General features: G+C 73.5%; 99 protein-coding genes and 2 pseudogenes (2 of these 101 running past the window's edge). 36 read left to right on the forward strand and 65 right to left on the reverse strand.

All coding sequences use genetic code 11. The features are described 5' to 3' along the window. From ACFY8W_RS03070 to ACFY8W_RS03085, 4 genes are all read right to left on the reverse strand, one after another. Positions 1-455, reverse strand: the beginning of a protein-coding gene (locus ACFY8W_RS03070) for an FAD-dependent oxidoreductase (RefSeq protein WP_391099452.1). It extends 1,042 nt beyond the left edge of the window; only the first 455 of its 1,497 coding nucleotides appear in the window; its start codon is at positions 453-455; its stop codon lies off the left edge, out of view. Then, a complete protein-coding gene (locus ACFY8W_RS03075; RefSeq protein WP_391099455.1) occupies positions 436-747 on the reverse strand; it encodes a 2Fe-2S iron-sulfur cluster-binding protein in 312 nt (103 codons plus the stop codon). Before ACFY8W_RS03075 ends, ACFY8W_RS03070 begins: the two co-directional genes overlap by 20 nt. Positions 748-790: 43 nt before the next feature. Continuing rightward, positions 791-1,954, reverse strand: coding sequence for an FAD-dependent oxidoreductase (locus ACFY8W_RS03080; protein ID WP_391099457.1), 1,164 nt, complete (start codon positions 1,952-1,954; stop codon positions 791-793). A 93-nt stretch (positions 1,955-2,047) separates the two neighbouring features. Next, positions 2,048-4,378, reverse strand: coding sequence for a collagenase (locus ACFY8W_RS03085; RefSeq protein ID WP_391099459.1), 2,331 nt, complete (start codon positions 4,376-4,378; stop codon positions 2,048-2,050). Between the two features lie 491 nt (positions 4,379-4,869). Between ACFY8W_RS03085 and ACFY8W_RS03090 the strand changes: the two genes are divergently transcribed. Together ACFY8W_RS03090 and ACFY8W_RS03095 are read left to right on the forward strand one after the other, a co-directional pair. After that, the gene (locus ACFY8W_RS03090) at positions 4,870-5,463 is read left to right on the forward strand and encodes a TetR family transcriptional regulator C-terminal domain-containing protein (protein ID WP_391099461.1); all 594 of its coding nucleotides are present in this window, start codon (positions 4,870-4,872) and stop codon (positions 5,461-5,463) included. Positions 5,464-5,607: 144 nt separating this feature from the next. Then, on the forward strand, positions 5,608-7,680 hold the full coding sequence (locus ACFY8W_RS03095) for a discoidin domain-containing protein (protein ID WP_391099463.1): 2,073 nt from the start codon (positions 5,608-5,610) through the stop codon (positions 7,678-7,680). Positions 7,681-7,756: 76 nt separating this feature from the next. On the opposite strand, the gene ACFY8W_RS03100 is transcribed toward ACFY8W_RS03095, so the two are convergent. Next, entirely contained in the window at positions 7,757-9,664 is a 1,908-nt protein-coding gene (locus ACFY8W_RS03100; RefSeq protein ID WP_391099465.1) for a cellulase family glycosylhydrolase, read from the reverse strand. Positions 9,665-9,689: 25 nt separating this feature from the next. Continuing rightward, entirely contained in the window at positions 9,690-11,018 is a 1,329-nt protein-coding gene (locus tag ACFY8W_RS03105; protein WP_391099467.1) for a YncE family protein, read from the reverse strand. Positions 11,019-11,303: 285 nt separating this feature from the next. Between ACFY8W_RS03105 and ACFY8W_RS03110 the strand changes: the two genes are divergently transcribed. The 3 genes from ACFY8W_RS03110 (at position 11,304) to ACFY8W_RS03120 (ending at position 16,236) form a co-directional block, all read left to right on the forward strand. Beyond that, positions 11,304-12,482: an ATP-binding protein gene (locus ACFY8W_RS03110; RefSeq protein WP_391099469.1), complete on the forward strand. Its 1,179-nt coding sequence runs from the start codon at positions 11,304-11,306 to the stop codon at positions 12,480-12,482. Then, a complete protein-coding gene (locus tag ACFY8W_RS03115; RefSeq protein WP_391099471.1) occupies positions 12,470-13,141 on the forward strand; it encodes a response regulator in 672 nt (223 codons plus the stop codon). Before ACFY8W_RS03110 ends, ACFY8W_RS03115 begins: the two co-directional genes overlap by 13 nt. A 104-nt stretch (positions 13,142-13,245) precedes the next feature. After that, complete coding sequence (locus tag ACFY8W_RS03120) at positions 13,246-16,236, forward strand: AAA family ATPase (protein WP_391099474.1); 2,991 nt, start codon at positions 13,246-13,248, stop codon at positions 16,234-16,236. A gap of 160 nt (positions 16,237-16,396) precedes the next feature. On the opposite strand, the gene ACFY8W_RS03125 is transcribed toward ACFY8W_RS03120, so the two are convergent. The 3 genes from ACFY8W_RS03125 to ACFY8W_RS03135 all read right to left on the reverse strand — a co-directional run bounded on the left by ACFY8W_RS03125 (position 16,397) and on the right by ACFY8W_RS03135 (position 20,910). After that, entirely contained in the window at positions 16,397-17,956 is a 1,560-nt protein-coding gene (locus ACFY8W_RS03125) for an ATP-binding cassette domain-containing protein (protein ID WP_391099477.1), read from the reverse strand. Beyond that, positions 17,953-20,691 carry a class III lanthionine synthetase LanKC gene (lanKC, locus tag ACFY8W_RS03130; RefSeq protein WP_391099479.1) on the reverse strand — a complete coding sequence of 913 codons (2,739 nt, stop codon included), beginning with the start codon at positions 20,689-20,691 and terminating at the stop codon, positions 17,953-17,955. Before lanKC ends, ACFY8W_RS03125 begins: the two co-directional genes overlap by 4 nt. Positions 20,692-20,796: 105 nt before the next feature. Further along, positions 20,797-20,910, reverse strand: a complete 114-nt coding sequence (locus tag ACFY8W_RS03135; protein ID WP_391099482.1) for a class III lanthipeptide — start codon at positions 20,908-20,910, stop codon at positions 20,797-20,799. 538 nt (positions 20,911-21,448) lie between these two features. Here ACFY8W_RS03135 and ACFY8W_RS03140 point away from each other — a divergent pair. Next, positions 21,449-22,051, forward strand: coding sequence for an isochorismatase family protein (locus tag ACFY8W_RS03140; RefSeq protein WP_391099485.1), 603 nt, complete (start codon positions 21,449-21,451; stop codon positions 22,049-22,051). A 321-nt stretch (positions 22,052-22,372) separates the two neighbouring features. On the opposite strand, the gene lexA is transcribed toward ACFY8W_RS03140, so the two are convergent. After that, entirely contained in the window at positions 22,373-23,068 is a 696-nt protein-coding gene (gene lexA / locus ACFY8W_RS03145) for a transcriptional repressor LexA (protein ID WP_391099487.1), read from the reverse strand. Between the two features lie 153 nt (positions 23,069-23,221). Here lexA and ACFY8W_RS03150 point away from each other — a divergent pair, with 153 nt between their 5' ends. Then, the gene (locus tag ACFY8W_RS03150; RefSeq protein ID WP_391099489.1) at positions 23,222-24,178 is read left to right on the forward strand and encodes a hypothetical protein; all 957 of its coding nucleotides are present in this window, start codon (positions 23,222-23,224) and stop codon (positions 24,176-24,178) included. 343 nt (positions 24,179-24,521) lie between these two features. Here ACFY8W_RS03150 and ACFY8W_RS03155 read toward each other — a convergent pair whose 3' ends face one another. Next, positions 24,522-25,142 (reverse strand): L-threonylcarbamoyladenylate synthase, encoded by a 621-nt coding sequence (locus ACFY8W_RS03155; protein WP_391099491.1) that lies wholly within the window; start codon positions 25,140-25,142, stop codon positions 24,522-24,524. Between the two features lie 161 nt (positions 25,143-25,303). Here ACFY8W_RS03155 and ACFY8W_RS03160 point away from each other — a divergent pair, with 161 nt between their 5' ends. From ACFY8W_RS03160 to ACFY8W_RS03170, 3 genes are all read left to right on the forward strand, one after another. Beyond that, a complete protein-coding gene (locus ACFY8W_RS03160) occupies positions 25,304-26,974 on the forward strand; it encodes a 5-guanidino-2-oxopentanoate decarboxylase (RefSeq protein ID WP_391099493.1) in 1,671 nt (556 codons plus the stop codon). Positions 26,975-27,096: 122 nt separating this feature from the next. Continuing rightward, positions 27,097-28,236, forward strand: a complete 1,140-nt coding sequence (locus ACFY8W_RS03165) for a Glu/Leu/Phe/Val dehydrogenase dimerization domain-containing protein (protein WP_391099495.1) — start codon at positions 27,097-27,099, stop codon at positions 28,234-28,236. A 32-nt stretch (positions 28,237-28,268) separates the two neighbouring features. After that, a complete protein-coding gene (locus ACFY8W_RS03170; RefSeq protein WP_391099497.1) occupies positions 28,269-28,892 on the forward strand; it encodes a TetR family transcriptional regulator C-terminal domain-containing protein in 624 nt (207 codons plus the stop codon). A gap of 17 nt (positions 28,893-28,909) precedes the next feature. Here ACFY8W_RS03170 and ACFY8W_RS03175 read toward each other — a convergent pair whose 3' ends face one another. Next, positions 28,910-29,173: a hypothetical protein gene (locus tag ACFY8W_RS03175; protein ID WP_391099499.1), complete on the reverse strand. Its 264-nt coding sequence runs from the start codon at positions 29,171-29,173 to the stop codon at positions 28,910-28,912. A 292-nt stretch (positions 29,174-29,465) separates the two neighbouring features. Here ACFY8W_RS03175 and ACFY8W_RS03180 point away from each other — a divergent pair, with 292 nt between their 5' ends. Beyond that, positions 29,466-29,864 carry a helix-turn-helix domain-containing protein gene (locus tag ACFY8W_RS03180; protein ID WP_391099502.1) on the forward strand — a complete coding sequence of 133 codons (399 nt, stop codon included), beginning with the start codon at positions 29,466-29,468 and terminating at the stop codon, positions 29,862-29,864. Between the two features lie 59 nt (positions 29,865-29,923). Then, entirely contained in the window at positions 29,924-30,319 is a 396-nt protein-coding gene (locus ACFY8W_RS03185) for a hypothetical protein (protein WP_391099505.1), read from the forward strand. A 132-nt stretch (positions 30,320-30,451) separates the two neighbouring features. Here the strand turns inward: ACFY8W_RS03185 and ACFY8W_RS03190 are convergent, their stop codons facing one another. Then, entirely contained in the window at positions 30,452-31,108 is a 657-nt protein-coding gene (locus ACFY8W_RS03190) for a maleylpyruvate isomerase N-terminal domain-containing protein (RefSeq protein ID WP_391099508.1), read from the reverse strand. Between the two features lie 117 nt (positions 31,109-31,225). Between ACFY8W_RS03190 and ACFY8W_RS03195 the strand changes: the two genes are divergently transcribed. The 4 genes from ACFY8W_RS03195 (at position 31,226) to ACFY8W_RS03210 (ending at position 36,203) form a co-directional block, all read left to right on the forward strand. Beyond that, positions 31,226-31,897 carry a winged helix-turn-helix domain-containing protein gene (locus tag ACFY8W_RS03195; protein WP_391099510.1) on the forward strand — a complete coding sequence of 224 codons (672 nt, stop codon included), beginning with the start codon at positions 31,226-31,228 and terminating at the stop codon, positions 31,895-31,897. Between the two features lie 53 nt (positions 31,898-31,950). Next, on the forward strand, positions 31,951-33,420 hold the full coding sequence (locus tag ACFY8W_RS03200) for an ATP-binding protein (RefSeq protein WP_391099513.1): 1,470 nt from the start codon (positions 31,951-31,953) through the stop codon (positions 33,418-33,420). A 91-nt stretch (positions 33,421-33,511) separates the two neighbouring features. After that, entirely contained in the window at positions 33,512-35,230 is a 1,719-nt protein-coding gene (locus ACFY8W_RS03205) for an alpha/beta fold hydrolase (protein ID WP_391099516.1), read from the forward strand. A 172-nt stretch (positions 35,231-35,402) separates the two neighbouring features. After that, on the forward strand, positions 35,403-36,203 hold the full coding sequence (locus ACFY8W_RS03210; RefSeq protein WP_391099518.1) for a VOC family protein: 801 nt from the start codon (positions 35,403-35,405) through the stop codon (positions 36,201-36,203). Positions 36,204-36,335: 132 nt separating this feature from the next. Here the strand turns inward: ACFY8W_RS03210 and ACFY8W_RS03215 are convergent, their stop codons facing one another. Next, complete coding sequence (locus tag ACFY8W_RS03215; RefSeq protein ID WP_391099521.1) at positions 36,336-37,220, reverse strand: YegS/Rv2252/BmrU family lipid kinase; 885 nt, start codon at positions 37,218-37,220, stop codon at positions 36,336-36,338. Between the two features lie 176 nt (positions 37,221-37,396). Then, on the reverse strand, positions 37,397-38,992 hold the full coding sequence (locus ACFY8W_RS03220) for an FAD-linked oxidase C-terminal domain-containing protein (RefSeq protein ID WP_391099524.1): 1,596 nt from the start codon (positions 38,990-38,992) through the stop codon (positions 37,397-37,399). A gap of 72 nt (positions 38,993-39,064) precedes the next feature. Here ACFY8W_RS03220 and ACFY8W_RS03225 point away from each other — a divergent pair, with 72 nt between their 5' ends. Together ACFY8W_RS03225 and ACFY8W_RS03230 are read left to right on the forward strand one after the other, a co-directional pair. Then, complete coding sequence (locus tag ACFY8W_RS03225) at positions 39,065-39,694, forward strand: TetR family transcriptional regulator (protein ID WP_391099525.1); 630 nt, start codon at positions 39,065-39,067, stop codon at positions 39,692-39,694. Continuing rightward, entirely contained in the window at positions 39,691-41,286 is a 1,596-nt protein-coding gene (locus ACFY8W_RS03230; RefSeq protein ID WP_391099528.1) for an FAD-dependent oxidoreductase, read from the forward strand. The genes ACFY8W_RS03225 and ACFY8W_RS03230 overlap by 4 nt, the downstream gene beginning before the upstream one ends. Positions 41,287-41,322: 36 nt before the next feature. On the opposite strand, the gene ACFY8W_RS03235 is transcribed toward ACFY8W_RS03230, so the two are convergent. The 9 genes from ACFY8W_RS03235 to ACFY8W_RS03275 all read right to left on the reverse strand — a co-directional run bounded on the left by ACFY8W_RS03235 (position 41,323) and on the right by ACFY8W_RS03275 (position 48,823). After that, positions 41,323-43,236 carry a S41 family peptidase gene (locus tag ACFY8W_RS03235; protein ID WP_391099530.1) on the reverse strand — a complete coding sequence of 638 codons (1,914 nt, stop codon included), beginning with the start codon at positions 43,234-43,236 and terminating at the stop codon, positions 41,323-41,325. A 114-nt stretch (positions 43,237-43,350) separates the two neighbouring features. Further along, a complete protein-coding gene (locus ACFY8W_RS03240) occupies positions 43,351-44,211 on the reverse strand; it encodes a S8 family serine peptidase (protein ID WP_391099533.1) in 861 nt (286 codons plus the stop codon). A 544-nt stretch (positions 44,212-44,755) separates the two neighbouring features. Further along, a complete protein-coding gene (locus ACFY8W_RS03245; RefSeq protein ID WP_391099536.1) occupies positions 44,756-44,950 on the reverse strand; it encodes a hypothetical protein in 195 nt (64 codons plus the stop codon). 5 nt (positions 44,951-44,955) lie between these two features. Beyond that, a complete protein-coding gene (locus ACFY8W_RS03250) occupies positions 44,956-45,144 on the reverse strand; it encodes a hypothetical protein (protein WP_391099539.1) in 189 nt (62 codons plus the stop codon). Positions 45,145-45,169: 25 nt separating this feature from the next. After that, entirely contained in the window at positions 45,170-46,189 is a 1,020-nt protein-coding gene (locus ACFY8W_RS03255; protein WP_391099542.1) for a hypothetical protein, read from the reverse strand. 178 nt (positions 46,190-46,367) lie between these two features. Further along, complete coding sequence (locus ACFY8W_RS03260) at positions 46,368-46,697, reverse strand: hypothetical protein (protein WP_391099544.1); 330 nt, start codon at positions 46,695-46,697, stop codon at positions 46,368-46,370. Positions 46,698-47,051: 354 nt separating this feature from the next. Further along, positions 47,052-47,480 (reverse strand): hypothetical protein, encoded by a 429-nt coding sequence (locus tag ACFY8W_RS03265; RefSeq protein ID WP_391099546.1) that lies wholly within the window; start codon positions 47,478-47,480, stop codon positions 47,052-47,054. A 5-nt stretch (positions 47,481-47,485) separates the two neighbouring features. Further along, positions 47,486-47,860 carry a roadblock/LC7 domain-containing protein gene (locus ACFY8W_RS03270; protein WP_391099549.1) on the reverse strand — a complete coding sequence of 125 codons (375 nt, stop codon included), beginning with the start codon at positions 47,858-47,860 and terminating at the stop codon, positions 47,486-47,488. Positions 47,861-47,956: 96 nt separating this feature from the next. Further along, the gene (locus ACFY8W_RS03275) at positions 47,957-48,823 is read right to left on the reverse strand and encodes a MarR family transcriptional regulator (protein ID WP_391099552.1); all 867 of its coding nucleotides are present in this window, start codon (positions 48,821-48,823) and stop codon (positions 47,957-47,959) included. Between the two features lie 385 nt (positions 48,824-49,208). Here ACFY8W_RS03275 and ACFY8W_RS03280 point away from each other — a divergent pair, with 385 nt between their 5' ends. Next, positions 49,209-50,186 carry a helix-turn-helix domain-containing protein gene (locus ACFY8W_RS03280; RefSeq protein ID WP_391099554.1) on the forward strand — a complete coding sequence of 326 codons (978 nt, stop codon included), beginning with the start codon at positions 49,209-49,211 and terminating at the stop codon, positions 50,184-50,186. Positions 50,187-50,255: 69 nt separating this feature from the next. Further along, positions 50,256-51,014 (forward strand): MBL fold metallo-hydrolase, encoded by a 759-nt coding sequence (locus ACFY8W_RS03285; protein WP_391099557.1) that lies wholly within the window; start codon positions 50,256-50,258, stop codon positions 51,012-51,014. 82 nt (positions 51,015-51,096) lie between these two features. On the opposite strand, the gene ACFY8W_RS03290 is transcribed toward ACFY8W_RS03285, so the two are convergent. The 25 genes and pseudogenes from ACFY8W_RS03290 to ACFY8W_RS03410 all read right to left on the reverse strand — a co-directional run bounded on the left by ACFY8W_RS03290 (position 51,097) and on the right by ACFY8W_RS03410 (position 81,433). Then, a complete protein-coding gene (locus ACFY8W_RS03290) occupies positions 51,097-53,352 on the reverse strand; it encodes a helix-turn-helix domain-containing protein (RefSeq protein ID WP_391099560.1) in 2,256 nt (751 codons plus the stop codon). Between the two features lie 33 nt (positions 53,353-53,385). Then, a complete protein-coding gene (locus ACFY8W_RS03295) occupies positions 53,386-54,099 on the reverse strand; it encodes an alpha/beta fold hydrolase (protein WP_391099563.1) in 714 nt (237 codons plus the stop codon). Between the two features lie 44 nt (positions 54,100-54,143). After that, on the reverse strand, positions 54,144-55,052 hold the full coding sequence (locus ACFY8W_RS03300; protein WP_391099566.1) for a helix-turn-helix domain-containing protein: 909 nt from the start codon (positions 55,050-55,052) through the stop codon (positions 54,144-54,146). Between the two features lie 41 nt (positions 55,053-55,093). Continuing rightward, the gene (locus tag ACFY8W_RS03305) at positions 55,094-55,945 is read right to left on the reverse strand and encodes an alpha/beta fold hydrolase (RefSeq protein ID WP_391099568.1); all 852 of its coding nucleotides are present in this window, start codon (positions 55,943-55,945) and stop codon (positions 55,094-55,096) included. A 138-nt stretch (positions 55,946-56,083) separates the two neighbouring features. Next, positions 56,084-57,331 carry a helix-turn-helix domain-containing protein gene (locus ACFY8W_RS03310; protein WP_391099570.1) on the reverse strand — a complete coding sequence of 416 codons (1,248 nt, stop codon included), beginning with the start codon at positions 57,329-57,331 and terminating at the stop codon, positions 56,084-56,086. A gap of 136 nt (positions 57,332-57,467) precedes the next feature. Continuing rightward, positions 57,468-60,299, reverse strand: a complete 2,832-nt coding sequence (locus ACFY8W_RS03315; protein ID WP_391099573.1) for a LuxR C-terminal-related transcriptional regulator — start codon at positions 60,297-60,299, stop codon at positions 57,468-57,470. 60 nt (positions 60,300-60,359) lie between these two features. Then, a complete protein-coding gene (locus ACFY8W_RS03320; protein ID WP_391099575.1) occupies positions 60,360-60,974 on the reverse strand; it encodes a CE1759 family FMN reductase in 615 nt (204 codons plus the stop codon). Further along, on the reverse strand, positions 60,971-62,056 hold the full coding sequence (locus ACFY8W_RS03325) for a CE1758 family FMN-dependent luciferase-like monooxygenase (protein ID WP_391099578.1): 1,086 nt from the start codon (positions 62,054-62,056) through the stop codon (positions 60,971-60,973). The genes ACFY8W_RS03320 and ACFY8W_RS03325 overlap by 4 nt, the downstream gene beginning before the upstream one ends. Positions 62,057-62,268: 212 nt before the next feature. Further along, positions 62,269-65,025, reverse strand: coding sequence for an AAA family ATPase (locus tag ACFY8W_RS03330; protein WP_391099581.1), 2,757 nt, complete (start codon positions 65,023-65,025; stop codon positions 62,269-62,271). Then, a complete protein-coding gene (locus ACFY8W_RS03335) occupies positions 65,022-65,909 on the reverse strand; it encodes an ABC transporter permease subunit (RefSeq protein ID WP_391099583.1) in 888 nt (295 codons plus the stop codon). Before ACFY8W_RS03335 ends, ACFY8W_RS03330 begins: the two co-directional genes overlap by 4 nt. Next, positions 65,906-66,871: an ABC transporter permease subunit gene (locus ACFY8W_RS03340; RefSeq protein WP_391099586.1), complete on the reverse strand. Its 966-nt coding sequence runs from the start codon at positions 66,869-66,871 to the stop codon at positions 65,906-65,908. The genes ACFY8W_RS03335 and ACFY8W_RS03340 overlap by 4 nt, the downstream gene beginning before the upstream one ends. After that, positions 66,871-68,202 (reverse strand): extracellular solute-binding protein, encoded by a 1,332-nt coding sequence (locus ACFY8W_RS03345; protein WP_391099589.1) that lies wholly within the window; start codon positions 68,200-68,202, stop codon positions 66,871-66,873. Before ACFY8W_RS03345 ends, ACFY8W_RS03340 begins: the two co-directional genes overlap by 1 nt. 104 nt (positions 68,203-68,306) lie before the next feature. Further along, positions 68,307-68,549: pseudogene (locus tag ACFY8W_RS03350) on the reverse strand (alpha/beta fold hydrolase); the annotation flags it as partial. 15 nt (positions 68,550-68,564) lie between these two features. Beyond that, the gene (locus tag ACFY8W_RS03355) at positions 68,565-68,897 is read right to left on the reverse strand and encodes an N-acetyltransferase (RefSeq protein ID WP_391099592.1); all 333 of its coding nucleotides are present in this window, start codon (positions 68,895-68,897) and stop codon (positions 68,565-68,567) included. 45 nt (positions 68,898-68,942) lie between these two features. Continuing rightward, a complete protein-coding gene (locus tag ACFY8W_RS03360) occupies positions 68,943-69,671 on the reverse strand; it encodes a GPR1/FUN34/YaaH family transporter (RefSeq protein WP_391099594.1) in 729 nt (242 codons plus the stop codon). Positions 69,672-69,699: 28 nt separating this feature from the next. After that, positions 69,700-71,595 carry an amidohydrolase family protein gene (locus ACFY8W_RS03365; protein WP_391099596.1) on the reverse strand — a complete coding sequence of 632 codons (1,896 nt, stop codon included), beginning with the start codon at positions 71,593-71,595 and terminating at the stop codon, positions 69,700-69,702. Continuing rightward, positions 71,592-72,545, reverse strand: coding sequence for an alpha/beta hydrolase fold domain-containing protein (locus tag ACFY8W_RS03370; protein WP_391099598.1), 954 nt, complete (start codon positions 72,543-72,545; stop codon positions 71,592-71,594). The genes ACFY8W_RS03365 and ACFY8W_RS03370 overlap by 4 nt, the downstream gene beginning before the upstream one ends. Before the next feature lie 44 nt (positions 72,546-72,589). Then, entirely contained in the window at positions 72,590-73,426 is an 837-nt protein-coding gene (locus ACFY8W_RS03375; RefSeq protein ID WP_391099600.1) for an alpha/beta fold hydrolase, read from the reverse strand. Positions 73,427-73,600: 174 nt separating this feature from the next. After that, the gene (locus ACFY8W_RS03380) at positions 73,601-75,025 is read right to left on the reverse strand and encodes an FAD-dependent oxidoreductase (RefSeq protein ID WP_391099603.1); all 1,425 of its coding nucleotides are present in this window, start codon (positions 75,023-75,025) and stop codon (positions 73,601-73,603) included. Then, positions 75,025-75,603, reverse strand: coding sequence for a ferritin-like domain-containing protein (locus ACFY8W_RS03385; RefSeq protein ID WP_391099606.1), 579 nt, complete (start codon positions 75,601-75,603; stop codon positions 75,025-75,027). Before ACFY8W_RS03385 ends, ACFY8W_RS03380 begins: the two co-directional genes overlap by 1 nt. 97 nt (positions 75,604-75,700) lie before the next feature. Further along, entirely contained in the window at positions 75,701-76,207 is a 507-nt protein-coding gene (locus ACFY8W_RS03390; protein WP_391099608.1) for a DoxX family membrane protein, read from the reverse strand. 5 nt (positions 76,208-76,212) lie between these two features. Continuing rightward, positions 76,213-76,875: an isochorismatase family protein gene (locus ACFY8W_RS03395; RefSeq protein WP_391099610.1), complete on the reverse strand. Its 663-nt coding sequence runs from the start codon at positions 76,873-76,875 to the stop codon at positions 76,213-76,215. Positions 76,876-77,139: 264 nt separating this feature from the next. Then, positions 77,140-78,246 carry a ricin-type beta-trefoil lectin domain protein gene (locus tag ACFY8W_RS03400; RefSeq protein ID WP_391099612.1) on the reverse strand — a complete coding sequence of 369 codons (1,107 nt, stop codon included), beginning with the start codon at positions 78,244-78,246 and terminating at the stop codon, positions 77,140-77,142. A gap of 26 nt (positions 78,247-78,272) precedes the next feature. Then, positions 78,273-79,919 (reverse strand): ricin-type beta-trefoil lectin domain protein, encoded by a 1,647-nt coding sequence (locus ACFY8W_RS03405; RefSeq protein ID WP_391099614.1) that lies wholly within the window; start codon positions 79,917-79,919, stop codon positions 78,273-78,275. An 86-nt stretch (positions 79,920-80,005) separates the two neighbouring features. Continuing rightward, complete coding sequence (locus ACFY8W_RS03410; protein ID WP_391099616.1) at positions 80,006-81,433, reverse strand: non-reducing end alpha-L-arabinofuranosidase family hydrolase; 1,428 nt, start codon at positions 81,431-81,433, stop codon at positions 80,006-80,008. A gap of 957 nt (positions 81,434-82,390) precedes the next feature. Between ACFY8W_RS03410 and ACFY8W_RS03415 the strand changes: the two genes are divergently transcribed. After that, positions 82,391-82,795 (forward strand): type II toxin-antitoxin system PemK/MazF family toxin, encoded by a 405-nt coding sequence (locus tag ACFY8W_RS03415; RefSeq protein ID WP_391099618.1) that lies wholly within the window; start codon positions 82,391-82,393, stop codon positions 82,793-82,795. 258 nt (positions 82,796-83,053) lie between these two features. On the opposite strand, the gene ACFY8W_RS03420 is transcribed toward ACFY8W_RS03415, so the two are convergent. Beyond that, positions 83,054-84,019, reverse strand: a complete 966-nt coding sequence (locus ACFY8W_RS03420; protein WP_391099620.1) for a pirin family protein — start codon at positions 84,017-84,019, stop codon at positions 83,054-83,056. A 133-nt stretch (positions 84,020-84,152) separates the two neighbouring features. On the opposite strand from ACFY8W_RS03420, the gene ACFY8W_RS03425 reads away from it, so the two are divergent. From ACFY8W_RS03425 to ACFY8W_RS03440, 4 genes are all read left to right on the forward strand, one after another. Then, positions 84,153-84,500, forward strand: a complete 348-nt coding sequence (locus ACFY8W_RS03425; RefSeq protein ID WP_391099621.1) for a tetratricopeptide repeat protein — start codon at positions 84,153-84,155, stop codon at positions 84,498-84,500. Between the two features lie 734 nt (positions 84,501-85,234). Then, positions 85,235-85,702, forward strand: coding sequence for a hypothetical protein (locus ACFY8W_RS03430; protein ID WP_391099624.1), 468 nt, complete (start codon positions 85,235-85,237; stop codon positions 85,700-85,702). Between the two features lie 92 nt (positions 85,703-85,794). Beyond that, positions 85,795-86,424, forward strand: a complete 630-nt coding sequence (locus ACFY8W_RS03435) for a DUF305 domain-containing protein (protein ID WP_391099626.1) — start codon at positions 85,795-85,797, stop codon at positions 86,422-86,424. Positions 86,425-86,780: 356 nt separating this feature from the next. Continuing rightward, complete coding sequence (locus ACFY8W_RS03440; protein ID WP_391099628.1) at positions 86,781-87,665, forward strand: F510_1955 family glycosylhydrolase; 885 nt, start codon at positions 86,781-86,783, stop codon at positions 87,663-87,665. A 34-nt stretch (positions 87,666-87,699) separates the two neighbouring features. On the opposite strand, the gene ACFY8W_RS03445 is transcribed toward ACFY8W_RS03440, so the two are convergent. The 3 genes from ACFY8W_RS03445 to ACFY8W_RS03455 all read right to left on the reverse strand — a co-directional run bounded on the left by ACFY8W_RS03445 (position 87,700) and on the right by ACFY8W_RS03455 (position 91,506). After that, a complete protein-coding gene (locus tag ACFY8W_RS03445) occupies positions 87,700-88,086 on the reverse strand; it encodes a hypothetical protein (protein WP_391099630.1) in 387 nt (128 codons plus the stop codon). Positions 88,087-88,331: 245 nt separating this feature from the next. Beyond that, positions 88,332-89,984 carry an amidohydrolase family protein gene (locus ACFY8W_RS03450; RefSeq protein ID WP_391099632.1) on the reverse strand — a complete coding sequence of 551 codons (1,653 nt, stop codon included), beginning with the start codon at positions 89,982-89,984 and terminating at the stop codon, positions 88,332-88,334. 112 nt (positions 89,985-90,096) lie between these two features. Continuing rightward, on the reverse strand, positions 90,097-91,506 hold the full coding sequence (locus ACFY8W_RS03455) for a cytosine permease (protein WP_391099634.1): 1,410 nt from the start codon (positions 91,504-91,506) through the stop codon (positions 90,097-90,099). Between the two features lie 259 nt (positions 91,507-91,765). On the opposite strand from ACFY8W_RS03455, the gene ACFY8W_RS03460 reads away from it, so the two are divergent. Next, positions 91,766-92,308 carry a TetR family transcriptional regulator C-terminal domain-containing protein gene (locus ACFY8W_RS03460; RefSeq protein WP_391099636.1) on the forward strand — a complete coding sequence of 181 codons (543 nt, stop codon included), beginning with the start codon at positions 91,766-91,768 and terminating at the stop codon, positions 92,306-92,308. An 11-nt stretch (positions 92,309-92,319) separates the two neighbouring features. Here the strand turns inward: ACFY8W_RS03460 and ACFY8W_RS03465 are convergent, their stop codons facing one another. After that, the gene (locus ACFY8W_RS03465) at positions 92,320-93,150 is read right to left on the reverse strand and encodes a 3'-5' exonuclease (RefSeq protein ID WP_391099638.1); all 831 of its coding nucleotides are present in this window, start codon (positions 93,148-93,150) and stop codon (positions 92,320-92,322) included. Beyond that, complete coding sequence (locus tag ACFY8W_RS03470; protein WP_391099640.1) at positions 93,147-94,646, reverse strand: FAD-dependent oxidoreductase; 1,500 nt, start codon at positions 94,644-94,646, stop codon at positions 93,147-93,149. The genes ACFY8W_RS03465 and ACFY8W_RS03470 overlap by 4 nt, the downstream gene beginning before the upstream one ends. A gap of 122 nt (positions 94,647-94,768) precedes the next feature. Here ACFY8W_RS03470 and trxA point away from each other — a divergent pair, with 122 nt between their 5' ends. After that, positions 94,769-95,143 (forward strand): thioredoxin, encoded by a 375-nt coding sequence (gene trxA / locus ACFY8W_RS03475; protein ID WP_391099642.1) that lies wholly within the window; start codon positions 94,769-94,771, stop codon positions 95,141-95,143. A 116-nt stretch (positions 95,144-95,259) separates the two neighbouring features. On the opposite strand, the gene ACFY8W_RS03480 is transcribed toward trxA, so the two are convergent. The 3 genes from ACFY8W_RS03480 to ACFY8W_RS03490 all read right to left on the reverse strand — a co-directional run bounded on the left by ACFY8W_RS03480 (position 95,260) and on the right by ACFY8W_RS03490 (position 97,987). Then, positions 95,260-96,447 (reverse strand): acetyl-CoA C-acyltransferase, encoded by a 1,188-nt coding sequence (locus ACFY8W_RS03480; RefSeq protein ID WP_391099645.1) that lies wholly within the window; start codon positions 96,445-96,447, stop codon positions 95,260-95,262. A 130-nt stretch (positions 96,448-96,577) separates the two neighbouring features. After that, the gene (locus ACFY8W_RS03485) at positions 96,578-96,859 is read right to left on the reverse strand and encodes a hypothetical protein (protein WP_391099648.1); all 282 of its coding nucleotides are present in this window, start codon (positions 96,857-96,859) and stop codon (positions 96,578-96,580) included. Between the two features lie 105 nt (positions 96,860-96,964). Then, on the reverse strand, positions 96,965-97,987 hold the full coding sequence (locus ACFY8W_RS03490; RefSeq protein WP_391099649.1) for a substrate-binding domain-containing protein: 1,023 nt from the start codon (positions 97,985-97,987) through the stop codon (positions 96,965-96,967). A gap of 189 nt (positions 97,988-98,176) precedes the next feature. Between ACFY8W_RS03490 and ACFY8W_RS03495 the strand changes: the two genes are divergently transcribed. The 3 genes from ACFY8W_RS03495 to ACFY8W_RS03505 all read left to right on the forward strand — a co-directional run bounded on the left by ACFY8W_RS03495 (position 98,177) and on the right by ACFY8W_RS03505 (position 101,233). Then, positions 98,177-99,442: an MFS transporter gene (locus tag ACFY8W_RS03495; protein ID WP_391099652.1), complete on the forward strand. Its 1,266-nt coding sequence runs from the start codon at positions 98,177-98,179 to the stop codon at positions 99,440-99,442. Positions 99,443-99,501: 59 nt separating this feature from the next. Next, entirely contained in the window at positions 99,502-99,726 is a 225-nt protein-coding gene (locus tag ACFY8W_RS03500) for a hypothetical protein (RefSeq protein ID WP_391099654.1), read from the forward strand. An 82-nt stretch (positions 99,727-99,808) separates the two neighbouring features. Continuing rightward, positions 99,809-101,233 carry an SPFH domain-containing protein gene (locus ACFY8W_RS03505; RefSeq protein ID WP_391099657.1) on the forward strand — a complete coding sequence of 475 codons (1,425 nt, stop codon included), beginning with the start codon at positions 99,809-99,811 and terminating at the stop codon, positions 101,231-101,233. 239 nt (positions 101,234-101,472) lie between these two features. Here ACFY8W_RS03505 and ACFY8W_RS03510 read toward each other — a convergent pair whose 3' ends face one another. From ACFY8W_RS03510 to ACFY8W_RS03520, 3 genes are all read right to left on the reverse strand, one after another. Continuing rightward, on the reverse strand, positions 101,473-101,856 hold the full coding sequence (locus tag ACFY8W_RS03510; protein ID WP_391099659.1) for a hypothetical protein: 384 nt from the start codon (positions 101,854-101,856) through the stop codon (positions 101,473-101,475). An 83-nt stretch (positions 101,857-101,939) separates the two neighbouring features. Continuing rightward, the gene (locus ACFY8W_RS03515) at positions 101,940-102,110 is read right to left on the reverse strand and encodes a hypothetical protein (protein ID WP_391101808.1); all 171 of its coding nucleotides are present in this window, start codon (positions 102,108-102,110) and stop codon (positions 101,940-101,942) included. A 61-nt stretch (positions 102,111-102,171) separates the two neighbouring features. After that, positions 102,172-103,026, reverse strand: a complete 855-nt coding sequence (locus tag ACFY8W_RS03520) for a TIGR02452 family protein (protein WP_391099662.1) — start codon at positions 103,024-103,026, stop codon at positions 102,172-102,174. A gap of 198 nt (positions 103,027-103,224) precedes the next feature. On the opposite strand from ACFY8W_RS03520, the gene egtA reads away from it, so the two are divergent. The 4 genes from egtA to egtD are packed head-to-tail and all read left to right on the forward strand — an operon-like array spanning position 103,225 to position 107,637. Beyond that, entirely contained in the window at positions 103,225-104,493 is a 1,269-nt protein-coding gene (egtA, locus tag ACFY8W_RS03525; RefSeq protein WP_391099664.1) for an ergothioneine biosynthesis glutamate--cysteine ligase EgtA, read from the forward strand. Next, complete coding sequence (gene egtB, locus ACFY8W_RS03530) at positions 104,490-105,902, forward strand: ergothioneine biosynthesis protein EgtB (protein WP_391099667.1); 1,413 nt, start codon at positions 104,490-104,492, stop codon at positions 105,900-105,902. The genes egtA and egtB overlap by 4 nt, the downstream gene beginning before the upstream one ends. Beyond that, the gene (egtC, locus tag ACFY8W_RS03535) at positions 105,902-106,654 is read left to right on the forward strand and encodes an ergothioneine biosynthesis protein EgtC (RefSeq protein ID WP_391099669.1); all 753 of its coding nucleotides are present in this window, start codon (positions 105,902-105,904) and stop codon (positions 106,652-106,654) included. Before egtB ends, egtC begins: the two co-directional genes overlap by 1 nt. Next, the gene (egtD, locus tag ACFY8W_RS03540; protein WP_391099672.1) at positions 106,651-107,637 is read left to right on the forward strand and encodes an L-histidine N(alpha)-methyltransferase; all 987 of its coding nucleotides are present in this window, start codon (positions 106,651-106,653) and stop codon (positions 107,635-107,637) included. Before egtC ends, egtD begins: the two co-directional genes overlap by 4 nt. A gap of 422 nt (positions 107,638-108,059) precedes the next feature. On the opposite strand, the pseudogene ACFY8W_RS03545 reads toward egtD, so the two are convergent. The 3 genes and pseudogenes from ACFY8W_RS03545 to ACFY8W_RS03555 all read right to left on the reverse strand — a co-directional run. After that, positions 108,060-108,851 (reverse strand): annotated as a pseudogene (locus ACFY8W_RS03545) (lysophospholipid acyltransferase family protein); the annotation flags it as partial. Further along, a complete protein-coding gene (locus ACFY8W_RS03550; RefSeq protein WP_391099674.1) occupies positions 108,848-109,684 on the reverse strand; it encodes a GNAT family N-acyltransferase in 837 nt (278 codons plus the stop codon). The gene ACFY8W_RS03550 and the pseudogene ACFY8W_RS03545, both read right to left, overlap by 4 nt. 300 nt (positions 109,685-109,984) lie before the next feature. Further along, positions 109,985-111,232 carry an extracellular solute-binding protein gene (locus ACFY8W_RS03555; protein WP_391099677.1) on the reverse strand — a complete coding sequence of 416 codons (1,248 nt, stop codon included), beginning with the start codon at positions 111,230-111,232 and terminating at the stop codon, positions 109,985-109,987. A 240-nt stretch (positions 111,233-111,472) separates the two neighbouring features. Here ACFY8W_RS03555 and ACFY8W_RS03560 point away from each other — a divergent pair, with 240 nt between their 5' ends. Continuing rightward, positions 111,473-111,688: a dodecin gene (locus ACFY8W_RS03560; protein ID WP_391099679.1), complete on the forward strand. Its 216-nt coding sequence runs from the start codon at positions 111,473-111,475 to the stop codon at positions 111,686-111,688. A 329-nt stretch (positions 111,689-112,017) separates the two neighbouring features. Here the strand turns inward: ACFY8W_RS03560 and ACFY8W_RS03565 are convergent, their stop codons facing one another. Further along, positions 112,018-112,506, reverse strand: coding sequence for a hypothetical protein (locus ACFY8W_RS03565; protein ID WP_391099681.1), 489 nt, complete (start codon positions 112,504-112,506; stop codon positions 112,018-112,020). 130 nt (positions 112,507-112,636) lie between these two features. Here ACFY8W_RS03565 and ACFY8W_RS03570 point away from each other — a divergent pair, with 130 nt between their 5' ends. Continuing rightward, a protein-coding gene (locus tag ACFY8W_RS03570; RefSeq protein WP_391099683.1) for an ATP-binding cassette domain-containing protein crosses the window boundary here: on the forward strand, positions 112,637-113,369 show its 5' end (the start). Its footprint extends 1,652 nt past the window's final position; only the first 733 of its 2,385 coding nucleotides appear in the window; it begins with the start codon at positions 112,637-112,639; its stop codon lies beyond the right edge, outside the window.

The following is a 113,369-nucleotide window of genomic DNA, read 5'->3' on the forward strand; positions in this document are numbered from 1 at the left end:
TGCGCGCCGCCCGCGCCGACCACGCCGGGCAGCGTCCAGCCGGGGAACGGGAGTTGGCGCTCGTACGAGCCGGTGGCGAGGAGGATCGCGCGGGCGGTGACGGGCGCGGGTGACTCGGACGCGCTGTCGGTGCGGCTGTGGACGGTCCACGAGCCGGTGTCGCCGGACGGCGTCACCGCCCAGACCTGGCGGTCCGGGAGGTACGAGATCCCGGACGTCCTCCGGTGTTCTTCCAGGCGCCGCACGAGTGCCGCGAAGGCTCGCCAGTCGTGGTGCAGGGCCTGGGGGCGCGTCGCGCCGAGGCCGGGCGCCGGGTGGCGGTAGTACTGGCCGCCGGGGCGCGCGCCCGCGTCGAGCAGGGCCACGGAGAGGCCGAGGTCCGCGGCCGTGACGGCGGCGGCGAGGCCGGCCGGGCCCGCGCCGACGACGGCGAGGTCAACGGTCGAGTGCGGCACGGCCCGTTCCTTCCTGGGTGGTGACGGTGTCGCCCGGGCGGGCCTGCACCGTGCACGCGCGCTGGTTCGGGCGGCCGTTGACGGTGACCAGGCAGTCGTAGCACTGGCCGATGCCGCAGAAGACTCCGCGCGGCGCGGCGCCGTTCCGGGTGGTGCGCCAGGCGAGGATGCCGGCCGACCAGAGCACCGCGGCGATCGACTGGCCCTCCTGGGCCGGGAGTTCGCGGTCGTCGAAGGTCAGGGTGAACGTGGTGCGGGGCGCGCCGCCCACGAGGTCGCGCGGGGTGGTCAAGACGTGGCTCCTGGGTGGTCGGTGCGTGCGTGGCGGCCGTGCGTCATCCGGCTTCCCCCTCGTGGTGGGTGAAGTCCCGGGACGGCGAGAACGGCGTCGGGTCCAGGGGAGGTTCCGAGCCGGTCAGGCTCGCCGCCAGCAGCGATCCCGTCGCCGGGGCCAGGCCGATGCCCGCGCCCTCGTGCCCGCAGGCGTGGAACAGACCCGGGACCCCCGGGTCGGCGCCGATCGCCGGGAGGTGGTCGGGGAGGTAGGGGCGGAAGCCGTGGTACGCGCGGATCACCTCGACGTCCGCGAGGAAGGGGAAGAGCCCGGCGGCCTGGGTCGCCAGCCGGCGCAGTGCCTCAAGGGAGAGCGAGCGGTCGAAGCCGACGCGTTCGCGGGTGGCGCCGATGAGGACCGGGCCGGACGGCGTGCCCTCCACGACCGCGGAGGACTGCAGCGACGCGGAGCCGCTGGCCACGTCGGCGACGTAGTCCGCCGCGTACACCTTGTGGCGGACCATGTGGGGCAGCGGTTCGGTGACCAGGACGAAGCCGCGGCGGGGCAGGACGGGGAGGCTCGTGCCCGCGAGGCGGGCCACGTCGCCGCCCCAGGTCCCGGCGGCGTTCACCACGGCCGGGGCGAGGAGTTCACGGCGGGCCGTGCGGACGCCCGTGATCCTGCCGGTCGGCGTGCGCAGGATCTCCGTGACCTCCTCACCGAGGTGGACCGGCACCCCGGCCGCCTCCAGGAGCCGCGCGGCGGCCTTGGCCGGCTGGACCTGGGCGTCCTGCGGGTAGCGGAAGCCGCCCGCCTGGTCGGGTGACAGGTGGGGTTCGAGTGTGGTCAGGTCCTCCGCGGCGATCTCGTCGGCCCGGACGCCGGCGGTCCGCTGGGACTCGGCGAACACGCGGAGGGCCTTCAGGGTGGGCTCGTCGTGCGCCACGACGAGCCCACCCTTCGGCTCGTACTCGATGTCCGCCGGGAGTGCGTCGGACAGCTCGCGCCAGAGTCTCGTGGACAGCAGCGCGAGGTCGAGCTCGGGGCCCGTCCCCTTGTCGGAGACGAGCAGGTTGCCTTCCCCGGCACCGGTGGTGCCGCCCGCGACGGGACCGCGGTCGACGACGGCGACGGAGAGTCCGGAGCGGGCCGCGTAGTACGCGCAGGCGGCTCCGACCACGCCGGCACCGATGATCACGGCGTCCAGGGAGTGTCTCTTGGGCACGGCAGTAATATGTCACATTCTTTAGGCGGTGCCCAGGGGTTCCGGCCCCTGGGCACCGGGTTGACGGCGGATCAGGCGGGGAGCAGGTGGGGATCAGCTGCGGAGCGGGCCCTCGCAGCGGTAGCCGGCCGTTCCCGCGACCCTGTTGGACCAGATCTCGATGGGCCCGAAGCTGCAGTTCATGTCGGCCAGGTTGTTCAGGCGGGACTCCGCGGCACGGTCGAGGATGAAGTAGTCGACCGTCTCCGACATGTCCTTGAAGTTCCGGTCGTCGCTGGTCCAGTCGCTCAGGTTCGCGGTGATCCGCCCGGTGCAGACGAAGCGCCGCTTGCCGGTGTCCCCGTTCTCGACGCAGTCCGGGTTGTTGTACGTGGCCCCGGCGAAGGCGGTCCGGACGCCCGCCACGGTGGAGTACGTCAGCTGGTCGTTGGGCGTGAACGTGGTGTTCGGGACGAACAGGTCGTTCACCTTGGCGATCTGCGCGTCGAGGAAACGGTCGTAGGCCGCCTGGAGGCCGGTGTCGGCGCTGAGGCGTTCGCGCCAGGCGTCGTAGCCGGCGACGTCGTCCGCGCGCAGCCGCCCGTACATCTCGCGCAGCTGGGACGGCCGCTCGGTCCACAGGAACTCGAAGAAGGTGCCCGCGTAGTTGTAGAAGCGGAAGCCGTCGCCGTCGTAGGTGGCGTGCAGGATCTGGCGCACGTTCATGCGGGGGCCGCCGCCGGCCGTGTCGTTGATGATGCCGCGGACCAGGGACTTGCGGACGGCGATGCCGTTGTCGCGGGTGGCTCCGTCGAAGAACTCGGCGGTTCCCTCGTCCATGGCCGTGGTCCGGTCGCCCTGGTACCAGGGGCCCTCGCCGAAGAAGCCCGGGACCGCGAAGCGGCCGTTGAGGTAGTGCGTGTACTCGTGCCGGAAGAGCTCTTCGAGGGTGAGCGTGGAGTCCTGCGGGACGCGGCGCTGGTACGTGTAGAAGGTGGCGCCGTTCTCGATGTAGATGCCGCCGTTGTTGGTGGAGTAGCCCGTGAGGATCGGATGGTAGTTCTCGTAGTCCGCGCGGGAGGCGTAGAGGACGATGTTGAGGGTGGTGTTGGGGTCGCCGGCGAGGGGCTGCTCGGTGCCGAGCACGCGGTGGTACTGGGCCTTGACCTGCTTGCTGGCGTAGTACAGCTGGTCGACGGTGGCCCGGTCGAGGGCGGTGCGGACCTTGATGGCGCCGTTGTCGTAGGTGTACGTGTACGGGAAGATGCGCTTCTCGATGTCCGCCTTGCAGACGCCGTAGGGCGCGCAGGCCTCGTAGAAGTTCAGCCAGTTGACCAGGCTCGCCCACGGCGCGCTGCCGGCGCCGAAGCGGGACTCGACGGGGGCGAGGAGGGCGCCGAGGTCGGCGGTGACTGCCTCCTTGAGGCCGGATATCTGGCCGAAGCGGCCGTACTCGGAGAGTGCGTCGCGGACCGCCCAGGCGTTGGCCGTGCCCTTGAGGTGGGTGTATCCGGCGAAGGCCTTGAAGGCGGCCCGGTAGGCGGGGTCGGCCTTCGCGGCGGCGTGGAAGGCGGTGTCCTGGTTGCCGGGGTAGACGCCCAGGTAGTTGACGGAGAGCGCGGCGAGAGCGGCACCGGCCCAGGCGGGGTCCTGGTTGGTCGCGGTGTGCGCGCCGTCCAGGGTGGCGAGGACCTTCACGATGAGGCCGAGCTGGTGCTGGCGCAGGCCGGGCGCGCTGCCGATGTAGAGGGCCTCGCGCAGGGTGCGGGCGTTGCTCGCGGTGGCGTCGAAGGTGCGGGCGGCGTTGCCGAAGTCGGCGATCGCGCGGCGGACCGCGTCGACGGTGGGGGCGTCGGTGATGTCGATCTCGGTGCGGGAGAAGTCGTGGTACGCCACCGCGTGGAGGTAGGTGAACATCTCCTCCAGGTGGGTGGAGTTCCGGCCGTCGTGGGCGGCGGCCAGGGTGGAGATCCGGCGGGCGACGGCCTGGACGTGGGCGTCGGACATCACCGGGACGAGCCGGGCGTCCCAGGTCCAGACGAGGTTGCGCAGACAGCCGTCGGCGGTCACGGCGGGGTCGGCGAGGAAGTCGGCGAACTGCTCGGGTGACAGGCCGGTGACGCCGTCGAGGGTGCAGGGGACGCCTGCGGCGAGGGCGGGCGTGGCGGCGCGGGCCGCCTTGGCCTTCGCGGTGGCGGGGCCGGGGACGCGGGCCTGGATGCCGCCGGGGGCGGGCGCCGGGGCGGGCTTGGCGGCCCGGGCGTCGGCGAGGTGTTCGACCTCGTCGAACGGGTTGGGCGCGGGCGCGGCGAAGGTCGCGGGGGCCTGTGCGCGGGCCGGGGCGGGTCGCTCGGCCGCCTGGACGGACTGTCCGGCGGAGGCGACGAGGGTCACCACGACGGCGGTGGCGAGGAGGGAGCTGCGCACGACTCTGTGCTGGGACACCTGGGCTCCTGAAAGTGGGGGAAGGTACGCGCGCGGCGAACTCCCCTGGCTCACAGGGGAGTTGACGGTCGTCGAACTCACCGCGCGAGCTGTAACATAGTAATGTGAAATTGTACTGACAAGGTCTGTGCACCCGTCAGTTCACGAAGGGGCAACCGAGGGGCCCCTTCCGGAGCCCGCCGCGGCGCCCTGCGGCCACCCCGGTCGCCCCCGGACGTACGAGCCACGCGTGGCGCACGCGCGGGCCGTTCACGTCGTCGCCGGACGGATCGACGAGGCGGGGAAGGAAGAGGCGCGCGCCCGAGCCGGAGGAGCCGGTCGGGACGAGGCTCGGGGCCGGCGGCGAGGAGCGCGGGGGTGCGCGCCCGTAGCTCGACGACATGCTCGCCGAGACCGGGGCGGATGCGGACGCGCGGCTCGTGTTCCAGGGGGCGTACCCCGTGGTCCGAGCGTGCGGGCGGTTACCCTGGCGCCCGACGCGAGGAGGCAGCATGGCACGGATGCCGTCGGCGGAGCGACGCCGGCAGTTGGTCGAGGCGGCGGTCCGGGTCATGGCCAGGGACGGGGTGGCGCGGGCGACGACCCGGGCGATCTGCGCCGAGGCGGAGGTCTCGCTCAGCGTCTTCCACTACTGCTTCGACTCCAAGCAGGAGCTCCTGGAGGCGGCGATCGGCTCCATCACGGGCAACTACGTGGCGCGTGTGATGTCGGCGGTCGAGCCGCGCGCGACGCTGCGGGAGACGGTGCGGGCCGCGCTCGGGACGTACTGGGAGGACGTGACGGACCACCCGGCCGAGCACATGCTCACCTACGAGCTCACCCAGTACGCGCTGCGCGAGGAGGGCTTCGAACGGCTCGCGCGGGCCCAGTACGAGCAGTACGTGGCGTCGGCGGCGGTCCTGGTCGAGCAGGTGTGCGCGCTGCGCGGCATCACGCCCAAGGTGCCGGTGGACCTGGTCGCGCGGGTGCTCGCGGCGACGATCGACGGGCTCACGCTGCAGTACCTCGTGCTCGGGGACGACCGTGCCGCCGAGGCGCTGCTCGACGCGACCGCCGACCACCTGGTGGCGCTCGTCGAGGGCTGAGCGATCGTCAACAGGTCATTTGACCCGGACCCTTGACTCACTCCGCGATCCTCGCGATCCTCGGCCCGGAGCCGCTGTTACCGCAAGAAACACCCTGGACGGCTCGCAGCCCGGTATCCCCCATGACCGAAGGCATCGCTGACCATGAATCGACCATCAACACGCGGGGCGGGCGGCCGGTTCGCCCTCGTGTCCCTGTTCATCGCCCTGGCCACCGTCGTCTTCGGCGCCGGTCCGGTCCCCGCCGCCGACACGGGCGGCTCCTGGTGGGAGCCGGCCTCCCGCCCTGCGCCCGACTCGCAGATCAACGTCACGGGCACGCCGTTCACGGGAACGGACGCGTCCGGCAAGGTGCGCGGCTTCGTCGACGCCCACAACCACCTGATGTCCAACGAGGGCTTCGGCGGCCGCATGATCTGCGGCCAGACCTTCTCCGCCGCGGGGATCGCCGACGCGCTCAAGGACTGTCCCGAGCACTACCCGGACGGCTCGGGCGCCCTCTTCGAGCACCTCACCGGCGGCGACAACGGCAAGCACGACCCCGTCGGCTGGCCCACCTTCAAGCACTGGCCCGCCCACAACTCCCTGAGCCACCAGCAGAACTACTACGCGTGGGTCGAGCGGGCCTGGCGCGGCGGCCAGCGGGTGCTGGTCAACGACCTCGTCACCAACGGCCTCATCTGCTCGCTCCTGCCCCGGGACCGCGGCTGCAACGAGATGGACGCGATCCGTCTCGAGGCGCGCAAGACCTACGAACTGCAGGACTACGTGGACCGGATGTACGGCGGCCCGGGCAAGGGCTGGTTCCGCGTCGTCACGGACTCGGCGCAGGCCCGTTCGGTGATCGAGCAGGGCAAGCTCGCGGTCGTCCTCGGCGTGGAGACCTCGGAGCCCTTCGGCTGCAAGATGATCCTCGACGTCGCCCAGTGCAGTGAGGCGGACATCGACAAGGGGCTCGACGAGCTGTACGGCCTCGGTGTGCGCAGCATGTTCCTGTGCCACAAGTTCGACAACGCGCTGTGCGGCGTCCGCTTCGACAGCGGCACCACCGGTGTCGCGGTCAACATCGGCCAGTTCCTGTCCACGGGCACCTTCTGGGTGACGGAGAAGTGCGCGGGCCCGCAGAGCGACAACCCGATCGGCCTGGCCGCCGCCCCGGCGGCGATGGCCGAGAAGCTGCCGCCCGGCGTGACCGTGCCCTCGTACGCCTCCGACGCCCGGTGCAACAAGCGCGGCCTCACCCGCCTCGGCGAGTACGCCGTCAAGGGGATGATGCAGCGCGGGATGATGCTCGAACTGGACCACATGAGCGTCAAGGCCGCGGGCCGGGCGCTGGACATCCTGGAGTCCGAGGAGTACCCGGGCGTCCTCTCCACCCACAGCTGGATGGACCTGGACTGGACCGAGCGGCTCTACCGCCTCGGCGGATTCGTCGCCCCGTACATGCACGGCGCCGAGGGCTTCGTCGGCGAGGCCGCGCAGAAGGCGGACCTGCGGAAGAAGTACGGCGTCGGTCTCGGCTACGGCACCGACATGAACGGTGTCGGCGGCTGGCCGGGACCGGTCGGCGAGAGCGCCCCGAACGCGGTGAAGTACCCGTTCAAGAGCTTCGACGGCGGCTCGGTGCTCGACCGGCAGGTGACGGGCGAGCGCACCTGGGACCTCAACAAGGACGGTGCCGCGCACAACGGTCTGGTCCCGGACTGGATCGAGCAGATCCGGCTCACGCCGGGCGGCCCGGCCGTCGTGGAGGAGCTGTCGCGGGGCGCCGAGTCGTACCTCACGACCTGGAAGGCCACCGAGCGGCACGAGGTCGGCGTGAACCTGGCGTCCGGGGCGCCGACCGCGGCGAGCACCACCCAGTGGTGGAACCCGTTCGTGGACTACTCGCCGGGTCTCGCCACCGACGGGAACACCGGCACCCGCTGGGCCAGCGAGTGGTCCGACGACCAGTGGTGGCAGGTGGACCTGGGTTCGTCGCGCCGGGTCGGCCAGGTCACCCTGGACTGGGAGGCGGCCTACGCGCGGGCGTACCGGATCGAGCTGTCCGACGACGGCACCCACTGGCGTTCCGTGTGGTCCACGGACTCCGGTGACGGCGGCTACGACACGGCGGAGTTCGCCTCGCAGCCGGCTCGTTACGTGCGGGTCCACGGCGAGCGGCGAGGGACCGGCTGGGGCTATTCGCTCCACGAGGTGAAGGTCACCAGGTCCTGATCCGCAGAACACCGAAGGGGCCTGCCGTGTCCGGCAGGCCCCTTCGTCGTGTGCGTCGTCGTGTCCGCCGGGCCGGCTACAGAGCTCGGCAGAGCAGGGCGTCGGGCGTCTTGCCCTTCGCCCAGGCGCCGGTGAAGGCGACCCCGGCGACGTACTCGGTGGTGGCGCACTGGCCCTTGTAGTTGCCCTGGGCGAACTCGCCGCCGGGCCCGCCGGCCGGCCGGTTGTCGCCGCGGTCGAACCACACGGTACGGCCGGAGACCGGCAGGGCGCGGGTGGCGGGGGCGCACAGGGCGGCCGAGACGGCCTGGCCGCGGACGCTGTAGCCGGTCATGAACTGGCCCTGCGGGCACTGGAGTTTGGTGTAGCCGGAGGCCCAGTCGCCCTCCTTGACGTAACGCTCGTCCCGGACGACCGTGAACGCGCCCGTCGGCGCGGTGAGCCCGGCCGCTCCGGCATCGGTGCAGAGGCCCCGGCCGTCGCGGTGGGCGAGGCCGACGAGCCGCTGTCCGTCGGGGCAGACGCCCTTGCGGGCGCCCTGGTCCCAGTCGCCGCCCGCGCGGACGCGGAGCGACTGGACGGCGTCGGCGTGGTCGAGGTTGAGCTGGTCCCAGGTGTCGGTGACGGGGACGGTCCCGGTCTTCGCGGGGGCCGTGACGAGCCGGGTCCAGTCGGCGGCGCGCCAGTCGTCCCCGTCGAGGATGCCGGAGCGGCGGCCCTGGGCGTCGTAGTCGAGGAGCTTCCAGCGGCCGTGGCCGGTGAAGCCGACGAGGGGCCAGTAGGCGAAGTCGGCGTCGGTGGCGACGAGGTGGTCGACGAAGTTGCCGAACCAGGCACGGCCCTGGGGGTTGGTCTCGTCGGCGCCGATGCCGAACTCGCTGATCCACACGGGTGCGGTGTAGTGCCGGCCGGTGTCGGCGGAGACGAAGAAGGCCTGCCGGTCCAGGGTCGCGAACAGGTCCTCGCGTGACAGTTCCTGGTAGCGCCAGTCGTGGGTCTCGCCGGTGCCGGTGGCACCGGTGTGGTTCGGGCCGGTGTAGCCGTAGAAGTGCGCCGAGTAGACGAGCTTGTCCGAGGCGACGAGGGTGTGGGAGAGGGTGCGGGCGGGCTCGAGGGTGGGCCGCCAGTGGAAGAGGCCGTCGGCGGGGATGCCCTGCCAGTTGATGCCCTCGACGATGACGAGGAGGTCGGGGTTGGCCTCGGTGAGGAGGCGGTCGCCGAGCCGCTGGGTGGCGGTCCACCAGTCGTGGTCGTCGCCCCAGCCCCAGTTGGCGTCGTCCATGACGGTGCGCCGGACCTCGTTGTAGAGGTCGGCGCCGACGACCCGCTTGTTGTCCTTGTAGCGCCTGGCGAGGAACAGCCAGTCGTTCTCCCACTGCGCGGTGGACTGGCTGGTGTTCCAGCGCTCGTTCCCGTCGAGGCCGCAGCACCAACGGGAGGTGTTGGTGTGGTTGTTGAGGATGACGGCGAAGCCCTCGGCGGTCGTGGCGGCGACGACGGCGTCGAAGACCTGGAGCGGGGTGCGGCCGCGCAGCTGCGGGTTGGCCGCGACCGCCGCGTCGGGGACGGGGCGCTGGTCGTGGAGCATCTCGTTGGAGAAGGGCAGCCGGAGGCTGTTGATGCCGAGGGCGTGGAAGTCGGCGAGGATCGTGGCGAGGGGCGCGCGGTCGAGGCCGAGCGGGAGCTGGTCGGACTTCTCCGCGTCGTGGTGGTTCGCGGGGTCGGCGAGGTCGCCGGAGCCGTTCCACGAGCCCTGCGCGCCGTGCCAGTTGCCGGACTTCAGTTTGAAGCGCCGGCCGTCGGCGTCGACGATGTACCGCCCGCGGGTGGAGAGGGGCGGCTGCCAGCTGTCGGCGAGGGCGGCTCCGGCAGGGGCCGGTGCGGTCGCCGAGGAGGTGGCGGGGAGGGCCGAGGCGGGTGCCGCCGGTGTCCCGGCAGCCAGGAGGGCCGCGGCGAGCGCGGCCCCCAGGAGTGTTCTCTTCACGATGTCCTTCGGTGGGGTGAGGGTGTCAGCCGGCCGTGGGGCCGGTCCAGTCGGCGGGTACGTGGGCGAGCCGTACGCGCTGGGGGTGGTCGCCGACCTCGACGGAGGCGACCCGCTCGCCGGTGGCGAAGTCGATCGCGCTGACCCGGTCGGCGCCGCTCTCGGAGACGACGCAGGAGCGGCCGTCACCGCTGACGGTGGCCCAGTACGGCTTGGAGGTCTCGACGAGGGGGCCCTGGGCGAGGGTTTCGCGGTCGACGACGGTCGTGTAGTCGTCCATGGTGCCGGCGACGCACAGCCGGGTGCCGTCGGGACTCATCGAGAGGCCGTGGTGGCGGGAGTCGTTGACCCAGGTGGTGCGGTCGGGGTCGGTCGCCGGGTTGCCGGGCAGGGCCTTCAGGCGGGTGATCCGGTCGGTGGCGACGTCGTACTCGAGGAAGCCGTTGAAGAAGGAGACCTGGAAGTAGATCTTCTTCTCGTCGGGCGTGAAGACGAGGGGGCGCACGGCGTCGGAGAGGTCGCCGCGGCCGAAGGCGTCGAGCCGTTGGCGCATGTCGATCACGCGTACCGTCTTGAAGGTGGTCGCGTCGACGACGGTGATCTTCCGGTCGCCCTTGGTCCAGTCGAGCCAGGGGGCGTCGAGGGCGGTGGTGACCTCGCCGATGGACATGTTCCAGAGCAGTCCGTCGGAGGTGAAGACGTTCTCGTGGGGCTTGTCGCCGGTCTTGAAGGAGCCGAGCTGGCGGCCGGAGACGACGTCGAGGACGTGGACGGTGTTGGCGGTGGACGCGGAGACGGCGACGCGGGTGCCGTCGGGCGAGACGGCCATGTGGTCGGAGCGGTAACCGGCCACGGGGAAGCGCCAGTTGATACGGCCGGTGCGCAGGTCGACGGAGACGACGTCGGCGAAGCTGGGCCGGGAGACGACCATCGCGGAGCCGTCGGGCGTGGCGTACATGTCGTCGACGAACTGGTCGTGGCCCTCGCCCGGCCCGTTGCGCACGCCCAGGAAGAAGGCCAGCTTGATCGGGTCGAGGTGGATCTCCCGCATCCGCTCCTCGCGGTCGGGGATGACGTCGACGCGCCCGATGCGGCGGAACTCCCCACGGGACTCGATCACGTCGGCGGTGCCGTCCCAGTTGTTGCCGACGAACATCACCTCGCGCAGCCCCGCGGCGGTGCGCGCCGCGTCGGCGGTGGCCGGGGCCGCCGCGGCCGGTACGGCGGTGGCGCCGGAGCCGGCGACGGCGGCGAGCAGGGCGAGCGCCGCGGCGAGGGGGCCGCCGATCCGCCGGCGCCGGCCGCGCGGGGGCCGCGGGAGGGGGTCGGGAAGGGGCGTACGGGGAGAGGGCATGGGGGTTCCTTCCTCCGGCTCCGGACAGGACTTACCGGCGGTAAGCGAGCGAGGCTCCCCCGAGGGAAGCATGACCCTGCCGCCCTCAACAAGCCCTCGGCGGCCGCCCGTTACCCCTGAGTACGATGTCCGGGCACAGCAGCCGCACACCGTCTTCACATCGCCCACAAATCGGCTGGTAGCGGCCCTGTCGGCCGGTGCGGGCTCGGGCAGAATGCGGGACGACGGGGACGGTCGGGGCATGGTGGTACGGGAGGCACGGTCTTGCCGGTGGGGTCCTTATCCATGGCGTGGTCGCGAACCACGGGGTGGTCGCGCGCACTGCGGCAGTCGAAGGGCGTGGGCTCCGCGCTCCAGCGCGCCCGGTCGTTCATGATCCTCACCACCCTCCTGTACCGAGGGAGCCATCTCACCGTCGGCGTCCTCGCCGTCGCCCAGCGCAGCTCCGGTCACCCGGTGCCGTACCTGGGGATCGCCGCCGCGCTCGGCCTGAGCGTCCTCGGGTACGGGACCGCGCTGCGGCGCGGCTGGTTCGACGCCCGGCACGTGTGGGCCGACGTCCTCGTCACCGGCTGCCTGCTGCCGTTCGCCCTGTACGCGTGGGGCGGACTGCGGGAGACACCGGCGATCGGCTGGGCGATGCTGCTCGGCGGTTCGGCGAGCGCCGCCGCGGCCATCGCCCTCCCCCGGCTCCAGGCCGTCGTCGCCGTCGCGCTGCTCGTCGCGACCCACCTCGTCGGCTACCACCTGGTCGGCGCGAGCCGGGCCGTGCTCGGCGGGCACCTCAACTCGCTCCTGTCCTCCGCCGTGATGGCCTGGGTGATGTGGTGGTACCTGCGCCGCCAGGGCCGGCTGCTCGACGAGGCGAACGCCCGCGCGCTCGCCGCCGAGACGCAGAAGGCCCGTTACGCCGAACGGCTCGACCACCACCGGGCGCTGCACGACACCGTCCTCGCCACCCTGACCACGCTCGCGGCGGGCGGTGTCGACGCCAACGCCCCCGAGGTGCGCGAGCGTTGCGCCCGCGAGGCCGCCTACCTGCGCCGGCTCATCCAGCAGACAGCCGAGGAGGTCCACCACCCGGAGATGGGCGCCGCCCTGGAGGAGGCCGTCAGCTCCGTGGAGAGCCTCCGGCTGCGGGTCACCACCCAGTACCACGAACTGCCCGAGGTGCCGCCCGCGGTCGCCGCCGCGTTCGCCGACGCCGCCCGCGAGGCCCTCAACAACGTGCGCCGCCACGCGGGCACCGGCCACGCGTACCTCACCGCGACCGGCGAGGCCGACGGCGCGGGCGCCGTCGTGACGGTCGTCGACCGGGGGCCGGGCTTCGACCCCGAGCACCACGTGCCCGGCTTCGGGCTGCGCGGATCCGTGCACGCCCGGATGGCCGAGGTGGGCGGCCGGGCCGTCGTCGACACCGCGCCCGGCGAAGGCGTACGGGTGGAGCTGCGATGGCCGGCGTGATCACCGTCGCCGTCGTCGACGACGACCGGATGCTCCTCGACGGCATGCGGTCCTGGCTGGGCGGCGTACCGGAGCTCCGGCTGGTGGCCACCGCGGGAACCGTCGGCGAACTCCTCGCCGCCGTGGGCCCCGGCGCTCCTCCCGCCGGGCCGGGCGGCGGCGTGCCGCCGGACATCGTGCTGCTCGACCTGCTGCTCCGCGACGACTCGGCGCCGGCCGACAACATCCGGCGGCTGCTCGCCGCAGGCAGCCGGGTCCTGATGATCAGCACCGTCCCCGACCGCACCCGGATCATCGAATCCCTCCGGGCGGGCGCCGACGGCTATCTGACCAAGGACAACGACCTGCCGACCCTCGTCGCCGCCATCAAGGACGTGGCGGCCGGACACGGTGCCCACTCCCCCGAACTCGCCTTCGCCTGTGCCCACGACAACAGCCCCTCCCGGCCGAAGCTCTCGCCGCGCGAACGGCAGATCCTGCTCGACTACGCGTCCGGTCTGACCCTCAAGTCCGCCGCCCGGCGCGCCGGGATCACCGTGCACACGGCGAAGGACTACCTCGACCGGGTCAAGGCCAAGTACCAGCAGGCCGGCCGCCCCGCCTACACGAAGATCGACCTCGCCCGACGGGTCCGCGAGGACAGTCTCGACGCCGGGTGACCCCTTCCCGCAAGCCCCCCAAACGGACGGCTGCAGCGACACGCGCCCGCTTCCTATCGTCGTCCCCGGCGCGCCGCCGAGCGGGGCCGGAGTGGGAGAGGCAGATGACGGAGCCGCACGCCTGTACCGACCCGGCCCGTGGGGAACTCGTGGGCCGGGATGAGGAGATGAGCCGCCTCACCGCAGTCCTCGGGGAAGCCCGCTCGGGGCGCGGTGCGGCGGTCTTCGTCAGCGGCGAACCGGGCGTGGGGAAGACCCGGTTCGCCGCCGAGGTGATCGCCGGGGCGAGGGCGGCGGGGATGCTCGCGGTCCGGGGAGGCCCGGGGACGGTCGACGGGGCCGTTCCCTACCGGCCCCTGGTCGAGGCCCTGCTCGCCCTCGCCCGGACCGGGCGGCTGCCCGCGCCGGGGGAACCGGGCGGCCACGGGCGGGTCCTCGCCCGGCTGCTCGGGGGGAACGGGGGGATCGGGGGCGGGGGCGGCACCGGAGCGGTCCGTGCGCGGAGCTCCGTCGTGCCGCCCCTGACGGCCGCCGAGGCGATCCTGCGCACGATCGCCGGGGCGGGCGGGCGGCGGGGGTTCCTGCTCGTGCTCGACGACCTGCACGAGGCCGACCCGGGAACCCTCGCCGTCGTGGACTACCTCGTCGACCAGCTCGCCGCGGTGCCGGTGGTGCTCCTGGCCACCACCGTTCCGGTACGCGGAGTGGGGCACGGCGCGGTGGCGGCCCTCGCCGCCCGGGCGCACCGGACGCTCGCCCTGGCGCCGCTCGCCCCCGCCGACGTCCGACGGCTGGCGTCGGACGAGTTACGGGCCGGGCGAGGGGAACCGGCACCGGAGCTGGTCCGCCGGGTGACCGGCCGGGTGGTCGACGAGTGCGGCGGACTTCCCTTCGCCGTACGGGAGTTGGCCAGGGAGCTCGCCACGTGCGGGGCGCCGGCGGCGACGGGAGTGCCGCCGACGGTCGCGGCGGACGTGCTGCGCCGCACCGAGCGGCTCGGCCCCGATGCCACCCGGCTCCTGGGTGTGGCCGCCCTGTTCGGGGACGCGTTCGCCGTTCCCGCCCTCGCGTGCGCGACCGGACGCGCCGAGGAGGAGCTGGCGCCGCTGCTGCGGGCCGCGGCCCACGCCTTCCTCCTCGTCCCGGACCCGGCGGACCCCGAGCGCCTCGCGTTCCGCCACGCCCTCGCGGGCCGGGCCCTGCGGGAAGGCCTGGCGCCGGGGGAACGCACCCGCGCCGCCCGGCGGGCCGTACGCGCCATGGCCGAGGGGCATCCGGGACTGCCCGGGCCGTGGTGCGCGCGCGCAGCGGCGCTGCACGCGGCGGCCGGCGACACCGAGGCGGCCGTCCGGCACTACGCGGAGGCGGCGCGCCGGGCGACGGCCGAGGGCGCCCCGGACCGGGCGCTCACCCTTCTGACCACGGCCCACGGCCTGGTGTCCCCCGCCGTGCCGCCCGAGGCCCGCGCCGCCGTACGGGAGCGCCTGCTGGACGCCGCCGTCCTCACCGGTCACCTGGCCGCACTGCCCGCGGACGCCCTGGACCTCCCGTGCGACGGCCACGGCCTGCCGGCGCCACGCCGGGCCGCGCTGCACGCCCGCCTCGCCCGGGTCCACTCCCTCGCCGGGCGCCCGGAGGAGGCCCTGCGCCATCTGGACCTCGCCCGTTGGCTCCTCGGCGGTCCCGGCGACCTCGGCGGCCCGAGCGGCCCGAGCGGCCTGCGCGACTCCCGCGACGACGCCGAGGCAGTCGCCCTCGTCGAGCTGGCCGCCGCGCACGTGGAACCGTCCCGGCTCGCACCCGAGCGGCTGCGCACCGCCGCCACGGCGGCCCGCCGCGCCCTCGCCACGGCCCTCGCGGCAGACCTCCCCGAGTCCGCGGGGCGGACGCTCCTGGCCCTCGGCCACCTGACCCGGAACACCGACGCGGACACCGCGGCGCAGCACTTCGCGCGGGCCCGGACGCTCGTGCCCGGCCCGGCGGGCATACCGCTGCGGATCGCGGCCGACGGGTGTCTGGCGCACCTCGTGATGTGGCGGGACGGGGTGGCGGCGGCGGTCGAGGAGGTCCGCCGGGAGGCGCTGCGGGCCGGGCTCGCGCCGCAGGCGCACGAGCTGGGGGTCGCGCTGGCTCTCGACCGGGTGCGGCGCGGAGAGTCGGCGGCGGCGCGTGAGCTGATCCGGGACGGGGAGGCCGACGCGTCGCACCGGGGCCTCGGGCGGGCGGTGGCACTGTGGCGGCTGGCAGACGCGGTGCGCGCCGCGCACCGGGGCCGGCGCGACGAACTTCGGGAGGCACTGGAGCGGTTCGATCCCGTGGCCGACGCGGCGCCCGGACTGCGGGCGATGGAGTCCGGGCTCGCCCGGGGCTTCTGCTCGCTCCTGGAGGAGGACCGCGAGGCGGCCGAGCGGGAGTTCGCGCAGGCCCTCGCGTGCCACGCGGAGAACCCGGCGACCGGTGACTTCGGCCGGTACGGGGTCGCCCTGCTGTGCGGGGTGCTCGCGGGGCGGGCCGGGCGGCGGCACCACGACCGGGCGACGGCGGCGAGTGCCGCGGAGGCCCGCTGGAACCGGCCGTTCGCGGGCCTCGCCGACGCCGTGCTGCTCGGCCGGGAGGGCCGTCCCGACCGGGCGACGGCCGCGGCCGGGGCGGCGCTCCGCGCCGCCGCTCCCTATCCCCTGGCCCGTCACCTGGGCCTGCGCCTGGTGGCCCGGGCCGCGTACGAGGACGGCTGGGGCGCGCCGGCGGAGTGGGCGCGCGAGGCGGAGGAGTACTTCCACGGCGCGGGGCTCCCGGCGGTCGCGGGCGCCTGCCGGGCGTTGCTGCGGTCGATGGGCGCCCCGGTGCGGCAGCGCCGGTCGGGGACGGAGCTGGTGCCGCCGGGGCTGCGCCGGTGCGGGATCACGGTGCGCGAGTTCGAGGTGGCGCGGCTGCTCGCGAAGCGGTTCGGGAACCGGGACATCGCCGGCCGCCTGCACATCTCGCCGCGCACGGTGGAGAAGCACGTGGCGAGCCTGCTGCAGAAGACCGGCCATCCCAACCGGGCGGCCTTCGCGTCCGCCGCCCGTGAACTGGTGGCGGGCGCGGCCCCGTAGCCGAGGGTTCCGGGTGGACGGCGCACCGGCCCCGTAGCCGAGGGACCCTGGCGGACGGCGCACCAGCCCCGTAGCCGAGGGACCCTGGCGGACGGCGGTGCGCCGGTCCCGTGGCCGAAGGGGCCACGGCCGCGGCGCGCCGCTCCCGTCGTCCGCCGGCTCAGCTCCGTACCGCCCCGGCGGGCGCGCCCACGCGCACCACCCGGTCGAAGTCGAGGTCCAGGTCCTCGTCGCCGTGGTGGACGACGAGCAGGGCACGGCCCGCGGTGCGTTCCCGCAGCAGGCGCAGCACGAGCGCCCGGCCCGTGTCGTCGAGGTTCGCGAAGGGCTCGTCGGCGAGGTACGCGTCCGCGTCCTCGCAGAGCAGCGCGCCGATCCCGACCCGCTGCCGCTGTCCCGACGACAGGTCGGCGGGCAGCTGCCCGGCGAGGGCGTCGAGGTCGAGCGCGGCCCGCAGGGCGGGGTCGGTGACGAGTTCGCGCACGGGCAGCGGGGGCAGGTCGACGGGGGCGGTGAGGCTCGCGACGCGGGGCGGCAGGGTGACGGTGCCGTGATCGGGCGCGAGGGTGCCGGCGACGACGTGCAGGAGGGTGGTCTTGCCGCAGCCGTTGGGCCCGCGCAGCAGGACGTGCTCGCCGGACCGCTGGACGAAGTCGGGCAGGACCAGGTCCCGCTCCCCGGACCCGGCCGGGTCCCCGTCCGGCTCCCCGTCTCCGTAGCGGATCCGCGCGCCGTGCACCCGGATCAGCGGGCCCTCCTCGTGGTACGGGGCGGCGGGCGCGGCCCGCAGCGCCTCGATGCGCTGCAGGACGGCGGTGCTGCGACGGGTCTGCGGGATCATGTTGACCAGGTCGAAGATGCCGGTGACGGCCCGCCAGAGCGAGTTGACGAAGGCGAGGAAGCTGCCGAAGGACATCCGTCCGGAGAAGACGAAGAACGCTCCGATGACCATCGACGCCGTGTCCGAGAGGTTCATGACGAGGTCGCTGAGGGTGCGCTGCTTCTGGGCGAGACGGTGATTGGTGAAGGTGATGCCGAGGAAGCCGCCGAGCGCGTCGCGGTTGGCGGCGCGGGTGCCGGGCAGCAGGGCCGGCAGGCCGCGCAGGGCGTGGAAGGCTTCGAGGGTCCGGGTGAGGATGTTGACGTAGCGGGCCTCGGCCTCGCGTTCGGCCTCGGTGTTCTTCGCGATGCGCTTGGCGAGGCGGTTGCTGGTGAGCACGAGCGGCGGAACGATCACGAGGAGGACGAGGCTGGCCTGCCAGGACAGGTAGAGCAGGACGCCGAGGAAGACGGCGGAGGCGACGGCCTGGCGGGCGATGCGGATGCTCACGTCGACGGCCGGCAGCACGCCCTCGCGGACGTCGTTGTGGATGCGGCTGACGTACGAGGCGCTGCCGGGCCCCGCGAGGCGTCGGCCGTCCAGGCCGAGGGCGCGGGCGAGGAGTTCGGACTCCAGGGCGAGCACGAAGCCGTTCTCGAGGCGTTTGCGCCACCAGGCGGTCCAGTAGCCGGCGATGTTGAGGGTGAGTCCGAGCAGCAGGTAACAGCCGCCGAGGAAGAGGAAGCGCCGGAAGTCGGCGGTGAGGATGGCCTGGTCGAACAGGGCCTTGAGCAGCAGCGGGTGCAGCAGGGCCTCGGTGCCGCCGGTGACGGCCTCGGCGGCGAGGATCGCCGTGAACGGGGCGCGGTGTCCGCGAAGGGTGCGCCAGAGCTGGTTCACCTGGCCACCTCGTCGAGGAGGAAGTCGGCGGCGGCGCCGGTGCGGACGCGGTGGAGCACGCGCAGGACGCCCGCCGAGCCGGTGAGGTAGTCGGTGGAGCAGCGGAGCAGTCCCTCGCCGGGGACGCCGAGCGGGGCCGGTCCGGCCGGGTCGCGCGGGACGCGGAAGCGCGCGGCGGGCTCGAAGAGGAACACCCGGCGGACGTGGTCGAGCTGGCGCAGGGCCGTCTCGCGGTATCGGCGGTCCCTGGTGAACTCGGCGGCGTCGAGGAGCGCGTCGGCGATGCCGCTCATGCCGAAGGAGAAGCCGGGCAGGACGGAGTGGCCGACGTCGAGGCCGCGGAGCACGGTCCGGGCCGTGTCGAGGTCCCCGTAGCGCAGCAGGACGCGTGCCACTCCGGCGGAGCCGACCTCGTGGTACGGCTCCATGGTGCCCTCGTGCTCGAACATGACCGGGCCGCCCTCGTCGTCGATGGGGCGGGCGTGCGCCGTCTCCCAGGCCAGCGCGGCCCGGCCGAGCCGCAGATGGCTCTCCTCGCCGGTGATCTGGTGCATCCGCAGCAGGAACAGGGCGACGCCGGCCTGGCCGAAGCCGAGCCCGGTCAGCGGCCCGTCGGCCGAGAAGGAGTTGAGCCAGTAGGCGCGGGGCCCGTCCCGGTGGACCGTGTCGTGGAGGGCGTCCGCGCACTCCCGGGCGGCGGCGAGGTCGCGCGGGATGCGGTCGCGACCGTGCAGGTGGAAGCGGAGGTTGGTCATGCCGAGCCCGGCGAGGCCGTAGTAGAAGGTGTGGTCGGCGGCCTCGGTCCCGGCCGCGCGGGCCCGCCGGTTGGCGTGGTCGAGGAGCTCCCTGGCCTCGTCCCTGAGGCCGAGGGTGTCGGCGGCCCAGGCGATGCCGGCGAGACCGCTCATCAGCCCGTCGGGGTACGGCCGCGTGTCGAGGCAGGTCAGTCGTTCGCGCAGCCAGGCGCGCCACTCGTGCCGTACGGGCACGCCGGAGGCGTGCAGCGCCCACAGCACGCCGCTCGCCCCGAAGCCGAGGCTGAGCGGGTTGGTGACGTGGGCGAACGGGTCTACGGGGAAGAGCGTGGCGCGTTCCGTGTCGGCGACGGCGGTGACGAACGCGGCGACCCCGCCCTCGGCGTCCGCGAGGGCGGACGGCTCGGCGGGCCGGGGTGCGGGCTGCCGCACCTGGTCGATCAGGGCCTGTGCGTCCGCGAGGGCGTCGACGACCTCGGTGAGGCCGACGCGGGCGGCGGCGAGGCCGGTGATCAGCTCGTGCAGGCGCGGCGGCCAGCCCAGGTCGTCGAGGTAGAGGCGGTAGCTGTCGAGGACGTTCTCGCGGAGGTACGACATGGCGGCGATCGGGAAGACGAAGTACGCCATGGTGGTGGCGAGGGCGAAGAGGTCGCCCTCGAAGCCGAAGGCCTCGTAGGTGTGGCGGGAGAGGCTGAAGCCGGGCGTGAAGAGCTCGACGGGCCGGTCGAGCCCGAGCCCGTGGGCCCCGCCGTCCCCCTCGGCGTCGGGGGCGTCGGGGGCGTCGTCGGCGAGCCGGCAGGCCTCCAGGTCGACGATGGTGACCTCGTACGTGTCGGGGTCGATGAGCAGGTTGGCGGCGGTGAGGTCGCCGAGGACGACATGGCGCCGGTGGGCGGCCCTGACGGCGCGGGCGAGGCTGCGGAAGACGGTGAGGAAGATCCGCAGGAAGTCCTTGGAGCGCTCGACGTCGAAGCCGGGCCGGGCGAGCGGGTTGTGTTCGAGGAGCACCGCACGGATGTCGGAGCCCTCGACGAACTCCTCGGCGATGTAGTGGTGTTCCCAGTGGGTGAACCGCGCGACGGGTGCGGGGAAGGCGCCGGTGCCGGCGAGCCGGTTCAGGAAGGACCACTCGCGGGCGAGGATGTCGACGGCGTCGTGGTCCTGGCGGGGGTTGGGATTGGTGTGCGGGCGGGCCTCCTTGAGGACCACCTTGCGGTCGCCGTCGGCGGTGTCTTCGGCGGTGTACACGCCACCGCTGTTGGAGAACTGGATGGCGCCGGTCACCCGGAAGCGCCCGCCGAGCAGGCCGTCGTCGGCCTCGTCGGGGCCGTCGGGCTTCCAGTCGGTGAACGGCCAGGGCACCCACCAGGGGTGGGCCTGCCCGACCCGGCGGTCGTCGGGTACGGCGGTCCCGTCGGGGCCGGTGACGTGCGGTACCCGCCGCCCGAGCGCGTCGACGGTGTGGGTGTCGAGGAACTGGCCGTAACGGAAGTAGAGCGCCTTGCTGTCGCGGTAGCGGAGGTCCGACAGGACGTACGCGCCCTCGGCGCCCTCCAGGAGCCGGGCGAGGTCGGCGAGGCAGGCGCGGAAGCGCTCCTCGTCGCGCGGGTAGACGGTGACGAGCTTGCCGCCGCTGCCCCGGGACATGCCCTTGGAGTTGAGCATCTCGAAGATGTTGAGGTCGAGGGCGATCTTGAAGTCGTCGCCGCGCTCGGTGAGGTACCCGATCACGGTGGCGGCCACCTCCCGCACATTGCGGTGGTGCGCCGAGACGTGGATCTTCCAGCCCTGCGCCGGCAGGTCCGGGTCGTGCCGATGGCTCCACCAGATGCCGCTGCGGACGAAGCGCGCCCTGGTCCGCTCGTCCAGCCCGGCGAGGAAGTGGTCGTCGCGCGGGATGTAGTGGACGTCGAGCGGATCGAAGAACAGCGTGTTGTTCCAGGCGAAGAGGAACCGGTTGACCCATCGTTCGTTGCGCATCTCAGCCTCTGCTCAACCTCTGCGTTCGACAGGGAGTACGGGAATGCGGGAATGCGGGATCCGCGCGGAGGTGCCCCGTGCACCTCCGCGCGGATCACCGCCGGGTCACTCCGGCTTCGTGCTGCAGCAGTTGCTGCTGGAGCTGGTGAGGCTGACGACGGCCGCGTTGTTGGTGGCGGCCGTGGCCTCCAGCTCCTGGAGCTTGAGAACGCTGCTCATCCGGATCATCTCCTCGGAATGGCGGGTGCGCCGCTGGGCGCACGTGGATGGGGTGTCGGTACCGGCCGGCCGTTCGGCATGCGTAAGTCTTCGCCGTCCGCGGCTCCCGCACATGGGAGTTCGGCCCCCATAATCCGCGGCCCGACTTCCGCGAGAATGGTGGGGTGTGTCAGGAGTGCCGGGGTGCCGGGTGCTCCCGGGGAGTCAGGAGCACCGAGGTGTCAGGAGCGCTGGGGCGTCAGGAGCACCGAGGTGTCAGCACCGGGGTGCCAGGAGCAGGGGGGCGTCAGGAGCGCTGGAAGCGCCGGGGGACGCGCACGGCGTGCGCCTGCCGGAGAGCGGTCCTCGACCCCGCGCGCCGCGCCCGCTCGACACGCACGTGGGGCGGCGGCGATGTCCGGATCTGCAAGTCACATGACATTGCCGCCATCCAGGGCGGGTTCGTAGCGTGGACGCACGGCCACCGGGCCGCCGCGCGACACGGTCGCGGCCCGGTTCTCCGGCCGTTTCCGACCCACGCCCCGAGAAGGGACACCCATTGTCCACCACCGCGCCTTCGACCAGCCTGCGCGAGCTCAGCGGCTTCGACCAGACCCCGGCCTCGCTCGCCGCGTCGACGCTGGTCCTCGTCGACTACCAGAACACGTACACCCAGGGCGTGCTCGAGCTGACCGGCTGGGAGGCGGCTCTCGACGCCACGGCCGAGCTGCTCGGCAGGGCCCGGGCCGCCGGTGCCGCGGTCATCCACGTCGTCAACGACGGCGGCGAGGGCACGCCGTACGACATCCGCGCCGAAATCGGGCAGATCCACCCGCGGGTGGCGCCGGTCGAGGGCGAGCGGGTCGTGGTGAAGACCGCGCCCGACGCGTTCGTCGGCACCGAGCTCGGGGAGCTGCTCGACGCCGCGGGCAACAAGGACGTGGTCGTCGTCGGGTTCATGACCCACATGTGCGTGGCGTTCACGTCGGCCGGCGCCTTCCTGCGCGGCAACCGCCCGACGGTCGTCGCCGACGCGTGCGCCACGCGCCCGCTGGCCACGCCGGGCGGTGAGGTTCCGGCCGAGCAGTTGCACCTCGGCGCGCTCGCGACCATCGGCGACGTGTACGGGATCGTCGTGCCCGACGCCTCGGCGCTGAACTGAGGCGCGACGGCCCGGGACGAATCGGAACGGTCCGCGGCGGGACGGGCCGAGCCGCAACGGGCCGAGCCGGGGCAGCGGAGCCGCGACGGGCCGAGCCCGGCACCGGACGAGCCGGGCCAGCGGAGCCGCGACGGGCCGAGCCCGGCACGGGACGAGCCGGGCCAGCGGAGCCGCGACGGGCCGAGCCCGGCACCGGACGAGCCGGGCCAGCGGAGCCGCGACGGGCCGCGCTGAGTGCCCCGGCGGCCGGGGCGCCGCTGTGCGGGCACGGGGGTCCGGCACAGCGGCGGTCCGGGCGTCGTCACAGCCCTGTCGACGAGCTCAGAGGCGGCGCAGGACGGACACGACCTTGCCGAGGACGACCGCCTCGTCGCCCGGAATCGGCTCGTAGCGGGGGTTGGCCGGGTTGAGCCAGACGTGCGGGCCGTCGTGGGCGAGCCGCTTGACGGTGGCCTCGCCGTCCAGCATGGCGGCGACGATGTCGCCGTCGTCGGCGGTGTCCTGGGCCCGCACGACCACCACGTCGCCGTCCTCGATGTGGGCGTCGCGCATGGAGTCGCCGACGACGGTCACGGCGAACAGCCGGCCCGCGCCGACGACCTGGGCGGGCAGGACGAGCGTGTCCTCGACCATCTCCTCCGCCGTGATGGGCACACCGGCCGCGATCCGGCCGACCAGCGGCACGGTCACCGCCTGGCGCTCGCCCTCCCGCTCCAGACGGCTCTCGCGACCGTTCTCGGCCGCGTCGTCGTAGGGCCTGGTGTCGGCGAGGACGTAGGCGCGCGGACGCTGCGGGTCCTGACGCAGGAAGCCCTTCTTCTCCAGGGCCCGGATCTGGTGCGAGACGCTGGACGTGCTGAGCAGACCGGCACCGGCGGCGATCTCGCGCATGGAGGGCGGGAACCCGTGCCGCCGGGTGTGGGTGCGGATGATGTCGAGGATCTGCTGCTGGCGCTGGGTCAGCCCGTCGTGGTTGATCCGGGTGCCCGGCGGCCGGCCGGCACGGTTTCTGCCCATGGTCGGCCTCCGTTCTTCCGTTTCTTCGTCGGTTCGTCGTCGGCTCGTCGATCTGTCATGCCATTTCGCCGATGAGGCACATTAACCCGGCCCACTGACATCGCAGCAGGTCGGGTGCCTCCGGTGTCGGTCACGGCTGATAGCAATGGCGTCATGATCAGTACGGAGACCATCGTGACGGCGGCGCGGACGATGACGGAGGCCGCCTGGGACCTCGACGGGTCGGAGAAGGGGCTGGGGGAACTCGCCGACCGGCTCGGGCCGCCTGTCGAGGTGGACGAGGACGCGGCGCGACTCGTGCTGCCGGTGAGCCGGCCGGCCGGGGACGCCCTCGCGCAGGCGCGGGAGTTCCGGCGCGTCGGGGACGCGCTGCGCGAGGGGCTGGGCCTGCCGGGCTTCGTCGGGGCGCACGGTCATCGCCGTCCGCCCGGCCCGCGGGCGGATCCCCGCTGGGGCCGTCCCTTCATGCGCTGGCGGCTCGGCGGGACCACCCTGGAGCTGCGGGCGGGCGCCGAGGGACCGGAACTCGTGCTCGAACCGAGCAGCACGTGGGAGGTCTGGTACCAGCGGGAAGGCACCGGCTTCGTGGGGGTCGGGCAGGCCTCCGGTCTCGGCATCGACCACCCGCGGCACGAGCCGCCGGGCGACTGGGAGGACCTGGGCCTCGACCTGGCCGTCCTGCTGCGCACGCTGCCGGCGGAGACGTACGCGCTCGGCATCGCCCACAGCATGCCGCTGTACGGGCGGATCCCCGGCACCAAGACGCCGCTGCTGTTCTGCATCACCTCCGACACCCGGCTGTTCCTGGACTTCACCGAGTACGACGTCGCCGAGACCGCCCGCGGGGAGCACGCCGCCGCGCTCGGCTGGCCCCGCAGGGAGTCGCTGCCGCCGAGCGGCCTGGACCCGCGCCTGGACGGCGAGGCCCCGTGGCGGACCGACGCGGGCGGCCCGGGCGAGGTCGACGCGGGCGCCATGGCGCGGCTGCTGGTCCGCACGGCGATCGCGGCCGGCGTCGAGCGGCCCACGGACCTGCTGCTCGGCGGCGAGGGCGAGTACCGCCCTCCGTACGAGTTCGGCTTCCCGGGGCTCGGGCTGCGGACGGTGTGACGCGGCCGCGGGCCTGGCCGGAGACGCCGGGGCGCGGGTACGGCACGGGCTCGGCACGGGCCTGGCGGACACGGCCGCGAGCCCGGTGAGCACGGCCCGGGCTCGGGTACGGCCCGGGCGCGGGCACGGCCCGGGCACGGGCGCGAGCCTGGTGAGCACGGCCCGGGCTCGGGTACGGCGAGGGCCCGGCGCGGGTACGGCGAAGGGCGCGGGCGCGAGCCTGGTGAGCACGGCCCGGGCTCGGGTACGGCGAGGGCCCGGCGCGGGTACGGCGAGGGGCGCGGGCGCGGGTACGGCGATGGGCGCGGGCGCGGGTACGGCGAGGGGCGCGGGCGCGCCCCGGTCACTCGAAGCGTGCCGGGTCGCCGGCCCCGCGCCGTACGATCTCGGCCTCGCCTCCGGAGAAGTCGACGACGGTCGTGGGTTCGGTGCCGCAGTCACCCGAGTCCAGGACGGCGTCGAGGAGGTGGTCGAGCCGGTCCTTGATCTCCCAGCCCTGGGTCATCGGCTCGTCCTCGTCGGGCATGAGCAGGGTGCTCGACACCAGGGGTTCGCCGAGTTCGGCCAGCAGGGCGCGGGTCACGGTGTGGTCGGGGATGCGGACGCCGACGGTCTTCTTCTTGGGGTGCATCAGGCGGCGCGGGACCTCCCGGGTCGCGGGCAGGATGAAGGTGTAGCTGCCCGGCGTCGCCGCCTTCACCGCGCGGAAGACGTTGTTGTCGACCTGGACGAACTGCCCGAGCTGGGAGAAGTTCTCGCACACCAGGGTGAAGTGGTGCCGGTCGTCGAGGCGCCGGATGGACCGGATCCGTTCGAGGCCCTCGTGGTTGCCGATCCGGCAGCCCAGTGCGAAGCAGGAGTCCGTGGGGTACGCGATGAGGGCTCCGGCCCGGAGGCTGTCGACCACGGTGCCGATGGTGCGCGACTGCGGGGACTGCGGGTGGACATCGAAGTACTTGGCCATTTTCCGACCCTACGGGATCTCCGGCGGGATCGTTCGCGCCCCGCGCTCGCGCCCCCCGGTGCGGTGACCTCCCTCCGCGCGTTGACAGTCTCGCCCACGGCTCCCGATACTGACTGACGGATCAGTCAGTAGACCGTTGCCGCACCCCGTCAGGAGACACCGTGTCCGACCTCCCGACCGAGCCGGTCCCCGGTGGCGGCCGGCCCCTCACGGGCGCCGGGTCGCTCACCGGCGGCGAGACCGTCGTCCGCGCTCTGGCCGCGCACGGCGTGACGGACGCGTTCGGCATCCCCGGCACGCACAACCTGGAGATCTACCGCCACCTCCGGCCTTACGGCGTCCGGCATGTGACGACCCGTCACGAACAGGGCGCCGGCTACGCGGCGGACGCCTACGCCCGGGTGTCCGGGCGGCCCGGCGTCGCGGTCACCACGACGGGACCCGCGCTCCTGAACATCGCGGCGGCGGTGGGCCAGGCGTACTCCGACAGCGTCCCGCTGCTCGTGGTCTCGCCCGGCATGCCGCTGCGGCACCCCCGGCAGTCGACCGGCCTGCTCCACGAGATGCGCAGCCAGACGGACGCGCTGCGGGGCGTGGCGGCGGTCAGCCACCGTGTGTCGTCCGTCGACGAGATCGGTGCGGCGGTGGCACGGGCCTTCACCCTGTTCCGTACGCGCCGGCCCCGGCCCGTGCACATCGAGGTGCCGCTGGATCTGATGGAGGCCGTCGAACCGGCCGGCCCCGCCCGGCCGGCGCCGCCCGCCGGGCCCGCGCTGCCCGACCCGGACGCGGTCCGCGCGGCGGCGGAGGCGCTGTCCGCGGCCCGCCGGCCCGGCCTCGTCCTGGGCGGCGGCGCGCGAGCGGCCTCGGCCGAGTGCCGGGCGCTCGCCGCGCTGCTCGGCGCACCGGTCGTCACCACCGCCAACGGCAAGGGGATCGTGGACGAGCGGCATCCGCTGTCGCTGGGCGTGTCCCTGCACAGCCCGGCGGTGCAGAAGTGGCTGGCGGACCGCGACGTCGTCCTCGCCGTCGGCACGGAGCTGGCCGAGTCCGACGTCTGGGGGCCGCTGCCCGTGCTCGCCGGAAGCCTGATCCGGGTCGACCTCGACCCGGCCCAGATGTACGCGGGGCTTCCGGCGGACGTTCCGCTGGTCGGGGACGCTCCGCTGGTCCTCCGCGCGCTGCTCGACGCGTGCCGCGGGTGGGACCGGGACGCCGCCGACCGTGACGACGGGGCCGACGCCGGGGCGCTCGTCACCGATCTGCGGACCACGCGCGACGACGAGACCCGGGCGCGCGACGCGCGCTGGCGGCCGTACCTGCGGGCGATGCGCCGGGTGCTCGCGGAGGACGCCGTGATCACCTCCGACAGCGCCCAGTGCTGCTACTACGGCGCGCTGCCGCATCTGCCGGTCGGCCCCGAGGGGCGCTTCCTGCACCCGACCGGGTTCGGCACCCTCGGCTACGCGCTGCCCGCCGCCATCGGCGCCAAGACCGCGTACCCCGAGCGGCAGGTGGTGGCCCTGAGCGGTGACGGCGGTCTGCAGTTCTCCGTGCAGGAGCTCGCCACCGCCGCGCAGTCGGGCCTGCCGCTGCCGGTCGTGGTCTTCGACAACGGCGGGTACGGCGAGATCCGCGAGGGGATGGCGGCGCGCGGGGACGAGCCCGTGGCCGTCGACCTGCCGGCGGTCGACCTTCCGGCACTCGCCCGCGCGTACGGCGGGCAGGGCGCCGTCGCCCGCTCGCCGGAGGAACTGGCCGCCGCCCTGACCGCGTCCTTGACCACTCCTGGCCCCACCATCGTCACCGTTCCCGAGGAGTCCGCCCGATGACGCCCCCAGCCCCCGCCCCCGGACCTGCCCCCGCACCTGCCCCTGTTCCAGGCCCGGCCTCTGCCGGCGGCCTCGTCCAGGGTGGATCCGCCCCGCTCGTGTCGGTCACCTGGACCGATCACGTGACGGGTCGCCAGGGCTACCTGGTCATCGACCGGCTGGTGCGCGGCGTGTCCAGCGGCGGGCTGCGGATGCGCGCGGGCTGCACCCTCGACGAGGTCGCCGGGCTCGCCCGCGGCATGACGATGAAGGAGGCCCTGCACTACGACCCGCGGGCCCGCTACGTCCCGCTCGGCGGTGCCAAAGGCGGCATCGACTGCGACCCGCGCGACCCCGGGGCCTACGGCGTGCTCGTCCGCTATCTGCGCGCGATGCGGCCGTACGTAGAGCGGTTCTGGACCACCGGCGAGGACCTGGGGCTCACCCAGGACCTGGTCGACCGGGCGGTGGCCGAGGTGGGCCTGGTCTCCTCCGTGCAGGCGGTCTACCCGCTGCTCGACGACGAGGCCGCGGCGCGGCGACGGCTCGCCGAGGCGTTCGCGGTGGAGGTCGACGGCATCGGGCTCGACGAGCTGGCCGGCGGCTGCGGCGTCGCCGAGTCCGTGCTGACCGCGCTCGACCGGGCCGGGGTGCCGCACGCGGGGACGCGCGTCGCGGTGCAGGGCTTCGGGACGATGGGCGGGGCGACCGCCCGCTTCCTGGCCCGGGCCGGACTGCGGATCGTGGCCGTGGCCGACGTCAAGGGCACCGTCGCCAACCCCGAGGGCCTGGACGTCGAGGCGCTGCTGGCCGCGCGCGACGCGTACGGCACGGTGGACCGGGCGGCGCTGCGTCCCGGTGACGCCGAGCTGCCCGGCGGTGCCTGGCTGTCGGCGGACGCCGACGTGCTGGTTCCGGCGGCCGTGTCGTATGCGGTCGACGCGGACAACCAGGGCGGCATCACGGCCCGTTGGGTCGTGGAGGCGGCCAACATGCCGGTACTTGCCGAGGCGGAGGAACTCCTGGCCGCTCGCGGGATCACGGTCCTTCCGGACGTCGTGGTCAACTCGGCCACCAACGCGTGGTGGTGGTGGACGCTGTTCGGCGACATCGGCGCCGACGCGGACGAGGCCTTCGCGCACATCCGGCGCGCCATGCGGGCGTTGGTCGGGCAAGTGCTGACCCGCGCCGAGGAGGACGGGACCACGCCGCGGGTCGCGGCGCACCGCCTGGTCGCCGACCGGCTGCCGGAGATCGCCGGCCGCTTCGGCTGTTACGCATGAGCCCGGGCGGGAGGCCTGTGTAGGGTGAGCCCGTGGCCAGAGTCCGGTTGAGCGTGGAGGAACGGCGGGCGGAGATCCTGCGCGTCGCCGTCGAGCAGATCGAGGCCCGCGGCATCGGCAACGTGCGCATCTCGGACGTCGCTTCGGTGCTCGGAGTCAGCAGCTCGCTGGTGCTGTACCACTTCTCCACCAAGGAACTCCTCGTCGCCGAGGCCTTCGCCCACGCCGCCGAGAGCGACCTCGCCCAGCTGCGCGAGATCCTGGACAAACCGCGTACCAGCGCCACCCGGCGCCTGCGGTCGGCGGTGCGCTGGTACGCGCCGACCGGACAGGCCAAGGGCTGGCGGCTGTGGATCGAGGGCTGGGCCGCGGCGCTGCGCGAACCCGCGCTGCGCAAGGTCACCCACGACCTCGACCGGCGGTGGAAGGCCGCGATCGCCGAGGTCGTGGCGGAGGGCGTGGCCGCCGGCGAGTTCGTCTGCGACCGCCCGGAGGACGCGGCCTGGCGGCTCACCGCCCTGCTCGACGGACTGGCCGTCCAGACCACCTCGTACGGAGGGCCGCTCAGCCGCGCCACGATGCTGGACTGGGTCGATGACGCACTCGTCCGCGAACTGGGCATCGGCCGCGAGGCCCTGACCACCGGCCGGCGCTGACGCCCCGGCGCCGGCCGCTATCTGCCCGTGACGCGGATCCGCAGCTCGTAGGGGGCGCCGCTGCTGATGGCCCGGGCCTGGTCGAGCAGGTCGGCCGGTGTGAAGCCGAGCAGCGCCCGCTCGGCCGCCGCCCGGAGCAGCGGCACGATCGTCTCGGCGGGCCGCCCGCGGTGGGAGTCGGCGAGGGCGGCGAAGGCCTCCTGATACGGCACGTCGTACCCGCTCGCGCTGTCCGCGAGCAGATGGTCGAGCTGCCGCCGGTCCACACTGATCTCACCCATGACCGCTCCCTCGCGCCGTGGGTCCGGCGTCTTCCGGACCCTTCTTTCCCGACGTTACGAGGGGGGTCTGACATTGATACTCGTAGCGGGTTCGGGTGGTCGTGGCTCAGGGTCCGACTGACGTCCTGCTGGGCTGTCCTTCGATTGTTCTGTCCGGCTGCCGGGACCCGTTCTCCATGGCTCCGGCCAGGTGGAACATGACCTAGTAGGAGCTTGGCCAGAGGCCCCCTCAATGTCCTGTCTGACCCACCCGGCCGGCGTCACCTACAAGCCCGAGAAGGCAGCTGACAGGATGACCGACCTCGGGTTCACCCGCGCCGCCCGCCACACCGGCGCGCGACGACCGCGGCGCGAACTCAGCCTTCTGCCGCATCGCTCTCGTCCGCATGTCCAGCGACGCCCGCACCCGCGAATACGCCGCCCGGCAGACCGCCGCCGGACGCACGAGGAAGGAGATCATCCTCCTGCTCAAGCGACGATCGCCCGGGAGATCTTCCGCTACCTCACCACACCGGTCAGCGTCTCGGACGTCTCCGACCTCCGGCCCGCACGCCAGGCCAAGAACATCACCCTCACCACCGTCGCCGAGAACTTCGGTGTCCGGCCGGCAGTGATCTCCTGCATCGAACGCGGCACACGCCGCGACGACGACTCCGCAGACGCCTACCGAGACTGGCTCACCGCCGCTTGACCTCGGCCAACCCGGCAACTCCTCGATCCTGAGACGTGACGTCGGTGGATGATGGGGCGATGTTCGTCCGCACGGAGAGCCTGCCGCAGACCCCGCGGCAGCACATGACAGTTCGCGTTCACACCGCCATCGGGTCCGCCGTGGTGCTCTGGCGCGGTGATCCACGAGACGCCGACGGCCAGCATCTCATCGAATGGACAATCGACGAGGACATTCGCTGGGGCCAGAACACCCGGGCGGCCTCTGCCACCGAGCCGGAACTCCGGCAGGAAGGCGACCGGGTGATCATGAGCGGCCGCCTCCAACTGACCGACGACGGCGCCGCCTACCTCCAGATCGGCCACTGGTCCGTGCTGTTCGATCTGGCATCACCCGTCCCCAGCGGCATGGACGGTTCCTGGGTACAGATCAGCGTCGGATCGGACAGTGTCGCGCTACTCCCCTACCAAACCTGACTGGGCCACCCTCGGTTCTCGACAGCCCTTGACTGTCGAAAGGAGCATCAACGCCCGGCCACGAGGGGCCGCCGGCCGCCGGGCCCTCGTGGCGGACCGTCCCCCTCGCCGGCTCCCCGCGCCCACGGGGCCTTACGGCCGGGGCGTGCCGTCCCAGCGCCAGGTGGTACGGCGCGGGTGTCCGGGGAGGTCGGCGCGGCCGGTGGCCCAGAGGAGGGTGGGCCAGGGGGCCGTGCCGGTGGGCGCGTCCGGGAAGAGGCGGGCGAGGGTCCTGGCGCAGAGCGCCGCGGGCGGCTGCCAGGGCAGGCCGAGGCCTTCGGCGAGGTCGTGGGTGTGGACCAGGGTCTCGACGACGCCCATGGCCGCGAAGCCCTCGGGGTCCGACACCCCGTAGGGGTGGTAGGCGCGCCTCTCGGGAGGCGTGGTGCGCACCACGGCGACCAGCAGCGCCCCGCACGCCTCCAGGACCTGGAGCAGTCCGGCGGGGCCCGCGGTCCGGTCGGCGTGGACGGCGTTCTCGGGGCCGCCGGGACGACGGCTGTGCCAGACGAAAGGCACGTTGCCGTCCAGGGGCGGTGCGGCGGGGCCCAGTTGCACGGCGTACGCGAAGAGGTCGTCGGCGAGGTGCTCGACGGTCTCCCAGCACTCCCACTCCAGCGAGCCGGCGTTCCCGTCCCACGCCTCGGGCGGGGCCTCGCCCAGCGCGGCCACGGCGAGCCGTACGGCGTCGTGGAGGTCTTCGGCGGTGACGGGCGGCCGGGAGGCGTCGCGCTCGGATGATGAGGACATGACGGGACCGTACCTTGGCCGCGTGGGCTCGGACCTCGCCTTTCACGGCGGCCGCGCGCCGTCTTCGTCACGGAGCGGCCGGCAAGCCCGGCCCGGGCACCCCTTAGGGTGTGCGACGTGCGCGTTCTGCTCGTCGAGGACGACGAAAACCTCCGGTTCGGTGTGGCCGCCGCGTTGCGGGCCGCCGGGCTCGCCGTCGACGAGGCGGCCGATCTGCCCCAGGCCGACGAGGCGCTCTTCGTGACCGCGTACGACTGCGCGGTCTTCGACCGGATGCTGCCGTCCGGGGACGCCGCCGGCTACGTCGAGGGGCTGCGGAGCGCCGGGCGCGCGGTGCCAGTGCTGTTCCTGACCGCGCGGGACACGGTGGCGGACCGGGTGGAGGGCTTCGCCAGCGGCGGCGACGACTACCTCGTGAAACCGTTCGCGGTGCCCGAGCTGGTCGCCCGGGTGCGCAGCCTGTGCCGCCGCGCGGCCGTCGTACGCCCGCCGGTGCACCGCGTCGGCGACCTGGAGATCGACACGGCAAGGCGGCACGTCCGCCGGGCGGGTGTGCTGCTCACGCTCACCGGCCGGGAGTTCGCCGTCCTGGAGGTGCTCGCGGCCCGCGCCGACCAGGCCGTGGCCCGGGCCGAGCTGATCGAGAGCTGCTGGGACGAGATGGCGGAGCCGCAGTCCAACGTGCTGGAGGTGCTGGTCTCCCAGCTGCGCCGCAAGCTCGGCGACCCCCCGCTCATCCACACCGTGCGCGGGGTCGGCTACCGGCTCGCGCCGCCCGGCGCGCCGTGACGGCCGTGCGCCGCTGGAGGCGGCCCGCACTCCCCCGCCGGTCGCGGACGGCGGTGCCGCTCACGCCCACCGCGCGGGTGCTGCGGCTGCGCCGCCGCATCAGTCTGCTGTTCGCGCTGACCAGCGCGCTGGGCCTGATCACGATGGGCGTCCTGGCGGTGCGCAGCGACAGCGGGCGCTGGCGCGAGCAACTCGACCACGCGATGGACGCGGACACCAGCTGGGCGCTCGGTCTCCTGGAGACCGACGAGAACGGGCGGCTGGAGACCGACGTCCTGGCGGACAACGTGAACACCGCGTGCCCGCCGCTCACCGTCCTCCTCGTGAACGGCGACGACCCCGGCGACCTCACCGTCCGGCACGCCCCGGCGCAGCCGTGCCTCGCCGTAAGCCCGGGCGTCGTTCTGGAGGCCGGCCGGGCCGCGGCACGCGCCGGGGAGGCGCGCGCCTTCGACCGGCGGACGACGGACGGCGCTCCGGTACGGGTGTTCGCGATGCCGTTCTATCCGTCGGACGACGAGGTCGCGGCGGACGGGGCCGGTGGGGCCGACGGACCGGACGGCGCCGGTGGGGCCGACGAGCCGAACGCGGCTGGTGAGGCCAGTGCGGCCGGTAGAGCCAGTGGGGTCGGTGAGGCCAGTGGGGCCGACGAGACTGACGGGGCTGAAGGGGCCGGTGGCGCCGACGGGGCGAGCGGCGCCGGGTATGCCGGTCCGCAGGGCGTCCTCGTGACGCTCGCCGACGCGACGGCGCAGCGCGACGACCACCGCCGTCTGGTGTGGCTGGTGACGGGCGGCTGCGCGGTGCTCGTGCTCCTGTCGGCGGCCGTCGGCCATGTCCTTTCCGGGCGCGCGGTCCGGCCCGCGCTCACGGCCCTCGCCCAGCAGGAGGCGTTCCTCGCCGACGCCGCGCACGACCTGCGCACCCCGGCCGCCTCGCTGCGGACCCTCGCCGAGACGGCGCTGCGCGGGGAGACCGACAGCGCCGACGTGCACCGGCGCACCCTGCGTCTGGCGGAAGGCATGGGCGGGCTGGTCGACGGTCTGCTCACCCGGGCCCGGCTGCTGTCCGGCACGGCGGCCGTCGCACGCCAGCCGCTCCGCCTCGACCAGCTGGTGGAGGCGGTCGCCGAGGAGGCCGCCGGCGGACCGGCGCGCGGCCATCGGGTGCGGGTCGAGGCCGAGGAGACGGTCGTGCTCGCCGACCCCGACCTGCTCCGCCGGGCGGTGGACAACCTGCTGGGCAACGCGCTGGCGCACGGCCACGCGCCGGGCGCCCCGGCGGACGTGCTGCTCACGGTCGCGCGGGACGGCACGCTGACGGTGGAGGACGCGGGCCCGGGCCTGCCACCGGAGGTCGCGGGCGCGCTGTTCGAGCGCTTCCGCAGCGGTTCGGGCTCCACCGGCCTCGGCCTCTCCATCGCCTCCTGGGTCGCCCACGCCCACGGCGGCACCCTCACGGCACCCGGGACCGGCCAGGGCGGCGGCGCCCGCTTCGTCCTGCGCCTGCCGACACCCGACTGATCCGCCGGGCGGCTCCGGCCCCCGCTCCTCAGGAAATCCTCAGCATCCGCGCGCGAAGCTTCCCCGGACCGACCACTCAGGGGAGCAATTCGTGATACGCGCCGCCGTCCGCCGCCGCCAGGCACTCGTCATCGCCCTCGCCGTCCTCGGCGCCGCCTCCCTGGCCGCCGGGTGCACGGCTGGGTCCGGCCCGGACGCCGGGCGGCCGGGGGCCGGGGCCGCCGTGGATCCGGCCGAACGCCCCGACCTGCGGCGCTTCTACGGGCAGAAGCTGGACTGGAAGCCCTGCGGCGACTTCTCCTGCGCCTCGCTCACCGTGCCCATGGACTACTCCCGGCCCGGCGACGGCAGGACCTTCGTGCTGCCGGTCGCGAAGGCGGCCACCGCCACCACCGGGCGGCGGACGGGCGCCCTGCTCTACAACCCCGGCGGGCCGGGCGAGCGCGGCGTCCAGGCGCTCATGGACGGCCTGGCCGACGAGCTGGGCCGGGGCGTGCGCGAGCACTTCGACATCGTGGCCTTCGACCCGCGCGGGGTCGGGGAGAGCAGGCCGGCCCTGACCTGCCTCACGCCCGAACAGTCCGCTCCGCGAACCGATTCGGAACCCGGCTCGGAGTCCGGCTCGCAGTCCGAGCATGGTCCGGGCGAGGCGTCCGGCGACACGGGCGAGGCGTCCGGTGCGCCGCTCCATCCCCGTACCGCCGCCGAGCGCGCCGACGTCCTGGCCGAGGCCCGGGCGACCGCCGACGCCTGCCGGAAGGCCAGCGGCCCGCTGCTCCCGCACGTCGGTACGGTGGACGCGGCGCGGGACCTGGACGTGCTCAGGGCGGCGCTGGGCGAGCGGAAGCTGACCTATGTCGGCTGGTCGTACGGGACGAGCCTGGGCACGTCGTACGCCGAGCAGTTCCCGCACCGCGTACGGGCGATGGTCCTGGACGGGGCGGTCGACCCGTCGCTCGACTGGCGGCAGCGGATGCTGAGCCAGGCCACGGGCTTCCGGGACGCGGTCGAGGACTACGCGCAGACCTGCGCCGACACGGTGGGCGACCGCTGTCCCGGCGCCACGCCCGGGGAGGTGCGGGCGCTGATCGACCGCCTCCTGGAGCGAACGCAGCGCGAGCCGCTGCCGGTCGACGGTTCCGAGGCGGGCCTGGACGCGGCGACGCTGGTGTCCGCGCTCAGCCTGTCCATGTACACGCCGGAGGCGCAGTGGGAGGCCCTGTCCGAGGCGCTGCGCGCGGCGGACGGCGGCGACGGCACGAAGCTGGCGGACCTCGCGGCGGGCGACGACACCCGGCCCGAGGACGAGGAGGAGGCTCAGGAGCAGGAGGGAGGCCAGGAGGACGAGTCGACGGACGGTGACACGGGCGCCCCGTCCGCCGAGTCCGTGCCCGAGGACAACAGCGACGCAGCCCTGATCGCGGTCAACTGCCTCGACGTTCCGCACCCGCGCGACGAGCGCGCCTACTGGGACGCCCTGGCGCCCGCCGACCGCGCGGCGGGCGCGTACGGCACCAGCGGGCTGACCGGTGAGCTGGTCTGCAAGGACTGGCCCGCCGGACCGCAGCGCCCGCACCGGGTGAACGCACCGGGCGTGCCGCCGGTCCTGGTCGTGGGCACGGCGGGCGACCCGGCCACGCCGTACGAGGAGGCGGTGAGCCTGGCCCGGCAGTTCCCCGGCGGCATGCTGCTGTCGTACGAGGCCGCGGGCCACACCGGTTACGGCCGCGACGCCTGCGTCGACCGGAAGGTCGAGGACTATCTGGTGCACCTCACGAAGGTGGGGCCGGGCACGACCTGCGGACGCTGACGGCCGGGGGGCGGCCGTCAGTGGCGGATGTCAGGCTGTGGCCGTACGGACGAACGACCGCAGGAGACTCACAAACCCTCAAGACGGACAAGCGCTCGCGAAAACCGCGGAACACCGCGGGATCCCGCGAGCGCCCGCCCCTCAGCCCGCACATCCGCGAAAGGCCACGCCCATGATCACCACGGACTTCACCCCCGGCACCCCCTGCTGGCTCGACCTCGGCGCGCCCGACGTCCGCGCCGCCGCCGACTTCTACGGCGCGGTCCTCGGATGGGACTACGAGCCGATGGAAGAGAGCGAGGACATGGAGGGAGGCATGTTCCGGAAGGACGGCAAGCTCGTCGCGGGCCTCGGCAGACTCACGGAGGAGGGCGCGCGCTCGGCCTGGATGATCTACTACACGGTCACCGACGCGGACGCGACGACGGAGGCCGTCGAGGCGGCGGGCGGCACGGTGCGGGTGGCGCCGCGCGACCTGGGCGAGTGGGGCCGGATGGCCCAGTACAGCGATCCGCTGGGCGGCCAGTTCGCCGTCTGGCAGCCGGGCACGGACACGGGCGTGGAGCTGGTCGACAAGCCGGGCTCGCTCAACTGGACCGAGCTGTACACGAGCGACGCCGCCGCGGCGCGGGAGTTCTACGGCGGCGTCTTCGGCTGGCGGTTCGGCGACATGGACCTGCCGGGCGGCGGTGGCACGTACACCCTGATCACGCCCGCCGGACTGCCCGAGGAGCGGATGCAGGGCGGTCTCATGGAGCTCTCGGAGGACGACTTGGCGGTGGCCGGCGGGCGCCCCTACTGGCACCCGGTGTTCGCCGTCGACGACTGCGACGCGGCGGCCGCGGCGGTGACGGCGAACGGCGGCACCGTGCAGATGGGACCGGCCGACGCCGAGGGCGTGGGCCGGCTCGCCGTCTGTCTCGACCCGTCGAACGCGGACTTCGTGGTCCTGGCCCCGACCCCGCCCGCCTGAACCCGGACAGGCCGCCGGACGGGCCCGACGACCTGTCCGGCCGCCCCGCTCCACCGGGCGGGCCCCAAGCCGTCTCTTCCGGATCCTGTCCGGGTCCGCGGTGCCTGGCCCTGGTTCGGGAGAAACGGCCTGCTAGGGAGCCAGGACGTTGAGGGCGGCCGGCCGTACGCGGACCGTCACCGGCAGGGTGGCGTCGACCTCGCCGTCCGCCCCGTACGGCAGCGGGCGGTCGGCCTCGATCCGGATCTCCTTGCCGCGCAGGATCTCGACCTGAGGTCGCTCCAGGTGCGCGCCCGTCTTCAGCTCGTTCATCATGGCGAAGAAGTGGCGCTTCGGCGCCGCCTTGATCACCACGACGTCGAGGAGACCGTCGTCGAGCCGTGCGCCCGGCGCGATGTTCCGGCCGAAGCCGTAGAAGCCGGAGTTCGCCGCGACCACGGTGTAGCCGGTGCGCTCGTGCCGTTCCCCGTCGATGGTGAGCCGGTACGCGGCGGGCTTCCAGGCGAGGACCGCCCGGAGGCCTCCGACGTAGTACGACGCCGCGCCCCGCAGCAGCCGGGAGTCGTTGGCATGGCGGTTGGCCACGGCGTCGACGCCCGCGTACACGCTCCCGAGGACGCAGACCCGGTCGTGTGCCGCGGACTCCACCTCGATCGTGTCGACGGCCCGGGGCGTGCCCTCGAGCAGCACCTCGGCGAGCCGCGGTGCGTCGGTGGGCAGCCCGAGGGCCCGGGCGAAGTCGTTGCCGCGGCCCGCGGGCACCAGGCCGAACACCGTGTCCGTGCCGCTGAGCGCGCCGCCGACGCAGCCGGCCATGCCGTCGCCGCCGACGGCGAGCACGACGTGGCCGCGCGCACCGGCGTCGCGGGCGATCTCCCGCGCGTGCTCCAGGCTGCGGCTGTAGACGGTGTCGAGCCGCGCGCCCGCCTCCCTGAGGAGCCGGGCCAGCGGGAGCAGGCCCGCCGTGCCACTGGAACCCCCGGCGGTGGGGTTGACGACGGCGGTGAACTGTCGCATGGGTCAGGCCTCCGGGCGGCAGACGAAGCGGCGGACGAGGGGGTTCAGCGGACGGCGGGGTGCAGCGGAAGGCAGGGTGCAGCGGACGCCGAGCCCGGCCGACGACGAGCGCGGCGCACGGCCGGGCTCGGCGCACGGCCGGCCGGGCGAGCGGCCCGGCTCGGCGCACGGCAGGCTCAGCGGAGCGGGACGAGGATTCCGGGGTTGAGGACGCCCGACGGGTCCACCTCGGCCTTGACCGCCTGCAGCATACGGATGCCGAGCGGGCCGATCTCGCGGACGTAGCCGTCCCGGTGGTCGGTGCCGACGCCGTGGTGGTGGCTGATGGTGCCGCCCGCCGCCAGGATCGCGTCGTTGGCCGCGCGCTTCGCCGGCGCCCAGTGCGCGACCGGGTCCTCGCCCTGCGCCGAGACGACGGTGAAGTAGAGCGAGGCGCCGTTCTCGTACGTGTGCGAGATGTGGCACATGACCAGCGGCGGGGTGCCGGCCTCGGTGAGCGTGCTGGTCAGCGCGTCGCGCACCGCCGTGTACAGGCCGGGGATCGCGGACCAGAAGGCGGCCGTCTCCAGCGTCTCGGCGAAGGCGCCGGCGTCGAGGAGGGCGTCGCGCAGGTAGGGCGCGTTGTAGCGGCCGTGCTCCCACTTGTCGCCGGGCGCCTCGCCGAGGTACTCGCCGTCGCAGGCGAGCAGGACCTCGCGGGCGGCGGCGCGGCGGGCGGCGGTGTCCGCCTCGGTGCCCTCGTAGCCGACGATCGCCATGCAGCCCGGGTTCTGCGGGAGTTCGGTGCTGCCGATGGCGTCCGGCTGGGCCAGTCCGACGAAGGTCTCCGACTCGTCGGAGAGGCGCAGCACGGTGGGCCGGGGGCCGTCCTGTGCGAGCCGGCGGAGTGCCGCGGTGCCGGCCTCGAAGGAGGCGAAGCGCCAGCCCTCGTAGATCCGCTCGTCCGGCAGCGGGCGGACGCGCACGGTCACGGCGGTGATCACGCCGAGGGCGCCCTCGGAGCCGAGGATGAGCTGGCGCAGGTCGGGGCCGGCGGCCGAGCGCGGGGCCCGGCCGAGCTCCAGCGTGCCCTCGGGCGTGGCGACCGTGAGGGCGAGGACCATCTCGTCGAAGCGGCCGTAGCCGGCGGAGGCCTGGCCGCTGGAGCGGGCCGCGGCGAAGCCGCCGACGGTGGCCCATTCGAACGACTGCGGGAAGTGCCCGAGGGTCCAGCCCTGCTCGTTGAGCAGCGCCTCGCACTGCGGGCCGCGCAGGCCGGGCTGCAGCGTCGCGGTGCGGGACACCTCGTCGACGGCGACCAGCCGGTCGAGGCGGCGCAGGTCGAGCGCGACGAACGGGCGCTTCGTGGTGGGCGCGAGACCGCCGACGACGGAGGTGCCGCCGCCGAACGGAACGGCGGCGAGGCCGTGCTCGGCGCAGGCGCGCAGCACGGCGAGGACCTCGTCGTGGCTGCCCGGGAGCACGACGGCGGCCGGGATGTCGTCGACCTCGCCGGCGCGGATGCGCAGCAGGTCGGGGGTCGACTTGCCGCGGGTGTGCCGGATGCGGCTCTCGGCGTCGTCACGCAGGCCGTCCGGCTCGGCGACGGCCGTGCGCAGCGCGGTGAGCGCCTCGTCGGTGAGCGCGGGAGCGGGCGGTTCGACGGCATCGAGGGTCGCCGGGCCGCTCTCGCGCGGGGTGACGCCGAGCAGGTCCCGCAGGAGGCCGGTCACCGCGTCGGGCAGCGGCGCCGCCTTGGCCGGGTCGCCCCAGCCGCTCCACAACATGTCCATTCGAATGGTCCTCACGGTCTGTTTCACGGACGGCGCTGCCGCTCGGCCCGCACTGGCATTACACTGTGACAGATGACGCCCATTCGTCACAACCATACGGACGCAGATCCCGTGCTCGACGCCGCCCGCGACTGCGTGCTCGCCGTCGGCGTACGCCGCACGACCCTGACCGACGTCGCCCGGCGCGCGGGCGTGTCCCGGATGACGCTGTACCGGCGGTGGCCCGACGTGCGCACCCTGGTCGGCGACCTGATGACCCGTGAGTGGATCGCCGTCGCCGCGGGCGCCATGCCGCCCGACGCCGACGGCGGCCTCGACGGCGACACGGACGGCGACGCCAGGCCCGCACGGGAGCGGATCGTCCAGGGGATGGTCGCGGGAGTCGCCGCGTTCCGGAGCCACCCGCTGTTCCACAAGATCATCGACGTCGACCCGGAACTGCTGCTGCCGTACGTCCTCGACCGCCGCGGCGCCAGCCAGGACGCCCTGCTCGGGCTGCTCACCACCGCGCTGGACGAAGGCCACGAGGACGGTTCCGTGCGCCGCGTACGGACGGACCTGCAGGCCCGGTCCCTGCTGCTCGTCGTGCAGTCCTTCACTCTCTCGCTGCGCACCATGACCGACGAGACCGATCCCGAACTGAGCGAAGCCGCCTTCCTCGACGAGCTGCGCACCCTGCTGGAGAGGACCCTCACGCCATGAACCCCACGAGCAGCACCCCGAACCCCGCGGGCGGCGCCGCCCTGCCCGGCTCCTCGCTCGACGCCGAGCGGCGCCGACGCGAACTGGAACGGCTCGCCGACGGCGCGGACGGCGTCGACGGCGTGGTCGACGTCCTGGTCGTCGGTCTCGGCGCCACCGGGGCCGGAGCGGCCCTGGACGCGGCCACCCGCGGCCTCAGCGTGGTCGCGATCGACGCCCACGACCTCGCGTTCGGCACGTCCCGCTGGAGCTCCAAGCTGATCCACGGCGGGCTGCGCTACCTCGCGTCGGGACAGCTCGACGTGGCGCACGAGAGCGCCGTCGAGCGCGGCATCCTCATGGAGCGCACCGCGCCGCACCTGGTCCGCCCCCAGCCCTTCGTCCTGCCCCTCACCCCGCTCGTGAGCCGGGGCCAGGCGGCCCTCGCCCGCGCCGGCTTCGTCGCGGGCGACCTGCTGCGCGTCTCCGCCCGCACCTCGCGCGGCACGCTGCCCCGGCCGCGCGCGCTGTCCGCCGTCGAGACCCGCCACCTCGCCCCGGCGCTGCGCCCCACCGGGCTGCGCGGCGGACTGCTCTCCTGGGACGGCCGGCTCTCCGACGACGCACGCCTGGTGACCGCGATCGCCCGCACCGCGGCCGCCCACGGCGCCCGCGTCCTCACCCGCACCCGTGCCCTGGAGCTCCACCGCGACGGCGCTCTGGTCCGCGACGAGACCACCGGCCAGGAGCTGAGCATCCGCGCCCGCGCGGTCGTGAACGCGACCGGGGTCTGGGCGGGCGGCCTCGTCGACGACGTACGCCTGCGGCCCTCGCGCGGCACCCATCTCGTCCTGCGCTCCGAGGACCTCGGGCGGCTCTCCGCCGGGCTGCACATCCCGATCCCCGGCGAGACCAACCGCTTCGTCCTGGTCCTCCCCCAGGGCGACGGGCGCGTCTACGTCGGCCTCACCGACGAGCCCGTCGACGGAGCCGTCCCCGACGTGCCGGACGTCCCCGAGACCGACATCGGCTTCCTGCTCGACGTCCTCGGCTCGGCGCTCGACGTCACCCTCCAGCGCGCCGACGTGGTCGGTGCCTTCGCCGGACTGCGCCCCCTGCTCGACACCCAGGACGCCGCCGGCCGGACCGCCGACATCTCCCGCAAGCACGCCGTGCTCACCTCGGCCGACGGCGTCGTCACCGTCGTCGGCGGCAAGCTGACCACCTACCGGCGCATGGCCCAGGACGCCGTCGACGCGGCCGTGGCCGCCCGGGGCCTCACCGCCGGCCCGTGCCGCACCGCGTCGGTGCCCCTGGTCGGCGCCGCCGCGCCGCGGACCCTCGCCGGGCTCGACGTCCCGGCGCGCCTCGTGCACCGCTACGGCTCCGAGGCGCCGGCCGTCCACGCGCTCGGCGCGCAGGACCCGGACCTCGCCCGGCCCGTGGTGCCCGGCCACCCGGTGACCGGCGCCGAACTGCTGTGGGCCGTCCGGCACGAGGGCGCACTCGACACCTCCGACCTCCTCGACCGGCGCACCCGCATCGGTCTGGTCCCGGAGGACCGCACCACGGCCGAGAAGGCCGCCCGCGACGCCCTCGCCCGTGCCGCCTGACGCCGGACGGCGCCGGACGGGCCCTGGGGCGTGTCCTCAGAGCCGCTCGGTGCGGCCGGCGACGAGCTCGCCCTCGGCGAAGCCGTCGACCCGCACCGAACCGGCGCCGGTGGCTCCGGGGACCGTGACCTCGACCTGACCGTCGGGGACGTCCACGGAGGTACGGGGACGCCGGTCGAGGTAGACGTCCACGCGGTCGACGTTGGCCGTCCTGAGCTTCAGGCGGAGCGAGCCGTCGGCACGCGTGGCGTCGGTGATGGTCAGCTCGCGGACGGGCCGGGCCTTGAGGAGTTCACCGGCGCGTGCCAGGAGGTCGACGTTGCCCTGCAGCAGGTCCCGCCGGGTCATCCGGTGGCGCTCGTCCGGTACGACGCCGAGGTCCTCCAGCGGCGTGCCGGCGCGTTCGCCGACCCGCAGGGACCTGCGGATCGCCACGCGCATGCCCGCTCCGTTCGGCAGCGGACGGTACGGGCTGTCGGGGATCGGGAAGAACTCGATGATGTCGTCGTGCGCCCAGACGTTGGCGCCGCCGGCCCCGGTGTTGTCGTCGGTGCCGAGCACGGTGCCGATCCGGTGGTCCTGGAAGCCCGCGGCGAACATGTCGGTGGCGGAGTAGCAGCGCGCGTTGGTGATGAGCACGACCGGGCCGAAGTAGCGCTGGCCGATCGCGTTGGCGGGTCCCTCCGGGGTGAGGGGTACGGCGGCGGAGAAGGCGGCGCCGAGTTCGACGGCCTGCTCCATGGACTCCAGCCAGGGCCTGAGACTGGCGTGGTTGCGGCACAGCCGCAGGTTGAGCGGCGTGTTGATGAACTGGAACGGCTCCGGTGCGATCCGGTGCGGCGTCAGTGTCTGGAGGGTGAGCTCGGACGCCCAGACCAGGCCGCCGCCGTTGTCGCGTACGTCGAGGATCAGCCCGTTCTGCGGCAGCGCGCCCACGAGCCGGAGGAACTCCTCGACGAAGGGTTCGACGTCTCGGACGCTGAAGGTGTGGATGCGGAGGTGACCGAAGGTGCCCGACGGGGTGTCGACGGTACGGGCGGTGAAGACCTGCGGCATCGTGCTCACGATCTCGCCCGCCGCGGCGGTGGGCGACTGCCCCGCGTCCACGGCCCGCTGCCGTGCGACCACGTGCGGGGCGAAGAGCATGATGTTGGCCCGGCCGATCTCCTCGGACTCGTCGTCGACGCCCATCACGAGCGCGGCGTCACCGCTCGGGGCGGGCAACGGCGGGAGGTTGTCCACGATCTGCCAGTTCTGCCGCAGCTCGCGCGCGACGCCGTCGGTGTCCGTGTAGCTGACGGTCACCCACTCCTCGAACGGCGGCAGATGGGCCGAGAGCGAGCGCACGGTCAGCGACTGGACGCCGCGGCTGCGGCGCGCCGCCGCGTTGCTCCCGGCGAACCGGGCCGCGTTCAGCTCCACGGCCCGCTCGATGGGGATGCCGCTCCAGTGGGTGATCTCGACGCCCGGTACGAAGCCGGGGGCGGAGAAGCCCTGGGTGATGCGGGTGACCAGGAAGCGGGGTTCCGGTCCGTCGGTGCACTCCTCGACCCGGAACGGAAGGAAGGCGATCTTCCTCGCGAAGGGCTCGGGCAGCCGGTAGTTGGTGTGCAGGTCGCGGACCGAGTGGAAGACCTGCGCCATCTGCGCGTGGAAGGCCCACTCCGGTTCCATCGTCTCGGGGGTCTGCTGTTCCAGCTCGCGGCGGATGAGCCGCAGCCGCTGCACGGGGTTGACGGCGTGCATCGCGATCTTCAGGGGCAGATGGACGTAGTTGCCCTCCATCAGCACCAGGGCCTGGTCGACGAGGAGCAGCCGCTGGTCCAGGGTGAGGTCGCCGGCACCCGCCAGGAAGGTCTGGAGCTCGGTGGCGGCGGACAGGTGCTCACGGACCGGTTCGGCCGTGCGCTTGAGGTAGTCACGGGAGGTGTCGGGGCCGGCGGCGTTCATGATGTCTCCGTGGTCGGTGCGGTGCTGGTGGCTTGGGACTGGTGGCTGGTGCCGTGGCCAGCGCGTGGCCGGTGCGGTGGCCGGCCTTCGACCGGCCCGGTGGGAGTCCGCCCGTCACACCGGCATCGCCCGGAGTGCCGTGTACGCGGCCCAGGCGTCGAGCAGCGGCGGCGTCACCGAGCGCCGTCGGACGGGCCCGTGCGTGACCGCGTACCGCACGGCCGCCGGACCGGCCTTCGGGAAGGCCGAGCGGAGGAGGGCGACCGCCCCCGTGACGAAGGGCGCGGCGGCGCTCGTACCGCTCAGGACGAGGGTGCGGCCGTCGAGCCCCGGGCCCGGGACCCGGTCGCCGGGGGCACCGACGCCGTGGCGGCCGATGGACGCGCCCCGGTTGGACCGGGTCATGGGGCGGCCGGCGCGGTCGTACGCGGTCACCGGGATCGCCCACGGGTGGTCGGTGAGCACGGCGCCGCCCAGCCGGCCCTGGTTCCCCGCGGCGACCACGACGATCACGCCCCGGGCCGCGGCGTGGTCGAGGGCGCCCTCCAGCGCGTGGTCACGGACGGCGGAGGGCGCCGGCTGCGCCATGCTGAGGTTCAGGACGTGGACACCCGCGTCGACGATCTCGACGATCGCCTCGGCCAGCTCCCCGGTCCGTACGCCCGTCAGACAGGTCGCGGGACCGCCGTCGGCCGGCCGGTCCGCGAACAGGGGCCGGGACAGCAGGGTGCAGCCGGGACAGACGCCCCGGCTCCCGGCGATGAGCCCGGCCACGGCGGTGCCGTGCGCGCAGCACACGTCGCCGCCGCGACAGGCCCCCGTACCGCCGGTGGGCCTCAGTTCCCGGACCGCACGGCCGGCGAAGGCCGGGTGGTCCAGGGCGACGCGGCCGTCGATCAGACCGACCACGACCGAGGCCCGGCCGGTGGTCCGCGCCATGACGGGCGTGAGGCCGACCAGGTCCAGGAGGTCCATGGGCACCCCTGCGTCGTCTCGGTCCCGCCGGGTCATCTCGGTCCGGCGGGTCTTGTCGGTCCTGCCGGGTCGACTCGGTCCCGCAGGTCGTCTCGGTCCTGCCGGGCCATCTCGGTCCCGCAGGTCGTCTCGGTCCTGCCGGGTCGACTCGGTCCGGCAGGTCTTCTCGGTCCGGCAGGTCTTGTCGGTCCTGCCGGGTCGACTCGGTCCCGCAGGTCGTCTCGGTCCTGCCGGGCCATCTCGGGGGCTCGCCAGGCCATCCCGGGCCCGGCAGGTCGTCTCGGTCCTTGTGCGCCGTCTCGCTCCCTCCGCGTCACCTCGCTCCCCGGTCGGTGTAGCAGACCCGCCTGATGCACTCGCCGAAGCACCGGGGGTTCCCGGAGTGCTCGCAGACGATCTCGCAGTACGGCCCGTGCTCCTCCTCGCACGTGAAGTGCTGGGGGACGAGTCGGTCGCCGGGTGCGGCGACCGGTGGGTTTCGGGTGAATCCCGGGAGGCCCATGTCGGGTCACCTCCGCGCGAGGTGGTGACGGCCGCTGCTCGGTCAGCGGCACGTGTCCATGCAGGAGTCGAAGCACTCGGCCCATTCCGGTGAGCCGTACTCGTGGCTGAAGCCGCATTCCACACGGCACTCGCGCGAGCAGTAGGACTCCAGCTGCGGGAACAGCCGGTCGGGTTCCGGCGCCTCCGGGGCCGGACGCGTCCCGACGACGGGGCGCTCGAATCCGGGGGTGCGCATCGCGGTCACCACTTCTCCGAGCAGGCCTTGTCCAGGCACCGCCGCACGCACGCGCGCGGGTTGTGGGCGCCCTTGCACCGGTGGCGGCACACCGGTGCCAGTTCCTCCTCGCAGGTGAAGAACTGGGGGTGGACTCGGTCACCGGCGGTCGCGTCGCGTGCCGGCGACTCGACGGCGAATCCGGGGATACGCATGTCCGTTCGCCTCCTTCTGTCTCGGTTACCGGTGGTAGTAGTCCTGGAACGAGGTCACCGTGCGCGGGAAGAGCCCCGTGACGTCGACGCGGGCGAAGGACCGCACGACGACGTTGGTCTGACGGTGGGTGTAGGAGAACACGACCGTGACGACGGTCTGCGACCGGGTGCTGAGCCGGGATGGACCGGCCTCCACCCCGGAGAGGACGTAGCCCTCGTCGCGCCTCTCGTGGCACGTCTGGTAGATCTCCTGGGACCTGACCGTCAGGTGGTTGACGGCCCGCTCGGTCGGCAGGGTGCCGGCGTTGTTGCCGAGCTGGAGCAGCCGGTCGAGCGTGTCCCGCGCTCCCCTCTCGAACTCCTTCTTGGAGACGTCGACGCGGCGCTCGATCGCCTTGATCAGCTCCTTGCGGTCGAAGGCCCAGACCTTCTCGACGCTCACCTGGGTGAGGGAGAGCCCCTGGCAGGCGCCGGGAGGCGCGACCGGGCCGAGGTATCCGACGACCACGGCCAGGTCGCGGTTGTCCCTGACCGGGCGCAGGGCCTCCACGAGCTCGTCCAGTTCGGTCTGGTCGGCCGGCCTCAGGATGTGGGTCTCGACGCCCTCGACGGAGAGCACGAAGCACATCTGCCGGGCGATGTATCGGTTCTCCGGGTCGGAGAGGACGCGGTACAGGGCCTCGGCGTCCGTGCTGTCGGTCCTCCCTCCGGCACCGGCCGCCTGGAAGTACTCGTGCTGGACGGAGAGGTCGGGGAACAGGGCGTGGACGCGCCCCAACGCGTAGACGTACCCGAGGGTCGTGCCGCCGTCGCCCTCCTCGCCGCCCGGGGAGGCGGCCGTGGTACAGCCGCAGCGGGCCTGGGCGGTGTCGCGTGGCACGGTGGGAATGGCTTCGTCGACGGCGCTCGCGGGCCGGAAGTCCTCCGGGTCGAGCGTGGGAAGGGCGGGAGGGGAAGCGGAAGCGGGGGCCGGCGGCGAGGGCCGTACCTCGGCCTCCGGCGGGGGGCCGGTGGCGATGACGGTGTCGGTGATCTCGGCGTCCATCGGTCACTCCTCACGCACACTCTGTCGGGCCGTCAGCCCGGAACGCGCGGCGGCGTTCGATGAGGTCCTGCCGTGCGGGCGCGCCCGGTGGAGCCGTGCCTCGCGGGCGCGCCCCGTGGGCCCTGCCGTGCGAACGCGCCCGGCGAACTCCTGCTGCGCGGACGAGGCCTGCCGCCCGTCAGCGGTCGTGTTCGCCGCCGATCGTCATCCACCTGTTCAGCGCCTCGGCGCGGCGGCCGCAGCCGCCGCAGGGCCGGATGCCGACCGCCTTGGTCGCCCGGGCGACGGCGTCGCCCAGACCGATCTCCGCACCCTCACGCGCGAAGCCGGGGATGCGGACCTGATGCCGGGGCCGGTCGTGACGGCGGCTGTCGCGGGAGTCACGGGCAGCGCGGGAGTCAGGCTCCGTGCGGGAGGCTCGGGAGTCACGCTCCGTGCGGGAGGCTCGGGAGTCACGCTCCGTGCGTTCCCGGGCCGCGCCCCGACTGCTCGTTGCACGGTCAACCATCCTGCTCACATCCCGTTGCTGACCATCCGGCAGATCCACCGGCGTCGCCCCCACACCTCTCCATCTTCCTCCCGGACCGCTCCCCACGCACTCCGACCTGCCCCTTCCCCGCTGCCTCCGCAGCGTCGCCCCACCGCAGCCGCGGTCGGAGCCGCTGCCGGGTTCACGCGTCCGCGGTCCGGCTCCGCATGTGCTCGTGATCGCCGGCCCACGGCCCACGCCCCCGGTCCGGGCGGACCGGACCGAGGGCGTGGGCCGACCCCGGAAGCGTCCCCCTCCCTGTCCTCCCCCTCTCGCGGGACGCGTCCGCGTGCCAGTGGGGGCGGTTTCGTCCCGGCAGGGTCCGCTATGCCGTCAGAGCCCGTAGGCCTTGACCACGCGCCGCGCCTGGGCGAAGAGCATGCCCACGTTCACCGACTTGCGGCAGACGACGACCGCGACGACGTCCTGACTCTCGGTCATGCGGATGAACAGGTGTGTCAGGTTGGCGCTGTTGACCAGGATCTCCTGGAAGTAGTGCTGGGTGCTGTCGACACCGCGCCGCTCCTTGAACACGTCCTCGATCAGGACGACGGTGCGGCCCTGGAAGAGGTCCAGCGTGGCTCCCGCGAGCAGGTCGAGGACCTCGGGCGGGTGGCTGTCGATCGTCTCGTACGAGAGGAGCATGCCCGTCCCCATGTCGACCACGCCGGCCGCCACGCAGTCCGGGGCCTCCGCCCGCAGCTCCTTCACCAGTCCCTGGATCGCGTCCGAGAATCCCTGCACCATGGGCTTCGTCACCATCGCCGTCACTTCCTTCCGGACAGAATCGCCTCGACACGCTTCAACACGGGCTGGGATTCGACGTGCAGGCGCTCGAGGTCCATCCCCTCGTCGCCCAGGACGACCATCAGCGCCGTGTCGGCCACCGCGTAGACCGCCGCGCAGCCGGAGCTGCCGTACGCCACGGTCCGGCGCAGAGCCCCACGGCCGGTCGCACCGGTCGTGCGGCGTGCGAGGCCGAGACTGGCCGCGGCGAGGGCTGCGAGGCCGTTGGGTTCTATGCCGTCCTCCATGTCGGCAGCGATCAGCAGTCCGTCGACGGCCGCCAGGGCCGTGTCGGTGATTCCCGGGATCTGATCGCGGAGACCTCTCATCTCCCCGGTCAACGCCTCATGGTCCATTCGTTTCCCTTCGCACATGTTCCTGACTTCCCCGAGCGCCATGGGCCGGCGGCCCACCCGTCACCGCTCGGGTACGACTCCGTGTCCGGAGGCCCTTCACCCCGTCGCGGACGGGTCCGTGACGAGGGCCTTCGTCGTGAATCCGCTGGCGCCCGGGACGCGGTACGGCAGCTCCGTACGTTCGTCCACGGCGTCCGGAGCGGCGGCCACGCGCCGCGGTTCGAGTGCCGGGACCGACCACGCCGTCGTCGTGCCGAGCACCTCGCCCCGGCCCGCTCGCTCCAGCAGCCCCTCGCCGAGCATCCGGGAGATCTCGACCGTGACCTGGTAGACGCCGCGGCCCACCACGAAGGCGATGTCGCGTGCGGTGCGCCTGCCGTTGGCGTGGAAGAGGATCTCCCTGCGGTGCGGGGCCAGGTCCTCGGCCGGCCCCACCACACCGCGGCCGGCGACGACCCGCTCGCGGTCGGGGAGAACGGCCTGCGGCAGCGCTTCGAGTCCGACGACCTTCCGGGCCGCCTCCTCCAGGAGCTTCAGCGGATCCTCGCCGCCGACGGCGGGAACGGTCGGCCCGCCCTGCTTGACGGCGACGCACTCGGCGGTCTCCCCCGCGACGACGGCGAAGACCGCGTCCCGGAGGGCCATCATCGTGACCACCTTCAGTTCGGCCGCCCCGATGCGTCCTCTCGCCACGAGCTCGGCGCCCGGCTCGAGCGCTCCGGTCGGTGACAGCGACGACCAGTCCGCGGCACTGACCCGTCCTGAGCGCAGCAGCAGCGCCTCCACCCCTGGGGCACCGGGTGTCTCGACCGCCACCACCTGGCCCTGCCGGAGGTGGAACAACCCTCCGGGCCTGCCGTGAACCCGCAGGGCGAGGGTGGAACGGGCCGCCCGGCACTGGGCCAGGGCGAGGTGGAGCAGTCTGTGTCCGGCACGGCGTGGGCTGTTGCACGTATCCAGCAATGCCCACCCTTTCCACGCCCGGCACAGACCGGACCGACGACTACCGCACTGGCGTCTGAGGTGTAACGCCTGCGGGGAAAGGTGTATCAGCCGACTGGACAAAGATTCCATCGGTGACGCCATGTGACAGAAGCTGCAACATTATGACGAACCAGGCCTGCCGCAGGACCGAATCACAGGCCTGTTCCGTCCGAATTGCTTCGTAGTCGCACCCACCTGTGTCGAGGCGCCCGTCGTGCCCGTCCGTGTCGAGGCGCACGCCGACGCCTTCGCGCGGAGGTGGGAGGTGAGCCCGGCAACCGGGCACCGCGCCCGAGCGCCGCATGTCCGGATCTGACAGAACATGGTCATTGCGGCCCTCTGGGCGGGGCGGAATGATCGGCACATGCTTCCACCGCACAGGGTCGTCATCGCGGCCTTCCCCGGCGTCGAACTGCTCAACGTCACCGGTCCGGCCGAGGTGTTCTCCGTCGCCACACGGGTCGCCGGCACCGGCCGCCCCGGCTACACCGTCCGCGTCGCGACGGCCCAGGGCGAGCCGGTGACCACCTCCAGCGGGATCCGGCTGATGGCCGACCTGACCCTGGACGAGGTGGACGGAGACGTGGACACCCTGCTCGTGTCGGGGGCCGTCCGGGTGCACGGCCACGAGGTGGAGCCGATGGTCGACCGCGGGATCACCGACTGGCTGCGCGAAACGGCACCCGGCGTCCCCAGGCTGGGTTCCATCTGTTCGGGCGCGCACCTGCTGGCGGCGGCGGGCCTGCTGGACGGCCGTTCCGCCACGACCCACTGGCGGACGGCCGCGCGGCTGGCCGCCGACCACCCGCTCGTCACCGTCGATCCGGATCCGATCTTCATCCGGCAAGGCCGTCTGTGGACGTGCGCCGGCATCGCCTCGGGGATGGACATGGCCCTGGCCATGGTCACCGAGGACCACGGCCCCGAACGCGCCCTGGCCGCCGCCCGGACGATGGTCATGTACGTCAAACGTGCCGGCGGTCAGAGCCAGTTCAGCGCCCCGCTCGCGCCTCCCGCGGCGCCCGGCGACCGGCTGGACGACCTGCGCGTGTGGATCGGTGAGCACCTCACCGAGGACCTGTCGGCCGAAGCCCTGTCCGCACGGCTGCACCTGAGTGTGCGTCACTTCTCCCGGCTGTTCCGCGAGCGTACGGGCACCACTCCGACCGCGTACGTCGAGTCCGTCCGGCTGGACGCCGCCCGCAGGCTGCTCCAGGACAGCAGCCACGGCCTGCCCGAGATCGCCGCCCTCAGCGGCCTCGGTTCCGTGGAGAGCCTGCACCGTTCCTTCCGGCGCCGCCTCGGAACCACTCCCGCCCAGTACCGGCGCCGCTTCCGCTGATCCCGCCGTACCCCTGACCGCCCGCGGACCACCGCGCGGCGGAAGACAGTCATGCCCAAGGAGAGAACCGTGTCCCGAACCAAGGTCGTCCCCATCCCGGTCATGGGCCGGCACAACATCAACGCGTATCTGCTGCTGGGCCGTCGGCCCGTCATCGTCGACGCGGGAACGCCCGGCAGCGGCCGGAGGATCTACGAACAGGTCGCGGCCCATGGGGTGGACCCCACCGACGTGTCGCTGATCGTCATCACCCACGGCCACATCGACCACTTCGGCTCCGCCGCCGAACTGCACCGCCTGACCGGGGCACCCGTGGCAGGGCACGTCGCCGACCTCGGCCCGTACCGCACCGGCCGGGCCCGCGAACCCTATCTGCCCACCGGGCCGACGGGCCGCCTCATGGCCGGGAACAGGAACCTGCACATGCGCGTCGAACCGTTCGAACCCGGGGTCCTCGTGACGGGCGAGACCGACCTGGAGGACTTCGGGATCGCGGCCCGCATCATGCCCACACCGGGGCACACCGCGGGTTCGGTCTCCGTCCTCACCGACCAGGGAGACCTCGTCGCCGGCGACCTGATCGCCAACTCCCTCTTCGGTCTCGTGCGGGGCCGGCCCGCCAACCCGCCCTTCCACGACGACCCGCTGCAGAACCTCGCCAGCCTGCGGAACATGCTCGCCCTGAACCCCACCGCACTCCACGTCGGCCACGGCACGCCGCTGGAGCCCGACCGGGTCCGACGCTGGGCCGACCGGGAACACCAGCGGCTGTCCCGGCTCGCGGCGGCGGGGCGGCTCCCCACCCGCGCGGAGGACAGCACGGCCTGACCGGCTGGTCCCGGTCGGCGCCCCAAGCCGCATGAGCCCCACGAGCCGCTCAGGCCGCACACGCCGGCCGAGCGGTCCGGAATCATCCGGCGGGGAGCGAGTCCAGGAGCGCCCGCGCGGTCCTCAGGTCCTTGTCGTCGGCCAGGTCGCCGAGGGAGAGGACCTGGCGCAGGCAGTAGCGGGCCTCCTCGGTCTCTCCCAGTTCGATCAGGGCCTCCGCCAGATGCCTCAGCGTTTCGCCTTCCCTGTGGGAGATGCCGATGGCGCACGACCTGACCCGGGCGTCGCGGAAGTGGTCGGCGGCCTCCCGCCACCGCCCCAGCGCGGCGTGGTCGTGACCGATGGCCTGCATCGTGTGGGCACGGAAGATGTCGGCGATGTGCCCGGTCACCGGGCAGTCGGGCGCGTCGAGGAACGCGATGATGCGCTCGTGCTCGGTCAGGGCGTCCTCGGCACGGCCGAGCAGGCGCAGGGCGCTTCCGTAGAGGCGCACGGCCTGGGGCCAGGCCTCGTAGTGACCGGTGTCCTCGGACAGGCCCATGGCCGCGAGGGCCTTCTCCGCGACCTTCCGGGGGTCGCCGAGTTGCCGGTACGCGCTGGCCGTGTGCATCAGTGCCGAGACCTGCTGGTGGACGTCCTGGGCGCGGCGGGCGTGTTCCAGTCCTTCCTCGGCCCGTTCGACGGCCTCGCGGTGGCGCCGTCCGCAGGCGTTCAGGGCCCAGGACTGGCAGTTGAGGTGGAACGCCCGCATGTACGGGTCGTCGAGCGCGGCGGCGGACTCGGCGGCCAGACCGAAGACCTCGGGCCAGTGTCCCCAGTGGACCCACAGGTCGCAGAACCATTCCATGGCGTGGACGGTCTCCACGACCTGGATGTGCTCGTCCCGCCCGGCGGCGGCGCGCAGGGCGGCGAGCCAGGAGGGCGCTTCGTTCCGGAGCCAGTCACGGGCCTGGTCGGCGCTCTCCAGCGGGACCAGGCCCTGCCAGGAGGGCGGCGGCGCCCCGTACGCGGGCTGGTACCAGCGGCCGGCGACCGTGGCCGTCTCCAGCAGCCAGGTGCGCAGCCGGTCGTCGGCCGCCTCCCGCTCGCCGGGTTCCTCCTCGCGGGACAGCCGGGCGCGCGCGAACAGCCGCAGCAGGTCGTGCAACTGGTAGCGACCGGTGAAGGTGGCCTGCAGCAAGCCGGCCTCGACGAGTTCCTCCATCACGTCCTCGGCCTCGAAGACGGCCGTGGCGGTCAGAGCGGCACCGTAGGCAGCGGTCATGTCCGGCCCCGGGACCAGGCTCAGCAGCCGCAGCATGTGTGCTGCCTGGCCGGTCAGCTGACGGTAGGACAGTTCGAAGGCGGCCTCCACGCGCACGTCGCCGGCGGTGAGTGCGCCCAGGCGGCGTTCTTCGTCGGCCAGGCGCCGGACCAGGCGGCCGACGGTCCATCCGGACCGGACCGTCAGCCAGTTCGCCGCCACCCGGAGGGCCAGGGGCAGTCGCCCGCACAGCTCCGCCACCCGCGCCACGTCCTCGGCCTCCGCGTCGGCCCGCTCCTTGCCCAGGATCCGGCGCAGCAGATCGACCGCCTCCTCCTGCGCCATCTCCGACAGGGGGAGGCGGTCGACGTGCTCGAGACCGGTCAAGGGCCGCCGACTTGTGACCAGCACCAGACTCCGCCCGCCTGCCGGCAGCAGCGCACGCACCTGCTTCTCGTCGCGGGCGTTGTCCCACACGACCAGGCACCGGCGGTCGCCCAGCAGCGCCCGCAGCAGCCCCGCGCGGCCCTGCTCGTCCTCCTGCGCCAGCCGGCGGTCCGACACCCCGAGGGCCTTCAGCAGCTTCAGCAGCGCCTCCCCCGTGTCCACGGGGCCGTCCACCCCGTGCAGGTCCACCACGAAGCACCCGTCGGGGAACCTCTCTACGAGGTCCGCCGCCGCCTTCAGCGCCAGCGTCGTCTTCCCACACCCCGGAGGACCCGAGACGACCCACGCCGACGCGCCGCCCGCCGGAGCCCGCTCCGCGGCGTTCCGCAGGAGCGCCAGCTCCGCCTCGCGCCCCGTGAAGTCCCCCACCGACCGCGGCGGCACGACCGTCCCCGCCACCGTGACCGCTCGCGTCGGACGCGCCGCCCGCGCCGTGGTCAGCAGCGCCTCCCGCTCACCGTCCGTGAGCCCGAGCCCCTCCGCCAGCGCCACCACCGTGCGCCGCTGCGGAACCCGACTGCGACCCCGCTCCATGTCGCCGATGGCCCGGACACTCACACCCGACGCCTCGGCCAACTCCTCCATCGTCAGACGTCCTCGCTGCCGCAGACCGCGGAGAACGGCACCGAACGACTTCTCCTCGTACACGACTCCCCTTTCCCGGCTCGGTCGCTCGGTCGGTCAGCCTGTCGCTCGTACCGCGGTCCTGATCAGATCGGCGACTCTCGTGGGCTCGGAGAGGGCGACGGCGTGGGAGGCGTCGGGGAGTTCGACGACGACGGCGCCGGCCCGTGCGGCGCCGAAGCGCTGGACCTCGGGGCCGATCGTGCGGTCGGCCCCGGCCACGAGGGCCCAGGACGGTTTCGTCCGCCATGCCGCCACGGCCGCGGTCTCGGTGAACGCGGCCGCGGCGAAGGGGCGTTGGGCAGCCGCCAGGACGCCGGCGACATCCCCGGGCACGTCCGCCGCGAAGACGGAGGGAAACGCCGTCTCCTCTATGGTGACCTCGACGGCCCGGGCGCCGTCGTGGAGCGGGTAGGTCCACTCCTTCAGGCTGCCTTTCAGGGGAGGATCGGGGAAGCTCCGCTGGAGCCGGTCGAGGCTCTCGCCTTCCTGGGGCACGTAGGCGGCCACGTAGACGAGCCCCACGACGTTCTCCGCGGCGCCGGCCACCGTGATCAGCGCACCACCGTACGAGTGGCCGACGAGGACGGCCGGACCCTCGACCTGCGTCAGGACGGAGGAGAGGTAGGCGGCGTCCGATGCCAGGCCCCGGAGCGGGTTCGGCGGGGCGATCACCGGGATACCGCTGCTCCGCAGTTCCGCGATGACGCCTATCCAGCCGGTCGCGTCCGTGAAGGCGCCGTGCACGAGGACGACGGTGGGGTGGGACATACGAGTTCTCTTCTCGGTGTCGGGCATGACGGAGCGCGCGCGTCTCAGCGCCGTCGCTCGTCCTGGGCGTCGGCGGTCACCGGCGCGAAGGCCGAGGTCGCCAGGGCCTGCCATTCGCTGGGGCTCATGCCGTAGGCCCCGCGGAACGTGCGGCTGAAGTGCGAGGGGCTGCTGAAGCCCCAGCGGTGCGCCATCGCGGCCATCGTGGTTCTCCGGGTGGAGTGGCCCAGCTCGAACCGGCAGGACTCGAGCCTGCGCTGCCGCACCCACTGGCTCACCGTGCTGCCGTCGTTCTGGAACAGCTTCTGCAGGTACCGGACGGAGATGTGGTGGGCGCGTGCGATGGACTCCGGCGAGAGGTCCGGGTCCATCAGGTGTTCCTCGATGTGGGCGTGGATCCGGGACAGGAGCTCGTTGCCGGCTCCGGCCGCGTCGTCGGCCGTGTCCGTCGTGTCCGCTGCGAGGAGCTCCACGACCAGGACGGAGAGGAGGTGGACGGCCGTGCGGGCACGCCGGTCCCCGATCGCGGACCGGCGGAACTCCGGCCTGGCCGCGAGCGCGGTCAGGAAGTCGGACGCCAGCGCCCCGATCCCCTCCCCGCCGCGTACGGGTATGCCGAGCACCCGGTCCAGTTCCGGCCCCGTGACGCCCAGATGGCAGCGGGGCACCCGGAAGAAGATCATCTGGCAGTCTTCGCCGAACTGGAGCAGGTGCGGTCGGGCCGGGTCGCAGAAGACCAGGTCACTCGGTTCCAACAGGGTCCTGGAACGCTCGTGGACGACGGTCACGGGCCCACGGACGTGGACGCCGAGGTAGACGTGGGTCCGCCCGTTCGTCTCCGGCATCTCGGAGAGCATCTGGACCAGCCACCCCGAGCGGGAGGAGGGCGAGACCGGGTCGGGCGCCGGCCGGGGCACCCGTCCGGGCGCACGGGACGTCAGTGTGAGGGGCATGGGGATTCCTGGCGGTAGGTGCGTGCGGGCGGAGGGCGGGTTCACACCCCGTTCGCCGGCTCCTCGGCCAGGAACTTCTCCACCACGGCGTTGAAGGCCGGCGGGTTCTCCAGGAAGGGGAAGTGCGAGCTCGCCACGTCGGAGGCGAAGACGTGCAGGCGTGCGCCGGGAATCCGCTCGGCGACGAAGCGCTGCGAATCGGGGTGCACATGGCTTCCCTCGCAGCCGATCACCAGGGTCGGCACATCGATCCGGGGAAGCACGTCCCGCCAGTCCTGCGCGCAGTGGTCGAACAGCAGCGGTACGCCCGCGTGGGCGGGTGTCGACCGGATCTCCTCGGCGACGAAGTCCAGTACCTCGGGGTCGGGCTCGCCGGAGAACATGCCGCGCACGAAGTCGGCGCGGACCGTGTCGCCTTCCGGTCCCGCGAGGGACGCGCCCAGGTACAGCAGCCCCGACACGTCGAAGATGGCGCCGGAGTCCCGCTGTTCCCGCTCGGTCATCCAGGGCACGGCGGCGACCGCCGCGGGCTGGTCGACGGTGACGAATCGACGGATCCGACCGGTTCCGTACTGGTCGATGAAGCTCCACCACACCGAGGCGCCCATGGACCAGCCCAGTGCGTCGAACCGTTCCAGGCCGAGGTGGTCGACGAGTTCGAGCACGTCGCGGGAGAGCCGGGCGATGCGGTAGCCGTGGCGCGGCTTGCCCGACTGCCCGTGGCCGCGGAGGTCGACGGTGACGACCCGACGGGCGGGCGCGAGCCCCTCGGTCTGATGGCGGAACATCGCCTGCGTCTGCCCCCAGCCGTGCAGCATCACCAGCGGGATGCCCTCGCCGCCGGTGTCCTGGTACGCGAGCCGTGCGCCGTCCGTCGTGATCAGTTGTTGCATGACCTCTCCCCTGGTCAGAGGCGGTACGTTCGTCCCCGCCCGTCCGGACATCATCGAATGGGGCCCGTCGCCCGCACCACCGCGAGCTGTAGGAATCGGGCCGTGGATCCTCCTCGCTTTGTCGAAGCGAGTCCGGGGTCAGACGGGCCTGCCGGCGCCCGCGTCGAGGAGTTCCCCGACCCTGAGGCCGAGGTGCAGGGCGAGCCGGTGGGCACCGTCGTCGAGGTCGAGTCCGGTGAGCTCCTGGATCTGGCGCAGGCGGTAGTACAGCGAGGTGCGGTGGATGCCCAGCGTCTCCGCGGTCTTGGGGATCGAGCCCGCGTGTTCGAGGAAGCAGCGCAGGGTGTCCCGCAGGCGGTCGCCGCCGTGAGCCTCGGCCAGGGTGCGGAGCGGCTTCGGGACCAGCGACGCGTTCAGAGCGTGCTCGGGGAGCTGCAGCAGTACGGAGAGCTCCCCGAGGAGTTCCCAGTCGCCGATGCTGTTCAGGGAGGGCAGTCGGCGTGCCGCACGGGCCGCCACGAGCGCCTGCTCGTACGACGTCCACGCGTCGTCCAGGGTGGCGTGGCGGCCGCCGACGCCGATCACGGGGTCCGCCGACGGGTCCAGGAAGGTGCGGAGTTCGTCGAGGATGCGGGCGGACTGGGCGGCGACCTCGTCCGGGTGCGGCGGCCGGTCGCGGAGCTGGAGCAGGAGCGCCCGCTCCTTGCCGATCGCGATGAGTCCCTGGGCGGAGCGCGTCTGCCGGTGCCCCTCGAGCGCGGCCCACAGGGCGGCCTCGGACCGGCGCACGGCCTCCGCCCCGCAGCTGAGCCGGACGACGGTGACCAGGACGTGCTCCGCCGAGCGGAGGAGCCCCGTTTCCCTGCCGCGCCGACGCGCGGTGGTGCGTGCCGCGACGTCGGTGCCGACGAGTGCGAGGGCCAGGTCCCGCTCGTCGGTCTTCCGGGTGTCGGCGGCGATCTGCTCTCCGTACATCTGTGCCGACATGGCGTCCGCGGCCCGGGCGATGGCGCGGGTATCCTCCTCCCCCAGCGTCTTCTCGGGGACGACCACCACGAGGAGCCCGAGGAGATGCCCGCGCTCGCGCAGCGGCACGACGTACCGGGGCAGCAGTCCGAGGTCGTCACGGCCGTCGATGAAGCCGGGCCTCGCCCACTGGGTCACGCCCTGGGCGAGGACGTGCCGGATGGCCGCGTTGTCGGCGCGGCCCTGCAGCAGGGTGCCGATGCGCACCGGGTCCTCGTCGCCGAAGTGGCGGCTCGTGCAGACCATGCGGACCAGCGGGTCGTCGACGGCGACGGACCGGCCGAGCCGCTCCGCGAGCTCGTCGACGAGTGCCTGGAGCTCGGGGCTGCCGGGGCGGGCTCGCTGGAGCCTTACGGTCATGCGTTGTTCCTCTCTCGATCAAGGGTCCCCGCGGACCTCTCCATTCCGCGGTTCTTGATCAGTCTGAGGAAACGACGACGTCGGCACATCGCATGAATCGTCCATTGCCATGACGCCCACAGGGGATACGAAGCGACTACTCTCCGCTGTCGCGACGCGTGACCAGCCGGTTCAGCTCCGTGCGCGAGGTGACGTCCAGCTTGGTGAAGGCCCGGCGCAGGTGCGAACTCACCGTGTGCGGTGAGAGGGAGAGCTCCTCGGCCGCCTGCTGGTTGGTCAGCCCTCGGGCCACGAGCCGTACCACGCGTGTCTCCGCGGCCGTCAGCTCGGGCCAGGCGCCGTCGAGTCCGGCGGTCGCGGGGCGCTTGCGGACACCGGCGGCCCGCAGGCGGCGGCGCACCCGTGCGGCGTCCCGTTCGGCGCCCGCGCGCGCGTAGAGCGCGAGGGCCGTCTCGAAGTACGGCACCGCTTCGGACCTTCGGGTGGCTGCCAGCTTGCGTCCGGCGTCCTCCAGTGCCGACGCCCGGGCCGGCACCCGGGGGCAGTCCTCGTAGAGCCGTACGGCGCGTACGAGGGGGGCGAGGTCGTTGTCGAGGAGACCCCGGGCGTGCGCGGCGGTGGCGGCGAGGAACGTGAGGCCGGGATTGAGTGCGGCTCGTCGCTCGGCCTGGGCGACCGCCTGCGCGGCCCGTTCGAGCGCGCCCGCCCGCAGCGCCAGCCGGACGAGCACGGGGGCGTCGGCGGGGTCGATGAGGCCGGCGTAGGCGGGCCGGCCCTCGGCGGGCGACGTCATCACCTCGTCGAGTTCGGCCATGGCACGGTCGGGCCGGCCTTCGAAGTCGGCCGTCAGTGCCAGCATCCAGGAGCCGAAGTGCCGGACGACGGGTGCGCCGTCGCTCCGCATGCGCCTGGCCTCCGCCGCGTACGCCTGTACGGTCTGCCGGTCGCCGGTGTGGAGGGCGACGCGCAGCATCACGTACCGGAGCGTGACGTCGGCGAGGTTGCCCGGGCCGGGATCGTCGTTCGCGGACGCGGCTTCGCAGTCGGCCCGGGCGTCCGCCAGCCGTCCGGCTTCCAGCAGGATGCGGGCGCGGGTCATGAGCCACATGCGGGTGGCTGCCGTCCGGCCCTGCTCCCCGGTGATCCGGATGCCCTCCTCCGCGACGGCGAGCGCCTCCGCGGTGCGTCCGGTGGTGTTCGACAGGAGGGCGTGCCACAGGGCCTCCGGTACCCACAGCGAGGTGCTGACGCCCAGGGCGTCGGCCAGCGCGGCGGACCGCTCGGCCTGCCGGAACGCCTCGGTCAGGTCCATGCGGTGGAAGCTCACGGCCGAACGGACCGTCGTCAGGGTGGCCTCGGCGGCGCGGTCCCCCGCTGCCGCCGCGGTCTCCCAGGCCTCCGCGGCGACCTGTTCGGCCGCCGCGTGCTCGCCCGACATCGACAGGCCGACGGCGAGCACGGCGAGCAGTCGTCCCTTCGCGGTCGCGGAGATCCCGGGCAGTGCCGCGCCGGCGCGGGCCTGCCGGACCGCCTCGGAGAAGTCGAACGGTACGGCGAGGCGTGCCAGGGCGAGGCGTATGAGCGCCTCGTCCTCGGGTCCGAGCCCGCCGGCCGCCAGGGCGGTCGCACCCAGCTCACGCGCCTGGGCGGCCCGGCCCGTCTGCCAGAGCAGCGGGATCGTCTCGGCGATGATCCGGGGACGCTCCGGAGCGTCCGCGCCGGCGAGTTCCAGGGCCTTGAGGCTGCGCTCCGCGGCGGGTCCGGGAGCGGTGGCGGCGAGTTCCGCCGCTTCGGTGCGGAGCCGGTCGGCCTCCACGGCGTCGCTCGGCGCCGGGCTCTCGGCCTCCGAAGCATCAGCTTGTGCTCTCCCGGGCGGCAGCCCGGCGCCCTGTCGGCGCAGGGCCTGACGCAGGGGCAGGGGGAGGCCGGCGTCCACCGCCTCGCGGACCAGGTCGTGGCGGAAGGCGAGGCGATCGCCGCTCTCGGCGAGCAGATCGGCGTCGAGGGATTCCCGTACGGCGGTGATGAGCGCCGCCGGGGACCTGCCGAGCAGTTCGGCGAGCAGCGGAACGGTGACCGTGCCGCCCACGGCGGCCGCCGTCTGCACCAGCTCCCGCGCCCCGTCGGACAACTGGTCGAGGCGGCGCGCGACGGAGGGGAGCTGCCGTGGGGCGGGAGGTCCGGCCGGCAGCCCGGCCATGCCGTTCCCGATCGTCACCGCCTCCTCGCGCAGCGAGCCGAGCAGCTCCACCAGCAGCTGGGGCACCCCCTCGGCGCGGTGGGCGAGGCGGAGGACGTCCGGGCCGGGAGGGGCGCCGAGGACGTCCTCGGTGATCCGGGCGACCGCACGGTCCTCCAGCGCTTCGACGACCAGCTCGTGTGCGCCCGCCTGACGGATCCGGTCCAGGGTGGTGCGAACCCCCGACGGCACGCTGCCGCCGCGCACGGCGACCACCCACAGGATGGCGTGCGACGAGAGTCCCGCCGCGAGGGTGTGGAAGGTGAGGAGGGTCAGGTCGTCGCACCGCTGGAGGTCGTCGAGGACGACGAGCAGCGGGCCGTTTCGCGCCGTCTCCCGCAGGCGGTCCCCCAGTTCCTGGAGCAGCCAGAAGCGCCGGCCGGGTGTCGTGGCGAGGTCCCTGAGGCGGACGGCGCCCGGCAGCGGTTCCTCGCCGGAGAGCAGACCGTCGAGGAGCGGGCCGAGCGGCACGAACTGTTCGTCGGGGTCCGCCGCTCCCTCGAACACCCTCGTCCCGCGCCGCCTCGCGGCTGCCGCGGCCTCCGCGAGGATCCTGGACCTGCCGATGCCGACGGGGCCTTCGACGCGGATGATTCCGCCTTCGCCCCGGTCGAGCGCGTCGAGCCGCGCCTCGATGAACGCCATTTCGACGTCCCTGCCGCGGAGTGGCGTCCGTCCACCGTCGGATTCCTCGGGCACGGTCCTCGTCGTCACTCGGTTCACGCTCATACGGCGGAACAGTATGAACCATGTGAACCACTCCGGCGCCGCCCGGCCCAGGGGCCCGTCTCAGTCGAAGCGCAGGTCGGCGAGTTGCCGTTCGAGGACGGTGACGTCGTCCTCGGGCTCTTCCCCGACCGGGCGCGCCGCCATGAGGGCGGCGAGCTCGACGCCCGCCCGGCGGACGCGGCCGGGCAGGCCGTCGGTGTACTCGTCTCCTCCCGAGCCCCAGTCCTCGGAGGCCGCGAACACGGCGGTGGGGACGACGACGGCGCGGAGATAGGAGAAGAGCGGGCGCACGGCGTGCTCCAGGACCAGGGAGTGGCGGGCGGTGCCGCCCGTCGCCGCGATCAGGACGGGCTTCCCGGAGAGGGCGTCCGGATCGATCACGTCGAAGAAGGACTTGAAGAGGCCGCTGTAGGAGGCCGCGAACACGGGAGTGACGACGATCAGGCCGTCGGCCGCCGTCACCGAGTCGATCGCGGCGGCCAGTCGCGGCGGCGGAAAGCCGGTCACGAGGTGGTTGGCGATGTCGCCGGCCAGTTCGCGCAGCTCCACGACCTCGGTCGAAGCCGCCTGCTTACGGGCGGCGAGTTCCTCGCGGGCCGATTCGGCCAGCCGGTCCGCGAGCAGGCGGGTGGAGGAGGGGGTGCTCAGCCCGGCGGAGAGGACGATCAGCTTCATGCGGCGGCCACCTCCCGGGCGGCTCGGAGCGACGCGTGCGTGGGGGCCTCGGGCACGTCGGCCGGACGCCCTTCGGCGAATTCCCTCCGCAGCACGGGCACGACCTCTTCGCCGAGGATGTCGAGCTGTTCGAGGACGGTCTTCAGGGGCAGGCCCGCGTGGTCCATCAGGAACAGCTGGCGCTGGTAGTCGCCGACGGTCTCCCGGAACGACAGGGTCCGCTCGATGACCTGCTGGGGAGAGCCCACCGTCAGCGGGGTCTGCTCGGTGAAGTCCTCCAGCGACGGGCCGTGGCCGTACACCGGCGCGTTGTCGAAGTAGGGACGGAACTCCCGTACGGCGTTCTGGGAGTTCTTCCGCATGAAGACCTGTCCGCCCAGGCCGACGACGGCGTCCTCCGGCCGGCCGTGACCGTGGTGCGCGAACCGGCGCCGGTAGAGCTGCACCATGCGCCTGGTGTGGTCGGCGGGCCAGAAGATGTTGTTGTGGAAGAAGCCGTCGCCGTAGAAGGCGGCCTGCTCCGCGATCTCTGGGGACCTGATGGAGCCGTGCCAGACGAAGGGCGCAACGCCGTCCAGCGGTCGGGGTGTCGAGGTGAAGGCCTGGAGCGGGGTACGGAAGGTGCCCTCCCAGTCCACGACGTCCTCGCGCCACAGCCGCCGCAGCAGCGCGTAGTTCTCCTTGGCGAGGTTGATGCCCTGGCGGATGTCCTGGCCGAACCACGGGTACACCGGACCGGTGTTGCCGCGGCCCAGCATGAGGTCGACCCGGCCGTCGGCCAGGTGCTGGAGCATCGCGTAGTCCTCGGCGATCTTCACCGGGTCGTTGGTGGTGATCAGCGTCGTGGACGTGGACAGGATCAGCTTCTCGGTGCGGGCGGCGATGTAGCCGAGCATGGTGGTCGGCGACGACGGCACGAACGGCGGGTTGTGATGCTCGCCCGTCGCGAAGACGTCCAGGCCGACCTCCTCGGCCTTGAGCGCGATGGCCACCATCGCCTTGATGCGCTCGTGTTCGGTCGGGGTGCGGCCGGTGGTGGGATCGGGGGTCACGTCCCCGACGGTGAAGATGCCGAACTGCATGGGGTGTCTGCTCTCCTGAGCTCGTCCGGTTCCCGCGCCGGGGAACCGTGGGGCCGGGGTGGCGCCGGAGCGGTGCACGGCCTGGGGTTCGATTCGGAGTGGCTGGTCCGCGCGTCGAAGCAGCGCGGTGTGCCCGTCACGCTAGGACCGGCCCCGCGCCTCCTGTTGCCGTACCGCGCACCACGCCTTGCCCGGGGGCGCAGAGCTCGCGCTCAGTCGGCGCCGGCCGGTCCGTCGTCGTCCTCCGCGAGGACGATCCGGGCCAGGTGGACCCTGGAGCGCACCGCGAGCTTGCGGAAGATCGACGCCAGATGGGTGTTGACCGTGTGCGGGGAGACGACGAGGGCCTCCGCGGCCGAGCGGTTGGTGTGGCCCGCGGCGACCAGCCGGGCCACCTTCCGTTCGGAGGCCGTGAGCGCGTCCCAGCCCTGGTCGGTGCGCGGCCGGAGACGTCCGGTGCGCCGGCCGGGGCGGCGCGTGGGCTGCTCCAGATCGGCCCGGACCCGTTCGGCCTCGGCGTCGGCCCCCGCCTGGGCGTAGATGCCGTGCGCCCTGGTCAGGGCGGGTGTCGCGGCGGCGTCGCCCGAGGTCAGGAGCGCGCGCCCCAGGTCGGCGGACGCGGCAGCGAGGGACAGCGGCCGGGGGCCGTCCGAGAGGATGTCCACCGCCCGCTCCAGGAGTCCTCGGTCGCTGTTCACCAGGGCGGACGCGTGGGCGGCCGTCCCCTGGGCGGTCGGCACGCCGGGGTTGCGGATGGCGTGTGCGGCGGCCTGGGCCGCGAGGTCCTCGGCCAGCTTCCGGTCCCCGCCGCACAGGGCGATCCGCACGGCCTGGACGACATGAGGGCGCAGAAGCCGCCACCGGAGGAAGGGGTGGTCGCGCTGCACCGACCGGACGAGTCCGGCCGCTGCCGTGTGGTCGCCGCCGGCGTCGGCGACGACCGCCTCGAAGTACCGGTGCGTGGCGTGGTTGCCCGTGTTCGGCCGGTCGGCCACGGTCCCCCGCACGACGTCCAGGTGTTCCCGCGCGGCCTCGCGGTCGCCGCGCATCATCGCGAGGAGCCCTCGGTTGACGCGGATGTTGACCAGGTTGCCGGGCACGTGGAGGTCCGCTTCGAGACGCTCGGCGGTGACGAAGTCGGCGTCCGCGTCGTCGAGCCGCCCGAGCCCCATGTTCAGGGTTCCCTGGGCCCAGATCAGCATGGCGGGGCGCAGGGGAGCATCGCCCGCCGTCCGGAGCAGTCGCCGTACGGCGTCGAAGTCGTCCATGTGGATCAGGGCGACGGCCTCCTCGGGAAGGAAGGCCGGGTCGAACACTCTCAGTTTCGTGTGGTGTTCGACGGCGGCGGCGCAGTCTCCCGCGTTGAGGGCGATCTCGCCGAGGCCCCACAGGGCGAGGACGCGGGCCTCCCGGTCGCCGGCCCCCTCCGCCTCGGCGAGCGCCCGTTCGCCGGTCTCCCGAGCGGCCCCGAGGTCGCTCCCGCGGGACCGGGCCAGGGCGTGCCGGGCTGTCAGCCGGGCGCGGACGGCCGGGTCGGTGACCGCTGCCAGCGCCGTCGTCGTGCGGCGGGTCAACTCGTGGACGTCGTCGAGGTGCCAGAGCGCGTCGCCGAGTACGGACTGCAGCCGGGCGAAGACGTCCAGGGGCGGCTGCCGGGCGAGCAGCGCGTCGCCGGTGGCCCGTGCCTGCTTGTACCGGCCCGCGCGGGTCAGCGCGACGACGGCCCGTTCCCCCACGTCGTACGCCATGGGCGCGCGGGCCGGTACGAGTTCCAGGGCGCGGACGGCCAGGTCGGCGGCGAGGTCGGGCATCACGGCGATCACGTCCTCGGCGGCTGTGCCGAGCAGTGCGATCGCCTCCACGTCGCCGGGTTCGGCGCTCTTCAGCAGATGCGGGACGGCGTCGCCGGAGCTCCGGCCCGTCGCGACGAGCCGGCTCGCGGCCTCCCGGTGCAGTGCCCGGCGGACGGAGGGGGCGAGGTCGGCGTACACGGCCTGGCGGAGCAGGTCGTGGCGGAACAGGAGGCGTTCGCCGTCGTCGTGGAGGAGGGCGGCGGCGATCGCCTCGTCCACTTCGACGCTCAGTCCGGAGGCGGGCCGGCCGCACAGGGCGGCGGCGTCGGCGAGCGTGAACGCGCGGCCGAGGACCGAGCCGATCCGCAGGAAGTGCAGGGTGTCCGGCCGGAGGCCGGCCAGTCGGTCCCGTACGCCGAGGACCAGCCGCTCGGGCGGTTCCGGCCCGTCCGCGCCCGCCGCCGCGATGCCCGAGAGCATCTCGGCCGCGAGGAAGGGGTTGCCGCCCGCCCCGTCGAGGAGCTCCTCGACCCGCGCCGGCACGTCCCCGCCGAGCACGTCGCGTGCCAGCTCGGCCAGGGCCGTCTCGGACAGCGGCCGCAGACGGAGGGTCGTCGTCAGCGGCGCCTGCCCGTACAGCTCCGGGTCCTCCCTGCTCGTGAGCAGCCAGAGGACCGGGGAGCTGAGCAGCCGTGCCGGCAGGACGCTCAGGGCGAAACGGCTCAGCGGGTCGGCCCATTGGACGTCGTCGACCGCGATCAGTACGGGTGTGCCCGCCGAGCGTTCCTCGACCAGCTGGGCCAGTCGTTCGACGAGCCAGATGCGCTGGTCGTGGTGGCCGGCGAGGGCCGCGAAGTCCGTGCCGGAGAGCAGCGGCGGGTCACCGTGCAGGAGGCCCGAGGCCAGTGAGGCGAGCGGTGCCAGTTCGTGCAGTTCCTCGGCGCGTCCGTGACTGACGAGGAATCCCCGGGCCCGGGCGAGCGAGACGGCCTCCTGGAGCAGCGCGGTCTTCCCGATCCCGGGCTCGCCGAGGAGCAGCGCGACCGCGCCTCCCTCGCCGCCGCGTACCGCCTCGACCAGGGCGCGCAGCTGCTCCAGCTCGGCTTCGCGGCCCCGTAGTCCGGGCCGGCTCGGCCCCGTGGCCACGACTCGCTCCTCGGTCCGGTCGGGGCTCATCCCTTGACCGATCCGGCGAGCAGTCCCCGCGCGAAGTGCCGCCGGAGGGAGAGGAAGACGAGCAGCGGAACGAGCGCCGCGACGAAGGCTCCCGCGGTGAGCCGCTGCCACTCGTTGCCGTAGGTCCCGGCCAGGCTCGCCAGTCTGACCGTCATCGGCGCGGTCTCGGCCGTTCCGCCCGACAGGGTCAGTGCCACGAGGAGGTCGTTCCACACCCAGACGAACTGGATGACGGCGAAGCCGACAAGGGCCGGGCGGGCCGACGGCAGCACGATCCGGAGCAGCAGCGTCCCGTGCGACGCGCCGTCGACGCGGGCGGCCTCGATCAGTTCCCGGGGCAGCGCTGCCAGGAAGTTGTGCAGGAGGAACACCGCGAACGGCAGCGCGAAGACCGTGTGGGCGAACCAGACCTGGCCGAACCGCGCGGGACCGGTGAGGTGCCACGCGGGCAGGAACAGCCAGCCCTGGGAGAAGAGCTTCAGGAGGGGGACGAGCGCCATCTGGAGCGGCACGGCCTGGAGCGCGAAGATGCCGACGACGAGCGCGCCGCGCCCCTTGAAGTCGATCCAGGCCAGGGCGTACGCCGCGAAGAAGGCCAGGACGAGCGGGAACAGCACCGAGGGAACGGTGATGACGACGGAGTTGACGAAGTACTCCGCAAGCCGCCCCGACCCGTTCCCGCCGCCGAACAGCACCTCGCCGTAGTTGTCGAGCGTGAGGTGCGGCGTACCGAACACGGTCCACCAGCCCGTCGTCTTGATCTCCTCCTCGGGGCGGAACGAGGAGAGCAGGAGACCGAGGGTCGGTGTCGTCCAGAGGACCGCGATCACCACGGCGATCGACGTGAAGGCGCGGGAGGCCAGACGCTCCCGGACGCCGTTCACCCCGTCCTCCGGTGCGCCCGGACCTGGTGGGCGACGAAGGGGGTGACGAGGAGGAAGAGGAGCACGGCGAGCGCCGCGCCCCGGCCCGTCTCGCCGTAGCGGAAGGCCTGGTCGTACATGGCGTGGGCGATGACGCCCGTGTCGAACTGTCCGCCGGTCATGGTCTTGACGATGTCGAAGGCCTTGAAGGTGCCGATCGCCTGGGCGAGGAGCACGACGAGGAGCGTGGGCCGGATCGACGGCATGGTGATCCGCCGGAAGATCTGCCCGGGGGACGCGCCGTCGAGCCGGGCGGCCTCGGTCAGCTCCGTGGGTACGGCTCTGATCGCGCCGGCCAGCAGGACGGCCGCGAAGCCCGCCTGGGTCCACACCATCGCCACGATGAGGAACAGGACGTTCCAGGGTGAGTCGACGAGCCACTGCCTCGGTTCGCCGCCGGACGCGACGACGAGCTGGTTCAGCAGTCCGATCTGCCCGGCCTCCGCGGGACGGTAGGCGTAGACGAACTTCCAGACGACGCCCGCGCCGACGAACGAGATCGCCATCGGCGTCAGGAGGAGGGACAGCGCGAACGTCCTGAACCGCGACCGTGCGACGGCCGCCGCGTAGAGCAGACCGACCGCGGTGGACGTCAGCGGCACGAGGACCACCCACGCCAGGGTGTTGCGCAGCGCCACCAGCGCCCGGTGGTCGGTGAACATCCACACGTAGTTGTCGAGGCCGGCCCAGGTGTCTCCCCCGTCGTCGGTGAACGACAGCGCCAGGGTGCGCAGCCCGGGCAGGAGAAGACCGACCGCGAGCAGCAGCAGGGCGGGGGCGAGCAGGAGGAGGGCCGCGGCCCTCCTCCGTACCGGCCCCCGGTGCAGTGCGAGCAGGATCAGGGAGACCACCGCCGCGAAGGCGGCGACGCCCTGGAGCAGGTACAGCAGCTTGGGCTGCTGGGCGGCGGCGTCGAACGACATCACGTCCTCGGCCAGGACCGTTCGACGGAGTCGGCGACCTGCCGGGTGCTCGCGCCGCCGATCCAGTCGACGGCTCCCTTCCAGAACGTCCCGGCGCCGACCGAGGCCGGCATCAGGTCCGAACCGTCGAACCTGAACTCCGTCCTGGGGTCCTGGAGCAGCCGGATCGAGAGCCTGTCGACCGGGTTCGCGGAGTTCGCCGGATCCACGCCCTTGTTCGCCGAGACGAACGGGCCCTTCCTCATCCGCGCGTTCGCGAAGTCGGCGGAGGCCAGGTACTCCTGGAACGCCCGCACCTCGGGGCGGTCGGCGAACGCCGAGGTGAACACTCCACCGCCCAGGACGGGCCGGCTCGCCGGGTCGGCCCCCGGCAGGAGGAAGGCGTGGACGTCCTTGTCCGGTCCGATCTCGGTGCCCTCCGGCCACATGTCGGCATAGAACGAGGCCTGGCGGTGCATCGCGCAGTCGCCGGAGAGAACCGGTGTGCCGGCCTCCTGGAAGGAGATCGACGCCATCGACCGGGCCGGACCGAAACCGCCGTTGGCGTACCGGTCGTTCTTGAGGACGGACCCCACCGTGTCCATGGCCCTGATCACCCGCGGGTCGTTGAAGGGGATCTCGTGGGCGACCCACTGGTCGTAGACGTCGGTGCCCTGCTGGCGCAGCAGGACGTCCTCGATCCAGTCCGTCACGGGCCAGCCGGTCGCCTCGGCGGACTCGATGCCCGCGCACCAGGGCTTGACGCCCGACGCCGCGATCTCCTCCGTCACGGCCATCAGTTCGGACCATGTACGGGGAACGCTCAGTCCCTTGTCACGGAAGAACGTCGGGGAGTACCAGACGAACGACTTCACGTTCGCGACCAGCGGCGTGCCGTAGAGGGTGCCGTCCACGGTCGCGTAGCCGTTCCAGTCCGCCGACCAGCCCTCCTTCGCAAGGCCCACCACCCCGGGGCTCGCGGGCTTGAGCTTCCCCGCCCGCGCGAAGCGTTCCAGGAGCCCGGGCTGGGGGAAGAACGCCACGTCGGGGGCGCTGCCGCCGTCGACCCGGAGCTGGATCCGGGCCTCGAAGTCGCCGTCCCCCTCGTACTGGACGTCGATTCCCGTGCAGTCGGCGAAGTCCGCCCAGGTCTCCTCGAAGAGGTCGGCCTCCCGGTCCCGGTTCTCCGCGTAGACGGTGACCTCGGTGCCGGGGTGCTTGCCGTAGCGGGCGTAGGGTGCGCAGTCCGCGGTGGTGTGCGAGCGCGAACCGTTGTCCTGCGGGGTGCCGCAGGCGGTGGCGGTGACGGCGAGGGTGATGACGGCGAGCGCGAGCCTCGCGCCGAACCTCATGGGTGTGCTTCCTCCGATCGCCCGCCGCGTGTTCTCGGCGGGCGTTTCGGAAAGCTACCGGGTTCGAACGACATAGACCAATCGTTCGAAGTTCAAGCGCCGGGTCAGTGCCCCGTGGACCGGGCCGCCTCCGGGATCAGCTCCGCCACGGCCCTGGGCTGGGAGAGCATGACCAGGTGGGAGGAGTCGGCCTCGACGGTGGTCATGCCGGCCCGCTCGTACCCGTACCGCTCCACGTCGGGGCTGATCGTGCGGTCGGAGGAGGCGACCAGGCCCCACGAGGGCTCGGTCCTCCACGCGGCGACCGGTGCCGCCTCCGCGAAGGCCCGTGCGGCCAGGGGGCGCTGCGGTCGGGGGCCGGTTCACAGGCCGAAGCGGGCGCGGCGTGCCTCGGGCACCAGGTCGGCGTACGCGGGGTTCTTGCCGATCCAGCCGCGGATGAAGGGGCAGTACGGCAGGACCCCCAGCCCACGGGCCCGGGCGTCGTCGAGGGCGCCGCGGGCGAGCAGGCCGCCAAGGCCCCGGCCGCCGAAGCGGGGATCGATCTCGGTGTGGATGAAGGCGATCTCGCCCTCGGAGAGGTGGTACTCGGCGAAGCCGGCGGTCTCGGTGCCGTCGCCGTGGGCACCGGCCTCGGGCTCGGCGAGGATCTCGTACCGGGACTTCTCGGGCCGGTCGATGACCTGGGGTTCCATGAGCGCTCCTGTCGGGTCGCGGGGTACGGGGGCCAGTGGCCGGGGTCAGAGGGTGCGGCGCACGCCCGCCTGGCGTTCCAGGTTGCGGAGCTGGACGGCGAGGTCGCCTTCCACGGCGAGGTGGGCGGGGCCGCTGCGGCCGATGGGCAGGACCTGCTCGCTGCGCATGTCCTCGAGCATCAGGGCGAACGCCGTGTACATCGCGACCAGCGCCACCACGAGGCCGAGCACCCCGGACGTGCGGGTCAGCCACTCGGCGCCGGTGACGCCCGCGAGGCCGGTGGCCGCCCAGCGGGGCAGGGAGACCGCGAGGACGAGCCAGAGCGCCCGCTTGGGCCCGGTCACGGCGGTCATCAGCGCGCCGAAGCAGAGGAGCGCCAGGTTGAAGACGCCGAGCACCTTCAGGCCGTCGGCCGCGCCGCTGAGCATGATGAGCGAGTAGGGCAGCCAGCTGCCGGCGAACACCGCCATCAGCGTGGCCGCGATCACGTCACGGGCACCGAAGGCCAGGAAGCTGACCAGGAGTTGGAGGGCGAAGGCCGGCAGCACGGTGAGGGCGACCGCGGCACGGGCCTCCTCGCCGAGGATCCCGAGCTGGAGGCAGCCCGTCATCACGGACGCGATGGCGATCGTGAAGAAGCCGAGCGGCATGGGCGAGGCGATGGGGCGCAGGTTGATCCGTGTCATCGACCGGAGGTCCGGCTCGAAACGGCGGCCGGGCGGGGCGGCCGGGTCTTCTTCGCCGCCGTCCGCGGCGAAGGAGGCTGTACTCATCGTGTGGTCTCTTTCGGTGTGCGAAGCTCTAGTGGTCGAAGCAGGGGTCGACGAAGGACGGCGTCGTCTCGGGGACGGAGCCGCGCGCGACGCGCCACCGGCGGTGCTGCTCGGACTCGGCGACGGCCTCGGCCACCAGCGATGCCTGGTGGGCGCCTCCCTGACCCGACTGGTAGCCGCCGAAGTGGGCGACGGGGCTCCACTCGGGGCTCACCGGCGGGACGGCCTCGTCGAGTCCCTCGTACTCCGCGGTCGCGTAGACGATGCGGCCGCCGACGACGGTGAGGACGGACTCGATGTCGGGGATGACGTCCTCGGACACGGTGAGGAAGTCGTCGGAGAGGACCGCGAGGTCGCCGTAGCAGCCCTCCCGCAGGCTTCCCTTGACGTCCTGCTCGCCGGTGAGCTGTGCTCCGCCCCGGGTGTAGAGGCCGAGGGCGGTCTCCCGGTCGATCGGGTTCCCGGCCGGGTGGAGCGCGGTGCCGCCGACCGTGCGCCCGGTGACCAGCCAGTGGAGGGCGACCCACGGGTTGTACGAGGAGACGCGGGTCGCGTCGGTTCCGGCGGCGACGGTCAGGCCCCGGTCGAGCATGGCCCGGACCGGCGGGGCGTGGGCGGCGGCCTCGGCGCCGTACCGGTCGAGGAAGGCGGCGCCCTGGAAGGACATCCGGTTCTGGACCGAGACGGCGCCGCCGAGGGCGGCGATCCGGTCGAGGCTGCCGGCCGAGACCGTCTCCGCGTGGTCGAAGAGCCAGCGGTTGCCGCCGGGGAAGAGTCCCTCCGCGGCGAGCTTCTCGAAGACGGCCAGGTCGCGCCGGATCGTCTCGTCGTAGGTCGCGTGGAGTCTGAATCCCCAGCCGTTCTCGAGCAGGAGCCGCACGGCGTTCTCGAACTCGGTCTCGTAGCCTGCGGCGAGCTCGGGCCGGGGCTCGGAGAAGTTCTCGAAGTCGGCGGCGGCCCAGGTCAGGTTCTCGCCGGCGCCGTTGAGCCGGAGCCACTCGTCCCCGTCCCCCGGCTTGACCGTCTCGGTCCAGCGCTTGAGGTCGGCGAGCTCCTGCCCGGCCGTCTGCGGGAAGAGGTGGTAGGCGATCCGGAGGGTCAGCTCCCCCGACCTGGCGAGGTCGACGACGGTCGCGTAGTTGTCGGGGAAGTTCTGGAAGCCGCCCGCGGCGTCGACCGCCGAGGTCAGTCCGAAGCGGTTCAGCTCGCGCAGGAAGTGCCGCGTCGACGTCCGCTTGTCGGCCTCGTCGAGGGGCGGCGCCTTCGCCAGGGTCGAGTAGAGGATGAGCGCGCTCGGCGCCGCGAGGAGCACCCCGTTGGGCTCACCGTCCCTGCCCCGCACGATCTGTCCGCCGCGCGGATCGGGGGTGTCGCGGGTGAATCCCGCGGCCTGTACGGCGGCGCGGTTCATCAGCGCGGACTGGTAGAGGTGGAGGACGAAGACCGGTGTGTCGGGGGCGGCGGCGTTCAGCTCGGCGACGGTCGGCATCCTGCGCTCGGCGAACTGTTCCGCGGTCCAGCCGCCGACGACCCGGATCCACTGGCCCTTGGGCGTGCGGCCGGCCTGCTCGCGCAGCATCGCCAGGGCATGGCGGAGGCTGCGTACGCCGTCCCAGCGCAGCTCCAGGACGTAGTTGAGGCCGCCCCGGATGACGTGCAGGTGCGAGTCGTTGAGGCCGGGGATCACGCGGCGGCCGAGCGCGTCGACGACCTTCGTGCCGGGCCCGACGAGGTGGGCGAGGTCGTGGTCGTCGCCGAGGGCCGCGACCCGGCCGTCGCGGATCGCGACGGCGCGGGCCTCGGGGCGGTCGGGATCACCCGTGAACACCTTGGCGTTGCGGACGAGGAGATCGGCGTGCTCGGGTTCCCGCCGAGGGGCGGGCACGAGGCCCGCCACCGGCATGCTGGTCGACGGCCCGGTCATGCGAGGGCCTTGCGGAGGGTGTCGGCGGCGAGACCGATGGCGAGGTCCGCGGCCCACGTGTCGCGCAGCGCGTTCAGCATCACGAAGTCGTGGATGGTGCCCTGGACGCGCAGGGCGGTGACGGCCACCCCGGCGGCACGGAGCTTCGCCGCGTACGCCTCGCCCTCGTCGCGCAGGACGTCCGCCTCGGCGGTGATGACCAGGGCGGGCGGCAGGCCGGTGAGCTGCTCGGTGGAGGCGCGCAGCGGCGAGGCGGTGATCTGGGCGCGCTCGGCCTCGTCGGTCGTGTACTGCTCCCAGAACCACTTCATGGCGTCACGGCGCAGGAAGTAGCCCTCGGCGAAGGCGTGGTACGACTCGGTGTCGAAGCTCGCGTCCGTGACCGGGTAGAAGAGGACCTGCTGGACGAGCGTGACGTCGCCGCGCTGCTTGGCCATGAGGGTGAGGGCGGCGCTCATGTTGCCGCCGACCGAGTCGCCCGCGACGGCGATCCGGGTGCCGTCGAGGTCCTTGTGGTGACCCTCGCGGGCGACCCACTGGGCGACGCTGTAGTTCTGCTCGATCGCCACGGGGTAGCGGGCCTCGGGCGACAGGTCGTACTCGGGGAAGACCACGGCCGCCCCGGTGCCGACGGCGAGTTCGCGGACGAGCCGGTCGTGGGTGTGGGCGTTGCCGAACACCCAGCCCGCGCCGTGGATGTAGAGGACGACGGGAAGCGGGCCGGTGGCGCCGCGGGGGCGGACGAGGCGGGCGCGGACGTCGCCGGTCGGACCGCCGTGGACGGTGATCCACTCCTCGTCGACCTCCGGCAGGGGAACGCCCTCGCCGCTCTGGACGTCGTCCACGGCCTTGCGGCCTTCGGCGACGGGGATCTCGTAGAGGAACGGCGGCTGGGCGGTGGCGTCGGCGAACGCCTGGGCGGCGGGTTCGAGGACCGGACGGTTCGTCATGTGGGGTTCTCCTTGGGGATGTGCGGGAGGGGGAAGTCCGGGGCTCAGCGGGTCGCCCGCGCGGCGGCGAGGATCACGTGGGTGACCACGGCCGGGCGGGAGACGGCCACGGCGTGCGACGCGTCCACTTCGGTGACGGACGAGCCGGCGCGCCGGGCCATCCACTGCTGCGCGGCCGGCGGGATGTTCTTGTCGGCGGTGGCGATCAGCGCCCAGGACGGGATCGTCCTCCAGGCCGTATCGCCGGCCTGCTCCTCCAGTGCGGTGGTGGCGACCGGGCGCTGGGTCACGGCCATGACGGCCGCGTCGGTGGTGGGGACGTCGGCGGCGAACTGCTTGTGGAACTTGGTCCGTTCGATGACCAGCTCGGTGCCGCTGCCGCCGCCGGGCAGCGGGTAGGACCGCGGGTTCACGGTGTCGCCGAGGGTCGAGCCGGGGAACTTGGCGGCGAGCTCGGCCGCGCTCTCGCCCTTGTCCGGGGTGAACGCGGCGATGTAGACGAGGGCCTTCACCCGGCTGTCGCCCACCGCGGCCCCGCTGATGACGGCGCCGCCGTAGGAGTGGCCGACCAGGACGACGGGTCCGTCGACGGCGTCCAGCACGCTGCGCAGGTAGGCGGTGTCGTCGGCGAGGCCGCGCAGCGGGTTGGCGGGGGCCAGGACGGGGTAGCCGGCGTGCTGCAGCCGCCGGATCGTGCCGCTCCAGCTGGAGGCGTCCGCGAACGCTCCGTGGACGAGGACGATCGTGGGCTTGGGCTCGTGCCGGTCGTCACCGGCGGCGGCCGGGCGGCTCGCGGGTGCGGCGGGTCCGGCGCCGAGCAGGGCGGCCAGCGTCGCGGGCAGGGCGAGGCCGAGGGCGAGGGAGCGCCTCGTGGGATGCATGGGATTTTCCTTGTCGGGTGGTGAAACGTTCGGGTGTGCTGGGCCGGGCGGGAGCGTGCGCCGAGCGGGTGCGGCGGGCGGGAGGTGGGCCGATCGGGCCGGCCGGGAGCCACGATCGTGGGGCCGGCCTCAGGCCGTACGCCTCCAGGAACGGTGATTCGGCGGGGTCCGGCCTCAGAGGCCGTACGCCTCCAGGAGGCGGAGCCAGACCTCGTTCACCGTCGGGAAGGCGGGCACGGCGTGCCACAGGCGCTCCAGGGGGATCTCGCCCACGATGGCCACGGTGGCGGTGTGGAGGAGTTCGGTCGCCATCGGGCCGGTCAGCGTGCAGCCGACGACGACTCCTCGGGACTCGTCGACGACGAGTTTGGCGAGGCCGCGGTAGTCGTCCGCGTGGAGCGCGGCGCCGGCGACGTCGTCGATGCGGTACTCCACCACGCGTACCGCGAGGCCCGCTTCGCGTGCCGCGCGTTCCGTGAACCCGACGCTCGCGACCTCGGGGCGGGTGAAGACGGCCTGCGGGACGGCGAAACGGTCGGCCTCCGCGCTCCACGGCTGCCGGCCGCCGGTCTCGGCAGGGCGCCCCGCGGCGCGCTCGGCGATCGCCGCCGCGCAGGCCCGGGCCTGGTACTTGGCCATGTGGGTCAGCGGCGCACGGTGGTTCACGTCGCCGACGGCGTAGAGCCAGTCGCCCTCGACCGCGGTGACCCGGCAGGTGTCGTCGACCGGGAGCCAGTCGCCGGCCGGCAGTCCCACGGAGTCCAGGCCGAGGTCCGCGGTCCGCGGCCGCCGTCCGACGGCGGCGAGGACCTCGTCGCAGACGAGGACGGTGCCGTCGTCGGTGTGCACGGTCACCGTGCGGGTCTCGCCGTCACGGGCGACCCGTACGGCCGACACCCCGAAGCGGATCGTGACGCCCAGGTCGCTCAGCCCGCGGGTGACCTCTTCGCCGGCACACGGCTCCCAGCCGGTGAGCAGGGCCTGATCACGGACGAGCAGGGTGACGGCGGCGCCGAGCGAGCGCCACGCGGTGGCCATCTCGCAGGCCACCACTCCCCCGCCGATGACGACGAGCCGCCCGGGCACCGCATCGGCCGTGGTGGCCTGCCGGTTGGTCCACACGCCGATCCGGTCGATCCCCTCGACCGGCGGAAGGGCGGGTTCCGTGCCGGTGGAGACCACGACCGCGCGCCGGGCCCGCAGGGTACGGACCGTGCCGTCGGCCGCCGTCACCTCCACCCGGCGCTCACCGGCGAGCCGTCCGTGCCCCCGTACGAGCGCGATGCCCGCACCGTCAAGCCAGTCGGCCTGACCGGTGTCGTCGCCGCGCCCGGTGAAGCGGTCGCGGCGGGCCAGCACGCGCGCCGGGTCGAGTGGCGCCGTGACCGTCTGCCGGGCCCCGTCGACCGCTCGGGCCTCCGCTCGGGCTGCGCCGGGTCGCAGCAGCGCCTTGCTCGGCACGCAGGCGTGGTAGGAGCACTCGCCGCCCACCGCCTCGGCCTCGACGACGACGGCGGTCAGGCCGGACCGCACGAGCCGGTCGGCGACGACCTCACCGCCCGGTCCTCCGCCGACCACGACGACGTCGTACGTGTCCATCAGCCGCGCACCAGAGGGGTGTCCACGAGGTGCTCGGCCAGGAACCACACCTGTGCCTCGCCGGTGCGAATGACCTCGGAGACGAGCAGGTCGGCGCTGCCTTCGTCGCCCTCCTCGGAGAGCCGGGCGGCGGCTTCCCGGGCGTCGATCAGGATCCGCTCGTGCGCGTCGAGGAGCCGCGACAGCATGACGGGCACCGGCTCGACGCCGTCCGGCGGGCGGGGGATCGACGTCAGCTCGGCGACGTGGCGCGGGTCTCCGACGGCGACGCCGCCGAGGCTCTGGACCCGCTCGGCCAGCGCGTCCACGATGGCCAGTTGGGCCTCCGCGTGCTTGTCCAGCATGAGGTGGAGCGAGTAGAAGGTCGCCCCGCGCATGAGCCAGTGGTGCTTCTTGTAGAGGGAGTAGAGGATCTGCGTGTCGGCGAGGACGCGGTTCAGCCGCTGGCAGGCGTACATGCGGGTGTCGTGGCCGAGGCCGATCGGCAGCTGCTTGAGCGTGCCGTACGCCTGGGTCTCGGCGCCCTTCTGGTGCAGCAGCGGCTGGCCGCCGCCGTGCGGGGTCGTGAGGGTGTCCATCGAGTGCTCCTGATGGGGAAGGGGTGGGAAGGGCCCGGCCGCCCGGTCGGGGGTGCACGAGCGGCCGGACCCGGTCTGTGTGGCTCGCGCTCGGCGCTCAGCGCTCGGCGTTCGCCGGGGCGGGGATCCGGTGCAGGACGAGCCGGGTGAGGAGTCCGCTGCCGAGACCGGCGGCGAGCGCGAGGGCGGCCCACCACAGCGGGTACGGCGTGAGGCCGAGGGCCGCGTCGAGGGACCAGGCACCGGGGCCGGTGGCGGCGAGGGCGGCGGCGGTGCCGATGAGGACGAGCGGGTACTCGTAGCCGTCGTTCTGCACCCAGAGTCCGTGGCGCCACTTCACGGTGAGCGCGACGGTCATGACCCCGATGGTGCCGGTCGCGGCGAGCGGGGTGAGGAAGCCGGCCGCGAGCAGCAGACCCGAACCGATCTGGCCACCGCCCGCAGCGAGGGCGGTGAGGGCTCCGCCGCGGAATCCGTCGGCGCGGAACTCCTCCGTGCCGCCCGCGAGTCCCCTGCCGCCCAGGTGTGTGCTGACCTTCTGCACACCGTGGCCGGCGACGAGCAGTCCCACCAGCAGACGCAGGATCAGAATGCCGGTGTCCACCGGGGTCAGCCGGCGGCGTGCGCGCCGATGACGCTCTGCGCGTACACGACACCCAGGCCGTACGCGCCGGCGTGGGCCTTGACGATCTCCATGACGTCGCCGTACGTCTCCTGACGCGCCCAGTCGCGCTGCAGCTCCAGGAGGACCTGGACCCAGGTCACCGGGACGGCGCCGGCGGCGATCATCCGCTGCAGGGCGTGCTCGTGGGCGGCCGGGCTGACGCCGCCGGAGGCGTCGGTCACGACGTACACCTCGTAGCCCTGCTCGAGCGCCGAGAGCGCGGGCAGCACCAGGCAGACCTCGGTCCACAGACCCGAGAGGATGATCTTCTTGCGACCGGTCGCCCTGACGGCGGCGACGAGCGCCTCGTCCTCCCAGGCGTTCATGGTGGTGCGGTCGATGATCTCGTTCTTGGGGAACACCTCGGCGAGCTGCGGCAGCAGGGGGCCCGAGAAGGACTCGGCGGCGACCGTGGTCAGGACGGCCGGAACGTCGAACGCCCTGGCCGCCTTGGCGAGGCCCACGGTGCTGTTGATGATCGCGGCACGGTCGCCGCTCCCCGTGCCGAAGAACATCTGCGGCTGGTGGTCCACGAAGAGCATGACCGAGTTGTCGGGCGTGAGCAGGTCCTTGCTCGGGGCGGCCTTCACCTGGGCGATGTCGAACATGAGGAGTCCTTTCGAAGCTATCGGCAACGTGCCCACCGCCTCCGCGGCCCGGCACTCCTTCAAGCTACGAGCGACCCGGCCGGCCGAGTTGACCCCCTGCGCCCAGGAGTTGGCACGACAGCGCACAACCGGTCGAGGACGAAGCCACCGTCCAGGCTGCGTCGGATACGGGGCTCCGGCACGGCCGCGGACCCTGACGCGCCTGGCACCGGAGCTCTTCCGGGACCTGAGCCCGCAAAGGGCTCAGGTCCCGGGAGCGAGGGGTCATCCGGCGGTCAGGGTGGTCCACTTCTGGTTGGAGCCGCCGTGGCAGTCCCACAGCTGGAGCTGTGTGCCGTTGGTGGTGGAGGAGCCGGGGACGTCGAGGCAGCGGCCGGAGGCGGGGTTGCGGTAGCCGCCGTTGTAGGGCTGCCAGACCTGGTTGGCGCCGCCGTGGCAGGACCAGAGCTGCGCCTTGGTGCCGTTGGCGGTGCCGGCGCCGGCGGCGTCGAGGCACTTGCCGAGGGAGCGCAGGGTGCCGTCGGTGTAGGCGGACCAGTACTGGTTGGCGCCGTCGCCGCAGCTCCACGTCTGGACGGCGGTCCCGTCGGCGGTGCCGGCGCCGTTGACGTCCATGCACGTGCCGGCGATGCCGGACTGCACGCGCGCGGGGGCCGGCGCGGGGTTCCTCAGCCACCCCGCGCCGTCCGCGGCCCGGACGCCCCGGTGGAAGGCGTCGGCCATCTTCCGGTAGCCGGAGTCGTTGGGATGCAGCGCGTCGGCCAGGTCGGCCGTGTTCAGACCGCTCATGTCGACGAACGCGACGCGCTTGCCCGCGGCCTGCGCCTCGCTCACGATCTGGGGAATAGCCTGGTTGTACGCGGCCCGGTACTGCTCCTCGGACCCGCTGGTGGACACCACCAGGGAGGCCACGAGGACGGTGGCGTCGGGTGCGGCGGCGGTGATCCTGCCGACGAGGGACTTCAGCCGGGCGGTGGCGGTGGAGACCTGGTGGGAGCGGTTGAGGTCGTTGGTGCCGATGTGCAGCGTCACGACGTTGGGCCGGTAACGGGTCAGTGAGGCGTCGGCGAGGGCGGCGATCTGCTCGATGAGGTATCCGGAGTGGCCTTCGTTGTCGGGGTCGGACATCGAACCGGCCCGCCCCGTGCCCACGAAGTCCAGCGGGTGGCCGTCCGCCGCGAGCCTGTCCCACAACGGCCCCCGGTAGCCGTTGCCCGTGCTGCTTCCCACGCCCCAGGTGATCGAGTCGCCCAGCGGCATGACCCGCAGAGGTGTGTCGGAGGCGGCGGAGGCGGGGGCCGCTCCTGCCGCCGTCACCCCGAGCACGGCGGCGACGAGCGTGATCAGAAGGCGGATCCAGGACCTTCTCATGGGTTTCCCTTTCCTCGGGTCGCGCGTCACGGGAGCGTGGTCCACTTCTGGTTGCTCTGGCCGTTGCAGGTCCACAGGACGACAGGGGTTCCGTTGGCGGTGCCGGCCCCGTTCGCGTCGAGGCACAGACCGGCGTGGACGTTGCGCATCGACCCGTCGGCCTGCGCGGTCCACTTCTGGTTGTTCTGGCCGTTGCAGGGCCAGATGATGACCGGCGTTCCGTTGGTGGTGCCCTGGCCGGAGGCGTCCAGGCACTTGTCGCCGTAGACGCGGATCTCGCCTCCGGCCCACGTGGTCCACAGCTGGTTGGCGGCGGTGTGGCAGTCCCAGATCAGCGCCCGCGTCCCGGCCGCGGTGGAGGCGCGGTCCACGTCCAGGCAGCGGCCTGATCCGGTACCGCGCAGGCGTGCGGTGGTGGCGGCCAGCGGGCTCCCCCCGGTCATCTTGAACACGGCGGCACCGTGCGCGGGTACGCTCGCGGAGATCTGGCCGGAGGTGCTCGACGTGCCGCCGGTCCACAGGTCGGTGAGAGTGAACGACTGGCCGGTGAGGCCGACTTGCGCGGCCGTGGCGGTGACGGTCGTGGTGCTCCCTCCTCTGTTGATCAGGCCCACGGCGACGGAGCCGTCGGCCAGGGGCTTGGCGAACACCTCGGTGTCGCCGTCGTCGCGCACCCTGCGTCCGCCCGATCCCAGCGTGTCCTGGTTCACCGCCACCAGGCGGGGGTTGCGCAGGATGGCGCTCACGTCGGCGGACATGGTGCGGATGTCGTTGCCGGCCATGAGCGGGGCGCCGAGCAGCGCCCAGAGGGCGAAGTGGGTGCGGGACTCGGTCAGTGACAGGCCGGGGCGGCCGACGACCAGCATGTCGGGGTCGTTCCAGTGTCCCGGACCCGACTGCGCGGCCAGGGGCGCGGTGATGTCCAGGACGTTGCCGACGCCCATCGGGTAGCTGTTGGTGTTGGTGTTCTGCCAGATGTCGAGCAGGTCCTCGGTCGTCCGCCACAGGTCGGCGACCTCGCCCCAGTCGTAGGTGGCGCCGGTGGGGGCGTGGAAGCTGTTGGGGTTGATGCTGTAGACGACCGGGCGGCCGGTGGCGCGCAGGGCGTCGCGCATGACGGTGAACCGTTCGACCTGTTCGCCGAGGGTGCCGCTGCCGGAGCACCAGTCGTACTTGAGGTAGTCGACACCCCATGAGGCGAAGGTGGTGGCGTCCTGGGCCTCGTGGCCCTTGCTGCCGGTGGAGCCGGGGTAGGTGCCCACGCCCTGCGCGCAGGTCTTCTCGTTGGGCGCCTGGTAGATGCCGAACTTCAGGCCCTTGCCGTGGATGTAGTCCCCGAGCGCCTTCATGCCGCTCGGGAACGTGGTGGGATTGGCCCGGAGGTTGCCCGCCGCGTCGCGCTGCGGGTCGAACCAGCAGTCGTCGACCACGACGTACTGGTAGCCGGCGTCCTTCATGCCCGAGGACACCATCGTGTCGGCGGCCTGGCGGACCTGTGCCTCGGTGATCCCGCATCCGAAGCTGTTCCAGCTGTTCCAGCCCATCGGCGGGGTGAGCGCCGGGCTGCCCGGCGCGGCCTCGGCGGTCGTGTGGGCGGAGGCGGTGACGCACGCGGTGAGCGTCAGTGCGGCGGCCGTGAGGAGACGCAGTAATCGTCGGGGCAGGGGAACCATGAGGATTCCTTCCTGGCCCGCACAACGGGAGACGCTGTGCGGGCCGGATGGGCGGGGGTCATGAGCCGTTGACCGGATGCGGCGGATCAGCGCTGCAGGGTGAGCAGGCCCGGCCGGTACGGCAGTCGCTGGTAGGGGGTCCCCTGCGGTGTGCCGGGGTCGTAGCCCTGGTAGAGGAACTGCAGGTTGCAGGGGTCGACGGTCATGGTCTGGTCGGGGTTGACGCGGATCAGGTCACCGTGGCTGATGTCGTTGGTCCAGGTGGCGCCGCTGTTGGCCTTGCCCGCGAAGGGGCTGCTCTCGTTGCCGGCCTGGAGGGTCCACGGGCCGTTCAGGCTGGAGGCGGTGAACGAGCGGAAGTAGCGGTGCTCGTTCACCCCCCGGGCCTCGACGATCATGAGGTACTGGTTCCGGCCCTGGACCTTGTAGACCTCCGGCGCCTCGAAGAGGTTCTTCGCCGTGTCGCTCATGACCGTGGTGTACGACGAGCCGAAGCTGCTCGGGAAGCTCCCGATCGGCACGGTCGACTTGTAGATCCTGCCGTTGTCGTCGGCGAAGAACAGGTACATGTTCTGGTCGTCGCCGATCAGGGTCGGGTCGATGGGGCCGGACTCGGGGAGGCTGCCGGTGAACAGCGGTTGCGGGGCGGACCAGCCGTGGGGATCGGTGGGGTCGCTGGACGTGCGGTAGGTGAAGGGCCAGGCGGTACCCCAGCCGTTCGAGGCCAGCACCCAGATGTTCTTGGGCGCGAAGTAGAACAGTTTGGGCGCCACTGCCAGTCCCTGGCTCATCCCGGTCTGGGTGGCCGTCGCCATGTCCGACCAGTTCGTGAAGGGACGGAACGCCATCGTGCCCCACGACGAACCGTCGGATGTGGTCGCGTAGACCAGGTTCCGGCCGTTGTACGGGACGGTGGTGAAGTCCTTCAGCGCAACCCACCCGTTCGCCGGCTGCGCCAGCGGGCCCGTCGAGGTCCACCGGTACGTCGACGGAAGGGAACACGTGGTTCCCGGCCCGGACAGACCGGTCCACTTCTGGTTACTGCCGCCGTTGCACGCCCAGAGCTGCACCGCCGTGCCGTTGGCCGTACCGGCACCCGAAACGTCCAGACACAGCCCGGACTCCACGGCGACGACCGTGCCGTCGGCGGTGACCCGCCACTGCTGGTTCGTACCGCCGTTGCAGCTCCAGATCACCGGCCGGGTCCCGGCCGTGGTGGCGTGGCCCGGAACATCAAGGCATTTGTCGCCGTACACGGTCAGCCGGTCGTCGTCGGTCAGGGTCCACCGCTGGTTGGTCCCACCATGGCAGTCCCAGATCTGTACGTTCGTGCCATCGGTCCGGCCGGCGCCCGGCACATCGAGACACCGGCCGGAACCGTCACCGCGTAAGGCGCCGCTGGTGGCCGCCTCGGCCGGGCCGGCGACGAGCATCGCCGCCAGCGAGACCAGGGCCGCAAGCACGGCGGGGAGCGCCAGGGACGGGTGTCCGCGGTGGAGTCGGCGTCTGCGCATGGTGTCCTCTCACATCCTTGAGTGGGCGGTTCGAGCGCCCTGACCCGAAGCCGGGACGCCTGAAGGGGTGCGGTGGCACGGGGTGCCTGGTCTCCGGCGCCGCCGGACGAGGCCCTGCCGCGTGTGGGGCGAGTGCGCACTCCCGCGCCGTTACGGGTGAACGCGGTCGTCGTGTCCGTGCCGGCCCGCCTCGTCGGTGGCGCGGCGCCGGAGGCGGCACCTCTGGAGGACGGGAATACCCGGCGGGAGGAGTAACAGGGGCGGCCCAGCGGGGCGAGCAGCGCTCTTCCGGTTCCGTTCCATGCATCCTCCGGGGCCGTTCCGCGCGTTCGATCCACTGCGACGAGGGGGCAGATTGTTCGAAATCACGAACAGTGTGCGGCACTTCGAGCAGAAGATAGATTTCGAGCCGAGGTCCCGTCAACGCTTTCGACGAGTTGTATTTCCGGCGCGTTACACCCCGCCCGGATAACAGAAATTACGGGCCCTCGGACAAGTTGACTTGATTAAGGCGCGCCTTTTGCGTTCACCGCCGACCGTGTCCGCCAATTCGGCCTGTTCGGTATATCGGTTATTCGAGGTGCGAGGTCGTCGAAACCCCGGCCGAGGTGTGCCCGTCTCGCCCGCCCCGTCTCCCCGACCGACCCCGGAACGGGGAGGCACTCCAGGAGAGGGCTCGACGCTCCCGTGCCGCACCCGGCGCCGAGGTTCCAACTCGCGCGAACCGGCCCGCCATCCGGGACATCAGGATCTCGAACGTCCCCTGCCAGCGGACAGGGTCTACGCTGAGACGCGCGGCCACCGCATGATCTTCAGTCGTCTCACACCGGTGATCAACAGTGGCCGCGCCCGTCTTCACCGCCCCTCGGTCACGACGCGCGAAGACGGGGCCGCGTCCCTTCCGTGTCCCGCACGGGGCACTCAGCGTTCGCCCGCCGTCTCGTGCCAGGAGGACACATGCAACGCGGTGAGGTCTGGTGGGTCGACTTCGATGAGCGACGCCCGTTCGTGCTGCTCTCGGACGAGGAGTCATCCGGGTTTCAGGCGATGCAGGTCGTTGCGCCGGCAGGCGTCGACATCAGCGGCCTGGGCGTTGAAGTGGCTGTAGGAGCCCCGGAAGGACTGCCCTTCGAAGGCGTGCTGCGGTTCGCGTTCCCGCGCCCGGGCCTTACTCCGTGCACCTGGCTGACCACTGTGGCCCGGGACGACCTGATCGAGCGGGCCGGCGTGTTGTCCTCCGTGAAGATCGGCGAGGTCGGGGAAGCCCTCCGTGCCGCTGGAGAGAGGAGGGAGTGGACCCCGATGGCGGCTGCCAGGATCAGCGAGATCAGAGATGCCCGCCGTCTCGGAGGACTGGAGTAGCGGACGCCTGTGCTGCCCGGCTCGATCTCGTCGACGACCGAGCGCTGCCGCCGGGTCCCTGGGCAAACCGCGGTGCTCGCCGGCGCATCGGCGGCCCCGACGGCGCCCTGCTCACCCGGCCGGCACCGCCGAGGCCGAACTGCCGCACCCGGTCGCAACCGCCCGCCGTGGCGGGGCCCCAGCGGGGCCCGGCCCCGGCATGTCGCGCGGGCCGAGCGAGCCCGCTTCGGACCACGGCCGCGAGGAGAAGACCCCAGGTCAGCGCACCCTCCCCCGCGCCTTCAGCTGGGTCGCCGGGACCTCCGGTGCGTCCAGCCGGTCGCCGTCGTACCCCTTCACCTCGCCGAAGCGGGAACCGGTCGTCCAGTCCTCCCGCGCCTTGCGGATCTCCTCGTCCGTGCGGCCGACGAAGTTCCACCACATGACGATCTCCTCCTCGAACGGCTCGCCGCCGAGGAGCATCAGTCCGGCGTCGGAGACGGCGCGCAGCGGGAGTTCGGTGCGGCCGCAGCCGAGGTAGAGCATGGAGCCGGGGAGGACGGGGACGTCGTCGACGTGCGCCTCGCCGGACATGGCGAGGACGGCGTACTCGAAGTCGGGGTCGAGCGGCAGCCGGTGCTCGGCGCCCGCGGTCAGGGCGAGGTCGGCGCCGACGAGGGGCGTGTACGTGGTGCCCGGTGAGACCGCGCCGTCGAGTGCGCCGAGGACGACCGTGGCGGTCAGGCCGGGGGCCGTGACGTGCGGGAGTTCGGCGTGGTGCTGGAAGTGGGGTTCGACGTGCCGGTGGGCGTCGGGCAGGGCGACCCAGAGCTGGGCGCCGTGGAGGTAGCGGGCGTGCGGCCTGGGGCTCTCCTCGGAGTGGGAGATGGCCCGGCCGGAGGTCATCAGGCCCAGCTCGCGGGGCCTGATGGTCTGCAGGCTGCCGGTCGAGTCGCGGTGCAGCACCTCGCCCTCGTGGAGCCAGCTGACGGTCTGCAGGCCCATGTGCGGGTGGGGCGGGACCTGCATGCCGGGCTCGTCGGCGATGTCGTCGGGGCCGTAGTGGTCGACGAAGGCCCAGGCGCCGACCATGCGGCGGCCGAGGTTGGGGAGCAGTCGGCGGACCTGCGTCGATTCGCCGAGCTGGACGTGGCGGGGGCTGAGGAGCTCGCGCACCGGTTCGGCGACGACGAAGCCCCTGCCACCGCAGACCTGGAGGGTGGCCTGGCGGTCGAGATTGCTCATGCCGCTCAACCTATTCCCGTCGGGGCGCGGAGGGACGCGGACCCGCGACGGAATATTGATGGAATGTTCAACCACCTCGGTGTGTTGACGCGCCTGTAAGAGGCTGGAACGCACCAGTGGGAGCGAGTGAGCGGTGAGCGACGAGACGTACTACGAGTTCGGCACGGCGGCCGACCGATGGGGCCGCGCGCAGCTGTTCTTCGAGGCGAAGGAGTACCTGACGGCGGCGCGGATCCTGCGCGGTCTGGTCACCGAGCACCCGGACCAGACGGCGCAGCGGCTGCTGCTGGCCCGGGCGTACTACCACTCGGCGCAGCTCACCCGGGCCGAGGAGGAGCTGCGGGCCGTCCTGGAGCGCGACCCGGTCGAGCACTACGCCCGCCTGATGCTCGGCCGCACCCTGGAACGGCAGGGCCGCGCGGACGAGGCGGCGCCGCACCTGCGGCTGGCCGCCGCCATGTCCGGCGACCCCGTCGAGTGACCACCGCGGGGGGACGGTGACCCATCACGGGTGACCGCGCGGCCGGCCGGTCCGGGCCCGGTCCACGCCGTCCGGCCGTCACGGTGCGCACCGGCCCCGGCACGGGTGCCGTCAGCACCCGCACCGGTCCTGCGGGCCCGCCCGGCGCGGTGGCGAACGGCGTCACGGTCCACGGCCGGCCGGGCCCGCGCACCACCAGCAGCAGGTCCCGCTCGGACCGCGCCGGCGGGGCGACGAAGGAGACGGCCACCGGCCCGGTGCCGGGGACGGTACGGCCCGCGTACTGCCGCCCCGATCCGGGGTCGGCCTCCAGGAAGGCGCCGTCGAGGGCCGGCACTCCCGGGAACAGGGCGGGTCGCGCACGTCGACGTCGGCGGGCAGCGCGAGCGCGACCCGCTGCCCGGGATGGAGGTCGGCCGGGGACGAGGGCTGCACCCGGTAGGACCAGATCTGGTACCAGGAGCCCGCGGCGGGGAGCGGGGTGCGTCCGGCGAAGGTGACGACGATCGACATGCGGGTGCCTCCCGAGGTCCCGAGGTGAGGGGCCTTGCGGGATCAGGGTCGGGGCGCGGGCGGGACGGTGTCACGGGCGTGGCCGGGGTACGCCATGGGGGCGTGGCAGAGCTCAGCCCCCAGTGGGACGCACGGGTCGGTGCCGGTACCCACGTGGGGTATTCGGTAAGGTCGGGAGGAGACGGAAGAGGACCGGCGGGACCGGGAGGAGGACGCACGGCGTGCACACGGGTCGGGCGGGCGGCGGCCGGACGCGGGCGAGCGGTGCCCTGGCGCACCTGCTGCTCGTCGTCGTGCTCGCGCTCGGCGTGTTCGTGATGCACTCGGTCGGCCACCCGGAGGGCTCCGCCGGAAGCGGTACGGACGGGATGACGCACGCGGCGGCCGTCACCCACGCCGCCGCGGACACCCATGCCGCGGCCGCCACCCGCACGCCCGCCCCGCCTTCCTCCCAGGAAGGCGCCCATCACGGGGCCTCCTCGCACGGCTCCGACTCCGGCACGGACATGACCACGCTCTGCGTTGCCGTCCTCGGGGCCTGGCTGCTCCTCGCGCTCGTCCGGGCGGCCCTCGCGCGGCGTCCGGACCGGACCGCCCGGCTCCTCGCCGGGCTGCTGTCCGCCCTGGGCCCCCACGCGCCGCCGCCCCGGCCGCCCGCCCTCGCCCAGCTGTCGGTCCTGCGGATCTAGAACACGTCCCGCCCCGCGGTTGCTTCGCGCTGCCCGCGGACGCGTTCGAACGATCCCAGACACGAAACGACAGCACACGAGGTGTGACACACATGCGTGCCCTGAACCACCACCGCATCACCCGCAAGCTCGCCCTGTCCGGCGCCGTCGCCGCCGCCGGCCTCCTGCTCGCCGCCTGCGGAGGCTCCGGCGACTCCGACGGCACCGCCCACGGCGGCCGTGCCTCCGCCACCGCCTCGGCCTCCTCGGGCGCCTCGGCCGGGACCTTCAACGACGCGGACGTGATGTTCGCGCAGATGATGATCCCGCACCACGAGCAGGCCCTGTCGATGGCGAAGCTCGCCGACGGCCGTGCCGAGGACGCCGAGATCAAGCAGATCGTCGCGGCCGTCGAGAAGGCCCAGGACCCCGAGATCCGGAAGATGAAGTCCTGGCTGAAGGCCTGGGGCAAGCCCGAGGCCACGGCCGGCGGCCATGGCGGTCACGCCATGGCCGGAATGCTGTCCGACGCGGACATGACCGACCTGGCGGCCGCGAAGGGCAGGGAGTTCGACCGGAAGTTCGCCGAGCTGATGATCGCGCACCACGAGGGCGCGGTGGAGATGGCGAAGACCGAGCAGAAGGACGGCAAGGACCCGGAGGCGAAGAAGGTCGCCGACGACGTGGTGCGGACCCAGGCCGCGGAGATCGCCCAGCTGAGGAAGGTCCTCGACCGGCTCTGACCGGCTCCGACCGGCTCTGCCGAGCGCTGAGGAGCGCTGACGAGCGCTGAGGGTGTCGCACGGCACCGGCCGCCGCTGAGCGGCCGGTGCCGTCCGTTCCACCGTCACGGCGGTCCCGCGCCCCGCGCGCAGGGGCCGCCACCCTCCTCGTACGCCCGGCCTCCCTCGTACACCTGGCGTCCTTCGTGCCCCCCGGCGTCCCCCTGCCCCCGGCGACCCGTACGTCCGGCCTCCCCGCACCTCTGGCGTCCTACGTACCCCCGGCGTCCCCGTACGTCCGACCTCCCTCGCCCCCCCGTCTCCCCCACGCCCCTAGCCTCCCTCGATTCCCTCGCACCCCTGGAACGCTCCCCGCCATGAAGAAGCACCTCACCGCCCTCGCCTCAGCCGTGGTCCTCACGTTCGTCCTCAGCGCCTGCGGCTCCGCCACCGGCACCGGCTCGTCGGCCGATCCGGCCGAGGACACCGGTCTCGGCCACATCCACGGCGTCGGCGCCTCCGGGGCGACCCTCTACGTCGCCACCCACCAGGGCGTCTACACGCCGGCGCCCGACGGCCGGCCCGCACTTGTAGGTACGCGCAAGGACGACTTCATGGGGTTCACCGTGACCCCGAAGGGCACCTTCCTCGCCAGCGGCCACCCGGCGCCCGGCGGCGACGGGCCCGCCGACCTCGGTCTGATCGAGTCCACGGACCGGGGCGCCACCTGGACGACGCGCTCCCTCGCGGGAGAGGTCGACTTCCACGCCCTCGACACCGGTCCCGACGCGACCGTCTACGGCTACGACGCCGCCGACGGCAGGCTGCGCGTCAGCGGCGACGGGGTCGTCTGGGAGGAGCGTGCCGCGCTGCGCGCCCTGGACATCGCGGTGTCGCCCGCCGCCGGCGCGAAGGCGGGCGCGACCGTTCTCGCGACGACGGAGCAGGGCGTGGTCCGCAGCACCGACGGCGGCCGGACCTTCGGCGCGCCGCTCTCGCCGCAGGTCGTGGCGTACGTGTCCTGGGCGGCCCCCGACGCCCTGTTCGGCGCCGACCCGTCCGGGACGCTGCTGCGCAGCGCGGACGGCGGCGCGTCCTGGACGCGGGTCGCGCGGCTGCCGGGCGGCGCGCCGCAGGCGCTGACCGCCGTCGACGCGCGCCGGATCCTCGCGGCCACCGGTGACGGTGTGTACGAGTCGGCCGACGGCGGGCGGAGGTTCGTCCGGCGGATGGCCGTCGCCTCGGGCGGCGACGGCCACTGAGCCGGGACTCCGCCCGTCACGCGGGCGGATCGCCTCACGTGGTCGGGCGGCTGAAGCCCGCCTGTGCGGTGTGGACGGTGACGGTCGCCCCGCCGAGCATCTCGGCCTTCGCCCGGAGCCGCTCGACGGCCGCCTCGCTCGGCCGGCCGTACAGGTCGATGGAGCGCATCCGGATGAGTTCGGCGAACCCTCGGAACTTGTCCCCGCCGATGTCCATGTGGAGTTCGAGGGACGCCGAGTCCGGGTGGACGGCCACCAGGGTCATCGTGGACGCGGTCTCGTCGAGGTAGAACCGATAGGCGATCAGCTGGGGCTCGCGGGCCCTGACGAACTCGGCCAGGTCGCTCATCGCCGACCGGACGTCCGCGAGCTTTCCTTCGCGCACGTCCGACCGGTCGACGTAGTAGAGGGGGTCCGCCATGCCGGCCGACGCTACCTGCGGCGGCCGGGGGCGGCGGCGCGACGCGCCCCACCAGGGCGGCGCTACCCCCAGGCGCGGGAGCGGAGGACCGGACGGTGGCCGTCGGGGCCGGCGACGGCGAGGCCGGACTCGTCAGGGGGCGGCGGTGGGCTGGTCGCTCGCCTTGTCCATCATGTTGAGGACTGTACGACCTTGGAACCGAGCCCGGCATTCCGCTTCCGTGCACCAGCAGACCGGCCGGCGCCCTACGCCACCGTGTGGACCACCTCGCCGCCCACGACGACGGTCTCGGCCACCGTGCCGGGTATCGCGTCGGCGTCGACCCGCAGGATGTCGCGGGAGAGGACCACGAAGTCGGCGAGCTTGCCAACGGTCAGCGAACCCCGGTCGTGCTCCAGGAAGTTGGCGCGCGCCGAGCCCATCGTGTAGCCCTCGACGGCGGTGGCGACGTCGAGCGTCTCCTCCGGCGTCCAGGCGGGCCCGCCGCCGGGCGGGCGGCGGGTGACGGCGGCGTGGATGCCGATCATGGGGTCCATCTCGGCCACGTTCCAGTCGCTGGACAGGGCGAGCAGGGCTCCGGCGCGGTGCAGGCTGCGCAGCGGCCAGGCCTTGTGCCAGCGCTCGGGGCCGATGTTCTCGGCCCAGTCCCGGCCGGGGCCTGCGATGTCAGGGGCGGCGTGCCGGGGCTGCATGCAGGCGGTGACGCCGAGTTCGGCGAAGCGCGGGGTGTCGGCGGGGTCGAGGCACTCGACGTGGACGACCTGGTGACGGGCGTCGCGCGGCCCGTTGACGGCGCGAGCCCGTTCGACGGCGTCGAGGACGGTGCGGATGCCGCGGTCGCCGGTGGCGTGCACGAAGCACTGGAAGCCGCGCGCGTCGAGCCGGGTGAGCAGCTCGGCGAACTCCTCGGGCGGGTAGAAGGTGTCGCCGCGGTGGTGGCGGCAGCCCGCGTACGGCTCGAGCAGGGCGGCGGTGCGTGGTTCGACGACGTCGTCGATGTACAGCTTGAGCGGTCCGACGCGCAGCCGGTCGTCGGCGAACTCCCTTGCCGCCGCGGCGAATTCGTCGAGCTCGGCGTCCGTCGTGCCGCGCGGGTGGAAGAGCGCGGCGACGATGCGGGAGCGGAGCCTGCCCTCGGCGCGGGCCCGCTGGAAGAGGGCGAGGTCGTCGAGGGAGTTCTGCGGCTCGACGACGGTGGTGATGCCGTAGCGGACGGCGTCGTCCAGGCTCCTGGCGAGGCGCCCGTACTGCCGGTCCGCCGAGGCCCAGGGGACGCCGAGGTCCCGCAGCGCGCGGTGGCCCTCGCGGGAGAGCCCCTTGACGGCGAAGTCCTTCACGAATCCGGTGGGTTGGCCGGTGGCGGCATCGGTGACGGCGGTGCCGAAGGGCAGGTCGGTGTGCCCCGCGCGGACGTCCAGCAGGCGCAGGGCGGCGGTGTTGAGCCAGGCGGTGTGGACGTCGTACGAGAGGACGAGGGCGGGGGTGTCGCCGGTGGCGGGGTCGAGGTCGGCGGCGGTCGGCATCCGGCCGCCGGGGATCGCGGAGTAGTCGAAGGCCTCGGCCTCGATCCAGGGCGCGTCGGGGTGGGCGGCGCGCCAGGCGCGGACGCGGGCGTGGATCCCGTCGAGGTCGCGGGCGCCGGCGAGCTGCACGCAGGCGTCGTCGGAGCCGAGGCGGACGTGGTTGTGGGCGTCGACGAAGCCGGGCAGGACGAGCCTGCCGCCCGCGTCGACGACCCGGGTGCGGGGTCCGGTCCAGGCCTCGGCCTCGCTGTCGGCGCCGATCCACACGATCCGGCCGCCGCGGACGGCGAAGGCCTCGGCTTCCGGGAGGTGCGGGTCGACGGTGTGGACGCGTCCGTGGACGAGGAGGAGGTCGGCGGGGGCGGGGCGGTTCATGCGGGTGGTTCTCCTGGTGCGGTACGGATCGGCGGTGGAAGCGGTACGGGTCGGGGACGGGGCGACCGACGGGGGCGCCCCTGTCCCGACGGGGGCGAGGGCTCGGGCGAGGTCAGGCGGTGCCGGCGGGGCGCACGGTGCGGCGGGCCAGGAGGACGTGGACGGCGGCGGCGACCACGGCACCGAGGAGGGAGAGGTCGGCTCCGCCCAGCGGGGCGACGAGGGGGCCGGTCCACAGTTCGGAGTCGCAGGTGAGGGCGGAGAAGAGCATTCCGGCGAGCAGCGCGGCGATCCCCGCCGGGTGCCAGCCGGCCCGGTACCAGTAGGCGCCGTGTTCGCCCGCGTGCAGGGCGGCGGAGTCGTAGCGGCAGCGGCGCAGCACCATGTCGGCGAGGAAGACGCCGCCCCACGGGGCGAACACGATGATCAGGAGGGAGAGGAAGGACAGCAGCGAGGTGGTGAAGTCGACGAGGAAGAGCGCGCCGAGCGAGCCGGCGGCGGTGACCGCCGCGCTGACGAGGATGGCGCGGGCGCGGCTCCACGGAATGCCGAGGACCTGGAGGTTCAGGCTGGAGGAGTAGAGCGTGATGATCGAGTTGGTGACCGAACCGCCGAGCACCAGGGCGAGGAAGAGCGGCTGGAACCAGCCCGGCAGCAGTCCTTCGGTGCCGGCGACCGCGTCGGTCAGGTCGGCCTGGGTGGCGGCGGCGACGCCCGCGATGCCGAGGGCCACGGAGGAGACGAGTCCGCCGAGGCCGCCGCTCCAGGTGAGCGCCTTGAGGCTGGTGGTGCGGGGCAGGTAGCGGGTGTAGTCGGCGGGCATGGGGACGTACGAGAAGGGGCCGGCGAGCATGACGACCAGGGCCAGGCTCCAGCCGGAGGCGCCGGGTGCGGCGGCGGGCGCGGAGGTGTCGGCGCCGGGCAGGACGAAGGCGAGCAGGGCGGCGAAGCCGACGGCGAGGACGTAGGCCATCCAGCGCTCGGCCCACTGGACGGTGGCGTGGCCCCAGAGCGCGACGACGAAGGTCAGGGCGAGGGTGACGGCGAGCGCGAGGGCGCGTGGGAGGTGGCCGCCGCTCCAGCCGAGGTCGGCGAGGAAGGCTTCGAGGGCGAGGGTGCCGACCACGGTGTTGACGATGGTGTAGCCGATGCTGACCACCCAGTTGAGCAGTCCCGCGGGCCAGTTGCCGCGGACGCCGAAGGCGGCGCGGGAGATGACGAGGGTGGCGGTGCCGGTGCGCACGCCGCCGAGTCCTGCGGCGCTGATGGCGAAGAAGGAGAGTCCGCCGAGCACGACGACGGCGGTGGCCTGCCAGAAGGAGAGGCCGAAGGAGACCGCGAGGGCGCCGTTGATGACGTAGGTGAAGGTCAGGTTCGAGCCGAACCAGAGCCAGAAGAGGTCCTTGGCTCCGCCGTGCCGTTCGGCGTCGGGGATCGGGTCGATGCCGTGGCCCTCGACCTGGAAGACCTCGTCGCGGCCCGCCGGGCCGTCGGTCGTGGGCGCCGCCTCGTGTCCGAGCACGCCGCACCCCCTTAGTGAGTGACGTGTTTCTGGAGAACGTCCTTGAACGCCATTCTTGAATGGCGTTCTAAGTTCTTGAATGACATTCAAGATGAGGGCAAGGTTCCGGCCACGTCAAGACCTCGGGAGATTGCGGTTAGGGTCGAGCCGTGGACGGCGGACGGCGTACGGCATGAGGGCGGGACCGGTGGCAGGCACAGCGCGGACGGGACGGCGGCGGGACGGGAGCATCACGCGGGAGCGGATGCTCGAGGAAGCCATGACCGCCATCGCCGAGGACGGCCTCGCCGCCCTCACCATGTCCGCGCTCGCCGAGCGCCTCGGCACCAGCGGCGGCCACATCCTCTATTACTTCGGCAGCAAGGACCTGTTGCTGCTCGCCGCGCTGCGCTGGAGCGAGGCCGCGCTCGCGGAGGAACGCCGACAGCTGCTCGCCCGCCGGCTGAGCGCGCCGCGCCGCCTCGACCTCTTCCTCGGCCTCTACCTGCCGCGCGGCCCGCGCGACCCGCGGTGGACGCTCTGGATCGAACTGTGGGCACGCATTCCGGCCAACGAGGAACTCCGCGCCGCCCAGCGCGAACTCGACCGCGCCTGGCAGGACGACCTGGAGTCCCTGCTCACCAAGGGCGTGGAACGCGGCCACTTCGCCCCGACGGACGTCCCCGCCCGCGCCTCCGAACTCCTGGCGCTGCTCGACGGCCTGAGCACCCGCGTGGTCCTCGCCGACGACCCGGTCGCCGCCCCGCGCGCCGCCCTGGAATCCGCCCGCAGGGCGGCGGAACTGCTGGTGCCGCGCACCTGACGCCGCGTGGCCTACCCGTGCGCGGGCGGCGGCTCCCACGGCAGCGGGTCCGGCGTCGCGCCGGGCCAGGGCGGGGCGTCGGGGTGACGGGACGTCTGGTCGGCGTACCAGAGGATCTGTTCGGTGTGGAGGGCCGGGCGGGACAGGCGGGCCAGACCCGGGTACGAGGCGGCCAGGGCCTGGGCAAGGTGGAGGGCCGTCCCGGCGTCCGAGGCGGGGTCGCCCGGGCGGGTGTGCGGGACGCCGTACCACTCGGCGACGGCCCGGAGGGAGCGGCTTCCCAGGCGGTAGCGGTCGGCGTGCCGGTCGAGGACGAGCGGGTCGCAGACCGGGGCGACGCCGGACGGGAGCCGCTCGGTGAGCGGGGCCAGGCCGTGGCGGACGAGTTCGGCGTGCAGGGTCGACAGGACGTGCGGAGCGAACCAGACGACGAGCGGTTCCCCGGTCGCGAGGTGGGCGGCGACGAGGCCCGCGACCTCCTCCAGGGCCTCGGCGGGCGGCCGTGCGGCGGTGCCGCGGCCGGCCTCGGGGACCTCGATCTCGGACGCGAGGTCGAGCACCCAGTCGCGCGCCGTGCCGTCGCTGCCGCGCAGCGCCGCCGCGCGGATCCGGTCCACGGCCGGACGGTGGCCGGTGGCCGCGATGTCCAGGGACAGCAGCGGCCGCCGGTGCCAGCCGGGATGGTCGCCTCGCGGCGGCGGGCCGGGTTCGGGGGCGTGTTCCGCGTGGAAGACCTCCCAGCCCCTGGCGCCGTGCCGCAGCAGCCCGGCGCCCGCCGGGACCGGGCCGCCGCAGCGCGCGCAGGAGGCGTCGTACTCGTTGGCGTGCTCCCCGGCGGTCACGAGGCGCCCGCCCCGTCCCGGTAGGCCTCGAGGAGCCGCAGCCAGGCCTCGCTCAGGGTCGGATAGGACGGGACGGCGTGCCAGAGGCGGGCGATCGGCACCTCGCCCGCGACGGCGACCGTCGCCGAGTGGAGCAGTTCACCGATCCCGGGCCCCACGAAGGTGACACCGAGCACGACCTCGCGGTCCGCGTCGACGACCATCCGCGCGTGTCCCCGGTATCCCTGGGCGTACAGACCGGCGCCCGCCACCGACGTCAGGTCGAGGTCGACGGCCGTGACCCGGTGCCCCGCGGCCTCCGCGGCGGCCAGCGAGAGCCCCACCGCGGCCACCTCGGGATCGGTGAACACGACCTGGGGGACGGCCGCGTGGTCGGCGGTCGCGCGGTGCGGGCTCCACGCGGCGCCGTCCTCCGCTCCCGCCCCGCCGGCCCGGGCCGCGATGGCTGCGCCCGCGATCCTCGCCTGGTACTTGCCCTGGTGGGTGAGCAGCGCCCGGTGGTTGACGTCGCCCACCGCGTACAGCCAGTCGTGGCCCTCGACCCGCAGGCTGTCGTCGACCGGGAGCCAGGACCCGGGTTCCAGGCCGACCGTCTCCAGACCGATGTCCTCGGTGCGCGCCCGGCGCCCGGTCGCGAACAGCACCTCGTCGCCCTCCACGACGTCGCCGTCCGCCAGGACCACGGTGACCGGGCCCGTGCTCCCGTCCCGTACGACCGCGGAGACGGCGGCCCGGGTACGGACGTCAGCGCCGCGCTCGGCGAGGGCGTCGGCGACGTGCTCGCCCGCGAACGGCTCCATGCGGGGCAGCAGGCCGTCGCCCCGGACCAGCAGCGTGACCCGGGAGCCGAGCGCCTGCCACGCGGTCGCCATCTCGGCCCCGACCACTCCGCCGCCGACCACGACCAGCCGCTCGGGCACCCGCCGGGAACTCGTCGCCTCGCGGCTGGTCCACGGCCGGGCGCCGGCGAGACCCGGCAGGTCGGGCAGCACGGGGCGGCTGCCGGTGCACACGGCGACGGCGTGCCGGGCGGTCAGGACGTGGCGGTCGCCCTCGGGGCCCTCCACCGTGACCCGCCGGGGTCCGTCCAGCCGGCCCCGGCCGCGGTAGAGCTGCGCACCGGTGGACCGCACCCACTCCACCTGGCCGTCGTCCTTCCAGTCGCCGACCACCCAGTCGCGGTGGGCGAGGACCTCGTGGGCGTCCAGCGGACCGTAGGCGTGGGCGCGCAGACCCGGCACCCTGCGCGCCTCGGAGCGGACGATCGCCGGCCGGAGCAGTGACTTGCTGGGCATGCAGGCCCAGTACGAGCACTCCCCGCCGACCAGTTCGGCCTCCACCACCGCCGCGCTGAGCCCGGCCGCCCGGACCCGGTCCACCACGTTCTCCCCGACCGGTCCCGCGCCCAGCACCACCACGTCGTACTCGTGCTCGTGGCCGTGGTCGTGGGTCCGTCCGCCCTCGTGCGCCCGCTCGTGCTCCGCCGCTCGTGTCATGGGAAACAGTCTGGCGGCGACGGCGCGGATCGGCGCGGAATAGCACGGCTCGATAGACGGTTGTGCGGGACGAGTCCCCAGGGGACCGTAAGGCAACCGCCAGGAGACCGGAAGGTAGGCACATGAGCACTGTCGAGCTCACCAAGGACAACTTCGACGAGATCGTGAGCGAGAACGATTTCGTTCTGATCGACTTCTGGGCTTCCTGGTGCGGTCCCTGCCGTCATTTCGCTCCGGTCTTCGAGGCCGCCTCCGAGCGGCACGAGGACCTGGTCTTCGCCAAGGTCGACACCGAGGCGCAGCAGGAGCTGGCGGCGGCGTTCGAGATCCGCTCGATCCCGACCCTGATGATCGTCCGCGACAAGGTCGCGGTGTTCGCCCAGCCCGGCGCGCTGCCGGAGGCGGCCCTGGAGGACCTGATCGGCCAGGCCCGCAAGCTGGACATGGACGAGGTGCGCAAGTCCATCGCCGAGGCGCAGTCCGCGCAGCAGAGCTGACCGGCGGCGGCCGGACGGCGACGAGGGGCGGCCCGGATCCCACCGGGCCGCCCCTCGTGCGTGCCGTGCCCGGAGCCCGTCCGGCCACCGATCCGGGCGGACGGGACCCGGGGGCGTCAGCGCTCCAGGACCAGCGCGATGCCCTGGCCCACGCCGATGCAGAGCGCTGCCAGGCCCGTGCCGGAGCCGGCCGCCGCGAGCTGGTGGGCTACCGCGCCGGCGAGCCGGGCGCCCGAGGCGCCGAGGGGGTGACCGATGGCGATGGCGCCGCCGCGCGGATTGACCACCGTGGGGTCGAGTTCCGGCCATTCGGCGAGGCAGCCGAGCGCCTGGGCGGCGAAGGCCTCGTTCAGCTCGAAGGTCGTCAGGTCGGAGAAGCCGCGGCCGGCCTTGTCCAGGGCCCGCCGCACGGCCTCCACCGGGCCGAGCCCGAAGAGCTGCGGCTCGATGCCGGTGACGGCGGAGGCGCGGATCCGGGCCAGCGGCTCGCGGCCGGTCTCGCGCAGCCCGGCCTCGTCGACGAGGAGCAGGGCCGCGGCGCCGTCGTTGAGCGGGGAGGCGTTGCCGGCGGTGACGGTGCCGCCGTCGGGGCGGAAGGACGGCTTGAGCTTGGCCAGGGCCTCGGGCGAGGTGCTGTCGCGGATGCACTCGTCGCGCGCGAGCTCGACGCCCGGGTACGGGACGACCTCGCCGTCGTACAGGCCCTTGGCCCAGGCCTCGGCGGCCTTGCGGTGGCTGGCGAGGGCGAAGGCGTCCTGCGCCTCCCGGGTGATCGCGTGCTTGTCGGCGACCTGCTCGGCGCCCTCGCCGAGGGAGACGGTCCACTCGGCGGGCATCCGCGGGTTGGTCATGCGCCAGCCGAGGGTGGTGGAGTGCAGCTGCTGGTGACCGGCGGGGAAGGCGCGCTCCGGCTTCTGCAGCACCCAGGGTGCCCGGGACATCGACTCGACGCCGCCGGCGATCGCCACGGAGGCGTCGCCGAGGGCGACGGCGCGGGCGGCCTGGATGACGGCCTCCATGCCGGAGCCGCAGAGCCGGTTGACGGTCACGCCGGGCACCGAGGTCGGCAGGCCGGCGAGCAGGACGGCCATCCTGGCCACGTCGCGGTTGTCCTCGCCCGCGCCGTTGGCGTCGCCGAAGTACACGTCGTCCACCCGGGCCGGGTCGAGCGCCGGCGAGCGGTCGACGAGCGCCTTCACCACATGGGCGGCGAGGTCGTCGGGCCGTACGGAGGAGAGGGCACCGCCGAACTTGCCGATCGGGGTGCGGACGGCGTCGACGATGTAGACGTCGCGGATGCTCATCGGTTTCTCTCCCACAGGACGTTCGCGGACGGGCGATGACGCGGGGACGTCCACCGGCGACGCTCGCGTTCGCCTGGTGAAATATTCTTCATCTCCGCGGGCCCGAGTCTCCGCCCGTCCACGGCTCCTGTCAACGCCCCTTCCGGCCGGTCTCCGGTCCCCTGATCAGCGCCGTCAGACCGTAGTCGAGCTCACGGCCGTCGACCAGCAGGGCCTCCACCGTCCGCGTCCCGGGATCGATGTCGGCGACCAGGCCGTGTCCCTCGTAGATCGGGTACCCAGACTCGCCGGTACGGCCGGTCGCCTCGACGACCGCCGAGCGGACGGCACTGTCCTCGACGGAGGCGCCGCCCCGGTCCTCCACGTGCGCCGGGACCAGCAGGATCTCGAAACGCTTCGGATGTGTGCTCATGGACCGACGCTAAGCCGACCGCACGCACCCCGCCGCCCGGGCCCGCCCGGCGACCCCGCCGACGGGCCGCCCGGCCGCCGCAGGGCGCCGCCGCGGCCCGCGCCCTCAGCTGGACTCGCGGTGCACCACGTGCGAGTCGAGACGTTCGTGCCGCTCCGGGGCCGTCTCCGGCTCGCGGACGACCCGGTCCACCAGCTCGGCGAGCTCGCGCCCGCCGACCATGTCGATGCGCACCGTGCTGAGCCTGGGCCGCAGCAGGCGTCCGATGACCAGGTCGTCCGAGCCGACCACGGCCGTGTCCTCCGGCACCGCGATCCCGGCGTCCTGGAGCGCCCGCATGAGGAGCATCGCGTACTCGTCGTTGTAACCGAACACACCGTCGAGGGCGAGATCGCGCCAGCGCGCGGCGAGCGCCTCGGCCGGCTCCTCCTCGTACCGCAGCGGCAGCGGCACGACGGTGGCGCCGGCCGCCTCCGCGGCGGCGCGGACGCCCTCCAGACGCGGTACGGAGAACATCTCCAGGCCCGGCTCCTCGGGCATCACGACGCCGATCCTCCGGCGGCCGCGCTCGACGAGGTGGGCCCCGGCGAGCCGGCCGACCCGGGTCTGGTCCATGACGAGCGCATGGGTGCCCTCGACCTGCTGCGGGCCGACCGAGATGACCGCCTTGGCGCCGGAGCGCTTGAGCAGCTCCACCCCGGTCGGGGTGAGCTCCACCTGACCGAGCGAGACCACGGCGACCGGACGCAGCTCGGCCCAGGCGCGGGCGGCCTCGTCCGCGTCCATGCCGACGCTGCCGTACTGCACCACCGTGTAGTCGAGGCTCCGCAGAGCCCACTGGAGCTCGTTGAAGAAACGGCTGTAGAGCGGGCCGACCGGGACGTGCGCGGTGGGCAGCAGCACCATCCGGCTGTGCCCGGCGCGCAGACTGCGGGCCGCGGCGTGCGGCACGTAGCCGAGCTCCTCCGCGGCCTCCCGGACCCTGCGGCGGGTGGGCTCGCTGATCCGGACGGCCGAGGTGTTGTTGAGGACGTAGCTCACGGTGGCGCGCGAGACCCCCGCGAGCCGCGCCACATCGGCGCTGGTCGGGACGGGACTACCGGCGGACTGCTTCGGTGACTGGCTCATCGGTCCGGCATCTTTCCAGAACGATCCGGCGCAGGGTCTGGCGGATGGCCGGATTCGAGTGCTACACAAGATTTACACGCGTCACTGACACGTGTCACCACGTTCATCACGTGGTCATCTCCGCATCACCTTCCCTGTCATCCTTCCGCTCCTCGCCCCCGCATCGGGCGATCACTCCAGGAGGGCACCGTGGCCCTTTCCTCCCCCGGCACGTCCCCCGGCACCGCCCCGGACACCGCCGGTCCCGGCTCCCGCCCGCCGTCCCGGCCGACCCGCGGGCTGCTGCCCCTGCTGCTGGCGGGCAACACCGCCATGTACGCGCTGTACGTCGGCGTCCCCGGACTGCTTCTCGCCCTGCAGATCGAGGCCATCGACCCGGCGGACAAGGTGGCCAACTTCGGTCTGGTCTCCGGCATCTCCGCGATCTTCGCGACGGTCTTCAACCCGGTCGCCGGCGCGCTCTCCGACCGCTCGGGGCGCCGCAACCCCTGGATCCTGGCGGGCGGACTGCTCGCGCTGCCCGTGATGCTGCTGCTCGGCAGCGTGCACACGGTCCTGCTGGTGACGATCGCCTGGTGCCTCGGCCAGGCGGTGATGAACGTCTACCAGGCCGCCCTCACCTCCGTGGTGCCCGACCGGGTCCCGCTCGCCTCGCGGGGCAGGGCCTCGGCGGCCGTGGGACTCGGCCTCCCCATCGGATCGACCATAGGCGCCCTGGTCGGCGCGGCCTTCTCGGAGGACTACCGCACCGGCTACCTGGTCTTCGGCGCGATCGTCGCCGCCACCGCCGTCGTGTTCACCTCGCTGGCCCGCGAGGAGCGCATGCCGCCGAAGGCGCAGCTGCCGGTGAGGGCGCAGCTGGCCGCGTTCGGCAGCGCGCTGAAGGACCACGACTTCCGCTGGGCGTTCATCGGCCGGGCGTTGCTCGTCCTCGGCTACTTCGCGGTCGCCGGCTTCCAGCTGTACATCCTGAAGGACCACACCGACCTGCCGGCCGGGCTCGGCCCGGAGGCGGCGGTGGCCGTGCTGATGCCGGTCAACTCGGTGGCCATGGTGGTCTCCACGGTCCTGGGCGGCTGGCTCTCCGACCGCTACGACCGGCGCAAGCTCTTCGTGGGCGCCTCCGCCGCGCTGGCCGCCGTGGCGCTGCTGATCCCGGCGGTCTCGACCAGCTGGACCGCGATGCTGGCCTTCTCCGTCGTCAACGGCCTTGGTTTCGGCTGCTACATGGCCGTGGACACGGCCCTGGTCACGATGGTGCTCCCGAAGGCCGAGGACGCGGCCCGGGACATGGGCGTGCTGAACATCGCCAACGCCGGTCCGCAGATCGTGGCACCGTTCGTCGCGTCCCTGATCGTGTCGCTCAGCGGCGGCTACACCGCGCTGTTCCTGGTCGCCGCCGTGCTGTCGGTGCTCGGGGCACTGGCGGTGCGCCCGATCCGTAGGGTGCGCTGATCCCGGGGCGGTCACGAGACCTCCGTAACCGCCCTGAACTGCCGGATCTGTCGTACCTTTTGGTCATGGACGACGCTTCGATGGTGGGAATGCTAGGCCGGGTGACCGGCACTGTCGGGCCCGGCCTCGTCGGTGAGGTGATCGTCCGCATCCGGGGCGGCGCCGAGCACTTCCTCGCCTATCCGGCCTCGGCGAAGGACCGGATCGAGACCGGGACGGTCGTGATGGTCATGGAACATCTACCTCCACGCACCGTGTATGTCACAGCCGCGTACGACAGTTGACGCAACCGTTGAGCGGCGGACGCACCGGGCGCACACTCCCTTCACCGGAACCGCACGGGTCCGGTGAAGGGGGACCTGTCCGATGAGCCTCTGGATGCTGGTGGGCGCCGCCGTCGGCGCCTTCGCCGTTCTGATCGGTCTGTTCAAAATGATGTGGCGCGTCGCCGAACCCAACGAGGCGCTGATCATCTCGGGTTCGAACCACAAGACGGAGGGCCTGGGCGAGGGCATGGGCTTCCGCATCGTCACCGGACGGGGCACGCTCGTGCTGCCCGGCGTCCAGGCGGTGCGGAAGCTGTCGCTCGACCTCAACGAGACCCAGCTGTCGGTGGAGTGCGTCACGCACCAGGGCATCCCGCTGAAGGTGCGGGGTGTCGTCATCTTCAAGGTGGGCGACGACTTCGTGTCGATCGCCAACGCCGCCCGCCGCTTCCTCGACCAGCAGAAGCTGATGTCCGAGCGGGTGCACATCGTCTTCGCCGGTCATCTCCGAGCCATCGTGGGCGGGTTGACGGTCGAGGACATGATCCGTGACCGGGAGAAGCTGACCGGGCAGGCCCGTTCGGCCTGTGGCACGGAGATGGAGAAGCTCGGCCTGATCGTGGACTCGCTGCAGATCCACGAGATCGAGGACCCGACGGGCTACATCAAGAACCTGGCCGCCCCGCACGCGGCCGCGGTGCAGCGGGACGCCCGCATCGCGCAGGCGGAGGCCAACCGCCGGGCGACCGAGGCCGAACAGCAGGCCGCGGCACGCATGTCGGAGGCGACGCGCGACAGCGAGATCCTCCAGGCGGGCTACCAGGCCGAGCGCGACCAGGCGGCCGCGAAGGCCCGGCAGGCAGGTCCGCTGGCGAACGCGGCGGCCCGCCAGGAGGTCGTGGTCGAGGAAACCCGGGTCGCCCAGCTGGAGGCCGACCGCAAGGAGCAGCAACTCCAGGCGGAGGTCCGCAAGCCGGCCGACGCCCTCGCGTACGAGCAGCGGACGCTGGCCGCGGCCGAGCGCGACGCCCGGATCCTGGCGGCCGAGGCCGAGGCCCGGAAGACCGAGCTGGCGAGCGCGGCCACGGCGACGGCGACCCGGCTCACCGGTGAGGCGGAGGCCGCGGCGGCCCACGCCAAGGGGCTCGCGGTCGCCGAGGCGACCCGGGCGAAGGGCCTGGCCGAGGCCGAGGCGATCAAGGCGCGGGCGGCGGCCCTCGCGGAGAACCAGGAGGCCGTGGTCGCCCAGCAACTCGCCGAGAAGTGGCCGGAGATCGTGGGCGCGGGCGCCTCGGCGTTCGGCAACGTCGACCAGATGGTGCTGCTCAACGGCGCGGACGGGATGGCGGAGATGTTCGCCAAGGCGCTCACGATGGGCGGTACGGGCCTGGGGCTGGCCCGGCAGCTGCTCGCCAACATGAACCCGAACGCCGAGCGGCAGCAGCCCGAACCCGTGGCGGCGGTGCCCGCCCCGCGGGCCGAGGAGATCGTGGTCGAGGAGATCACGGCCGGCGACGGCGACTGACCGGCGGATGGCCGGATGGCCGGATGGCCGGATGGCATGACGGTCGATGGCCGGATAGCCGGATAGCCGGATGGCATGACGGTCGATGGCCGGATGGCCGGATGGCGTGACGGTCGAACGGCCTGGCGGTCGAACGGCCTGGCGGTCGGATGGCCGAGCAGACCAACGGCCGAACAGGCGAGGGCCCGGCGCGCGTTGTCGCGCCGGGCCCTCCGTCGTGTGCTCAGCCTGCTGCCGGATCAGCAGTTCTCGTCGTTCTTCACCGCACCGATCACGATGGTGAGCCCCTCGACCCTGGCCCCGGGCGCCGGGTCCTGGGTGCAGACCTTCCAGTCCTCGCTGGTGGTGGGGACGGTGCGGCCCTGGCCGGAGGCGTCCTCGAACCGCATCGAGCCGGACAGCTGCCCGTACGCACCGGCGACGCTGCCGCCGCGGAGGTCCGGCATGAACCCGTCCTGCACCCGCGCAGGTGCGGTGGGCGTGGCGGGCGCGGTGGTCGCGGGCCGGGGCTCCGACGTGTGCGTCCGGTCCTGCCCCTCCGGCGTGGAGGAACAGGCGGTGAGCGCGGCGAGCAGACCTGCGGCAAGGGCGGCGCTGAGACCGGTGGTGCGGGTGTGACGCATGTTCTCCCCTGGGACGAGCGTGAACGAGGAGGTACATCATCCACGCGCCGTCCCACCGGTGTCCGGCCGCCCCGGGAGTTGTCTCAGTTGTGCCCGAACTTCCGTTCCTTGCGGTGGGCTGGGACGTCGATGGCCGGGCGGGGCGCCTCCGACGCGGCCGAGCGCGATGTCTCCTTGGCCGTGATGGCGGCGGCGCGGTGCTCGTGGCCGCCGGTGCGGGCGCCCTTGTTGACCCGGGTCTGTTTCTTGCCCACGATCATGCCTCCCGTCTCGGAATCTCGTTCCAGGCTCGCACGGGGGCACGAACGCCGCATGTCAGGCCTTCCGGCCCTGCCGCCCCTGGTCCTCCTGGCCGAGGACCCGGCGGAACGCACCGAGCGTCCCCTGGTCGCGGGTGCGGTCGAGGACGCCGAAGACGACCTCGTCGAAGTGGCGGGCGAACCGGCCGTCGCCGGTGAGCAGGGCCTTGAACGCGCCCGCGACCTCGGCCGGGTCGTTCCGGAAGACCCCGCAGCCCCAGGCGCCGAGGACGAGCCGGCGGTAACCGTTCGCCGCCGCGGTCTCCAGGACCCGCTCGGCGCGGGAGGCGAGGGCGGCGGGGACGCGGCCGGCGAGCTCGGGCGTGCGGCGCTGGATCACTCCGGCGTTGGGCGCCGGCGAGGTGAGGAAGCCGACCGCGAAGGGCTCGTCGAGCAGCGTGCCGCGGTCGTCGCGGAACACCGGCACCGCGGGCGAGTGAATCACCCGGTCGGTGTAGAAGGCGTCCCGTTCGGCCCGGTGGTGCTCGTAGTACGCGGGTGCGCGCAGCAGGGTGCCGTAGAGGGCGGAGGAACGGCACAGGGCCTCCTCCTGCGCCTGGGCGCCGTTGAGGTAGCCGCCGCCGGGGTTCCGGGCGGAGGCGAAGTTGAGGACGGCCACGGGCGCGGAGGCGTCCTCGCGGAGCATCCGCCGGGCCGCGGCGAGACTGCTCTCGCCGGTGACCCGGAGCGTGGTCGTCCGGTCGCTGTCGGGCGTGACGGGGACGGGCTCGGGGCCGTACAGACGGGTGCCTTCGAGGGCGGCGGCCAGCTGCTCGGCAAGGGGGACGGTCCGCCCGCCGGGGGCCGTGTAGCGGCCCTCGGCGACGATCCGCTCGTTCTCACGGGCCAGTGCCCGCAGTCGTGCGCTCATGACCCGAAAGCATGATCGACGCGCCGCGCGGGCGACAACGGAATTAGGGCGTGTGCTTCGGATCGGGACGCCGGATCCGAAGCACACGCCTCGGTGCCGGACGCGCCGACGGCCCGCCGCCGCGCCGCGAAAGGCGCTCTTGCACGCCCGTGCCGGGTGGCTTTAGGTGGAAGCAGCGCTTACCCAGGAGGTGGAGCGATGACGACTCCGTCGTCGAGCGGCATACCCAGGGGCGGTCCTGCTCTGACCGAGGAGGAAGCCGAGGACCTGCTGCGATGTATCTGTTTCAAGACGGGCCCGCCGCGCACGGTCGGGGCCGAGCTGGAATGGCTCGTCCACGAACTGCGTGATCCCCGTGTTCCCGTTCCGCCGCACCGACTGGCCGCGGCGATCGACACCGTACGGGCCCTTCCACTGGTGGCGGCCCTCACCTTCGAACCCGGTGGGCAGCTGGAGCTCAGCTCGCCGCCCGCCGCCTCGCTCATGGAGTGCCTGGACTCGCTCGCCGCCGACCTGCGGGCGGTGCGGGAGGCGCTCGCCCCGCTCGGACTCGGCCTCAGCGGCTACGGCGTCGACCCCTGGCACGCGCCCCGCGCGCGGGTGCTGCACGAGCCGCGCTACGACGCCATGGAGCTCGCGCTCGCCAGGACCGGGCCGTGGGGACGGGCCATGATGTGCGAGTCGGCCTCCGTGCAGATCTGTCTCGACGCCGGTCTCGACGACGACGGGCCGCTCGGCTACCGCAGGCGCTGGCGGCTCGCGCACCTGCTCGGCGCGGTGCTGGTCGCCGCCTTCGCCAACTCCCCCGTGCACGGCGGGCGGCGGACCGGCTGGCGGTCGACCCGGCAGGCGCTGTGGACGGACCTCGATCCGACGCGGGCGCTCGCCCCGTCGCCGGACGGGGAGCCGCGCAGCGAGTGGGCGTCGCACGTCATGGACACTCCCGTGATGTGCGTACGGACTCCGCAGGGGCCCTGGACGGTTCCGGAAGGCCTGTCGTTCCGGCAGTGGCTGCGGACGGGAGCGCCGCGCCGGGCGGACGCGGACGACCTGCGCTACCACCTGACCACCCTTTTCCCGCCGGTGCGGCCGCGCGGGCATCTGGAGCTGAGGATGATCGACGCACAGCCGGGCACCGACGGCTGGATGGTGCCGCTCGCGGTCACCACCGCCCTCTTCGAGGACCCGCGGGCCGCGGAGGCGGCGTACCAGGCGGTGCTGCCGCTGGCACCGCTCGCCGGGCCCGGTCCCGCCCCGCGCAATCCGCTGTGGCGGACGGCGGCCAGGGAAGGACTGACCGACCCGCTGCTGCACGCGACGGCGCTGACCGTGTTCGAGGCCGCCCTGGAGGCGCTGCCGAGGACGGGGGCGACGCCCGCGGTGGTGGGCGCGGTGGCCGCGTTCCACGAACGGTACGTGCTGCCGGGCAGCTGTCCGGCCGACGAGCTCCTCGAGGTGGCGTCATGACCGCACCGAACACCGGGCCGCCCGACACCCGGTCGCCCGACGGCAGGTCGCCCGACAGCGGGTCGCCCGAGGGCCGCCATGACGCCGCACCCGCGACCGTGCTCGACGAGGCCGCGCTGCGGCGGCGGGCGGTGGCGGCGCTGAGCACGGCGCGGGCGCGGACCGCGCTGCTCACCTCCTGCGTGGAGGAGGCCGAACTGACCGCCCAGCACTCGCCGTTGATGTCGCCGCTGGTGTGGGACCTGGCACACATCGGCAACCAGGAGGAGCAGTGGCTGTGGCGGGCGGTCGCCGGCCGTGAGGCGTTGCGGCCCGAGATCGACTCGATGTACGACGCCTTCGAGCACCCGCGCGCGAGCCGGCCCTCGCTGCCGCTCCTGGCTCCCGCCGAGGCGCGGGCGTACGCGGCGGACGTGCGCGACCGGGTCCTCGGAGTCCTGGACTCCACCCGCTTGGAGGGCCGGCCGCTGGTCGAAGCGGCCTTCGCCTTCGGGATGATCGCCCAGCACGAGCAGCAGCACGACGAGACCATGCTGATCACCCATCAGCTCCGCACGGGTCCCGCCGCGCTCTTCGCGCCCGCGCCTCCCGCGACCGTGCCGGACCCACCCGAGACGCGTGAAGTCCTCGTCCCGGGCGGCCCCTTCACCATGGGCACCTCCGACGAGCCGTGGGCGCTCGACAACGAGCGGCCCGCGCACACCCGGATCGTGCGCTCCTTCCTCATCGACACCGCGCCCGTCACCAACGGCGCCTACCAGGCCTTCATCGCGGACGGCGGCTACCACGACGAGCGCTGGTGGCGTCCGGACGGCTGGGCGCAGATCCGCGAACACGGCATCGAGGCACCGCTGTTCTGGCGGCGCGAGGGCGGCCAGTGGCTGCGCCGGCGCTTCGGCGTGACGGGGCCGGTCGCCGAGGACGAGCCGGTGCTGCACGTCAGCTGGTACGAGGCGGACGCCTACGCCCGCTGGGCCGGGCGCCGGCTCCCCACCGAGGCCGAGTGGGAGAAGGCCGCCCGCCACGACCCGGCGACCGGCCGGTCGCGCCGCTACCCGTGGGGCGACGCCGATCCCGGGCCCGAGCACGCCAACCTGGGGCAGCGGCACCTGGGGCCGGCGCCGGCCGGGAGCTTCCCGGAAGGCGCCTCGCCGCTGGGCGTACGCCAGTTGATCGGCGACGTGTGGGAGTGGACGGCGAGCGACTTCCTGCCGTACCCGGGCTTCCGGGCATTCCCGTACAAGGAGTACTCGGAGGTGTTCTTCGGACCCGAGTACAAGGTGCTGCGCGGCGGTTCGTTCGCCGTCGACCCGGTGGCCTGCCGGGGCACCTTCCGCAACTGGGACCTGCCCGTGCGCCGGCAGATCTTCTCCGGCTTCCGCACCGCACGCGACGCGGAGCCGGCCTGATGTGCCGTCACATCGCCTATCTGGGACCGCCGGTGGCACTCGGAGAGCTGCTGCTGCGTCCGCCGCACTCCCTGGAGCGGCAGTCCTGGGCGCCGCGCACGCAGAGCAGCGGAGTGGTGAACGCCGACGGGTTCGGCGTCGGCTGGTACGCGGAGGACGATCCGGTGCCCGCCCGCTACCGGCGGGCGGCGCCCATCTGGGGCGACCTCTCGTTCGCCGACCTCGCCCGGGTGGTGCGGACGGGGGCGCTGCTCGCCGCCGTCCGCGGCGCCACCCTGCCGGGGGCGGACGCGGAGGCCGCGGCGGCACCCTTCGCGGCCGACCGCTGGCTGTTCAGCCACAACGGTGCCGTGCCGGGCTGGCCCGGCTCGCTCGTCCCGCTGGCGGCGACCCTGCCGGCGGCCGAACTGCTCGCCATGGAGGCGCGCACCGACTCGGCGCTCGTGTGGGCGCTCGCGCTGCACCGGCTGCGCGCCGGGACCGCCCCCGGTCCCGCGCTCGCCGGCACCGTGCGGGAGGTGGACCGGGCGGCGCCCGGCGCGCGCCTCAACCTGCTGCTCACCGACGGCACGACGGTGGCCGCCACCACGTGGGGGAACTCGCTCTGGTACCTGACCGGGCCCGGCCGGACCGCCGTGGCCTCCGAACCGTACGACGGCGACCCGGGCTGGACGGAGGTGCCGGACCGCACGGTCCTCACCGCGTCCCGCGACGGCGTCGCCCTCACCCCGATCGAGGAGCTCTCCCCGTGAGCCCGTTCCAGCTGACCCGTACCCTCGCCGAGGACGCCATGGACGCCGCGCTGCGCGCCGACGTGCTCCACGGCCTCACCCGCACGCCGAAGGAACTTCCGCCCAAGTGGTTCTACGACGCGCACGGCAGCGACCTCTTCGAGGAGATCACGCGGCTGCCGGAGTACTACCCGACCCGGGCCGAGCGGGAGATCCTGATCGCCCGGGCGGCGGAGATCGCGGCGGCGACCGGGGCGCGGACCCTGGTGGAGCTGGGCTCGGGCTCCTCGGAGAAGACCCGCCACCTGCTCGACGCGCTGCTGCCCGGCCTCGAGGTCTACGTGCCGGTCGACGTGAGCGAGTCGGCACTCAAGGGCGCGGGCGACGCGCTGCTCGCCGAGCGGCCGGGGCTGCGGGTGCACGCGCTGGTCGCCGACTTCACGCACGGTCTGGAGCTGCCGCCGACGGCGGGTCCGCGCCTGGTGGCGTTCCTTGGCGGCACCATCGGCAACCTGCTGCCGGAGGAGCGCCGTGAGTTCCTGCGGGCGGTGCGCCGGATGCTGGTGCCCGGTGACGCGCTGCTGCTCGGCACGGACCTCGTGAAGGACGAGGGCACCCTGGTCGCGGCGTACGACGACGCGGCGGGAGTGACGGCCGCCTTCAACAAGAACGTGCTGGCGGTCGTCGACCGTGAGCTGGGCGCGGACGCCGACCCGGACGACTTCGAGCACGTGGCGCTGTGGGACCGGGAACACGAGTGGATCGAGATGCGGCTGCGGGCGCGGCACGCGCTGGCGGTGAAGATCCCGGAGCTGGACCTGGTGGTGCCGTTCGAGGCGGGCGAGGAGCTGCGGACGGAGGTGTCGGCGAAGTTCCGTCAGGAGGGCGTGCGGGCGGAGCTGGCGGAGGCGGGCTTCAGGCTGTCGCACTGGTGGACGGACGAGAAGGGCCGGTTCGCGCTGTCCCTGGCCGCGGTGAGCCCGGCGCCGGCCGCGGAGGACTGAGCGGGGACGCCGGGGAGTCGGCGAGGGCCAGCGGCGGCGGGGACGGTCGACGGGGCGGTCGTCGGGGTGCTCGGCGTGACGGTTGTCGGGGCGGTCTCCGTGGCGCTCGCCGTGACGGTTGTCGGGGCGGTCGTCGGGGTGCTCGGCGTGACGGTTGTCGGGGCGGTCTCCGTGGCGCTCGCCGTGACGGTTGTCGGGGCGGTCGTCGTGGCGGTCGTGGTGGCGGTCGCCTTGACGGGCTCCGTGACCCTCGTCCCGGCCGTCGTCGTGACCGTCGCCTTGACGGGCTCCGTGACCCTCGTCCCGGCCGTCGTCGTGACCGTCGCCTTGACGGGCTCCGTGACCCTCGTCCCGGCCGTCGTCGTGGCGGGATCCGTGACCCTCGTCCCGGCCGTCGTCGTGACCGTCGTCGTGTTCAGGGCGACGGCCGCCTCGGCGGCACGGGCGAGGGAGCGCCGGTCCGTGCCGGGCGCCGTGGAAAGCGGGTCCAGGACGCGGAGTTCGGCGACGAGACCCGGCGTCGTCGCGATCCGCCACAGCGAGGCGCCGAGGGTGTCCGCGCCGACGAAACCGGCGGGGCCGACGGGCCGGTAGTCGATCCGTAGCGGCTGGATGCCGGCTCCGCCGTCGAGCGCGGCCTGGAAGGCGGCGGGGCGGAAGGCCCCGCGGGCCCGCCCGCACCATGTGGAGCCTTCCGGGAACACGGTCACCCGGCCGCCCGCGGCGAGGGCGGCGGCCATGGTGGCCACGGTCGCGGGCAGGCTCTTGATCCGGTCGCGGTCGATGAAGACGGTGCCGCCGAGCGCGGCGAGCGGGCCGAGCACGGGCCAGCCGCGCACCTCGCGCTTGGCCAGCATGCGGCCCGGCAGCACGGCCGCGATCAGCGGTATGTCCAACCACGAGATGTGGTTGGCGACCACGAGGAGCGGCCCGGGGCCCGGCACCGGCCGGCCGGTGACCCGGATCCGTACCCCGAAGCCCCGCAGCACGGCCCGGCACCAGAGGCGGACGAGGAGGAGCCGCCCGGCGGCGGGCAGCGGGGCCGCGAGCGGGGAGAGCAGGACCCCGAGGAGCACGGCGGCGAGCCCGGCGGTCAGCCGGAGCACACCTGCCGCGGTGCCGCCGCGCCGGGCGGCGGCACCGGGGTGGGCGGCGCACCGGCCGGGTGTGCAGGGCGCCGTGGGGAGCCACGGCGAGACGGCCGCGGCGTTCACCGGGCCGGGGCGAGCGAGAGGAAGTGCCGCAGGTAGCGCGGGTTGGTGCGGCGCAGCGAGAGCAGCACGTAGAGGTCGGCCACGCCGAAGTCCGGGTCGTGGGCGGGGGCGCCACAGACCCAGGCGCCGAGCCGGATGTAGCCGCGGAGCAGTGGCGGCAGCTCCGCGCGGCTGCCGCCGCCGGCGGCGGCCGGGGGGACGCCCTCGGGGGTCCAGAGCCGGTGCGGGGTGACCCAGTACTCCTCGGGGGCGAGGTGCTTGGTCCTGACGGTGTCCCAGGTGGCGGCGGCGAGCTGCCCGCCGTCGGCGAGCGGCACGGAGCAGCAGCCGGCCAGCCAGTTGTGTCCGGTGCGGGTCATGTAGCGGGCGAGGCCCGCCCAGACGAGGGCGATGACGGCGCCGTTGCGGTGGGCGGGGTGGACGCAGGAGCGGCCGACCTCGACCAGGTCGTGGCGGATCGGGTCGAGCCGGCTGAGGTCGAACTCGGTCTCGGAGTAGAGCCGCCCGGCGACGGCGGCGCGCTCGGGCGGCAGCACCCGGTAGGTGCCGACGACCTCGCCGGTGTCCTCCTGGCGTACGAGGAGGTGGTCGCAGTACGCGTCGAAGGCGTCGCTGTCGAGGCCGGGCTCGGGCCCGTCGAGGCGGGCGCCCATCTCGCCGGCGAACACCAGGTGGCGCAGCCGCTGGGCGGCCCGGACGTCCTCCTGGTCCCGGGCCAGGCCCACCACGTACCGGGGCTGCGGCTCGCCGCCGGTCCCCGGCTGGGGCGGGACGGCGGAGAGGGTCCCGGCCGACGGTTCGGCGACGGGCTGGGCGAGGGGAACGGCGGCCATGTCGGGCTCCTCCGGCGGTACGGAAGGGACATTCGGAGCCGGGCCGTGCGAGCGGTGGCCCGGCTCCTTGTTTCTTCCGTGACCGGCTGGATTCGACGTGACCGTCCGTGGGCCGGTTGGTGTGGAGGGGCTGAATGGTGGGCGGACCCAGGGCCGGGGCGGGGCTGGGGATCGGAGGTCGGCCGACGGGAGACGGGACGTCGTAAGTCGGCCTCGGGAGGTCGTAAGTCGGCGTCGGGAGAGGAGTGGGCGGAGGTCGGCGGCGGGAGAGGAGTGGTGGTAGGTCAGGGTCGTGACGCCCTACTCGGCGAGTGTGTCGGTGATCTCCTCGGAGGCGTCCCGGGCGGCCTGCTGCGGGTCCTCGCCGGAGAGCACGGCGGTCATGTAGGGCTTGATCGGGTTGTCGGCCTCGACGTCGGCCCACTGGGGCGAGTTGGGCGTGGCCCGGCCGCGGGCGGCGGCGGCCGCCATGGTGGCGGTGGCCTCCTGGCCGGCCACGACCGAGGCGAGGGAGGTCTTGTTGGGCACGTAGTTCATGGCGCGGGCGAGTTCGCCCTGCCACTTCTCGCCGGCGAGGGCCTTGACGACGTCGAGGGCGGCGCCGCGTTCGGGTGCGTTCTCCGGGATGATGAGGTCGGAGCCGCCGGTGAAGACGACGCAGGGCCGGCCGGCCTTCCTGCCGGGGATGGGGAAGTAGCCCAGCTTGTCCTTGAGCGCCGGGTTGGCCTTGGTGATGGCCGGGACGACGCTGGGCGGGGCGATGATCTGGGCGACGTCCCCCCGCGCGAACACCTCGGCCTGCGGCGGGTTCTGTTCGTCGGCGTTCTTGGGTCCCTTGCCGAGGGCCTGGAGCCGCTTGTAGACGTCCATGCCGCGCAGGGCGGCCGGGGTGTCGAGCGCACCGGCCCACACGCCGCCCTTGTCGACGGCGAGGTCCCCGCCCTCGTCCCAGATGAAGCCGGACAGCGTGTACCAGTCCTGTCCGGCGAGGTAGATGCCCTGGTTGCCCCCGTCGTTGAGCTTCTCCGTGTCGTCGAGCCACTCGTCGCGGCTCTTCGGCGGCTCGATGCCGGCCTCGGCGAAGAGCTCCTTGTTGTAGATGACGATGCGGCTGGCCGCGTACCAGGGAATGCCGTACTGGGCGCCGTCGATGCTGCCGGGCTCGGCGAGACCGGGGAGCCAGTCCTCGCTGCCGAGGTCGCGGACGGACTCCAGGGTGAGGTCGTAGAGCTTGTCGGTCTCGGCGTACTGGGCGACCTGGGTGTTGCCGACCTCGATGACGTCGGGGCCGCCGGGGCCCTCGATCGCCTCGGTGACCTTCTTCCCGATGCCGGTCCAGTCCTGGATCGTGACGTTCAGTTCGACGCCGTCGTGCTCGGCCTCGAAGGAGTCCGTGAACCGCTGGAGGAAGTCGTCGCTGACGCTGTCGCGCATCAGCCACACGTTGACCGTGCGGGTCTTGTTCCCGCCGCCCGGAAGGAGCCCGCAGCCGGCGAGGGCGAGGGCGGAGACGAGTGCCAGCGGACAGACGAGACGGCGGTTCTTCACGTAGGTCACCTTCTGCGGGGGAGGTTGCCGACCCGACGTGTGGGGGGACCGAACGGGAGGTTCGCGCGGGTATGTGGCCTGGATTCTGGTCTGGACCAATGCGCATGGTCAAGTCCTTGACTCCCTCGTCCTCGCTCCGCCCCGTACTCGGCCGGCCGGCGGCGGACGTGTCGCGGACCCCGGCCGGGTGGGGCACGGTGGAGGGAACCCACCGAGGGCACCGAGAGGAGTCCGGCTCCCATGTCGAACCACACCTACCGCGTCACCGAGATCGTCGGCACGTCCACCGAGGGCGTCGACCAGGCCATCCGCAACGGCATCGAACGGGCCTCGCAGACCCTGCGCGGCCTCGACTGGTTCGAGGTCACGGAGGTGCGCGGGCATCTCGTGGACGGCGCGATCGAGCACTACCAGGTGGGCCTCAAGGTGGGCTTCCGCCTGGAGGAGGGCGCCTGACGACGCCTCGGCGCCACGCGACCGGGACACCCGCTCGGGTCCACCCCGGACATGGCGCGACTCCGCACCGGCACACCGCGCGAATCCGGCCCGGACAGCCGCGCGAGGCCGGATCGGGATCCACGCGCGTCCACCCCGGACATGCCCGCGAGTCCGGATCGGAATCCGCGCGTGACCACCCCGGACATCCCCGCGAGTCCGTGCCGGCACGCCCCGAGTCCACCCCGACAATCCGCGCGGCTCTGGGCCGGATGTCCGCGCGGCTCTGCGCCGGATGTCCGCGAGGCTCTGCGCCGGATGTCCGCGAGGCTCTCGGCCGCGCGGTCCGCTCAGGTCCGCCCCTCCCCCTCCTGGGCGTCCTTCAGCGCCTGAGACGCCGTCGCCCAGCGGGCCCGCACCACGGTGAAGCCCGCCGCCTCGGCTGCGTCGCAGACCAGCTCGTCGTCGTCGACGAGGACGTGCACCCCGCGTTCGCTCTCCAGGCGGCGCAGCACGTCGAGCTTGGTCTGCCGGGCCGGGCGGAAGTCCCGGTTGCGCCGCATGTGCACGGGCCCCTCCGGGAGCCCGTGCGCGGCGAGCCAGTCGAGGGTGTCCCGGCGGCAGCGCTCGGGCCGCCCGGTGAGGTAGACGACGTCGCACTCCTCCGCGGTACGGAGGCACAGAGCGACGCCCTCCGCGAGCGGCGGGTCCTTCGGCGCGGCGGCGAAGAAGCCGTCCCAGTCGCGGGGCCGCTCCTCCAGGAAGTGCTGCCGGTGGGCGGTCGAGGCGAGGGTGTTGTCGAGGTCGAAGACGGCCACGGGCCTGCGGTGTCGGATCACTCCCCCAGCCTAGGCAGCCGTCCCTTCCCTCCGCCCGCGGCCTCGCGCCGCGCCTTGCCTCCCCTCGGGCCCCGCTCCCCCGCCGTGGCTGACCAGGGCAAACGCGGCAAGCCGGGCCTAGAATCGTCGGATGCGCGACACCGGCACCGACCTGTTTCCCCCTGGCCCCGCCGCACCCCACGACCCGTTCGTGCGGGTGCGGGGTGCTCGTGAGCACAATCTGCGGGGCGTGGACGTCGACATTCCCCGGGACGCGTTGGCCGTGTTCACCGGGGTGTCGGGCTCGGGCAAGTCGTCGCTGGCGTTCGGCACGATCTACGCGGAGGCGCAGCGCCGCTACTTCGAGTCGGTGGCGCCGTACGCGCGGCGGCTGATCCACCAGGTGGGCGCGCCGAAGGTCGGCGAGATCACCGGGCTGCCTCCCGCGGTGTCGCTCGAGCAGCGGCGGGCGGCGCCCAACGCGCGGTCCTCGGTGGGCACCGTGACGACGCTGTCCAACTCGCTGCGGATGCTGTTCTCCCGGGCGGGCAGCTATCCCCCGGGAGCGGAGCGGCTCGACTCCGACGCCTTCTCGCCCAACACCGCCGCCGGGGCCTGCCCGTCCTGCCACGGGCTGGGCCGGGTGCACGGGACGAGCGAGGAACTGCTCGTGCCCGATCCGGCGCTGTCGATCCGGGACGGCGCCATCGCGGCCTGGCCCGGAGCGTGGCAGGGCAAGAACCTGCGGGACGTGCTCGACGCGCTCGGGTACGACGTGGACCGGCCGTGGCGGGAGCTCGACGCGAAGGACCGGGAGTGGATCCTGTTCACGGACGAGCAGCCGGTGGTGACGGTCCACCCGGTGCGCGAGGCGGACCGCATCC

Origin of the sequence: Streptomyces sp. NPDC012637 (assembly GCF_042954805.1) — a bacterium.
In the GTDB taxonomy this organism is placed as follows: domain Bacteria; phylum Actinomycetota; class Actinomycetes; order Streptomycetales; family Streptomycetaceae; genus Streptomyces.

Coding starts and splice junctions, on each gene's coding strand:
- ACFY8W_RS03090 (WP_391099461.1), top strand. CDS start 4,870: ATGGCACGGATGCCGTCGGCGGAGCGACGCCGGCAGTTGGTCGAGGCG.
- ACFY8W_RS03095 (WP_391099463.1), top strand. CDS start 5,608: ATGAATCGACCATCAACACGCGGGGCGGGCGGCCGGTTCGCCCTCGTG.
- ACFY8W_RS03105 (WP_391099467.1), bottom strand. CDS start 11,018: ATGCCCTCTCCCCGTACGCCCCTTCCCGACCCCCTCCCGCGGCCCCCG.
- ACFY8W_RS03110 (WP_391099469.1), top strand. CDS start 11,304: ATGGCGTGGTCGCGAACCACGGGGTGGTCGCGCGCACTGCGGCAGTCG.
- ACFY8W_RS03115 (WP_391099471.1), top strand. CDS start 12,470: ATGGCCGGCGTGATCACCGTCGCCGTCGTCGACGACGACCGGATGCTC.
- ACFY8W_RS03120 (WP_391099474.1), top strand. CDS start 13,246: ATGACGGAGCCGCACGCCTGTACCGACCCGGCCCGTGGGGAACTCGTG.
- lanKC (WP_391099479.1), bottom strand. CDS start 20,691: ATGCGCAACGAACGATGGGTCAACCGGTTCCTCTTCGCCTGGAACAAC.
- ACFY8W_RS03135 (WP_391099482.1), bottom strand. CDS start 20,910: ATGAGCAGCGTTCTCAAGCTCCAGGAGCTGGAGGCCACGGCCGCCACC.
- lexA (WP_391099487.1), bottom strand. CDS start 23,068: ATGGGCAGAAACCGTGCCGGCCGGCCGCCGGGCACCCGGATCAACCAC.
- ACFY8W_RS03150 (WP_391099489.1), top strand. CDS start 23,222: ATGATCAGTACGGAGACCATCGTGACGGCGGCGCGGACGATGACGGAG.
- ACFY8W_RS03155 (WP_391099491.1), bottom strand. CDS start 25,142: ATGGCCAAGTACTTCGATGTCCACCCGCAGTCCCCGCAGTCGCGCACC.
- ACFY8W_RS03175 (WP_391099499.1), bottom strand. CDS start 29,173: ATGGGTGAGATCAGTGTGGACCGGCGGCAGCTCGACCATCTGCTCGCG.
- ACFY8W_RS03180 (WP_391099502.1), top strand. CDS start 29,466: ATGACCGACCTCGGGTTCACCCGCGCCGCCCGCCACACCGGCGCGCGA.
- ACFY8W_RS03185 (WP_391099505.1), top strand. CDS start 29,924: ATGTTCGTCCGCACGGAGAGCCTGCCGCAGACCCCGCGGCAGCACATG.
- ACFY8W_RS03190 (WP_391099508.1), bottom strand. CDS start 31,108: ATGTCCTCATCATCCGAGCGCGACGCCTCCCGGCCGCCCGTCACCGCC.
- ACFY8W_RS03210 (WP_391099518.1), top strand. CDS start 35,403: ATGATCACCACGGACTTCACCCCCGGCACCCCCTGCTGGCTCGACCTC.
- ACFY8W_RS03215 (WP_391099521.1), bottom strand. CDS start 37,220: ATGCGACAGTTCACCGCCGTCGTCAACCCCACCGCCGGGGGTTCCAGT.
- ACFY8W_RS03220 (WP_391099524.1), bottom strand. CDS start 38,992: ATGGACATGTTGTGGAGCGGCTGGGGCGACCCGGCCAAGGCGGCGCCG.
- ACFY8W_RS03225 (WP_391099525.1), top strand. CDS start 39,065: ATGACGCCCATTCGTCACAACCATACGGACGCAGATCCCGTGCTCGAC.
- ACFY8W_RS03230 (WP_391099528.1), top strand. CDS start 39,691: ATGAACCCCACGAGCAGCACCCCGAACCCCGCGGGCGGCGCCGCCCTG.
- ACFY8W_RS03235 (WP_391099530.1), bottom strand. CDS start 43,236: ATGAACGCCGCCGGCCCCGACACCTCCCGTGACTACCTCAAGCGCACG.
- ACFY8W_RS03240 (WP_391099533.1), bottom strand. CDS start 44,211: ATGGACCTCCTGGACCTGGTCGGCCTCACGCCCGTCATGGCGCGGACC.
- ACFY8W_RS03245 (WP_391099536.1), bottom strand. CDS start 44,950: ATGCGCACCCCCGGATTCGAGCGCCCCGTCGTCGGGACGCGTCCGGCC.
- ACFY8W_RS03250 (WP_391099539.1), bottom strand. CDS start 45,144: ATGCGTATCCCCGGATTCGCCGTCGAGTCGCCGGCACGCGACGCGACC.
- ACFY8W_RS03255 (WP_391099542.1), bottom strand. CDS start 46,189: ATGGACGCCGAGATCACCGACACCGTCATCGCCACCGGCCCCCCGCCG.
- ACFY8W_RS03260 (WP_391099544.1), bottom strand. CDS start 46,697: ATGGTTGACCGTGCAACGAGCAGTCGGGGCGCGGCCCGGGAACGCACG.
- ACFY8W_RS03265 (WP_391099546.1), bottom strand. CDS start 47,480: ATGGTGACGAAGCCCATGGTGCAGGGATTCTCGGACGCGATCCAGGGA.
- ACFY8W_RS03270 (WP_391099549.1), bottom strand. CDS start 47,860: ATGGACCATGAGGCGTTGACCGGGGAGATGAGAGGTCTCCGCGATCAG.
- ACFY8W_RS03280 (WP_391099554.1), top strand. CDS start 49,209: ATGCTTCCACCGCACAGGGTCGTCATCGCGGCCTTCCCCGGCGTCGAA.
- ACFY8W_RS03295 (WP_391099563.1), bottom strand. CDS start 54,099: ATGTCCCACCCCACCGTCGTCCTCGTGCACGGCGCCTTCACGGACGCG.
- ACFY8W_RS03300 (WP_391099566.1), bottom strand. CDS start 55,052: ATGCCCCTCACACTGACGTCCCGTGCGCCCGGACGGGTGCCCCGGCCG.
- ACFY8W_RS03305 (WP_391099568.1), bottom strand. CDS start 55,945: ATGCAACAACTGATCACGACGGACGGCGCACGGCTCGCGTACCAGGAC.
- ACFY8W_RS03310 (WP_391099570.1), bottom strand. CDS start 57,331: ATGACCGTAAGGCTCCAGCGAGCCCGCCCCGGCAGCCCCGAGCTCCAG.
- ACFY8W_RS03315 (WP_391099573.1), bottom strand. CDS start 60,299: ATGAGCGTGAACCGAGTGACGACGAGGACCGTGCCCGAGGAATCCGAC.
- ACFY8W_RS03320 (WP_391099575.1), bottom strand. CDS start 60,974: ATGAAGCTGATCGTCCTCTCCGCCGGGCTGAGCACCCCCTCCTCCACC.
- ACFY8W_RS03325 (WP_391099578.1), bottom strand. CDS start 62,056: ATGCAGTTCGGCATCTTCACCGTCGGGGACGTGACCCCCGATCCCACC.
- ACFY8W_RS03330 (WP_391099581.1), bottom strand. CDS start 65,025: ATGAGCCCCGACCGGACCGAGGAGCGAGTCGTGGCCACGGGGCCGAGC.
- ACFY8W_RS03340 (WP_391099586.1), bottom strand. CDS start 66,871: ATGTCGTTCGACGCCGCCGCCCAGCAGCCCAAGCTGCTGTACCTGCTC.
- ACFY8W_RS03345 (WP_391099589.1), bottom strand. CDS start 68,202: ATGAGGTTCGGCGCGAGGCTCGCGCTCGCCGTCATCACCCTCGCCGTC.
- ACFY8W_RS03355 (WP_391099592.1), bottom strand. CDS start 68,897: ATGGAACCCCAGGTCATCGACCGGCCCGAGAAGTCCCGGTACGAGATC.
- ACFY8W_RS03360 (WP_391099594.1), bottom strand. CDS start 69,671: ATGAGTACAGCCTCCTTCGCCGCGGACGGCGGCGAAGAAGACCCGGCC.
- ACFY8W_RS03365 (WP_391099596.1), bottom strand. CDS start 71,595: ATGACCGGGCCGTCGACCAGCATGCCGGTGGCGGGCCTCGTGCCCGCC.
- ACFY8W_RS03370 (WP_391099598.1), bottom strand. CDS start 72,545: ATGACGAACCGTCCGGTCCTCGAACCCGCCGCCCAGGCGTTCGCCGAC.
- ACFY8W_RS03375 (WP_391099600.1), bottom strand. CDS start 73,426: ATGCATCCCACGAGGCGCTCCCTCGCCCTCGGCCTCGCCCTGCCCGCG.
- ACFY8W_RS03380 (WP_391099603.1), bottom strand. CDS start 75,025: ATGGACACGTACGACGTCGTCGTGGTCGGCGGAGGACCGGGCGGTGAG.
- ACFY8W_RS03385 (WP_391099606.1), bottom strand. CDS start 75,603: ATGGACACCCTCACGACCCCGCACGGCGGCGGCCAGCCGCTGCTGCAC.
- ACFY8W_RS03395 (WP_391099610.1), bottom strand. CDS start 76,875: ATGTTCGACATCGCCCAGGTGAAGGCCGCCCCGAGCAAGGACCTGCTC.
- ACFY8W_RS03400 (WP_391099612.1), bottom strand. CDS start 78,246: ATGAGAAGGTCCTGGATCCGCCTTCTGATCACGCTCGTCGCCGCCGTG.
- ACFY8W_RS03405 (WP_391099614.1), bottom strand. CDS start 79,919: ATGGTTCCCCTGCCCCGACGATTACTGCGTCTCCTCACGGCCGCCGCA.
- ACFY8W_RS03410 (WP_391099616.1), bottom strand. CDS start 81,433: ATGCGCAGACGCCGACTCCACCGCGGACACCCGTCCCTGGCGCTCCCC.
- ACFY8W_RS03415 (WP_391099618.1), top strand. CDS start 82,391: ATGCAACGCGGTGAGGTCTGGTGGGTCGACTTCGATGAGCGACGCCCG.
- ACFY8W_RS03420 (WP_391099620.1), bottom strand. CDS start 84,019: ATGAGCAATCTCGACCGCCAGGCCACCCTCCAGGTCTGCGGTGGCAGG.
- ACFY8W_RS03435 (WP_391099626.1), top strand. CDS start 85,795: ATGCGTGCCCTGAACCACCACCGCATCACCCGCAAGCTCGCCCTGTCC.
- ACFY8W_RS03440 (WP_391099628.1), top strand. CDS start 86,781: ATGAAGAAGCACCTCACCGCCCTCGCCTCAGCCGTGGTCCTCACGTTC.
- ACFY8W_RS03445 (WP_391099630.1), bottom strand. CDS start 88,086: ATGGCGGACCCCCTCTACTACGTCGACCGGTCGGACGTGCGCGAAGGA.
- ACFY8W_RS03450 (WP_391099632.1), bottom strand. CDS start 89,984: ATGAACCGCCCCGCCCCCGCCGACCTCCTCCTCGTCCACGGACGCGTC.
- ACFY8W_RS03460 (WP_391099636.1), top strand. CDS start 91,766: ATGACCGCCATCGCCGAGGACGGCCTCGCCGCCCTCACCATGTCCGCG.
- ACFY8W_RS03470 (WP_391099640.1), bottom strand. CDS start 94,646: ATGACACGAGCGGCGGAGCACGAGCGGGCGCACGAGGGCGGACGGACC.
- trxA (WP_391099642.1), top strand. CDS start 94,769: ATGAGCACTGTCGAGCTCACCAAGGACAACTTCGACGAGATCGTGAGC.
- ACFY8W_RS03480 (WP_391099645.1), bottom strand. CDS start 96,447: ATGAGCATCCGCGACGTCTACATCGTCGACGCCGTCCGCACCCCGATC.
- ACFY8W_RS03485 (WP_391099648.1), bottom strand. CDS start 96,859: ATGAGCACACATCCGAAGCGTTTCGAGATCCTGCTGGTCCCGGCGCAC.
- ACFY8W_RS03490 (WP_391099649.1), bottom strand. CDS start 97,987: ATGAGCCAGTCACCGAAGCAGTCCGCCGGTAGTCCCGTCCCGACCAGC.
- ACFY8W_RS03505 (WP_391099657.1), top strand. CDS start 99,809: ATGAGCCTCTGGATGCTGGTGGGCGCCGCCGTCGGCGCCTTCGCCGTT.
- ACFY8W_RS03510 (WP_391099659.1), bottom strand. CDS start 101,856: ATGCGTCACACCCGCACCACCGGTCTCAGCGCCGCCCTTGCCGCAGGT.
- ACFY8W_RS03520 (WP_391099662.1), bottom strand. CDS start 103,026: ATGAGCGCACGACTGCGGGCACTGGCCCGTGAGAACGAGCGGATCGTC.
- egtA (WP_391099664.1), top strand. CDS start 103,225: ATGACGACTCCGTCGTCGAGCGGCATACCCAGGGGCGGTCCTGCTCTG.
- egtB (WP_391099667.1), top strand. CDS start 104,490: ATGACCGCACCGAACACCGGGCCGCCCGACACCCGGTCGCCCGACGGC.
- egtC (WP_391099669.1), top strand. CDS start 105,902: ATGTGCCGTCACATCGCCTATCTGGGACCGCCGGTGGCACTCGGAGAG.
- ACFY8W_RS03550 (WP_391099674.1), bottom strand. CDS start 109,684: ATGGCCGCCGTTCCCCTCGCCCAGCCCGTCGCCGAACCGTCGGCCGGG.
- ACFY8W_RS03560 (WP_391099679.1), top strand. CDS start 111,473: ATGTCGAACCACACCTACCGCGTCACCGAGATCGTCGGCACGTCCACC.